Annotated in this window: 99 protein-coding genes and 1 riboswitch (2 of these 100 only partly in view); of the genes, 55 read left to right on the plus strand and 44 right to left on the minus strand. The window is 65.4% G+C overall.

Translation table 11 applies throughout. The features are described 5' to 3' along the window. The 4 genes from V474_RS10570 to V474_RS10585 all read left to right on the plus strand — a co-directional run. On the plus strand, positions 1-1,139 hold the 3' portion of the coding sequence (locus V474_RS10570; RefSeq protein WP_059152089.1) for an oligosaccharide flippase family protein. 346 nt of this gene lie to the left of the window's left edge; 1,139 of the gene's 1,485 nt are visible here — the last part of the coding sequence; its start codon lies beyond the left edge, outside the window; the stop codon is at positions 1,137-1,139. After that, positions 1,139-2,281, plus strand: a complete 1,143-nt coding sequence (locus tag V474_RS10575; RefSeq protein WP_059151515.1) for a glycosyltransferase family protein — start codon at positions 1,139-1,141, stop codon at positions 2,279-2,281. Before V474_RS10570 ends, V474_RS10575 begins: the two co-directional genes overlap by 1 nt. Before the next feature lie 116 nt (positions 2,282-2,397). Next, positions 2,398-3,309, plus strand: coding sequence for an aspartyl protease family protein (locus V474_RS10580; protein ID WP_059151516.1), 912 nt, complete (start codon positions 2,398-2,400; stop codon positions 3,307-3,309). A gap of 82 nt (positions 3,310-3,391) precedes the next feature. Beyond that, positions 3,392-5,212: an ABCB family ABC transporter ATP-binding protein/permease gene (locus tag V474_RS10585; RefSeq protein ID WP_059151517.1), complete on the plus strand. Its 1,821-nt coding sequence runs from the start codon at positions 3,392-3,394 to the stop codon at positions 5,210-5,212. 4 nt (positions 5,213-5,216) lie between these two features. On the opposite strand, the gene V474_RS10590 is transcribed toward V474_RS10585, so the two are convergent. The 7 genes from V474_RS10590 to V474_RS10620 all read right to left on the minus strand — a co-directional run bounded on the left by V474_RS10590 (position 5,217) and on the right by V474_RS10620 (position 9,791). Then, entirely contained in the window at positions 5,217-5,501 is a 285-nt protein-coding gene (locus V474_RS10590; RefSeq protein WP_236711177.1) for a hypothetical protein, read from the minus strand. 426 nt (positions 5,502-5,927) lie between these two features. Then, positions 5,928-6,128: a DUF1737 domain-containing protein gene (locus V474_RS10595; protein WP_007683556.1), complete on the minus strand. Its 201-nt coding sequence runs from the start codon at positions 6,126-6,128 to the stop codon at positions 5,928-5,930. Positions 6,129-6,152: 24 nt separating this feature from the next. Then, positions 6,153-6,839, minus strand: a complete 687-nt coding sequence (locus tag V474_RS10600) for a phytanoyl-CoA dioxygenase family protein (RefSeq protein ID WP_059151519.1) — start codon at positions 6,837-6,839, stop codon at positions 6,153-6,155. After that, positions 6,836-7,234, minus strand: coding sequence for a GFA family protein (locus tag V474_RS10605; protein ID WP_059151520.1), 399 nt, complete (start codon positions 7,232-7,234; stop codon positions 6,836-6,838). Before V474_RS10605 ends, V474_RS10600 begins: the two co-directional genes overlap by 4 nt. Before the next feature lie 109 nt (positions 7,235-7,343). Next, positions 7,344-8,642 carry an ATP-dependent protease ATPase subunit HslU gene (hslU, locus tag V474_RS10610; RefSeq protein ID WP_059151521.1) on the minus strand — a complete coding sequence of 433 codons (1,299 nt, stop codon included), beginning with the start codon at positions 8,640-8,642 and terminating at the stop codon, positions 7,344-7,346. A gap of 11 nt (positions 8,643-8,653) precedes the next feature. Then, positions 8,654-9,226 carry an ATP-dependent protease subunit HslV gene (gene hslV / locus V474_RS10615; protein WP_059151522.1) on the minus strand — a complete coding sequence of 191 codons (573 nt, stop codon included), beginning with the start codon at positions 9,224-9,226 and terminating at the stop codon, positions 8,654-8,656. A gap of 58 nt (positions 9,227-9,284) precedes the next feature. Beyond that, complete coding sequence (locus V474_RS10620) at positions 9,285-9,791, minus strand: outer membrane protein assembly factor BamE (protein ID WP_059151523.1); 507 nt, start codon at positions 9,789-9,791, stop codon at positions 9,285-9,287. Between the two features lie 174 nt (positions 9,792-9,965). Here V474_RS10620 and V474_RS10625 point away from each other — a divergent pair, with 174 nt between their 5' ends. The 3 genes from V474_RS10625 (at position 9,966) to V474_RS10635 (ending at position 12,159) form a co-directional block, all read left to right on the plus strand. Continuing rightward, positions 9,966-10,493, plus strand: coding sequence for a ubiquinol-cytochrome C chaperone family protein (locus V474_RS10625; protein WP_059151524.1), 528 nt, complete (start codon positions 9,966-9,968; stop codon positions 10,491-10,493). Continuing rightward, positions 10,490-11,032 (plus strand): YceD family protein, encoded by a 543-nt coding sequence (locus tag V474_RS10630; protein WP_059151525.1) that lies wholly within the window; start codon positions 10,490-10,492, stop codon positions 11,030-11,032. The genes V474_RS10625 and V474_RS10630 overlap by 4 nt, the downstream gene beginning before the upstream one ends. Before the next feature lie 122 nt (positions 11,033-11,154). Next, complete coding sequence (locus V474_RS10635; protein WP_059151526.1) at positions 11,155-12,159, plus strand: endonuclease/exonuclease/phosphatase family protein; 1,005 nt, start codon at positions 11,155-11,157, stop codon at positions 12,157-12,159. 22 nt (positions 12,160-12,181) lie between these two features. Here V474_RS10635 and ssb read toward each other — a convergent pair whose 3' ends face one another. The 5 genes from ssb to V474_RS10660 form a co-directional block, all read right to left on the minus strand. After that, positions 12,182-12,757: a single-stranded DNA-binding protein gene (ssb, locus tag V474_RS10640; protein WP_059151527.1), complete on the minus strand. Its 576-nt coding sequence runs from the start codon at positions 12,755-12,757 to the stop codon at positions 12,182-12,184. Between the two features lie 80 nt (positions 12,758-12,837). Continuing rightward, positions 12,838-14,682, minus strand: coding sequence for a ferrous iron transporter B (feoB, locus tag V474_RS10645; protein ID WP_059151528.1), 1,845 nt, complete (start codon positions 14,680-14,682; stop codon positions 12,838-12,840). Further along, positions 14,679-14,933, minus strand: coding sequence for a FeoA family protein (locus V474_RS10650; protein WP_059151529.1), 255 nt, complete (start codon positions 14,931-14,933; stop codon positions 14,679-14,681). The genes feoB and V474_RS10650 overlap by 4 nt, the downstream gene beginning before the upstream one ends. Positions 14,934-15,096: 163 nt before the next feature. After that, positions 15,097-15,753, minus strand: a complete 657-nt coding sequence (locus V474_RS10655; protein ID WP_059151530.1) for a COQ9 family protein — start codon at positions 15,751-15,753, stop codon at positions 15,097-15,099. 10 nt (positions 15,754-15,763) lie between these two features. Beyond that, the gene (locus V474_RS10660; RefSeq protein ID WP_082699741.1) at positions 15,764-16,405 is read right to left on the minus strand and encodes an ankyrin repeat domain-containing protein; all 642 of its coding nucleotides are present in this window, start codon (positions 16,403-16,405) and stop codon (positions 15,764-15,766) included. 92 nt (positions 16,406-16,497) lie between these two features. Between V474_RS10660 and V474_RS10665 the strand changes: the two genes are divergently transcribed. From V474_RS10665 to V474_RS10695, 7 genes are all read left to right on the plus strand, one after another. Then, entirely contained in the window at positions 16,498-17,100 is a 603-nt protein-coding gene (locus tag V474_RS10665) for an SCO family protein (protein WP_236711179.1), read from the plus strand. Further along, positions 17,097-17,636 carry a YcgN family cysteine cluster protein gene (locus V474_RS10670; protein ID WP_059151532.1) on the plus strand — a complete coding sequence of 180 codons (540 nt, stop codon included), beginning with the start codon at positions 17,097-17,099 and terminating at the stop codon, positions 17,634-17,636. The genes V474_RS10665 and V474_RS10670 overlap by 4 nt, the downstream gene beginning before the upstream one ends. A 5-nt stretch (positions 17,637-17,641) precedes the next feature. Then, a complete protein-coding gene (locus tag V474_RS10675) occupies positions 17,642-18,367 on the plus strand; it encodes a M48 family metallopeptidase (protein ID WP_059151533.1) in 726 nt (241 codons plus the stop codon). A gap of 32 nt (positions 18,368-18,399) precedes the next feature. Next, positions 18,400-18,891, plus strand: a complete 492-nt coding sequence (locus V474_RS10680) for a hypothetical protein (RefSeq protein ID WP_059151534.1) — start codon at positions 18,400-18,402, stop codon at positions 18,889-18,891. Beyond that, positions 18,888-19,874, plus strand: coding sequence for a bifunctional diaminohydroxyphosphoribosylaminopyrimidine deaminase/5-amino-6-(5-phosphoribosylamino)uracil reductase RibD (gene ribD / locus V474_RS10685; RefSeq protein ID WP_059151535.1), 987 nt, complete (start codon positions 18,888-18,890; stop codon positions 19,872-19,874). Before V474_RS10680 ends, ribD begins: the two co-directional genes overlap by 4 nt. 4 nt (positions 19,875-19,878) lie before the next feature. Further along, positions 19,879-20,496 (plus strand): riboflavin synthase, encoded by a 618-nt coding sequence (locus V474_RS10690; RefSeq protein ID WP_059151536.1) that lies wholly within the window; start codon positions 19,879-19,881, stop codon positions 20,494-20,496. Between the two features lie 155 nt (positions 20,497-20,651). Next, positions 20,652-21,752 carry an acyltransferase family protein gene (locus V474_RS10695; RefSeq protein ID WP_059151537.1) on the plus strand — a complete coding sequence of 367 codons (1,101 nt, stop codon included), beginning with the start codon at positions 20,652-20,654 and terminating at the stop codon, positions 21,750-21,752. 6 nt (positions 21,753-21,758) lie between these two features. Here the strand turns inward: V474_RS10695 and V474_RS10700 are convergent, their stop codons facing one another. Together V474_RS10700 and V474_RS10705 are read right to left on the minus strand one after the other, a co-directional pair. Next, the gene (locus tag V474_RS10700; RefSeq protein WP_059151538.1) at positions 21,759-22,547 is read right to left on the minus strand and encodes a sulfite exporter TauE/SafE family protein; all 789 of its coding nucleotides are present in this window, start codon (positions 22,545-22,547) and stop codon (positions 21,759-21,761) included. Next, positions 22,544-23,926, minus strand: a complete 1,383-nt coding sequence (locus V474_RS10705; RefSeq protein WP_059151539.1) for an ATP-grasp domain-containing protein — start codon at positions 23,924-23,926, stop codon at positions 22,544-22,546. Before V474_RS10705 ends, V474_RS10700 begins: the two co-directional genes overlap by 4 nt. 237 nt (positions 23,927-24,163) lie before the next feature. On the opposite strand from V474_RS10705, the gene V474_RS10710 reads away from it, so the two are divergent. The 4 genes from V474_RS10710 (at position 24,164) to V474_RS10725 (ending at position 30,634) form a co-directional block, all read left to right on the plus strand. Further along, positions 24,164-25,117, plus strand: a complete 954-nt coding sequence (locus V474_RS10710; protein WP_059152091.1) for a formylglycine-generating enzyme family protein — start codon at positions 24,164-24,166, stop codon at positions 25,115-25,117. A 94-nt stretch (positions 25,118-25,211) separates the two neighbouring features. Continuing rightward, on the plus strand, positions 25,212-26,372 hold the full coding sequence (locus V474_RS10715; protein ID WP_236711182.1) for a GGDEF domain-containing protein: 1,161 nt from the start codon (positions 25,212-25,214) through the stop codon (positions 26,370-26,372). A gap of 151 nt (positions 26,373-26,523) precedes the next feature. Further along, the gene (locus V474_RS10720; protein WP_059151541.1) at positions 26,524-30,168 is read left to right on the plus strand and encodes a PAS domain S-box protein; all 3,645 of its coding nucleotides are present in this window, start codon (positions 26,524-26,526) and stop codon (positions 30,166-30,168) included. Positions 30,169-30,250: 82 nt separating this feature from the next. Next, positions 30,251-30,634, plus strand: coding sequence for a response regulator (locus tag V474_RS10725; RefSeq protein ID WP_059151542.1), 384 nt, complete (start codon positions 30,251-30,253; stop codon positions 30,632-30,634). 120 nt (positions 30,635-30,754) lie between these two features. On the opposite strand, the gene V474_RS10730 is transcribed toward V474_RS10725, so the two are convergent. Then, positions 30,755-31,573, minus strand: a complete 819-nt coding sequence (locus V474_RS10730; protein WP_059151543.1) for an energy transducer TonB — start codon at positions 31,571-31,573, stop codon at positions 30,755-30,757. 233 nt (positions 31,574-31,806) lie between these two features. Between V474_RS10730 and V474_RS10735 the strand changes: the two genes are divergently transcribed. The 7 genes from V474_RS10735 (at position 31,807) to V474_RS10765 (ending at position 39,385) form a co-directional block, all read left to right on the plus strand. Next, positions 31,807-32,463: a PepSY-associated TM helix domain-containing protein gene (locus V474_RS10735; protein WP_059152092.1), complete on the plus strand. Its 657-nt coding sequence runs from the start codon at positions 31,807-31,809 to the stop codon at positions 32,461-32,463. Positions 32,464-32,477: 14 nt separating this feature from the next. Continuing rightward, positions 32,478-32,978, plus strand: a complete 501-nt coding sequence (locus tag V474_RS10740; protein WP_059151544.1) for a DUF2271 domain-containing protein — start codon at positions 32,478-32,480, stop codon at positions 32,976-32,978. Positions 32,979-33,051: 73 nt separating this feature from the next. Beyond that, positions 33,052-33,972: a DUF4198 domain-containing protein gene (locus V474_RS10745; RefSeq protein WP_059151545.1), complete on the plus strand. Its 921-nt coding sequence runs from the start codon at positions 33,052-33,054 to the stop codon at positions 33,970-33,972. A gap of 19 nt (positions 33,973-33,991) precedes the next feature. Beyond that, positions 33,992-34,978 (plus strand): FAD:protein FMN transferase, encoded by a 987-nt coding sequence (locus tag V474_RS10750; protein ID WP_148649364.1) that lies wholly within the window; start codon positions 33,992-33,994, stop codon positions 34,976-34,978. 167 nt (positions 34,979-35,145) lie between these two features. Then, complete coding sequence (locus V474_RS10755) at positions 35,146-37,482, plus strand: TonB-dependent receptor (protein ID WP_059151546.1); 2,337 nt, start codon at positions 35,146-35,148, stop codon at positions 37,480-37,482. Positions 37,483-37,586: 104 nt separating this feature from the next. Further along, on the plus strand, positions 37,587-38,267 hold the full coding sequence (locus V474_RS10760) for a Fe2+-dependent dioxygenase (RefSeq protein ID WP_059151547.1): 681 nt from the start codon (positions 37,587-37,589) through the stop codon (positions 38,265-38,267). Continuing rightward, the gene (locus tag V474_RS10765) at positions 38,264-39,385 is read left to right on the plus strand and encodes an alpha-hydroxy acid oxidase (protein ID WP_059152094.1); all 1,122 of its coding nucleotides are present in this window, start codon (positions 38,264-38,266) and stop codon (positions 39,383-39,385) included. The genes V474_RS10760 and V474_RS10765 overlap by 4 nt, the downstream gene beginning before the upstream one ends. On the opposite strand, the gene V474_RS10770 is transcribed toward V474_RS10765, so the two are convergent. Further along, the gene (locus V474_RS10770; RefSeq protein WP_236711185.1) at positions 39,382-41,733 is read right to left on the minus strand and encodes a hypothetical protein; all 2,352 of its coding nucleotides are present in this window, start codon (positions 41,731-41,733) and stop codon (positions 39,382-39,384) included. The genes V474_RS10765 and V474_RS10770 overlap by 4 nt on opposite strands. A 288-nt stretch (positions 41,734-42,021) precedes the next feature. Between V474_RS10770 and V474_RS10775 the strand changes: the two genes are divergently transcribed. Beyond that, entirely contained in the window at positions 42,022-42,552 is a 531-nt protein-coding gene (locus V474_RS10775; RefSeq protein ID WP_059151549.1) for a hypothetical protein, read from the plus strand. A gap of 16 nt (positions 42,553-42,568) precedes the next feature. On the opposite strand, the gene V474_RS10780 is transcribed toward V474_RS10775, so the two are convergent. The 7 genes from V474_RS10780 to V474_RS10810 all read right to left on the minus strand — a co-directional run bounded on the left by V474_RS10780 (position 42,569) and on the right by V474_RS10810 (position 51,784). Then, entirely contained in the window at positions 42,569-43,720 is a 1,152-nt protein-coding gene (locus tag V474_RS10780) for a glycosyltransferase family 4 protein (protein ID WP_059151550.1), read from the minus strand. Continuing rightward, entirely contained in the window at positions 43,713-44,945 is a 1,233-nt protein-coding gene (locus V474_RS10785) for a CDP-glycerol glycerophosphotransferase family protein (protein ID WP_236711187.1), read from the minus strand. Before V474_RS10785 ends, V474_RS10780 begins: the two co-directional genes overlap by 8 nt. Before the next feature lie 232 nt (positions 44,946-45,177). Further along, positions 45,178-46,359 (minus strand): hybrid sensor histidine kinase/response regulator, encoded by a 1,182-nt coding sequence (locus tag V474_RS10790; protein ID WP_059151551.1) that lies wholly within the window; start codon positions 46,357-46,359, stop codon positions 45,178-45,180. Then, on the minus strand, positions 46,359-46,952 hold the full coding sequence (locus tag V474_RS10795) for a chemotaxis protein CheB (RefSeq protein WP_059151552.1): 594 nt from the start codon (positions 46,950-46,952) through the stop codon (positions 46,359-46,361). The genes V474_RS10790 and V474_RS10795 overlap by 1 nt, the downstream gene beginning before the upstream one ends. Beyond that, complete coding sequence (locus V474_RS10800; RefSeq protein ID WP_059151553.1) at positions 46,949-47,776, minus strand: CheR family methyltransferase; 828 nt, start codon at positions 47,774-47,776, stop codon at positions 46,949-46,951. Before V474_RS10800 ends, V474_RS10795 begins: the two co-directional genes overlap by 4 nt. 13 nt (positions 47,777-47,789) lie before the next feature. Next, positions 47,790-51,209 (minus strand): response regulator, encoded by a 3,420-nt coding sequence (locus tag V474_RS10805; RefSeq protein WP_059151554.1) that lies wholly within the window; start codon positions 51,207-51,209, stop codon positions 47,790-47,792. A 107-nt stretch (positions 51,210-51,316) separates the two neighbouring features. Then, entirely contained in the window at positions 51,317-51,784 is a 468-nt protein-coding gene (locus V474_RS10810; protein WP_059151555.1) for an Lrp/AsnC family transcriptional regulator, read from the minus strand. Between the two features lie 86 nt (positions 51,785-51,870). Here V474_RS10810 and alr point away from each other — a divergent pair, with 86 nt between their 5' ends. The 4 genes from alr to V474_RS10830 all read left to right on the plus strand — a co-directional run bounded on the left by alr (position 51,871) and on the right by V474_RS10830 (position 55,622). Beyond that, a complete protein-coding gene (gene alr / locus V474_RS10815; RefSeq protein ID WP_201786027.1) occupies positions 51,871-53,043 on the plus strand; it encodes an alanine racemase in 1,173 nt (390 codons plus the stop codon). Then, entirely contained in the window at positions 53,040-54,317 is a 1,278-nt protein-coding gene (locus V474_RS10820; protein WP_059151556.1) for a D-amino acid dehydrogenase, read from the plus strand. Before alr ends, V474_RS10820 begins: the two co-directional genes overlap by 4 nt. A 42-nt stretch (positions 54,318-54,359) precedes the next feature. Next, positions 54,360-54,707 (plus strand): RidA family protein, encoded by a 348-nt coding sequence (locus V474_RS10825; protein WP_059151557.1) that lies wholly within the window; start codon positions 54,360-54,362, stop codon positions 54,705-54,707. A gap of 513 nt (positions 54,708-55,220) precedes the next feature. Continuing rightward, positions 55,221-55,622, plus strand: coding sequence for a MerC domain-containing protein (locus tag V474_RS10830; protein WP_059151558.1), 402 nt, complete (start codon positions 55,221-55,223; stop codon positions 55,620-55,622). Between the two features lie 10 nt (positions 55,623-55,632). On the opposite strand, the gene V474_RS10835 is transcribed toward V474_RS10830, so the two are convergent. Continuing rightward, positions 55,633-57,771: a TonB-dependent receptor gene (locus V474_RS10835; RefSeq protein WP_059151559.1), complete on the minus strand. Its 2,139-nt coding sequence runs from the start codon at positions 57,769-57,771 to the stop codon at positions 55,633-55,635. A 221-nt stretch (positions 57,772-57,992) separates the two neighbouring features. On the opposite strand from V474_RS10835, the gene V474_RS10840 reads away from it, so the two are divergent. Together V474_RS10840 and V474_RS10845 are read left to right on the plus strand one after the other, a co-directional pair. Next, complete coding sequence (locus tag V474_RS10840; RefSeq protein WP_059151560.1) at positions 57,993-59,303, plus strand: Hsp70 family protein; 1,311 nt, start codon at positions 57,993-57,995, stop codon at positions 59,301-59,303. A gap of 185 nt (positions 59,304-59,488) precedes the next feature. Further along, positions 59,489-61,762, plus strand: a complete 2,274-nt coding sequence (locus V474_RS10845; protein WP_059151561.1) for an NADP-dependent malic enzyme — start codon at positions 59,489-59,491, stop codon at positions 61,760-61,762. A gap of 101 nt (positions 61,763-61,863) precedes the next feature. On the opposite strand, the gene V474_RS10850 is transcribed toward V474_RS10845, so the two are convergent. The 8 genes from V474_RS10850 to V474_RS10885 all read right to left on the minus strand — a co-directional run bounded on the left by V474_RS10850 (position 61,864) and on the right by V474_RS10885 (position 71,968). Continuing rightward, a complete protein-coding gene (locus V474_RS10850) occupies positions 61,864-63,135 on the minus strand; it encodes a purple acid phosphatase family protein (protein WP_059151562.1) in 1,272 nt (423 codons plus the stop codon). 10 nt (positions 63,136-63,145) lie between these two features. After that, entirely contained in the window at positions 63,146-66,370 is a 3,225-nt protein-coding gene (locus V474_RS10855; RefSeq protein ID WP_082699743.1) for a TonB-dependent receptor, read from the minus strand. A gap of 218 nt (positions 66,371-66,588) precedes the next feature. Continuing rightward, positions 66,589-67,572: a FecR family protein gene (locus V474_RS10860; protein ID WP_059151563.1), complete on the minus strand. Its 984-nt coding sequence runs from the start codon at positions 67,570-67,572 to the stop codon at positions 66,589-66,591. Continuing rightward, positions 67,572-68,114: an RNA polymerase sigma factor gene (locus V474_RS10865; protein WP_169795060.1), complete on the minus strand. Its 543-nt coding sequence runs from the start codon at positions 68,112-68,114 to the stop codon at positions 67,572-67,574. Before V474_RS10865 ends, V474_RS10860 begins: the two co-directional genes overlap by 1 nt. A gap of 99 nt (positions 68,115-68,213) precedes the next feature. Continuing rightward, positions 68,214-68,906, minus strand: coding sequence for a YitT family protein (locus V474_RS10870; protein WP_059151565.1), 693 nt, complete (start codon positions 68,904-68,906; stop codon positions 68,214-68,216). A 155-nt stretch (positions 68,907-69,061) separates the two neighbouring features. Then, positions 69,062-69,556, minus strand: coding sequence for a hypothetical protein (locus V474_RS10875; protein WP_059151566.1), 495 nt, complete (start codon positions 69,554-69,556; stop codon positions 69,062-69,064). An 80-nt stretch (positions 69,557-69,636) separates the two neighbouring features. Beyond that, positions 69,637-70,815, minus strand: coding sequence for a Na+/H+ antiporter NhaA (gene nhaA, locus V474_RS10880; protein WP_148649365.1), 1,179 nt, complete (start codon positions 70,813-70,815; stop codon positions 69,637-69,639). An 88-nt stretch (positions 70,816-70,903) separates the two neighbouring features. Beyond that, the gene (locus V474_RS10885) at positions 70,904-71,968 is read right to left on the minus strand and encodes an aromatic ring-hydroxylating oxygenase subunit alpha (protein ID WP_059151567.1); all 1,065 of its coding nucleotides are present in this window, start codon (positions 71,966-71,968) and stop codon (positions 70,904-70,906) included. A 19-nt stretch (positions 71,969-71,987) separates the two neighbouring features. On the opposite strand from V474_RS10885, the gene V474_RS25570 reads away from it, so the two are divergent. The 7 genes from V474_RS25570 (at position 71,988) to V474_RS10915 (ending at position 80,212) form a co-directional block, all read left to right on the plus strand. After that, complete coding sequence (locus V474_RS25570; RefSeq protein ID WP_148649366.1) at positions 71,988-72,197, plus strand: hypothetical protein; 210 nt, start codon at positions 71,988-71,990, stop codon at positions 72,195-72,197. Between the two features lie 133 nt (positions 72,198-72,330). After that, positions 72,331-73,482: a cupin domain-containing protein gene (locus V474_RS10890; RefSeq protein ID WP_059151568.1), complete on the plus strand. Its 1,152-nt coding sequence runs from the start codon at positions 72,331-72,333 to the stop codon at positions 73,480-73,482. 346 nt (positions 73,483-73,828) lie between these two features. Beyond that, complete coding sequence (locus tag V474_RS10895; RefSeq protein WP_059151569.1) at positions 73,829-76,330, plus strand: DUF1592 domain-containing protein; 2,502 nt, start codon at positions 73,829-73,831, stop codon at positions 76,328-76,330. Further along, positions 76,327-77,667 (plus strand): DUF1552 domain-containing protein, encoded by a 1,341-nt coding sequence (locus V474_RS10900; RefSeq protein WP_059151570.1) that lies wholly within the window; start codon positions 76,327-76,329, stop codon positions 77,665-77,667. The genes V474_RS10895 and V474_RS10900 overlap by 4 nt, the downstream gene beginning before the upstream one ends. After that, entirely contained in the window at positions 77,660-79,030 is a 1,371-nt protein-coding gene (locus V474_RS10905) for an ankyrin repeat domain-containing protein (RefSeq protein ID WP_059151571.1), read from the plus strand. The genes V474_RS10900 and V474_RS10905 overlap by 8 nt, the downstream gene beginning before the upstream one ends. 31 nt (positions 79,031-79,061) lie before the next feature. Next, positions 79,062-79,538: a c-type cytochrome gene (locus V474_RS10910; RefSeq protein WP_059152098.1), complete on the plus strand. Its 477-nt coding sequence runs from the start codon at positions 79,062-79,064 to the stop codon at positions 79,536-79,538. 2 nt (positions 79,539-79,540) lie between these two features. Then, entirely contained in the window at positions 79,541-80,212 is a 672-nt protein-coding gene (locus tag V474_RS10915) for a cytochrome b/b6 domain-containing protein (RefSeq protein ID WP_059151572.1), read from the plus strand. 38 nt (positions 80,213-80,250) lie between these two features. Here V474_RS10915 and V474_RS10920 read toward each other — a convergent pair whose 3' ends face one another. From V474_RS10920 to V474_RS10945, 6 genes are all read right to left on the minus strand, one after another. Then, on the minus strand, positions 80,251-81,624 hold the full coding sequence (locus V474_RS10920; protein ID WP_059151573.1) for a nucleobase:cation symporter-2 family protein: 1,374 nt from the start codon (positions 81,622-81,624) through the stop codon (positions 80,251-80,253). An 11-nt stretch (positions 81,625-81,635) separates the two neighbouring features. Further along, on the minus strand, positions 81,636-82,997 hold the full coding sequence (locus V474_RS10925) for an 8-oxoguanine deaminase (RefSeq protein WP_059151574.1): 1,362 nt from the start codon (positions 82,995-82,997) through the stop codon (positions 81,636-81,638). Then, positions 82,997-84,115 (minus strand): purine nucleoside permease, encoded by a 1,119-nt coding sequence (locus V474_RS10930; RefSeq protein ID WP_059151575.1) that lies wholly within the window; start codon positions 84,113-84,115, stop codon positions 82,997-82,999. The genes V474_RS10925 and V474_RS10930 overlap by 1 nt, the downstream gene beginning before the upstream one ends. Before the next feature lie 88 nt (positions 84,116-84,203). Continuing rightward, positions 84,204-86,648 (minus strand): TonB-dependent siderophore receptor, encoded by a 2,445-nt coding sequence (locus V474_RS10935; RefSeq protein WP_082699745.1) that lies wholly within the window; start codon positions 86,646-86,648, stop codon positions 84,204-84,206. A gap of 142 nt (positions 86,649-86,790) precedes the next feature. Then, positions 86,791-88,338, minus strand: coding sequence for an adenosine deaminase family protein (locus V474_RS10940; protein WP_059151576.1), 1,548 nt, complete (start codon positions 88,336-88,338; stop codon positions 86,791-86,793). Next, entirely contained in the window at positions 88,335-89,483 is a 1,149-nt protein-coding gene (locus tag V474_RS10945; RefSeq protein WP_236711190.1) for a purine-nucleoside phosphorylase, read from the minus strand. The genes V474_RS10940 and V474_RS10945 overlap by 4 nt, the downstream gene beginning before the upstream one ends. A 257-nt stretch (positions 89,484-89,740) precedes the next feature. Between V474_RS10945 and V474_RS10950 the strand changes: the two genes are divergently transcribed. The 3 genes from V474_RS10950 to V474_RS10960 all read left to right on the plus strand — a co-directional run bounded on the left by V474_RS10950 (position 89,741) and on the right by V474_RS10960 (position 91,883). Continuing rightward, the gene (locus V474_RS10950) at positions 89,741-90,682 is read left to right on the plus strand and encodes a LysR family transcriptional regulator (RefSeq protein ID WP_059151577.1); all 942 of its coding nucleotides are present in this window, start codon (positions 89,741-89,743) and stop codon (positions 90,680-90,682) included. Positions 90,683-90,766: 84 nt separating this feature from the next. Then, positions 90,767-91,300: a phosphoribosyltransferase gene (locus V474_RS10955; protein WP_059151578.1), complete on the plus strand. Its 534-nt coding sequence runs from the start codon at positions 90,767-90,769 to the stop codon at positions 91,298-91,300. A gap of 4 nt (positions 91,301-91,304) precedes the next feature. After that, positions 91,305-91,883, plus strand: a complete 579-nt coding sequence (locus V474_RS10960) for an LOG family protein (protein ID WP_059151579.1) — start codon at positions 91,305-91,307, stop codon at positions 91,881-91,883. Positions 91,884-91,985: 102 nt separating this feature from the next. Here V474_RS10960 and uvrA read toward each other — a convergent pair whose 3' ends face one another. Beyond that, on the minus strand, positions 91,986-94,961 hold the full coding sequence (gene uvrA / locus V474_RS10965) for an excinuclease ABC subunit UvrA (protein WP_059151580.1): 2,976 nt from the start codon (positions 94,959-94,961) through the stop codon (positions 91,986-91,988). 166 nt (positions 94,962-95,127) lie between these two features. Here uvrA and V474_RS10970 point away from each other — a divergent pair, with 166 nt between their 5' ends. Continuing rightward, on the plus strand, positions 95,128-95,514 hold the full coding sequence (locus V474_RS10970) for a hypothetical protein (RefSeq protein WP_059151581.1): 387 nt from the start codon (positions 95,128-95,130) through the stop codon (positions 95,512-95,514). Positions 95,515-95,600: 86 nt separating this feature from the next. Then, positions 95,601-95,990, plus strand: coding sequence for a hypothetical protein (locus tag V474_RS10975; RefSeq protein WP_148649367.1), 390 nt, complete (start codon positions 95,601-95,603; stop codon positions 95,988-95,990). A gap of 40 nt (positions 95,991-96,030) precedes the next feature. Here V474_RS10975 and V474_RS10980 read toward each other — a convergent pair whose 3' ends face one another. Next, positions 96,031-97,554 carry an ABC1 kinase family protein gene (locus tag V474_RS10980; protein ID WP_236711193.1) on the minus strand — a complete coding sequence of 508 codons (1,524 nt, stop codon included), beginning with the start codon at positions 97,552-97,554 and terminating at the stop codon, positions 96,031-96,033. A gap of 117 nt (positions 97,555-97,671) precedes the next feature. Here V474_RS10980 and V474_RS10985 point away from each other — a divergent pair, with 117 nt between their 5' ends. Then, complete coding sequence (locus V474_RS10985) at positions 97,672-98,241, plus strand: septal ring lytic transglycosylase RlpA family protein (RefSeq protein ID WP_059151582.1); 570 nt, start codon at positions 97,672-97,674, stop codon at positions 98,239-98,241. A 91-nt stretch (positions 98,242-98,332) separates the two neighbouring features. Continuing rightward, on the plus strand, positions 98,333-98,491 hold the full coding sequence (locus V474_RS26190; protein ID WP_169795061.1) for a hypothetical protein: 159 nt from the start codon (positions 98,333-98,335) through the stop codon (positions 98,489-98,491). 22 nt (positions 98,492-98,513) lie between these two features. Here V474_RS26190 and V474_RS10990 read toward each other — a convergent pair whose 3' ends face one another. The 4 genes from V474_RS10990 to V474_RS11005 all read right to left on the minus strand — a co-directional run bounded on the left by V474_RS10990 (position 98,514) and on the right by V474_RS11005 (position 102,992). Then, entirely contained in the window at positions 98,514-99,260 is a 747-nt protein-coding gene (locus V474_RS10990; RefSeq protein ID WP_059151583.1) for an ABC transporter ATP-binding protein, read from the minus strand. Beyond that, complete coding sequence (locus V474_RS10995; protein WP_059151584.1) at positions 99,257-100,222, minus strand: FecCD family ABC transporter permease; 966 nt, start codon at positions 100,220-100,222, stop codon at positions 99,257-99,259. Before V474_RS10995 ends, V474_RS10990 begins: the two co-directional genes overlap by 4 nt. Beyond that, positions 100,219-101,109: an ABC transporter substrate-binding protein gene (locus tag V474_RS11000; RefSeq protein WP_082699746.1), complete on the minus strand. Its 891-nt coding sequence runs from the start codon at positions 101,107-101,109 to the stop codon at positions 100,219-100,221. The genes V474_RS10995 and V474_RS11000 overlap by 4 nt, the downstream gene beginning before the upstream one ends. Before the next feature lie 65 nt (positions 101,110-101,174). Then, the gene (locus V474_RS11005; protein WP_059151585.1) at positions 101,175-102,992 is read right to left on the minus strand and encodes a TonB-dependent receptor plug domain-containing protein; all 1,818 of its coding nucleotides are present in this window, start codon (positions 102,990-102,992) and stop codon (positions 101,175-101,177) included. Positions 102,993-103,098: 106 nt separating this feature from the next. Next, positions 103,099-103,303, minus strand: a riboswitch (cobalamin riboswitch). A 230-nt stretch (positions 103,304-103,533) separates the two neighbouring features. Between V474_RS11005 and V474_RS11010 the strand changes: the two genes are divergently transcribed. From V474_RS11010 to V474_RS11050, 9 genes are all read left to right on the plus strand, one after another. After that, on the plus strand, positions 103,534-104,697 hold the full coding sequence (locus V474_RS11010) for a cell wall hydrolase (protein ID WP_082699747.1): 1,164 nt from the start codon (positions 103,534-103,536) through the stop codon (positions 104,695-104,697). A gap of 173 nt (positions 104,698-104,870) precedes the next feature. Continuing rightward, positions 104,871-105,233 (plus strand): hypothetical protein, encoded by a 363-nt coding sequence (locus V474_RS11015; RefSeq protein ID WP_059152104.1) that lies wholly within the window; start codon positions 104,871-104,873, stop codon positions 105,231-105,233. Between the two features lie 418 nt (positions 105,234-105,651). Continuing rightward, complete coding sequence (mdh, locus tag V474_RS11020; RefSeq protein WP_043971045.1) at positions 105,652-106,614, plus strand: malate dehydrogenase; 963 nt, start codon at positions 105,652-105,654, stop codon at positions 106,612-106,614. 126 nt (positions 106,615-106,740) lie between these two features. Continuing rightward, positions 106,741-107,631, plus strand: coding sequence for a succinate--CoA ligase subunit alpha (gene sucD, locus V474_RS11025; RefSeq protein ID WP_043971047.1), 891 nt, complete (start codon positions 106,741-106,743; stop codon positions 107,629-107,631). 198 nt (positions 107,632-107,829) lie between these two features. Then, a complete protein-coding gene (locus V474_RS11030) occupies positions 107,830-110,679 on the plus strand; it encodes a 2-oxoglutarate dehydrogenase E1 component (protein WP_059151586.1) in 2,850 nt (949 codons plus the stop codon). Positions 110,680-110,687: 8 nt separating this feature from the next. Beyond that, a complete protein-coding gene (odhB, locus tag V474_RS11035; RefSeq protein WP_059151587.1) occupies positions 110,688-111,935 on the plus strand; it encodes a 2-oxoglutarate dehydrogenase complex dihydrolipoyllysine-residue succinyltransferase in 1,248 nt (415 codons plus the stop codon). A 116-nt stretch (positions 111,936-112,051) separates the two neighbouring features. Continuing rightward, entirely contained in the window at positions 112,052-113,449 is a 1,398-nt protein-coding gene (gene lpdA / locus V474_RS11040; protein ID WP_059151588.1) for a dihydrolipoyl dehydrogenase, read from the plus strand. A gap of 129 nt (positions 113,450-113,578) precedes the next feature. Next, a complete protein-coding gene (locus V474_RS11045) occupies positions 113,579-115,051 on the plus strand; it encodes a DUF4403 family protein (protein WP_236711195.1) in 1,473 nt (490 codons plus the stop codon). An 85-nt stretch (positions 115,052-115,136) separates the two neighbouring features. After that, on the plus strand, positions 115,137-115,343 hold the 5' portion of the coding sequence (locus V474_RS11050; protein WP_059151589.1) for a quinone oxidoreductase family protein. The gene runs 756 nt beyond the window's last position; the window shows 207 of its 963 coding nt (coding positions 1-207); it begins with the start codon at positions 115,137-115,139; the stop codon falls past the right edge of the window.

Below are 115,343 nucleotides of genomic sequence, written 5' to 3' on the forward strand. Positions count from 1 at the left end.
CCTCCAGCTATCTGTTCCTGCCGCTGGCTGTAGTGCCGATGGCGCTGCTCGCCCGCGAGATGCGTTTCGACCGGCATTTTGCGATCAACGTAGGCGGCGCCGCGGTGCAGGCCAGCGTGGCGGTGACGCTGGGCGCGCTCGGCTATTCGTCCTACGCCCTTGCCTGGGCGACGGTCGGGGCGGGGCTGGCGCGGGGGCTGATCGCGCAAGCACTGCGCCCCGCCCTGCCCTGGCCTCCGCGCCTCGACGGGCTGAGCAAGGTGATCGGCTTTGGCACACGTTCCAGCGTGCTATATCTTACCGGCGCGCTGGGCACGCGCACCCCCGACCTTATTCTCGGCAAGCTGGTGACGCTTACTTCCGTGGGCCTTTACAGCCGTGCGGCCAGCCTTTCGGACCAGTTCCGCACGCTGATCTCGGGCGCGATCGGCAGCGTCTTTTTTCCGGCCTTCGCCCGTATCCGCGACCGGGGTGAGGACCTCGGCCCGCCTTATCTGCGCGTCTGCGCAGGGTACTCGGCCGTAGTCTGGCCCGGCATGGCAGGCCTGGCGCTGGCCGCCGAGCCGATCGTGCGCTTGCTCTACGGCGAGAACTGGATGGGCGTCGCCCCGCTTCTGACGATGATCTCGCTGACCGAGATCCTGCTCGTCGCGCTTCCGCTGGTCAGCGACATGCCGATCCTGCTTGGCAAGATGAACCGCCTGCTCGCCTACAACGTCGCCGACACCGTGCTTTCGCTGATCCTGCTGGCGGGCGGTGCATGGCTGGGCGGCGTCGAGGGAGCGGCGGCATCGCGGCTCGTCTATGCGGTGGGTTGGCTGGCGATCTACGCCGGGTTCATGCATCACCTCGTCCGGTTCGACGTGCGCGGCCTGTTCGCCATCTATGTGCGCAGCGCGATGGCGACCGTGGCCGCCATCCTGCCGCTCGCACTGGTCTATGTCTTCTGGGCGGGACCGGCGAGCATCGGCTTCGCTGCGCTGCTTGTCGCGGTGGCGCTCGGCGGCGTGTGCTGGTTTGTCGCACTGGCAGTGCTGCGCCACCCCGCGCTCGACGAGATCCTTGGTATGGCCTGCGCCCTGCCGCCACTGCGCCCGCTGGCGGCGCGGCTTCGCCCGCACCTTGCCGGAAAGACCTGATGACCCCGCTTTCCACCTGCCGTATCGCTTCCGACAGCCCGGTCCGGCGCGTGCCCCCTCGCCCGCCGGAACTGCGCAACTCCGCCTACGCTGGGCAGTTCGACTGGGACACCCTGTTCTACGACGTGTACCGCGTTGGCCGTCACGTGGTGTTTCAGGGCCCTCCCCTGCTGAACCTGCGCGCACCGGCGGAGCAGAGCGGCTACCTGGCGCAGCGCCTGCGCGGCCTGTTTCCCCGCGCGCGCCTGATCGAGCGCAACCGCAGCAGCGAATACTGGGTGCGCGAGGATGCCGACCGGATCGCCCTCGACGGACCGCTCGGCCATTACGAGATCGCCGTCCAGCCCAACCTGAGCGCGCGCTTCGCCGGGCGACGGGTGCTGCACACGCTTTCGCGCAACAACGACATTGCCTGGATACTCGACTGGGTGCGCTTCTACGTCGCCGTGCACGGCGCCGACGCGGTGTTGCTCTATGACAACGGCTCGACCGACTATGCCTCCGACGACCTGCGCGCTTCCTTGCGCGAAACCTTCCCCGCCCTCGTCACCGAAGTGGTGGACTGGCCGTTTGCCTATGGCCCGCAAGGGGGCATGGCCGGGGCGGTGGACGGCGCGGAAACGCCGTGGGATTCCGATTACTGCCAGACCGGCTCGCTTCAGCACGCGCGGTTCCGCTTTCTGCGCGAGGCGCGCAGCGTGCTCAACGTCGATATCGACGAACTGGTGCTATCCCCACGGGGCACATCGATCTTCGCGGCGACCGAGCAGAGCCGGCGCGGCTTCATCAAGTTCGAGGGGCGATGGGTAAGCGCCACTACGCCCCATGCGGTGCCGCGCGGACAGGGCCTGCACGGCGATTTCTGGCTGCGCGACGCGGAGGAAACCGACGAATGCCCGCCCAAGTGGTGCGCGGTGCCGCGCAAGGCCAACCGCGTGAAGCACTGCTGGTCCGTCCACAACCTGTTCGGCGCGCGGGCCAACAGGCGGATATCTTGCGAATTCGCTTACGCCCACATGCGCGGCATCTCGCAAGGCTGGAAGGAGAACCGCTGGGACGCGGTCGATCATGACCCGGCCCGCTTCGCCCCTGACGAAACATTGCGCGCGGCCTTCGAGAAAGCTGGAATGCTGCGCGAATAGCTGAGGGCCGAGCGGCGCATGATCGTTACACAATTTATAGTGCGCTGCGTAATTTCATGATAGATTTCCTCCAGCGATAAAAAAAAGGCGAGGCCGCACCTTGCCGGGAGGATGCAATGTCGGGAATAAGCCTGGCGCTGGCGATGCTGATCGCCAACCCCGTCATCCTGGGTGCTACGCCCGGTCCGATCACAGGCTCCGAAACGCCCGCCGATACCCTGCAGGCGGAAATGGATCTGCACGCCCGCATGACCATCGATGTCGAGGTCCACGGCCTTGGTCCCTATCGCTTCCTGATCGATACCGGATCGCAGCGCACCGTCGTCTCGACCGCGCTGGCCGTTACGCTGGGGCTCTCGATGGGACCACAGGTGCGCGTCGTCGGCATTGCCGGAGTGCATGATGTCGCCACCGCGCAGATCGATTCGATCGATATCGGCCCCCGCTCGTTCTATGATCTCACCGTGCCGTTGCTGGAACGACGGCACATGGGCGCCGACGGCATTCTGGGCACGGACAGCCTGCAGCACCAGCGCGTGTTGCTGGACTTCGCCCGCAACACCATCCGCATCGGCGATCCCAAGGATCTGGGCGGGAAACGCGATTTTGAGATCGTCGTCCAGGCCAGGCAGCGCTCGGGCCGCCTGATCCTGACCGATGCGGTGATCGACGGCGTGCGAACCGCCGTGGTGATCGACACCGGCGCCAGCGGCACCGTAGGCAACCGCGCACTGCAACGCGCGCTTGCCAGGAAATCGCGCGCTCACGATAAGATGACCGGCACAGTGGCCAGTGTCACCGGGCAGGAACTGCCGGTCGACCTTGCCGTCGCCGGGAAGCTGGAACTGGGCCACATCGGTGTGGCCAATGTCCTGATCGCCTATGCCGATGCGCCCGCCTTTTACGAACTCAAGCTGGACAAGCGCCCGGCGATTTTCCTCGGAATGCGGGAATTGCGCGCCTTCAAACGCATCGCCATCGATTTTTCGACGCGCAAGGTGCTGTTCGATCTGGTCGAGCCGCAATGATCGGCGGTGGTGTTATGAGGCAGCTTGACGGTCCTCACCGTTTCCCGATTGTTTCAGCTCACGCCTTCCCTACATAGCCCAGATGCCTCCAGATACCGCCGTTCCCGATTCCGCCGCCCGCCATGACGGCTGGCGCACGCTCCTGCGCTTCATGCCCTACCTCTGGCCCGACAACGACCGGGGGCTGCGGTGGCGGATCGTTTGGGCCTGCGTATTTATCCTGCTGTCCACGGGCACGCAGCTTGTGCTGCCTTACCTGATGAAGTGGGCGGTCGACCTGATGGGCACGACCGGGCCGAAACTTCTGCAACTCGCGATGCTGGTGGTGTTGGGCTATGCTGCGGGGCGGCTGCTGCAGACCCTGTTCGACAACTTGCGCAACATCGTGTTCGAGCGGGTTGGCCAGGACGCCACCCGCGCGCTGGCGGAGAATGTCTTCGGCCAGTTGCACCGCCTGTCCCTGCGCTTCCACCTCGCGCGCCGCACCGGCGAGGTCACCAAGACCATCGAGCGCGGCACCAAGAGCATCGACACGATGCTCTACTTCATGCTCTTCAACATCGCCCCGACCATCCTGCAACTGCTGGTGGTGGGGGTGATCTTCTACATCAACTTCGGCCCCGGGCTGGTGATCGCCACCGCCGTCGCCATCGCCGTCTATATCTGGGTGACACGCACGATCACCGAGTGGCGCTCCAAGCTGCGCGAACAGATGAACCGCCTCGACGGACAGGCCCTGTCGCGCGCCGTCGATTCGCTGCTGAACTACGAGACGGTGAAATACTTCTCCGCCGAAGCGCGCGAGGCAGACCGCTATGCGCAGGCAACCCGCGCCTACGCCGTGGCTGCGGTAAAGAGCGAGAACTCACTGGGACTGCTCAACATCGTGCAGGGCGTGGTCATCAACCTGCTGATGGCCGGCGCGCTCGGCTGGACGGTGTGGGGCTGGTACAAGGGGCAATACACGGCAGGCCAGCTGGTCTTCGTGCAGACCTATCTGACACAGCTGTTCCGCCCGCTCGACATGCTGGGCATGGTCTATCGCACCATCCGCCAAGGCCTGATCGACATGGCAGAGATGTTCCGCCTGCTCGACACCGCTGTCGAGGTGCCCGACGCCCCCGGTGCCCCGGCACTGGTGATCCGCCAGCCCTCCATCGTCTTCGACAACGTCGTGTTCGGCTATGACCCCGACCGCACGATCCTGCATGGCCTGTCCTTCGAAGTGCCGGCCGGAGAGGCTTTCGCGGTCGTCGGCCCTTCGGGCGCGGGCAAGTCCACCCTCGCCCGGCTGCTGTTCCGATTCTACGACCCGCAATCGGGCCGCATCCTGATCGACGGGCAGGACATCGCGCAAGTAACGCAGGCTTCCCTGCGCGCCGCGATCGGCATCGTGCCGCAGGATTCGGTGCTGTTCAACGACACCATCGGCTACAACATCGGCTATGGCCGTGACGGTGCCGGCGCGGAGGAGATCGACGCCGCCGCGCGCGGCGCGGCGCTGACCGGCCTGATCGAACGGCTGCCCAAGGGCCTCGCCACCGAAGTGGGCGAGCGCGGCCTGAAGCTTTCGGGCGGTGAGAAGCAGCGCGTGGCCATCGCCCGCACCCTGGTCAAGAACCCGCCGATCCTGATCCTGGACGAAGCCACCAGCGCACTCGACACCCGCACCGAGCAGGACATCCTGGCGACGCTGCACCGCGTGGCCGAGCACCGCACCTCGCTTTCGATAGCGCACCGTCTTTCGACAATCGCCGATGCCAACCGCATTCTCGTGCTGAACGAAGGACGCCTCGCGGAAAGCGGCACTCACACACAGTTGCTGCGCCGTGAGGGTCTTTACGCCGAAATGTGGATGCGCCAGGCAGCAGAAGCCGAAGCGATGACCGAGGCGGCGGAGTAAGCCGTCAATACCCGGCCGCCGCGCACAGCGAATCCAGCTTCAGAATTCTGGCATCGTCCGACCCATATTTCTCGCGCAGCGCCGGGCGGTTATCGCAGAACCGCTTTTGGCGGGCGATATCCTGACGCGTCAGCGCGGCGGGTCTGGCAACCTGAGCGGCCTTTCCCTCACGCTGCCGCCGAGCCTGTTCCTCCATGCGCGAACGGTTAAAGATGCCCTCCGCCGCCTGTCCGGGGGAAATGATCGGAGCGATATCCTGCGCCGCAAGCGGCGCCGTGGGAGCAGTCATGACCAATACGGCCATCATCCTGCGGAACATGGTGTTCTCCCAAGCTTGATGTGCGTAGTATCGGCAGGCTGCCCAACCACCCCCAATCGAGCAAGCTGAAACCCCGCGGGCCGTGCGGCAATCGCGGCGAAGCCGCCACGCGTCGTTACCGGCGTCGGGGTGGGGAACCGGCGCCCCGCTCGACGGTTAGGCTTGATGACACCATCGTTGCCAAAGGTTCCAGACCGATGAAGCCGTTTCTGGTGGGGCTAGGCTCGCTGATACTCGCCGCTACCCCGCTCGCTGCCATTCCCCTTGCCGTGCCGCAGCATTTCACGTCTGTGAGGGACAGGCAAGCGCCACCGGCAATAATCGCCGAGGCCGCACGGGATGCCCGCGCTCCTCAGGATTTACACACAGAACCAACACGCCAGCCGGATCAGGCCATCACTTGACCACGTCGGCTTCATGCCAGACCACGGCCTGCGCAGCCTTCATGCAATTTTCCGCCGTGTCCCAGGCAAGTGTAGGCGAACCGTAAAGACGCCACCCCTGCGCCAGCGCCTCGGACACCCGCTCGCAAAAGGCGCGGTCGTCCGCACCGGTGAGAAGGCGGTATACAGGGCGATCTTCAGGCGTCTGGTACATGGCAGAGTGTTCCTCAATCCGATGTCAGATGCCTAGCCACTCCAGCCCCGCTGGCAAGTCCCCCCGCGCGTAATCCACCTGCAACACCCGCCGCCTCCTGCCGGGCCGTGCGGCGTTCGAGGCATGCAGCACCGGAGTGCGATAGACCCACACATCCCCCGTCTCCGCAAGGCAGGCATGAACCGCCAACCCGGCCGCCACACCGTCCACTTCTGCAGCAGGAACCCGGCCAAGTCGGTGTGATCCTGCCGCGATGAGCAAAGGCGCATTATTCGCGTCCACCGGATCGAGATGGATACGTACGGTCAGCATCGCTTCAATCAGGGCAAAAGGCGGCTCGACATGGGTGATCCCCTGCTTGACCGACCAAGGGCCAAAGCCGTCCGCTTCGGCAACGGCGCGTACCGCGATGGTGCGGTCCTGATGCCAGCCCAGCGCCCAATCCGCGCGGTCGTGCTTGTCGAAAAGGACTGCCCTGACAGGCCGGGCATCTGAACCGAGGACAAGACAAGCGGTGCCACCGATCGGCCCCGCCGGCCCCAGCAACCGCGCAAGGCCGGGATCGCCCGCGATACGCACCCCGGCACACCCGTCGGGCCATTTTGCAAGGACAGCCTCGAAATCGGAAAGCTGCGCACAAGCCAGGCCCGGATGCAGGCAGGCGCCGTCCCGGTCCAGTTCCAGCCGGGCGAGGACAGTGCTTTCACTCACCCCGGATAACGCTCGAACTCAGGCAGGGCCGCGAGGTCATTCATCCAGCCGAGCCGTTCGGCCACCTGGATCTGCGCCTGAGGCGGCAGGGCGTCAGGATCGTCGAGCGTCGCGACCTGGATGTCGACGAGGCCCGGCAGGTACTCCTCGTTGACGAAATAGAGCCCGGTTCCGCATGTCGCGCAAAAATGACGCATTGACGCCCCGCTCGAATTGTAGACCGCCGCCGCTCCCTTGGTCAGTGCGAATTCCGCAGTCTTGAACGCCCCCCACGCCACCGTCGGCGCCCCGGTCGACTTGCGGCAATCGCTGCAATGGCACAGCGCGACGTGCTCGGGCACGCCCTCAACGCTGTAGCGCACCGCGCCGCACTGGCATCCACCTTCTAGGTTCATCGCGATTCTCCTTCCCCTGAAGGCTAGTCTATTCATAAGAACATTCAATGAACAAAAAGGCGCGGGCATGATGCTCGCGCCTTCTTCGCCCGTGACCGGAAAATGCCGGTTACAGGATGTACTTCGACAGGTCCGCGTTGCTGGCCAGGCCTTCCAGCTTGGCGCGCACATAGGCTTCGTCGATCGTCACCGTCTCGCCCTTGCGGTCCTCGGCCTCGAAGCTGAGTTCCTCCAGCAGCTTTTCCATCACTGTCTGCAAGCGGCGGGCACCGATGTTCTCGACGCTTTCGTTGACCTGCGCGGCGATGCGGGCGACTTCGCGGATTGCGTCCGCAGTCACTTCTATGGTCAGTTCCTCGGTGGCGAGGAGCGCCTTGTACTGCGCGATGAGGTTGGCGCGGGTTTCCGACAGGATCCGCACGAAGTCCTCCTCGGTCAGCGCCTGCAGTTCGACACGGATCGGCAGGCGCCCCTGAAGTTCGGGCAGCATGTCGCTGGGCTTGGCGACATGGAACGCGCCGCTGGCGATGAACAGGACGTGGTCGGTCTTCATCGGGCCGTACTTGGTGGCGACCGTAGTGCCCTCGATCAGCGGCAGCAGGTCGCGCTGTACGCCTTCGCGGCTGACCGAGCCGCCGCGCACGTCGGACACGGCGATCTTGTCGATTTCGTCGAGAAAGACGATGCCGTTGGCCTCCGCGTTCGACAGCGCCACGCGGGCGACGTCATCCTGGTCCATGCGCTTTTCAGACTCTTCGTCGACCAGCTTGTCCCAGGCGTCGGGCACCTTCATCTTGCGGCGCTTCATGCGGCTGCCGCCCATCTTGCCCATGATGTCCGACAAGTTGATCATGCCGACCGAACCGCCCATGCCGGGGATCTCCATCGGCGAGGATGGACTGTCCTCAACCTCAAGTTCCACTTCGGTGTCGTTCATAGCGTTTTCGGTGATCCGCTGGTGGAAGGCGGCGCGAGTGGCCTCCGAAGCGCCATCGCCGACCAGCGCGTTGAGCAGGCGGTCCATTGCTGCCTTGCTGGCTGCCTCGCGCACCGATTCGCGGCGGCGTTCCTTTTCCAGCCGGATCGCTTCTTCGACAAGGTCGCGGGCGATCTGCTCGACGTCGCGGCCGACATAGCCGACTTCGGTGAACTTGGTCGCTTCCACCTTCACGAAAGGCGCGTCGGCCAGCTTCGCCAGGCGGCGGCTGATCTCGGTCTTGCCGCAGCCGGTCGGGCCGATCATCAGGATGTTCTTGGGGGTCACCTCGTCGCGCAGGTCCGCATCGAGATGCTGGCGGCGCCAGCGGTTGCGCAGCGCGACGGCGACGGCCTTCTTGGCGTCGGTCTGGCCGATGATATGCGCATCCAGCGCAGCAACGATCGCCTTGGGAGTGAGATTGTCGTTCATGGTGGTCCCCCTCAGACGGTCTCGACCGTCACGCGGTCGTTGGTGAAGACGCAGATGTCGGCGGCGACCTGCATGGCCTTGCGCGCGATCGTCTCGGCATCTTCCTCGTAAGCGTCGATTGCGCGGGCGGCGGCCAGCGCATAGTTGCCGCCCGATCCGATCGCGGTGATCTGGCTGTGAGTGCCGCCTTCCGGCTCAAGCACATCGCCGTTGCCCGTCAGCACCAGCAGCGTTTCGGCATCAGCGACGATCATCAACGCCTCGAGATTGCGCAGATACTTATCGGTGCGCCAGTCCTTGGCGAGTTCGACGGCCGAGCGCATCAGCTGGCCGCGATATTGCTCCAGCTTGCGTTCAAGGCGCTCGAAAAGGGTGAAGGCGTCAGCGGTGGCACCGGCGAAACCCGCAATCACTTTCCCGCCTTCACCGATGCGGCGCACCTTGCGCGCATTCGGCTTCATGACGGTGTTGCCCATGGAAACCTGACCGTCACCGGCGATGACGGTCTTGCCGCCCTTTCGCACACCGATGATGGTCGTACCGTGCCACTCGATCAGGCCGTGGCTAGCCCCGTTGCTGTTCATGCCGGGGATATATGACGGTGGCTGCAAGGTTCAAGTCGCAACCACCAGATCACCCGGATCAGCTGCCGTTAGGACCCGGACCCTGCGGCGCTGCGCCCGAACCACCACCCGCGCCAACCGCGCCGATGTTGCCGAACAGATCTTCCAGCAGGCTGCGGTGACGGCCCAGCGTCGGCGTGGTGTGGCCGTCGGGGCTGATGCTCGCGACCTGCTCGATGCCGCGCTTGTCGACACCGGCGACGTTGCCGGAGGGATCGAAGCGCACGCGCATCACCGTCTGCTCCGCCGTGCGAGCGCGGCGGAAGGGCGGGGTCTTCACGGTCTGCGAGACGTAGTACCAGTCCTTCTGCCCGAACTGGCTTTCAAAGGTCGGACGGCCGAGGGTCTTTTCCACCGACATGCGGTTATCGATGCCGGGCTGGACCGAATCGATCAGCGCCTGGTCGATCAGGTAGCCGCGATGGTCGCTAACCGACGTGCAGCCGCCCGTCAGCACGACAAGCGCCGCAGCCATGCCTGCCACGGCGAGCTTCGCCCCATTAGCCTTGAGGCTCACCTTGCGCATTTCAACACTCCAAAACGTAAGGCAGAACGGCGCCGGCCATTGCCAGCAGCCACCAGACCCATATATCGCCAGTTGGCCTTAAGGCTCCTGATGCGCCCGCGCAATGGGCGTTGGGGCCGACCGCTTGAATTGCCGCTGAACGAATATGCCCCGAACGAAAGGCCTACCCCGCCCGTGTCCCTGATATCCCGCCTGCTCGGCAAGCGTTCCGATACCCGCGGCGCGGTGCGCCCGCTGTGGCACCGCGTGGTAGAGATCGCCCGCGAAAAACCCTGGTATGCGGCAGGCGGCATAGCCGACACGGTGCCGGGCCGCTTCGATGCGGTGACGCTGGTGCTGGCCCTCCTCATGCTGCGCATGGAGCGCGACAAGGCAGCGGACGATGGGCTGATCGAACCTTCCGTGCGGCTGACCGAGCTGTTCGTCGAGGACATGGACGGCCAGCTGCGCCAGTCGGGCGTGGGCGATCTGGGCGTGGGCAAGCGCATGGGCAAGCTGATGAGCGTGCTGGGCGGGCGCATCGGCGCACTTCGCGAAGCCTTGCCGTTGGACGATACGGCGCTGATCGCCGTACTGGAGCGCAACGTCACCCTCACCGAGAACGCGGACAGGGCGCACCTTGCCGCGCAAGTACGAACCCTCCACGCCCAGCTGGATGCGCTTTCGGACGAAGATATCATGAACGCCAGGATCGAACGATGAGCGACGCACCCATTCCCGCCGCCGGGCCGCGGCCCGAATTCTCCCTCTCGCTCGACGTGCGCCAGGCCGAAGGCAAGGCCCCGCACCTCGAAGCGGGCGAGGCCGAGCGCGCGGCGATCGCCAAGCGCTTTTCACTGGTGCGGATCGACCGGCTGGTAGCCGACCTCGAACTTCACCGGCAGGACCGCGTGGTCGAGGCGCGCGGGCGCTTGCAGGCGGACTTCGTGCAGTCCTGCGCCGTCTCGGCCGAGGATATGGACGTCTCGGTCGACGAGCCGCTGTACTTTCGCTTCGTGCCGGAAACCACCATCTACGCGCCCGACGAGGAAGTGGAACTGAGCGCCGAGGACTACGACGAGATCGAATATTCCGGCACTCACTTCGATATCGGCGAGGCGGTGACGCAGAGCCTGGGGCTGGCGATCGACCCGTTCCTCACCGGCCCCGATGCCGATACCGCGCGCAATACCGTCATGGGCAAGGCGGAAGACCAGGGGCCGTTCGCCGCCCTCAAAGCCCTGAAGCTCGACAAGGACTGACGGCTCCGGCGGTTTTCGCAAACCGCCACAAGACCTTCATGCCGCCGCAATAGCACTTTCACACGAGCCCCCTAGACGCAGGCGTAGCGACCATGCTGCGAAGTCCGGGGGGATCGACTCGCGTGAAGCACCTGACGAAGATGTCCATTACGGGGGCCGCGGCCCTCATCGTCCTGAACATGTCGCGCCCGTCTCCGGCGGCAGCGCCCGAATGGCCTGTTGTCGCTGTGCGGGACGACGGGGTGCTTTCGGTGATGACCTTCAACGTCAAGGGCCTGCCCTTCCCGCTGGCGCACGGCCGCGCTGAGGCGCTTTCGCAGATCGCCGAGCGGCTGCGCAAGCTGCGCCGCTCGGGCCGGCAACCCGACGTGATCGTGCTGCAGGAAGCTTTCATCCCCGAAGCGAAGGAAATCGCCCGGCGTGCAGGCTATGCCCATGTCGCCATCGGCTCGGGCACTGACGATCCCGTGGCCGGAAACCGCGACAAGGCCGACGATTTCGCCCACGAAGCGTCCTGGCTGCGCGGCGAGGCGGTGGGCCGATGGATCGACAGCGGGCTGGTGATCCTGTCCGATCATCCCATCGTCAAAACGCGGCGCATGGCCTTTCCCGAGGGAATGTGCGCGGGCTTCGATTGTCTTGCGTCCAAGGGTGTGCTGCTGGCGTGGATCGCGGTGCCGGGGCGCGTCCGCCCCGTCGCCATCGCCGATACGCATCTTAATTCGCGCAAGGCTTCCGGCGCTGCGATCAAGCGGGCCAACACCGCTTTCGCGCGTCAGGCCAACGCCGCACGCGCCTTCATCCGCGCCAACGTCGACGCCGGGACAGATCTGATTTTTGGCGGTGATTTCAACATCGGCAAGGATGAAGCGCGGATCGCGGCAGTGCGCGGTCTCGTCGCCGGAGGGCGCGAGGCGACGGAAAGCGTCGACTGCGCCGCCTGCTCGCCCGACCTTCAGGCAGACCTGGCGGCGATCCGCGATCGCGGCAAGGACAAGCTATATTACCGCTCGGGCGCCGGGGGCGCGATGCGGCTGCGTGACCTGGAAGTGCCCTTCGGCTCGCGAAACGGTGCCGATACGCTGTCAGACCACATGGGCTACGTCGCCCGCTACACGTTCTCGTAGCGGGCGACCTGCAAGGGCTGGATCAGAACGGAATATCGTCGTCGAGATCGTCGCCGAAGCCGCCGCCCGAGGACGAACCGCCGGTCTTGCCCCACTCGCTTCCGCCGGAGGAACCGCCGCCCGACGAGCCGCCGCTACGGCCCCAGTCGTCGCCGCCTGACGAACGTCCGCCGCCCGAAGAACCACCCTCGTTCCAGCCGCCGCCGCCGCCGCCGCGCTGGCCGCCACCGCCGCCGCCGCCGCCCTGGGCGCCGTCGAGCATGGTCAGCACGCCGCCGATGCCGCCTACCGAGACTTCGGTGGTGTAGCGGTCGTTACCGTTCTGGTCCTGCCACTTGCGGGTACGCAGTTGGCCTTCGATGTAGACCTTGGAGCCCTTCTTGAGGAAGCGCTCGGCCACGCCGACGAGACCGTCGGACTGGAGCACGACCGAGTGCCACTCGGTACGCTCCTTGCGCTCTCCGGTGGCCTTGTCCTTCCAGGTTTCCGATGTGGCGATGCGCAGGTTGGCGATACGCCCGCCGTTCTGGAACGACTTCACCTCGGGGTCGGCCCCCAGGTTGCCCACGATGATGACCTTGTTGACGCTGCCTGCCATGGGGAATCGCTTTCGTAACTGAATTTGGCGAACGGGGTAGCGAAACGCGGCGGCGGGAGCGAGTCGGCCCGGCCGGTTGTCTACAGCCCTGCCGCCACCGCGATCCAATAGGTCACGCCTGCCGATATATAGGCCAGCACGAAGAGGTAGACGAGCATGAACGTCGGCCACTTCCAGCCATTGGTCTCGCGCCGGGTCACCGCGATCGTCGACATGCACTGCGGGGCGAAGACGAACCACGCCAGGAACGCCAGCGCCATCGGCAGGGTCCAGCGGGCCTTGAGCTGGTCTCCCAGCTCCGCCGCCTGCTCGTCCTCGTTGTCACCGGCGTCGACCGCATAAGTCGTCGCCAGCGAGGAAACCGCGACTTCGCGCGCGGCCATCGCCGGGATCAGCGCCAGGGCCATGTCGCGATTGAAGCCGATCGGCTCCACCACCACGGCCAGGCCGCTGGCGATCTTGCCCGCGATGGAGGCATCGACCTGGCTTTCGCCCGGCCCGGCCTTCGGGAAGTTGAGCATCAGCCACAGCACCACGGTGACCATGAAGATGATCGTGCCGGCGCGGCGCAGAAAAATCCAGGCACGCTGCCACAGGCCGATCGCCATGTCCTTGAGACGGGGCATCTGGTACTTGGGCATTTCCATGATGAAGCCGGAGGCCGCACCCTTGGTCATCGAACTGCGCATCAGCAGCGCCACCGCCATCGCCCCCAGCACACCCGCAAGGTACAGCACCAGAAGCACCAGGCCCTGCAAGCCCACCCCGGCGCCGACGTTGGTATTGGGAATGAACGCGGCGATGATCACCGCGTAGACCGGCAGGCGCGCGGAGCAGGTCATCATCGGCGCAATCAGGATCGTCGTCAGCCGGTCCTTGGGATCGGTGATCGAACGAGTTGCCATGATGCCGGGAATGGCGCAGGCGAAGCTGGACAGCAGCGGAATGAAACTGCGCCCCGAAAGCCCCACGCCCGCCATCATCCGGTCCATCAGGAAGGCTGCGCGGGCCATGTAGCCAGAGGCTTCCATCGCCAGGATGAAGGCGAAGAGGATGACGATCTGCGGTAGGAACACGATCACCGAACCGACGCCGGAGATCACGCCGTCGGTCAGGAGGTCGCGCAGCAGGCTTTCCGGCAAAGTTGCCTTCACGGTGTCGTGCAGCCAGCCGACACTGGCCTCCAGCGCATCGGCGAAAGGCGTCGCCCAGGCGAACACCGCCTGGAACACCACGAACAGGATGCCCAGCAGGATCAGCGGGCCCAGCCACGGGTTGAGCAGCAGGCGATCAAGGCTGGCATGCAGACGGTACTGCCGCGATTCGGACAGGATCGCCGCGCCCGCCATGGCGTGGGCGGCGACGCGGCGCTCTGTCGGGCCGATGTCGGTCAGGCCTGGGCCGGCGTGACGCTGCCCGGCATTGGCGATCGCCTCCCCCAGTTCAGCCAGACCGCGCCGGCGCACCGCCACGGTCGAGATCACGGGCACGCCCAGTTCCTCGGCCAGCACAGCGGCGTCGAGTACAAGCCCGTCCCGTTCGGCCAGGTCGACCATGTTGAGCGCGATGACGCTGGGTTTGCCCAGCGCCAGCACTTCCTGCGCAAAGACCAGGTGCTGTTCGAGATTCGAAGCGTCGAGCACAATCACCAGCACGTCAGGCACCGCCTCGCCCTCGAAAGCGCCGCGAATGACCTTGGAGGTCACTTCCTCGTCCGGGCTGGTGGGGTCGAGGCCGTAGGCGCCGGGAAGGTCGGTCATCTCCACCGGTTCGCCGGTGGGCAGCACGAAGCGGCCCGACTTGCGCTCTACGGTGACACCCGGATAATTGGCGATCTTCTGGCGGGCCCCGGTCAGGGCATTGAACAACGCGCTTTTGCCGGCATTGGGGTTGCCGACCAGTGCGACTTTGCGTTGACGACTCATTTACCAGTGCTTTCCAGGACTTCGACTTCCATGGCGGCGGCATGGGCGCGGCGCACGGCCACGGTCATGCGGCCCACGGTGATGGCGATGGGATCGCGGCCGCCCAGGATGCCCCGGTGCGCGATGGAAATACGGGCCCCCTCCTCAAGCCCGAGCGCGCGCAGACGCCGGGCTTCTTCCTGAACGAGAGCGGACCAGTCGACCGCGACAATGCGCGCGCCCTGGCCGATGGGAAGCAGGTCTAAGGTCATGGCGACGCGCTGCCAGATAACGCCATCATTTGCAACTGGATCGCAATAGCTGAAACGTGAGTTTGGCGCATCGCAAGTTGCGGGCAACATGGCTTGCGGGGGCGCGTTCGCCGCCGGGTTCACACTTCGCCCGGCACGGCGAAGGCCAAACGTGCGGCCCGCATCACCGCGCGGGGTAGCGCATCCGGCCAAGCAGGCGGGTCATGCTGAAACGCTCGTCCGGCTTACGCAGAAGCTGTGACTTGGCTTTTTCGAAGCGCATGATGCCCTGGATGCGGCGATCGAGGAAGGCGGCGGTCTCTGCCTTGTCTTCACTCTTGTCGCGGGCGAAGACGTGAAGCGTGGCGGCGTAGATGCTACCCAGTATCGCACGCTTGGTATAATGATTGTAATCGGTGGCCTTGTCGCCGGCCAGCCGCCACATCGAATCCGCACTGCGCCACCCCAGCCGAGTCGAGGCGGCAAGGTTCTGCGGCATCGCCATGATGGTGAGCGCGCGAATCAGCGCTTCCTCGCGTCCGGCAACGGCTTCGAGCCGAGTCCATACCAGCCGGCGGATGCGCTCGCGGATCGGCTGGTTGGACAGAGCGGCAGGCGTCACCGCGCCGACCATGGTCCAGTCCACATGATCGATCCATGCCGTGATCATCGCCATGGCACCATCCCTGAAGGCGAAAGCGGCCAGTTCGGGATCGGTCCCGGTCGCGGCGGCGGCCTGGGCCACCGCCTGCGCGGTCCAGCCATCAAATACAGCGGCATCGGCAATGGCGGGCGCCAGCCGGCGGCGCAGTTCGTCGAGGGTTGCGGCGTCTTGCGTCATTGTCACGGCCTCAGAACGTCGGGCCATAGACGGGCTTGGCCGACTTGACGTTCTTCTTCGCATACGTGTCGATCGTAGTGAGCAGGTTCTGCCCGCCCCCTTCGAGCTTGGCATAATCGCGCGCGCTGCGGCCGGAATTGTCGGAGCGATCGGGATTGGCACCGGCATCGAGCAACGCCTTCATCATGTTCGCATCCTTGCGGTGGACAGCGAAGATCAGCGGCGTCTCGCCCGCGTCGTTCGAGGGATCGGGCGATGCCTTCTGTTCGAGCAGCACCGTCGCCCCTTCGCGCCAGCCCAGGTTCACCGCGAGTTCCAGCGCGGTGCGGCCGCGATCATCGGCGCCGTTCACGTTGGCGCCCTTGGCGATGAGATAGTTGAGCCAGGTCAGGTCGCGGCGGGCGGTGACGATGTGCAGCGCGGTCTCGCCGGAGGTGATGTCCTTGGCATTGACGATCTGGGAGGACTTCATCAGCGCCTCCTCAACCTTGTCACCTTCCTTCTTCTTCACCGCTTCGAGGAATTTGTAGCCTTCCGAGAAATCGGCCCGCGCGGGGCTGGCGATCAGCAGGCTGGCCGCGAAAACCGGAATGGCAATCTTCAGGATCTCGCGTGAGAGGCCTAACACACCGCGGATCGAAATCTTCAACACCTTGAATTTCCTCCAAGCACAGGATTTTCAGACACGGCCCCGCCACCCGCGCCTTGCATGGCGGCGTTTAGCAGGTCATGAACCGGCGCGCCATGACCTACCTTTTGCGCCGCTTCGCTTTCCTTGCACTTGGGCTTGCCCTTGCCGTGCCGCTTGCCGCCTGCCAGCAGCAATCTTCGGCAGAGGCGCCGCCGCTGGAGGGCGCCGCCATCGGCGGGCCTTTCACGCTGATCGACAAGGACGGCAAGACGGTGACCTGGGACCAGTTCAAGGGCCGCTGGCGGATCGTCTACTTCGGCTATACCTTCTGCCCCGACGCCTGCCCGCTCGACGTGCAGGCAATGATGCGCGGCTTCTCGCTGTTCGAAAAAGCCCACGCCGCGCAGGCCGCCAAGGTCCAGCCGATCTTCATCACCATCGACCCCGCGCGCGATACGCCGAAGGTGGTCGGTGAATGGACCGCCGCCTTCGGTCCGCGCCTGCTGGGCCTGACCGGCAGCCCGGACCAGATCGACAAGGCGGCCAAGGCCTTCGCCTCCTATTACAAGAAGGGCGAGGAAACGCCCGGCGGCTACCTGATGGACCACAGCCGCATCGCCTTCCTGATGGACCCGGACGGCAAGCCCATCGCCATGCTGCCGATCGATAAAGGCCCCGAGGAAGTCTCGGCCGAACTCGCCAAGTGGGTTAAGTGAGCGCGCCTAAAACCTCCGGCAAGCCCTTCTGGGAGCGCCCTCTCGACCAGCTCAGCCGCGACGAGTGGGAAGCGCTGTGCGACGGCTGCGGCCAGTGCTGCCTGCACAAGGTCGAGGACGAGGACACCGGCGAGATCTACCACACCAACGTCGCCTGCAAGCTGCTTAACCTCAAGACCGCGCAGTGCAGTGACTATGCCAATCGCCGCAAGTTCGTGCCCGACTGCATGAAGCTGACGCCGGAGACGGCAGGCTCGCTCGCCTGGCTCCCGCCCAGCTGTGCTTACCGCCTGCGCGCCGATGGCGATCCGCTGCCGGAATGGCACTACCTTGTGAGCGGGGACCGCGATGCGGTGCACCGGGCGGGCATGTCGGTGGCCGGCAAGGTCATCTCCGAAACCGTGGCCGGTCCGCTGGAGAACCATATCGTCTGGCCCTACGGCGATGACGGCGACTTCGACGACGAAGAAGACGGCGACGACGGGAGCGAGGGCGACGCCCCCTGGGCGGTCCTGCATCCGGGGCGGAAGGACTAGCCGCGATGCTCGACTGGCTGCGGCGCGACCCCAAGGACGAGGCCATCGTCGAAGTCGCGGGGCGGTATCTGCCGGTGGTGATCCGCCGGCTGGAACGCGCGCGCCGCATGACCATGCGCCTCGCCCCCGACGGCAGCGAAGTACGCATCTCGATCCCGCGCTGGACCCGCACCGCAGAGGCCCTCACGTTCGCGCAGAGCCGCCGCGACTGGCTGGTCCGACAGCTCGAAGCCCTGCCCGGCGCAAATCCGGTCGCCAACGGTGCTACTCTCCCGTTCCGGGGAGAAACGCTGGCGATCGTCCACGATCCGCTGGCTCCGCGCCGCCCGCTCGTCGCCGGAGGTGAATTGCGCGCGGGGGGGCCGTGCGATTCGCTTAGCCAGCGCCTCGCCCGCTGGCTTCAGGCCGAGGCGCGTGAACTGCTCGCCGCCGACCTCGCCGAATATTGCGAGCGCGCCGCCCAGCCCTGCCCGGCGCTGGGCCTGTCCAGCGCGCAGCGCCGCTGGGGATCGTGCGCGCACGACGGTTCGATCCGCATCAATTGGCGGCTCATCATGGCACCGGACATGGTGCGCCGATCGGTGGTTGCGCACGAGGTCGCCCACCTCGTCCACTTCGATCATTCGCCCGCGTTCCACCACTGCCTCAAGACGATCTTCGAAGGATCGGTTCACGAGGCCAATCGCTGGCTGAAGGCAAACGGCCGCACCCTCTATGTGCCGTTCGGGTAGATTTAGGTGCGGTTAGGCACTAGATAGCGCGCATGTCCCCGTTCAAGCGCTCCGGAATCTGGAAAGACGTCTCCCCCACCGGCATGGTCGGGGATTTCGTGGAAGTGTGGAAGCAGGCCGGCGCCCACCGCTGGCGCATCGCCGCCGTTTCCGCCGCCTGCACGTTCGGCGTGTTCTACCTGATGACCACGCAGGAAGGCAAAGCCCCGCACCTGCCGCCCAAGGTCACTTACATCTCCGTGTTCAAGGCGCACCGTACCGATGCGCAGATCATGGAATCGAACCTCGCGAACCAGAAGAACAAGGAAGCCTGGGCCCGCGAGATGGCACGCCGCGACAAGGACGTGCGCGAGATGTACAAGACCATCGGGCGCATGTCCGGCATCGACGTCGACAAGATCGCCCGCGAAGCCGACGCCGAGGACGCAGCCAGGGACAAGGCAGAGCGCGAACGCATAGAGGCTACTCTCAAGCGTTCGGGCATCGCCAATCCGAAACTTTCGCCGGAACCTGCCGGCCAGTGAGGGATGATGCGCGCTGGCTCGCGGCGGCCGCCGCGCTGGCCGCACGCGCACGTCCTCTCAGCCGGCCTAATCCGGGCGTCGGCGCTATCGTGGTCCGCGATGGCCGCGTAGTGGCGCGTGGCTGGACGCAGGCAGGCGGACGCCCCCATGCCGAAGCCGTGGCGCTGACTGCCGCCGGCGACGCCGCCCGGGGCGCGACGCTCTACGTCACGCTGGAGCCCTGCGCCCACCGCTCGGCGCGCGGCCCCGCCTGTGCGGATCTGGTAAGCGAATCGGGCCTTGCCCGTGTCGTCGTCGGCTGTATGGACCCCGATCCGCGCACCTCGGGCGCCGGTATCGCACGCATCCGCGAGGCCGGGATAGCCGCTGATTTCCTGCCCTCGCCCGCCTGCGCACGCAGCCTGTCCGGCTACCTTGTCTCAAAGCGGCTAGGGAGGCCCGAGGTCACCCTGAAGCTTGCCCTCTCGCTCGACGGCTGCATCGCCCTGACCAGCGGCGAAAGCCAGTGGATCACCGGGGCTCAGGCCCGCGCCCATACCCATGCGATGCGCGCCCGTTCGGACGCGATTCTGGTCGGCCGCGGCACTCTGCGCGCTGACAATCCGCGCCTCGACGTGCGCCTGCCCGGACTGGAGGATCGCAGCCCGCAGCGCTGGGTGCTCACCCACGGGCCCGTGCCCGAGGGCTGGCGCGCTCTGTCCTCGCCCACGGATATCTTCCGCATGGAGGGCGTGCTGCACCTTTTCGTCGAGGGCGGGGCGAAGACGGCCACGGCCTTCCTCGCCGCCGGGCTGGTCGATCGGCTGCTGATCTACCGCGCCCCGGTCCTGCTGGGCGGCCGCCCTGCGCTGGGCGACTTTGGCTTGTCCGCACTGGCCCAGGCCCACGGCCAATGGCGCCTGACCGAGCGCCGCCAGCTTGGCAGCGACACGCTCGAAGTCTACGACGCTCGAAATCCAACCGACAGCTCCTCGGAAAGCTAGACCCATGTTCACCGGAATCGTCACCGCCGTCGGCACCATCCGCGAAGCCCGCCAGGCGGGCGACCTGCGCGCCGTCATCGCCTGCCCTTTCGATCCCTCGGGTATTGCCATAGGCGCCTCGATCGCCTGCTCGGGCGTGTGCCTGACCGTGGTGGACAAGGGCGGCACCGCCGGCGATGCCTGGTTCGCGGTCGACATCTCCGCCGAATCGGTGGCCCGCACCGTTCCGGAGCGCTGGCGGCAGGGCGGCCACCTCAACCTCGAACCCGCACTCAAGCTGGGTGACGAACTGGGCGGCCACATCGTCACCGGCCATGTTGACGGTGTCGGCTCCGTGGTCAGCATCGAACCGGTGGGCGATTCGCACCGCGTTGTGATCGCTGCGCCCAAGGAACTGGCTCCTTACCTTGCCCCCAAGGGCTCGATCACCGTGGACGGCATTTCGCTGACCGTGAACGAGGTAAGCGACGAAGCTGACGGCTCGTGCCGCTTTACGCTCAACATCATCCCCCACACCGCAGAAGTAACCACCATCGGCGCAATGCGCGAAGGAGACGGGGTGAATCTGGAGATCGACGTACTGGCCCGCTATCTCCAGCGAATGCAGTCGCTGCGCGGTTGAGTTAAAGATCTGAATTTCAGGCCCTTTCATGCGCACCCTCCAACCGTTCCTCTCGCCTGTCGCCCGTTTCACGGCAGGGCTGTGGCAACCCCGACAAACTTCGGGTGTTGCGAAGGGGATAATTGGAAGAGGGACAATAATGCGCGGGACACTGCTTGCCTGAACCGATCAGCGCCGAAGCGCGCCGCCGATCCGATGCGATCCGCGTTGCCCGTGTCATCTGCATAACCGGCGTCGTCTACGTCCATGCCTGGACGGGGCTCGACGGATACAGTCTCGAACTGGCCCGGGGCACCCCGCAGGAAGTATTCCGCTGGGTGCTGATGGAAGTGTTCGGCCGCAGCGCTGTGCCCTTGCTTGGCCTCATTTCCGGCTGGCTGGTCGCAGGATCGAGCCGCACGCAGGACTGGCGCTCGCACATCGCCCGAAAAGCCCGCACGATATTGCTGCCGATGGCGCTGTGGAACGTACTGGCGATCATCCTCGTATCGGGTGCGGCATGGCTTCTGGGCCTCGCCGCACCGATGCCGCAGTCACTACGCTGGGTGATGGAGGAAACGCTGATCCTCACTCACCCGCCCGACATCAACGTGCAGATGCCGTTCCTGCGCGATCTGTTCCTGTGCATGGTGCTGGCCCCGCTGCTGGTACGTCTGCCGACGTGGACCCTGGGCCTGCTCGCGCTTGCCGCAGGGGCCTGCCATATCGCCGGTATCGGCCCGCCGGTGATCCTGCGCGCCTCGATCCTGATGTTCTTCACCATCGGCATCATCGCCCGCCGCAACGGCCTTGCCGAGCGCGTGGCCTTCGCGCCGCTGGTGCTTACCGCCCTGCCCTTCGCGGTGCTGATGCCACTGCACCTGTATGTTTCGCTCGGCGATGCGAGGCCGTTCGACGACGCCTCGACCGCCGCGCTGGACCTTGCCGCGCGCGTCGCCGCCTCTATCGCCGTCTGGCGCCTTGCCTGGGAACTGGCGGCGAGCCGCGCGGCGCGGCCTCTCCAGCGGATAGAGCCCTACATGTTCTTCTATTTCTGCGCCCACCTCATCCTGCTGTGGCTGTTCGGGCCGCTGGTGGGCAAGCTGACCGGAAAGCTCGGCTCGCCGCTTTACCCGGTTTACCTCCTGGCCCAGCCGTTCCTGATCCTGGCCGCCGTGATCGCGGTAGCACAGGGCCTGATCCGGGTAGCTCCAGGCGCGGCGAAAGTGCTTAGCGGAGGCAGGTTGACGCGCATCACCCCCGCCGCCGCGGCCTGACGCCGGTCACATTCGGAAAAACAGGGGGCCCGGCGCAAGCGTCAGCGAGATGAGGCCCCAGAGCGCGACGGCGATCAGCACCCCGCCGATCCACTGCGTCATGTTCCTGCCCGAGGCGCGCCGGGTCACCAGCGCCCCCAGCGGCGCGGCGACGACGCCGCCGATCAGCAGGCCCGAGGCGGCAAGCGCGAAGGACTGCAGCCCCAGCGAACCGATGAACGCCGAAAGCACGGTAACCGACACGAAGAACTCGGCGGCATTGACCGTACCCACCGCCATGCGCGGGGTCATGCCCTGCGCGATCAGGCTGCCGGTCGTCACCGGCCCCCAGGCGCCCCCGAACGAATCCAGGAAACCCGCGACCAGCCCCAGCGGGCCGACCATGCGCATCCGCCGATAGGCCTGCGCCCGCCGCGCCCCGCGCCAGATGAGGTAGATCCCCACTGCCGCCAGATAGACCAGCACCACCGGCCGCACGAAATCGAGATGCAGGTGCGTCACCGCCCATACGCCGGTCAGGCCACCGGCAATCCCGGGGATGACGAGGCGCGAGAACAGAGGCCAGTCGACATTGCGCTGCAAGGCGTGGGAAATGCCCGAGACGCCGCTGGTGAAACTTTCCACGGTATGGGTAACCGAGGATGCCATCGCCGGTGGCAGACCGAGCACCACCAGCAGCGAATTGGCGATGACCCCGAAGGCCATGCCCAATGCGCTGTCGACCAGTTGGGCCAGAAACCCCGCGATGATGAAGGGGGCAAGGTCCGCCCAGGGAATCGCAGAAAGATCGATCATGCCCCGCCTCCCTTGCGCGCGCCGGTCCTTCGCCGCGACTTGCCGAAGCGGCCCGCCGGAGCGGTCAGCAGGAACAGGACCGGGAAGCTCAGAGCCAGCACCGAAAGAACGCCGCTGACGATCGCGTCGGCACCGACCAGCCATGGCAGCACCGCCGCCCAGATCGCTACCGCCAGCACGACCATGAGCGTGCGTTCCTGCGCACGGTCGTCGAGGTGGTTGAGTTCGGACGCCACACGCCCTTCGAACAGCGAGCGAAGGCCGACCCCTACCGGGCTGCGGCGATCGACCAGCATCCGGGGGAAGCTGGCCTGCACCAGCGCGCCGATCCCGGTCGCGACCATGCGCAGGCCCACGGCGCTGGCAAAACGGCGGAACTCGGTATTGCGGTCGGTCAGCGCGCGCAGGCCCGCGCGGCCTCCGAAGACCATGTCGGAAAGCGCCGTGCTTTCAGCCGGCAGCGGCTCGCGTTCCCGTGCGGCGTCCTGCGTAGAGGCGACCCATTCGAGAATGGCGGTTGGCACGTCCATGCCGGTCGCCCTTTCCAACCCCTGAAATCCGGGTGCGGAATTGGCCTCGCAGATACGATAGCCGTCCTCGTCGAACAGGATGTCGATGCCGGTGATGTCCAGTTCCAGCACATCGGCCGCCTGCACCGCCAGTTCGGCCATCTCCTGCGGCGGGTTATAGGCAACCCCGACCCCGCCCAGCGAGACGTTGGACTTGAAGCCGCCCGTCAGCGAACGCCGCTCCATCGCGGCGACGACCCGGCCGCCCACCACCAGTACACGCACGTCGCGGCCATGGCTGGCGCGCACGTAATGCTGGAGGATGAAGTCCGCCTTGGCATCGGCGCTTTCGAGCAGACCGGCGAGATCCTCGAACTGGCTGCGATCCTCGCACTTGAGAACGCCCGCCCCGCGCGTGCCCTTCAGCGTCTTGACGATCACCGGGAAGCCCAGTTCGCGCTCGACCAGGTCGATGTCGATCGGGAACGTGCCCAGGATCGTGCGCGGGATCGGCAGCCCGGCGCGGTTGAGGGTCTGGAGGGTGTGCAGTTTGTCCGCCACCGTCTCGATCGTCGCGGGGCCATTGACCAGCCGCACTCCGCGCCGCTCGATATGGCGCAAAAGGGCCAGCGTGAAATAGTCGGTCTCGGCGCCGGTACGGCAGATCACGAAGTCGGGCCGCGCCACCGGCTGGCCCTGGTACTTCATCGCCCAGTCTCCTCCGGTGCCCACCACCAGTTCGAAGCGGTGCGGCTGGAAGACGTGCATCTCGATGCCCATCGCCCCCGCCGCTTCCTGGAAACGGAACACCTCGGGCACTTCCGGGATCGCCGGGTCGAGTTCATGCTGAAAGAGAATCCAGCCGCGCAAAGCGATACGTCTCCCTATAGGCAGTTGTCATGGTGCGAAAAACGGGATGGTCTCCGCGCATACGGTAGACCGGCCTTTCAGGTGTAAATCTTGCGGCTGCTGGGAATTTCAGGCTGATGGCGCCTGTTGTCCTGCCTTGCCGTGCGCCCTAGGTAAGGCGCAATCTCCGGGCAGGAAAGGCCTTATCGCTTGCAGACCACCGACAACGCGCCCGACACCCCAGATATGCCCGCCGACATGATCGCGGTCCCCGGCGGCACTTTCACGATGGGATCGGAGCGCTTCTATCCTGAGGAAGCGCCCCTGCGCCGGGTCTCGGTGGACGCGTTCCTGATCGACCGGACGCCGGTGACCAACCGCCAGTTCGCCGCTTTCGTCGAGGCCACCGGCCATGTCACCGTCGCCGAGATCGCGCCCGACCCCAAGGACTACCCCGACATGCTGCCCGGCATGGACCGCCCCGGATCGCTGGTCTTCCACAAAAGCGCCGCTCCGGTCGACACGTCGAACCCGGCCAACTGGTGGCGCTTCGAATTCGGTGCCTGCTGGCGTCAGCCGCTTGGCCCGGATAGCGATATCGACAGCCTGGATCTGTGGGACCACCCGGTCGTCCAGATCGCCTACGGCGATGCCGAGGCCTATGCGAAGTGGGCGGGCAAGGACCTTCCTACCGAAGCCGAATTCGAATTCGCCGCGCGCGGCGGACTGGAAGGCAAGGACTATGCCTGGGGCGACGAACTTTCTCCCGGCGGCACCATGATGGCCAATACCTGGCAGGGCCTGTTCCCCTTCGCCAACCAGATGCTGGACGGCTGGGAGCGCACTTCGCCGGTCGGCACGTATGCCCCGAACGGCTACGGCCTCGTCGACATGATCGGCAATACCTGGGAATGGACCAGCGACTGGTGGAGCGAGAAGCCCGAAACCCCGAAGAAGGCGGCCGGTAAATCGTGCTGCACCCTCAGCAATCCGCGCGGCGGCAGGCTGAAGGACAGCCTCGACCCCGCGCAGCCGGGCGTGCGTATCGGGCGCAAGGTACTCAAGGGCGGATCGCACCTTTGCGCCCCCAACTACTGCCAGCGCTACCGCCCCGCCGCTCGCCATCCCGAGATGATCGACACGTCCACCTCGCACATCGGTTTTCGCTGTGTGTTGCGCAAACCCCGATCGCTGCCCGCCCGAATCAAATGAACGGTTTGTTTAGGACAACCTGCTAAGCGAGCTTCACGCGAGACGGGGCTCGTGAGACGGGGTTCGGGGTTACATGGCGGTTGATGCGCAAACGATGATGTTGCTGACGGATGGCATTGCCTTCGTCGCCGCGACATTCCTCCTGATCGAGTGGCGTTCGCTGCGCGAGCGCTTCCTCCTGAGCTTTGCGCTGGGCTTCCTGTGCATCGTCGTCGGCTGCTCACTGGCGCCGCTGCGAGAGGTTGGATCGTTCTATATCGGCATCTGGCTTTCCAACTCCATGGTTCCGCTTGCGCACTTATGCTTCCTGCATGGGGCTGCCGCTCTCGCCGGTCGCCGGCTGGGGCGCGCATGGTTCTTCGCCCCGGCCGCGTGTTCGGCGCTGATGGCGGTGCCGGGCATGGACGCCCAGGCTCTCTCGCTGTTCAACGCCGGCTGTGTGGCCGTGCTCTCGCTTCGCGCCGCGGGCATACTGCTCGCCGACAGGCGAACGAACGGCTCGGAGACGCAGATGCTGCTATGCACTTTCCTGTTTCATGGCGGCTTTTACGCCGTGAAGGCCTTTTGCGCCTTCGCTCCCGGCGCTTTCATCAGCCTTTACAACTACACGGGCACCATGATCGTGATTTCGCTGTTCGAGGGCGTCCTGGTGGCGGTCGCCCTGGCGATGTCGGTCGCAGGGGCACTTCGTCGCCGCCGCGAGCACCGGGTTACCCAGTTGGCTGAAAGCGATCCGCTTACCGGTCTGCTCAACCGCCGCGGTTTCGAGGCGCAAGCCAAATCCCTGCTTGCCCGCGCCGGGAAAAACGGCGGCGCCCTGCTGCTGATCGACGTCGACCATTTCAAGACTGTCAACGACAGCTTCGGCCACCACGAAGGCGACCGCCTGCTGGTCGCCCTTGCCGACTACCTGAAGCTCAAGACCCCGATCGATGCCGTGATCGGCAGACTTGGCGGAGACGAATTCGTCGTCATCCTGCCCCGGCTCGACGAAGCCGCCGCCCTGCAGTTCGCGCAAGGCCTGTGCTCTGGGTTCGGCCGCGGCGTGGGGCCGCAACACTGCGGCACACTCAGCATCGGCTGCGCCGCATTCGGTGCAGGCACCAGTGACCTGACCGAAGTCCATCTGCAGGCCGACCGGGGTCTCTACGACGCCAAGAGCAAGGGCCGCAACCGCCCCGGACTCGGCCCGCGAGACCTCGGCAGCTACGAAGACGACGGACCCTTCTTCTTCCCCTTCGCAGCGGCCGGGTGACTCGACCGCCAAGGCCTCCTGCCGTTCGCCTTTCAGGGCTTCACGCAATTCACCGATTGACCGGGAACCCCCTGAAGGAAGAAGTGTTTTTCGCCTGCGAATGGCGTACGGCGAATGCGCCGGACGGGGCGCGAAGGGACACTCAAGGCGAATGATGCGCAGCGAAGAGAGTGACGCCGGGTTCATGGGACTCGCTGGCGATCTCGCGCGCCGTATCGCCATGCATGATTGGGCCTCGACTGCGGTCGGCCCGATCGAGGACTGGCCGGTCAGCCTTCGCCATACCGTGAGCATGATGCTGCCGTCCCCGGTCCCGCTGGTGTTGCTGTGGGGCCCGGAAGGCGTGATGCTCTACAACGACGCCTATTCCAGGTTTGCGGGCGGCCGCGACAGCCGCCTGCTCGGCTCCAATGTCCTCGACGGCTGGAACGAAGTCGCCGACTTCAACGAAAACGTGATGCGCGTCGGCCTGGCCGGGGGAACGCTGAGCTACCGCGATCATGCGCTCACCCTTTACCGGAACGGCCAGGCCGAGGAATTGCGGCTGAACCTCGACTACTCGCCGGTCCCTGGTGACGATGGCAGGCCTGCCGGGGTGATCGCTGTCGTGATCGAAACCACGCAGGCCTGCAACGCCCGCAAGGTGCTGGAGGAAAGCGAGACGCGCCTGCGCTTCCTCGACACGCTTTCCCGCGCCGTGACGGATTGCCAGGGCGCGAACCAGATCCTTGAGATCACCGCCAGGCTCACCGCGCAGCACCTTGGCCTCTCGAACTGCGCTTATGCCGATATGGACGAGACGGGCGACGGTTTCACCATTCGCGGCAACTGGCATGCTCCCGGATCGCCCTCGATCGTCGGGCACTACCGCCTGTCCGACTTCGGCACGCTGGCGGTGCGCAAACTGAATGCCGGACAGGCGCTGGTCATCAACGACAACACCGCCGAACTGTCGCCTGAGGAGGCCAGGACCTTCCAGTCCATGGGCGTCGCCGCCACGATCTGCATGCCGCTGGTCAAGGAAGGCCGCCTGACCGCGCTCATGGCCATTCACGACAGCAGCCCGCACCATTGGAGCGATTACGAACTGAGCGTAATTCGCGAGGTAACCGAACGGTCCTGGGCGCACGTCCAGCGCGTGGGCGCGGAAGTGCTGCTACGCGAGCGTGAGGAGTACAACCGCCAGATACTCGACGGGGCGACGGACTACGGCATCGTCGCAACCGACCTGCGCGGCAACATCACCCTATGGAACGCCGGGGCGAAAGAAATGCTCGGCTGGACGGAAGCGGAAGTGCTGGGCAAGCCGATCGACCTGGTGTTCAGCGCAGAGGACCGCGACGCCGGACGCCCCGCCATAAAGCGGCACGAGGCGCTCCAAACCGGCCGTGCCCACGATGCACGCTGGCTTGTGCGCAAATCGGGCGAGCGGTTCTGGGGCTTGGGTGAGATGACCCCGCTCCGCGACGACGGCGGCGCCGTCATCGGCTTCGTCAAGCTGCTGCGCGACCGCACGCACGAGCATGAAGCGCAGGAAGCCCTGCGTCTGAGCGAGGACCAGTTGCGCCGCGCCCAGGTGGCAGGCGGCATCGGCCTGTTCTCGGTGGACATCGCCGCGAACACGATGACCTGCACCGACGAACTTTGCCGGATCTTCGGCGTCGAGCAGCAGGGCGTCTTCGCACCGGAGATATTCGAGAACATGGTCGTTCCCGAAGACCGCGAGAGAGCCTCAAATTTATCGAGGCGGCACGGCGGCGCCGCCGCGCTCGATGTCGAATACCGCATTCACCGCGCCGATACCGGCGAGGAACGTACGGTCGCCCGCAAGGCCGATTTCGAATTGGACGATGCCGGCGATCCCGTACGTATGGTCGGCGTGGTGCAGGACGTTACCGACCGGCATCGCACCCAGCTCGCCCTCGAAAAAAGCGAGGCGCAGTTCAGCACCCTTGCGCAAAACATGCCGACGCAAGTGTGGACTGCGCGCGCCGATGGCCGGATGGATTGGTTCAACGACCGGGCCTACGCTTATGCGGGCGAACAGCGCGGCAGCTTCGAGGCGGATGGCTGGTCCCGAATCGTCCATCCCGACGAGCGCGGTGCCGTGCTCGAACGGTGGGCCGAGTCAGTCGCCACTGGCGAGGTCTACGACACCGAAATGCGCCTGCGCGATGCGAACGGGCACTACCGCTGGCACCTTGTCCGCGCCCTGCCGCTCACCGATGCGCGCGGGGCCATCTCCGCATGGGTCGGCACCAACACCGAGATCGAGGCGCAGAAAAAGGCCGAAGCCGCGTTTGCCCAGGACCGCGACCGGCTGTGGACGATCACCCGCGACCTGATGCTGGTCTGCGATTTCAACGGCACCATCACGGCGGTCAACCCATCCGCGGAACGTCTGCTCGGCTGGCACGAGGGCGAGATGCTGGGCCGCCGCATCGCGACCTTCATCCACCCCGAAGACCTTGAGTCGACGGCCGCTGAAGTCGTCAAGCTGTCCACCGGCAAGCGGACCGTCGCTTTCGAGAACCGCTACCGCGCGCGCGACGGCGATTACCGCCTGCTGGCCTGGACCGCCGTGCCTGACGAACAGCGCATCCATGCCATCGGCCGCGACATCACCGATCAGCGCACCGTCGAGGAGGCTTTGCGCCAGAGCCAGAAGATGGAAGCGGTCGGCCAGCTTACCGGCGGCATCGCGCATGATTTCAACAACCTGCTACAGGGCATCACCGGCAGCCTCGACGTCATGCACAACCGCCTCGCGCAGGGCCGCACCGGCGACCTCGAACGCTGGCTGACCGGCGCGCGCGCCTCGGCGGAGCGGGCGGCGGGCCTGACGCACCGCCTGCTGGCCTTCTCGCGTCGTCAGCCGCTCGATCCCCGCCCGGTTCGCACCAATCCGCTGGTCGCCTCGATGGAGGACATGCTGCGCCGCACGCTGGGCGAGCATATCGAGCTGGAATTCGTGCTGGCCGGCGGCCTGTGGCTGACGCAGTGCGACCCAAACCAGCTGGAAAGCGCGATCCTCAACCTGGTCATCAACGCGCGCGATGCCATGCCGGGCGGCGGCAGGTTGACGATCGAAACCTGCAACGCCCACCTCGACGGCCACTATGCCGCCCGCCAACGCGACGTGAAGCCGGGCCAATACGTGTGCATCGCCATCACGGATACCGGCGTGGGCATGAGCCGGGCAACCGCCGCGCGCGCTTTCGAGCCGTTCTTCACCACCAAGCCGATGGGTCAGGGCACCGGGCTGGGTCTGTCGATGATCTACGGCTTCGCACGGCAGTCCGAAGGCTATGCCCGGATCTATTCCGAGGAAGGTATCGGCAGCACGATCAAGCTCTACCTGCCCCGCCACCACGGCGCAGAGAACACGCCGGATGAGCCTGGCTCGCAGGACAGCCTGCCGATTGCCCGCCAAGGCGAAGTGGTGCTGGTGGTGGAGGACGAACCGGTCGTGCGCGGGCTCATCCTCGAAGTGCTGGACGAATTGGGCTATCAGGCGATCGAGGCTTCGGACGGCCCGTCGGGACTGGCGATCCTGCAATCCCGGCGCCGCATCGACCTGCTCATCACCGACATCGGCCTACCCGGTCTCAACGGCCGCCAGGTCGCCGATGGTGGCCGCGCCTCGCGTCCCGGGCTCAAAGTGCTGTTCATGACCGGCTATGCCGAGAATGCGGCAATGGCTTCAGGCTTCCTCGAACCGGGGATGGCGATGATAACCAAGCCTTTCGCAATCGACATGCTCGCGGGACGAATAAGAGAGATCATAGAAGGGTAAAACGCGGCTTGCCGAAATCCGAGCACGCTGCCAAGAGTTCGACACAATTCAGTGCGCTTCGTGCATTTTCAAGGGTCGGACGATGTCTGAGGAACCATCCAGCTTAAATGGAATGCGCGTGCTGGTGGCGGAAGACGAGTTTCTCGTCTCAATGCTGCTGGAGGAAATGCTGGCCGATCTGGGCTGCGAAGTCGTCGGACCATACGCCACGCTTTCGGCCGCGCTGGACGGCGCCCGCAAAGAAGCATTCGATGTCGCCGTGATCGACCTCAATCTCGCCGGCGAGAAGGCCGACCCGATCATCGCCGAAGTCGCCGCGCGGGAAATTCCCCTGGCCATCGCCAGTGGCGGCTATGACGCCGCAAGCGGCCACCGGCCGACCGTGCTGCTGGACAAACCCTACAGCTCCGCCCAGCTGGAGCGGGCGATGCAGGTGCTTCGCGAGGCGCTGGACGCCGGCGAATAGCCGGCGCGGTATCCCCGCAAAGTCAGGGCTTCTGGAGACCGTTTGAAAATGCGCACAGGAGCGCATTTTGAATGCGGCAACAGCCCATTCTCTAACGGTCTGTGAACGCTCAGTTCCAAATCAGGCCGTGACCAACACGAACGGTATCGTCACGTAACCGCGCACCGACATTGCCGTGCCGCCAGCGATCGTCGGCGACCAGCGCCAGCGCTTTACCGCCTGCAGAGCTGCCCGGTCGAGCCGCTGACTACCACTGCTGCCCGCGACCTGGATGTCCCTGACCGTCCCATCGGCACCCACCAGCACCAGCAGCTTCACAGTGCCCTGCTCGTGCGAGCGACGTGCCTCGGTCGGATAGGTCGGCGGCTTGGCGAAGATAACCTTGCTCGACAGATCGCCGCCCTCCATCGTCGTTGAAGGTGCCGGAGCCACGGCCGGGGCCGCGATGGCCTTTACACCTTCGCTGGTGACCGTAGGCGGCGCGGGCGGCGGCGGCGCTTCGACCATGACCTGTACCGGACCGGGCGCGGGAAGCTCGATCATAGGCCTAGGCGCGACGGTCTGGGTGATTGCCGCTTCGGGGGTTTCAAGCTTGGTCGGCTCTGGCGGGGGAGGCGGGGTCACGTCGAGATCGCGCACATCCACGGTCGTCAGGCGCGCGTGTTCCTTATGCGTGGCAGCCATGTTGAGCGTGGCCATCGCCGCCGCGATAGCCAGGATCGCCCCTGCCGATGCGAGGAACGCCACGGGCCGCGCCCGGCTGGAGGCCTGATAGACCGATCGTTCATAGGCGACGTGCGCGGTCGCATCCGTCATCGCCGCCGATTCGCCCGCAGGGTGCCAAAGCCTGCCCGCGAACTCGACGGCAGGCTCGCGGATCACATCCGAAACCGGAATACGGGCGAACTCATCAAGTCGGGGAACCGCGAGTGTCGCCAATTGTAATCTCCTGCCAACCACTATTGCGAGTGATTTGCATATACACTAAGCATTGGGTCGTCCAGAGGGAACACAGCTTTTCCGGCATGCCCGGCGCCGTAGTATTGCTGATTTTTCACCCCTCCCCAGGAATACAAGGATGCGACACGTTGGAAGCTGCCGATGCCCTTGAACAACGCGCCGACAATCCGCGCGTGACGGGTGTTCCGACCGGCGGCGGACCCGCGCAGGCCATGCCTGCTCCGCGCGGCTCGAAGAGCCCGAAACCCGGCAAGAAGAACAAGAAGGCCCGCGCCTTCTGGCTCAAGCAGTTGCACACATGGCACTGGGTGAGTGCGGCGATCTCTCTGGCAGCCATGTTCCTGTTTTCGGTTACCGGCATAACCTTGAACCATGCCGCCTCGATCGGTGCGGAGCCGGTGGTGACCAAAAGCGAGGGAACGTTGCCCGCCGTCCTGCTGGCCAGGCTCCACCCCCCCGGCGACGCGACCGACCCGCTACCCGCCGAGGTAGCGAAAGCCGTGGCCGGCGCAGTGGCGCTGAACCCCGCGGGCCGCGCCGCCGACTGGTCCGCCGAAGACGAAGTCTACATCGCCATGCCCGGCCCCGGGCGCGACGCCTGGGTCAGTATCGACCGCAACACCGGCCAGGTCGCGGCCGAAGTGACTGATCGTGGCTGGATTTCCTATCTCAACGACCTCCACAAGGGCCGCAATACCGGCGATGCGTGGTTCTGGTTCATCGACCTGTTCGCGGCCGCCTGCGTACTGTTCACGTTGACCGGCCTGCTTCTGCTGCAACTTCACGCCAGGCATCGGCCCATGACCTGGCCGCTGGTGATCCTCAGCCTCATTGCGCCGCTACTGCTGGCGCTCCTGTTCATCCATTGACGAGAAAGCCCGTGATGACACGAACCCAGACTCTGCCAAAAATCCTGCCCGCGCTTCCCCTGCTGGTCGCCGGCACCATTGCCACCCCCGCTTTGGCCGCATCGGTGACGATCACGATAACCCAGATCAAGGTGGCCGAATACCACCGCCCCTACGTGGCCGGCTGGGTAGAGCCTGTGGCAGGCGGCAACGCGCGGACGATCTTCGTATGGTACGACGTCAAGAAGGCTGGCCGCGAGCCCGGCACAAAGTGGCTGGCAGACCTGCGCACCTGGTGGCGCAAGGGCGGCAGTTCGATGAAGATGCCTGCGGACGGCCTAACCGGCGCCACCCGCGCACCCGGCAGCTATACCGTGGCGATCCCCGCCAATCTTCCCGCCGGGCAATACGTCCTGAAGGTAGAGGCGGCGCGTGAAACCGGCGGACGCGAACTGGTTTCGGTGCCGTTCTCGGTCCCCGCCAAGGGCGGCTCCGCATCGGGCAAGACCGAATTGGGCACCATCACCATCCGCTGAGCCGGCACCATCCGCTGAGCCGTGAGCACTCACTGACTTTCATGACCGTTTTCTTCCAAACAGGGGAATTGAAATGCGTTTCCGCACCTTTCTGATCGCCGCCGCCGTATCCTCGGCGCTGGCAACGCCGGCCCTTGCGCACCGCATGTGGCTGCTGCCTTCGACCACCACGCTGGCCGGGACGAGCGAATATGTCACCGTCGATGCCGCCGTATCGAATGACCTGTTCTACCCCGACCATATGGCGCTGGATCCCGCGCAAGTCTCGGTCTGGGCACCCGATGGCAGCGAAGGGAAAGTCGAGAACCCGTCCAAGGGCCGGTATCGTGGCACTTTCGACGTTGCGATCGACAAGCCGGGCACCTGGAAGATCGGCATGAACCGCTCCTCCATCGGCGGCACGTTCAAGGTCGGTGCGGAGCAATGGCGCGTAGGCGGACGCGGCCGTCCCGCGGGCCCTCCGGGCGCGCCCGGAGCCGGCGGTTCAGGTGCAGGTGGCCCCGGCGCAGGTCGTCCAGGTGGTCCGGGCGGCCCCGGTGGACAGCCGCCGCGTATGGTCGCCACAGTCGCCGATATCCCGGCCAATGCGACCGACATCAAGCTGAGCGAATCGCTGACCTCCTACGCCATCTACGTGTCGTCCGATGCGCCGACCAAAGGCGTGCTGACGCCGACCGGCAAGGGCCTGGAGTTCGATCCGATCACCCATCCCGACGCGCTCGTCTCGGACGAGGAAGCCAGCTTCCGCTTCCTCATCGACGGCAAACCGGCTGCTGGCGTGAAGGTCACCCTGATCCCGGGCGGCAAGAAATACCGCGAGGCCGAAGACGGTCAGGAACTGACCACTGGCGCCGACGGCGTGCTGCGCATCAAGTGGCCGGTCGCCGGCATGTACTGGATGAGCGCCAGCGCCGAGGACAACAAGCCCAGCGACAAGCGCGCGCAGACCCGCCGCATGTCCTTCTCCAGCACGCTGGAAGTCGTGGCGCCCTGATCGCCTGACATCCCAAGCCATGCGTTTCGCCGTCCCGCTAGAGATCGACCCGACCTGCTTCGCCACCTGGCGGCAGGACAATCAGGTCGCCTCGATGGACGGCGAGACCATGGGGACTGCCTGGCACGTCAAGCTCTCCGCTCCGGCGGACTTCGACCGCAGGCCCCTGAAGGCCGCGATCGAAGCGAGGCTGGAAGCCATTCTTGCGCAGATGAGCCATTGGCGCGAGGACTCGGTGCTCGGCCGCTTCAACCGCGCACCCGGCGGAACGTGGTACGCCCTGCCCGCCGACTTCGCGCTGGTGATGGACGCTGCGCTGGATATCGCGGAACGCTCCGCCGGGGCCTTCGACCCGGCAATCGGCGCGCTCGTGGATATCTGGGGCCATGGTCCCGTCCAGACCACACGCCCGCCTGACCGGACCGAGATCGAACAGGCGATGGCCGTCTCAGGCTTCACCCGCCTCGCACACGACCGCGATGCACGGCGCCTGCGCCAACCGGGCGGGCTGCACCTCGACCTTTCCGGCATCGCCAAGGGTTTCGCGGTGGATGCGCTGTCCCGGCTGCTGCGGGAAAGCTGCTTTCACCACGCCCTTGTCGAGATTGGCGGCGAACTGTTCGGGTCAGGCCTCCGGCCTGATGGCGACCCTTGGTGGGTAGACCTCGAAACGCCCGCAGATAGCGTCATTCCCATGCGTGTTGCCCTGCATCAGCTCGCGGCGGCGACCTCAGGCGACTATGTGCGCGGGCGCCACACGATCGATCCACGCAGCGGCCTCCCAGTGGAACACGCCATGGCCGTCACGGTGATCCATCCCTCCGCCATGCTGGCCGACGCATGGGCGACCGCCCTGAGCGTCCACACACAAGGCGTCATGCAGGCCCTCGCCACGCGCGAAAAGCTGGCCGTGCGCGCGCTGATCCGCCGCGGCGAATCGATCGCCGAATGGATCAGTCCCGCCCTGCAATCCATGCTGGAGCCTGAAGATCAACCGCGCGGCTAGATATCGCCAGCGCCGCGCGCGCCGCCACCTGCGGATCGCCGGTCGCAAACAGCGAACAGCCTGACATTCGCTACTCGAAAAGACGATGAAATAATTCGCAACATTCGCCTTGATAATGATAGTGACTCTCAATATCAGGCCCTTCGTCAACATACGAAGGGGGAAACATGTCCATCAAGCCATCCAAGGCGGCTGCTCGCCGCACATTCCTTGCGCTGTCCTGCATCGCACCGGTTTTCGCGCCGGCAGCGCACGCGCAAACCGCAGACTCCGCCGAACGCAGCCTGGGCGGCGTCACCGTTTCGGACACCGCGATCGCCGAACCCGGCCGCCAGCTTGAATCGCCCAAGCGCACCCGTACCGTGCGCGACACGCCCCAGACGATCACCGTCCTCACCAGGGAAGTGATCGAGCAGCAGAACCTGCTGACCCTGCGCGACGTGCTTTCCACCGTACCGGGCATTACCTTCGGCGCGGGCGAAGGCGGCACCGGGCCCGGCGACAACATCACCTTCCGCGGCTACAGCGCCGCCAACGACATCACCATCGACGGCGTGCGCGACAGCGCCCAGATCACCCGCACCGATCCGTTCAACCTCGATCAGGTCGAAGTCACCAATGGCGCCAACTCGGTGATCTCGGGTGCCGGTTCGGTCGGCGGCAACATCAACATCGTCACCAAGCGCCCCAAGGCCGACGACGCCTATGTCGCGACCGCGGGCGTGGGCACCGACGACTACTACCGCGCCACCGTCGATCTGAACAAGCGCGTGAACGATCTCGTCGCCTTCCGCCTCAACGCGATGTGGCACCGCAACGACCTGCCGGGCCGCGACGTCGAGAACTACAAGCGCTGGGGCGTCGCCCCGTCGCTGACGATCGGTATCGACAGCCCGACCCGCCTGACGCTGCAGTATTCGCACCAGGAGGACGACAACGTGCCGCAGTACGGCGTGCCATACTACAGCGGCACCGTTCCGGGCGTCCACCGCAGCGACTATTTCGGCTATCGCAACGTCGACAAGCAGCGCATCAACGTTGACCAGATGACGGCGATCTTCGAGCACGAGTTCAGCGATACCGCATCGATCCGCAATCTCGCCCGCTGGCAGGATTCGCGCCAGCTCACGGTGGTCTCGCCGCCGCAGGGCACGTATTGCCTCGCCAGCGGCGTCACGCCGACCGGCGGCAGCTGCGGCACCGTGCCCGCCGGCTACTACCAGCCGTCTGGCCCGCGCGGGACCACGCGTGACATCCGCAACCAGCTGATGTTCGACCAGCTCGACATCAAGGCGGTGTTCAACACCGGTGCGATCGAACACACGATCGACTTGGGCGGCGCCGCGACCTGGGAAAAGTACGACCTGTACAACGGCAACTCGCTGCGCAACGCCAACGGCACCGCCGGCTTCACCACCTTGCCGCTGATCAACATCGACAATCCCAACGATGTCATCGCCGGCCCCGGCGCCTTCACCTACGGCAGCAACCTCTACACCGGTGCAATCAACTTCATCCGTACCGGCCACACCGTCGGCGAGCAGACCAACGTCGCCGGTTATCTGTTCGACACCATGAAGCTGGGCAAGTTCGAGCTGAACGCAGGCGCCCGCGTCGAGCGCAACACCGGCACCTCGCGCACCGATGCGATCGCAGCCACCACCACCGCCCTCGTGACGCAGGGCCAGGTCACGCCCGGCACTACCGCCCGTAATGCCGATACGCTGTTCTCCTACCGCGTCGGCCTCGTCTACAAGCCGGTCGAGGCGGTCAGCCTCTACGCCGCCTACGGCAACTCGCAGACGCCCTCGAAGAACTCGGTCAACGGTGCCTGCACCATCTCGGCTCCGGGCGTCGTCGGTGCGACCTGCAACATCGACCCCGAAGAAGCGCGCAACTACGAGATCGGCGCCAAGGCGGAACTGTTCGACGGCGGCCTGCTGCTGACGGCGTCGGCCTTCCGCAACGAGCGCAACAAGTACGCTGTCGCTTCGGCAAACCCGCTCGTCGAGCCCGAGCAGCAGCTTGACGGCAAATCGCGCGTGGACGGCATCGCCCTTGGCGCAAGTGGCACGATCACCCCGAACTGGACGATCACCGCCAACTACACCTACCTCAAGGGCAAGCTGATCCGCTCGCTCGACAAGGATTCGACTGCGATCGACTACGCTGCCGGGTCGCAGCTGACCCAGACGCCCAAGCACTCGGGCAGCCTGTTCACTACCTATCGCCTGCCGTTCGGCCTGACGATCGGCTACGGCGCGACTTACCAAGGCAAGTTCGCGTTCAACACGCCTTCGGCGACGGTGCCAGGCGTGCTCTACTCGCACGACTACATCGTCCACAACGGCCTGCTGTCCTACGAGTTTTCGCCCAATCTTTCGGCGCAGCTCAACGTCAAGAACATCGGCAACAAGCTGTACTACCAGCGTATCCGCAACAACGGCTGGGCCACGCCGGGCGATGCCCGCTCGGCCACGCTGACGCTCATCGCGAAGATGTAACCGCCATTGGAAGCCCGGCGGGCGCTTGCCGACTGCGCACGCCGGGCTTCCGTCCCTTGATCACGGTCATTGTCACACCCCGAATATTAGGCAAGAGAGACCGCATGGTCATCGAAATTCCCGAGCTTTTCGACGCATCCGAAGCGCGCGAAATCCGCAATGCCCTCGAAAACGCGGACTGGTCCGACGGACGCGCCACCGCCGGTCACCGCGCCGCCCGCGTCAAGGAGAACGAGCAGCTCGCGCTCGACCATCCGCTGGCCCGGCAACTGGCGGACCGTGTCCTTGCCCGGCTTGCCCAGACCCCGCTGTTCATCGCCGCCGCCCTGCCCGCGCGCGTGCTGCAGCCGCGCTTCTCGCGCTATGACGGGCGCGGCCATTACGGCAACCATGTCGACAACGCGATCTTCCCCATTCCCGGCACCGGCGACCACTTGCGTTCCGACGTGTCGAGCACCCTGTTTCTCAGCGACCCCGAGGATTACGAAGGCGGCGAACTTGTCATCGAGGACATGTTCGGCACCCACACCGCCAAGCTGCCCGCCGGGCACCTGATCGTCTATCCCGGCTCCAGCCTGCACAGGGTCATGCCGGTAACGCGGGGCACGCGCCTCGTCTCGTTCTTCTGGACGCAGAGCTTCGTCGCCTCGCCCGAGAAGCGGCGGCTGATGTTCGAACTGGACGGCGCGATCCAGTCTGTCGCTACCGACCATCCCGAACATGCCTCGGTCGACACTCTCACCCAGGTCTATCACAACCTGCTGCGCCAGTGGTCCGCCACGTGAGCGAAGGCCCGCTGCCGCCGCTGACCGCGATCCCCGCCAGCCTGCGCAGCCTGGCCGACTACGAAGCCCGCGCCCCGCAGCACATGACAACCCAAGCCTGGCACCACATCCGGGAAGGCGCCGGCCGCGAGGTCACCTTGCGCGAAAACCGCGCCGCCTTCGACCGCATCGGCCTGCTGCCCCGCGCCATGGCCGAGCTGGACGGCGACACCCGCATCGACCTTTTCGGCCGCTCCCACGCCTCGCCGATCCTGCTCGCGCCGCTGGCCTACATGTGCCTTGCCCACCCGGAGGGCGAACTGGCCGCCGTGCGCGCCGCAGCCGCGCTGGATACCGGGATGGTGGTCAGCACCCTCGCCAGCGTATCGCTGGAGGACATCGCCGCCGCCAGCCGATCGCTTTCGCAGGAACTTGGCAGGCCGCCCGCTCCGCTGTGGTTCCAGCTCTACCTCCAGCCGGAGCGCGAACACAGCCTGCAGCTGCTGCGCCGTGCCGAAGACGCCGGTTACGAAGCGATCGTGCTGACGATCGATGCCGGGCTGAAACCTGCCGGCATCGCCCTGCCGCCGGGGGTAGACGCCGTGAACCTTGCCGGAATGCCGCGCCCGCGTCAGACCTCGGTCCCCGGTGGCCGTATCCTTCTGGGCACCCCGCTGACCGACGCCGCGCCCAAGTGGGCCGATCTTGCCTGGCTGCGCTCAGCCACGACCTTGCCGATCCTCGTCAAAGGTCTGGTGCTGGGTGACGACGCCCGCCGAACCGTGGACGAAGGCGCGGACGGCCTGATCGTTTCAAACCACGGCGGCCGCGTGCTGGACGGCCTGCCCAGCGCGCTGGACCTGCTTCCGGCAGTGGCCGAAACGGTGCGGGACCAGGTGCCGCTGCTGCTCGACGGCGGCGTTCGGCAGGGCACCGACGTGGTCAAGGCGCTGGCGCTGGGCGCCCGCGCCGTACTGGTGGGCCGCCCGCAGATGCACGCGCTGGCGGTGGCGGGAATGCCCGGCCTAGCCCATGTGATCCACCTGCTTCGAACCGAGCTGGAGGCGGCGATGGCGCAATTGGGCTGTCCCCGCGTTGACCTGCTCGGCCCCGAGCGCCTGGTGGCCCTGGGCGCCTAGCCGACCGGCAGCTTCACCGCCGTGCCCGGCGCATCCCTGAGTCGCACATAGAGCGCCCCATCCGCGGGCCTGGGCACCTTCAGCGCGGAGCCGGTATAGCCCGGCGGCACGGTCGCGGCTTTGGCGAACCCGGCATCCGCGCCCACAGCATCTACAAGGAACAGGGAACGCGCGGTGATCGTGCATTCCTCACCTTCGCATACTACATCCTCGATGCCCGGCAGGCGCACCAGCGTCGCCAATGGCTGCCAGTCGCCCGCCGTATCGCCGCCGCGCAGCAGCCGGAAGCGCAAGGGGCCGAAGGTTCCTGCGGGAATATCCGCGCCCTTGAGGCGCGCCACCAGCACTTCGGGGCTTTCCAGCGTGAGGCCCTTGCCCGCACTCAGCCGCACGACGCTTTCGCCCTCGGCCGCCGCGATCTCCACCGTGTCTAGCGGCCCCAGCTTCATGCCGGCCCCGGCCTTTACCGAGAACACCAGTTCTCCGGTATCCGGCAGCAGATCTCCGGCCGCGCCGAGATCCAGCGTGCGCGCGCCCTTGGCGACGGCTGCCGGATTGACGGTGCGGTTCAGCAGCGAGACTTGCGGGCGCGGCGGGCCGACGCGGACCTGCATGGGCAGGCTGCGCCCATCCTCCAGCTTGACGATGGCCTTGGCCGCGTCGCCCTGTTCGGGTGCATGGCCGGTGCCCTGTGCGGTCAGCCTCAGCCGGTCGACCGCGCCTTCGCGGGTCAGCCCATCGGGACGAAACTCGACATCGCCCACCATCAGCGTGCGCACCTGATCGAGCCGCTGCCCGCTCAGGCTGGCATGGGTGTCCCCCGCATGAAGTTCCAGCGCATCCAGCCGGCTTGCCTCGGCGCGGGCCCTGAGAGTGACGGCCACCGGGTCCTTCGCGCCCTGATACCGCACCTCGATACGCATATCGCCCGGACGCGCACCTTCCAGCGGCACCGTCACGGCAATGCGATTGTCCTGCACGGTCCGCCACTTGAGCGGGGTGGCCGCACCGTTCCCCTGCCGCAGCGTAACTTCCTCGACGCAGGACGGAGCGCTGCCTTCAAGCTGCACGTCGTTGTCACGGCCGACGATCATGCCGTCGGCGGCGTCCTGCCCCTGCCCCGCCACTTTCCAGGCGCTGCCATCGGGCCGCTGGAGCACGAAGTCCGGCCCCTCGAACCCCGCGAAACCCCATAGGCCGTGGAGGTGCGCCCGCACGGTGCCGGTAAAGGCCGCGGGCAGGCTTTCGGCGGCAAGCCTATAACCGCCCTTTTCCGCGCGCGGCATCGCCGCAACTTCCAGCACCTGCCCCGCTGCCGAAGTAAGGCGAACCTGCATGGCGTGGGCGAACTGAGTGGAAAACACCAGCGGCGCGCCTTCCACCGGCAGCACGGCGCCGGCCTGCGCGGCGCAGACCGGACCCTTGGCGGTGCTGCGCAGCTGCGGAGGAATGTCCGCCTCGATCGCGGGCAGCGCGGTGACCATGACCGACTTGGGCTTCTGAAACGATGGCGCGGCATTGAGCAGCAGCGACATCGTATCGTCGTTACGCACGCTCAGCGTCGGCAGATAGTTGAAGGATGGGTTGCTGAACGCGCCGAAGATGCGCGCGATATCGCGCGCGACCCCGATGTACGCGCTGTAATACCCCGCCCCCCCTTCGCGCGTAGCGCTTAGCTGCAGGGCAAGGTCGGTCGGCGTGCCGGTAAGCGTATCGGCGATCGAACTGGAATGAACGTCACTCAGCACCAGCGATTCGCGGTTCTGCACCAGACATGAAGCCTGCTGTTCGATCACCTTGGACAGACAATCGGCCTGCAGCTTGACCGACAAGCTGCTGGCCAGCGTCGGCGCGACGGTGCGCAGGTATTCCGGCCCGTTATCGTCCTGGGCACGGATCGCGGCCATGAAGGCGATCAGACGCGAATGGTCCAGGCTGGCCTGGTTGAGGTCCTGACTGGCGCGCACGAATTCACCGGGCTTGCCGCGCACCGCATCGACCAGCGCGCCTTCCGCGCCGCCGGTTTCCGGCACCAGCAGGAGTACCAGCTGGCGCGCGCCCTTGGGCACGGTCAGGGTGAGCGCCTTGTCCTTTTCCTTGGACTTCCAGGTACGGGCAATGTCGATCCAGTCCTTGGGCGGCGGATTGGTGGCGCCGCGCAGGAAGGCGGAAACCAGCACGAAATTGGCGCCCTGATCTTCGGAGAATGCGCCCTCGACGACCACTTTGTCTCCCGCGGCAAGGCTGGGGACCTTGGCGATCGGCAGGGTCTTTTCCCCGCGCGTGACCTCGATCCGCAAGTCCGGCCCGGTCAGTTCGAACGGCGCCGGATCGGCGGCGGCAGTCACAGGGATCGCGCACGTTGCAGCGGCCAACAACGATGGCAGCAGGGGCCGAAAGGCCGGGTGGTTCGTCAAATCGTTCGGCAAGGAGCGAAAATTCCCGTCGTTGGTCCTGACACTGCGCCCCCGCAGCCCCCTTAGCCGCATCCACCAGCTGCGTACATGCCCATGGTAATCCGGCGGCAGGCCCGGATGTTCCCTGAAATGCCGGCGCGCGCCGCCCCTGATGCCCGCCCCTGAAACGAACTGGCAGGAATTGTTACAATTCTCCATATTGAGAATCATTCGCAAATATTGTCTAAGAAGATCAAGGAACAGGGGACGTGGACAAAGGAGATCAGGCGCCATGGCGCAGCGACAGTCCCGATCATCGATTGCCGCCCCTGGCGCGGCGCCAGGCAGGACATCATGATGATGCACTCCGCCATCACCCCTGCCGCCACCGCAACCCGCAGGCAGGTTTCACCTTCCGCTCTCGTGACGTCCGTCGCCCGCCGCTGGCGCGCTGCGCGCGATCATGGACTGCCGGCACAGGCGCGGCTTTATGCCCTGCTTTCGCCGCGTCACTGGGAGATGATGACCCCTGCCTTCGACAGCCTCATGGCCCTGTGCGAAAGTGCGCTAAGCCGCCCTTTCGCCACCGGGACCGGCCGGAACCTGACTCGGGACGAGGCGATGCTGATCGGACTGCTCGACGGCTCGGTGCCGCAGGACGATTGCATCGATTGCCCGGCGGGAACGGCCCGCGCACTCGACAGCGCGATACGCTCGACCAGGATCATGATGGTGCTGATGATGAGCGGGCCGGTCGGGACCCGGCTCTGATCGCCCCGCCCAAGGCTCAGGCCGTGACCGCTTCCTGAACAGGAGGAGCATTGCCCTGCGCCTCGGGAATAACGCCTTCAAGCGCCAGACGGCAGTGCCGGTCCCAGCAGAAGTTCTGAACGGCAAAGGCCCGGGCATTCTCGCCGAGTTTGCGGCGATAGACCGGATCGCGGGCAAGAAGCGCCACTGCCGCGCGGATTTCCGACGGAACACGGCCATCGACGACCAGTCCGTCCACACCGTCGCGGACCAGTTCAGCCGGCCCGCCATCACGCCCGACGATACAGGGAATGCCCTGCACCATTGCATCCGCCACGCTCAGGCCAAAACCTTCCATCTCGGCGCCGCCTTCCAGTGCGATCTGCGGGTGGAGGAAGATGTCGGCGGTGCGGTAGCGCTGCGCCAGTTCCTCGTCGCCGACATAGCCGGTCATGGCGATGCCCCCGGGTTCGGCTAGGACCGCGCCGTCGGCAACGGCTTCGCGCACGGCCGGCTCGTCCTCTCCCCGGCCGATCACGGCATAGTCTATGGCGATGCCCCCGGCGCGGCAGTTCGACACCGCACGCACGGCGGCGGCGACGTTCTTGCGCGCCACCAGCCGGCATACGGTGATGATGCGCGGCACGGCATTGCCGGTTTCGGCGCGCTGAGGGGGAACCACCACGCCGTTCCATGCCGCCACGCAGCGATCGGCCAGCGCCGGCAGGCGTGACAGCGTCAGGACCCGCGTCGCATCGCTGACCGCGACAATCCGCGCCGTGTGTGAAAGCACGGCGCTCATCAGGCGAAAGGCAACGCCTGCGGGCCGTCCAACCTCGCGTCCATGCACGGTCACGATCAACGGCCGGGGAAACGGCAGCGCCGGGATAGCCGCCCGCCAGGTGCAGGCATGGACAGCATCCGGCCGCTCTCCCCCCGCCCACGCCCGCGCCATCGCAATAACCAGCCGTGCATAGACGCCCAGCTGCGAAGCAGGGCCGACGTCGATGAGAGTGATAGATCCGTCGACCACGCGGCGCGGCCCTGCCGAGGATTTGGCGAAGACGGTGACCTCCCGGCCCGCGCGCGCGTAGCCCTGTGCCACTTGCGCCACGTAAGTCTGCACGCCGCCCTCATCCGGCCCGTGAACCCGCGCGACAACCCAGATGCGGGACCGGCCCTCACTCATGGACGAGAACAGTGCTTCCCGAGCGCCCCGCTTGCGGCAGGCGTCCGCTGCCGCGCGTCGCCTGACGGCGGGCCAGGAAATCTCCCACCGCGGTGGCCGCACGCGCCGACGAACGCCCCGCCTCACGGTCGAACGTATCGGCCACGCCCTGCCGCTGGGTGGGGGCGTAGACGTCGTGATCGACCATGGCGGTCGCCACCTTGCCAACGATCCCCTCGCTGCTGCGGTGGACCGGGCCATATTGCCAGTGGCGATAGTTGGGGTTGCCCTCCCACTGCGCGTCGTGGGCATCGAGGAACAGGCAGGGGCGCGGGCGCACCACGAATTCGTAGACCTGGCTGCTGACGTCACCAAGGTAGACCGAAGCCGCGCGGGTATAGCGCATGTCCACGCTTGCCGGGCTACCCAGATCGATATGGATGTTCGGCAGATTGCTGAATTCGGCAAGTTGCCGCTCCATCCGGGCACGGCGGCGGCGATTGTCGTAAAGGCGGATGTGCGGCGCGACGATCAGGTTGAAGCGGTCATCCCCAGCGAACTGACGGATCAGGTCGAGCCCCATCTCCGGCCACGACGAGAGCCGCTTCGAGAAATGCGGGTTGTAGAGCACGATCGGCCGGTCTTCGGGAAACAGCCGGCCCGGCAGGCCGCGTTCGGTCAGATCGAACTTGCCGTAGCCGACGACGGCGTAATGGCCCTCGCGGATCAGGCGCTTTTCCAGCATGCGGCGCCGCTGCTTTTCGCCGGCCAGCAGCACGAAATCGAACTGCCGAATGCGGCGGTCATAGCCGACCGCCCGGTCTCCGGCGCCGTGGCAGGTATGAATAAACGCCGTGCGGTGCAGGCCCGCAAAGCGCAGCAGCAGTGAGGTGCGCTCGGGCACGACGATCGCGTCGTAACCCGACAGCAGCGACCGCGCTGCCGCCAATGCGGGCAACTTGGGCGGCGTCGCGCCGCCGGTGAGACTGCTGATCGCCGACAGCAACGGGCTGCCCACGCGCAGGATGTCGAGGTTTCCGGCGCCGTGGCGGGCGGCGATATCCTTTGCCAGCGCAACATGATCCTCGGTCATCGCGACGATATCGACCGCGAACCGCGGATCGTGCGACATCTCGACCGCCAGCGGCATGGCATGGAAAACGTGGTGCAACTGCGCGTTGAAAAAGAAGCAGACTTTCTGCGGCGCTGCCGGACCGGCGCGAAGCTCGATCGGTCGGTGGAGCATGGCCTTCTCCGTTCCTAGCCTTGGTGCATTGCGGCTATTCCCGTCCCGTTGCCTGCGAATTTCAGCGTATCTCAACCTCCCCGGGCCGATGCAACAATCGCGCGGCAGCCTGCCCTGCATGCCGGGCAAGCGGGATCGGCGCGGCGAAGTTGCAGATGCTGCGCCAACAAAGGGCAACCGCGTCCATCAGTGCCCGATCAGATGAAGCACGACCTTCGCATCGCCCGTGATGCTATCCCTTGGGCACCAGGGGCGCCGCCCCGATTTCGTCGACCTGCCCCTGCATGACCGGCAGGCGCACCGTGAACGTGCTGCCCTTGCCCTGCCCCCCGCTGGTAACCGAGATGCTGCCCCCGTGCAGCGAGACCAGCCGCCGCACCAGCGCGAGGCCGATACCAAGGCCGCCCTGGGCATGGGCACGGTGGTTTTCCACCTGGGTGAATATTTCGAAAATACGCGCCTGCATGTCTGCCGGGATGCCCACGCCGTTGTCCGAGACGCGGATTTCCACCCCGGCCTCGTCCGCCGACGCGGACAGGCCGATCTCCCCGCCTGCGGGCGTATATTTGGCCGCATTGTTCAGCAGGTTGGCGACGATCTGCGCCAGCCGGGTATAGTCGGCCTCCAGCCATACCGGCGTCTCGGGCATTTCCACCGTCAGGCTATGGCCGGCAGCGTCGATGTTGTGCCGGCTGCCCTCGACGGCCGAGAGCAGGACATCCTCCAGCGAGATCCGCCCGGTCTTGAGCGAAACCTTGCCTTCGCTGATCCGCGACACGTCGAGCAGATCCTCGACCAGACGGGCGAGGTGGAACAGCATCCGCTCCATCTGGCCGCGGATCATCTCCGCCTGGTCGGGCGCGCGCTGACGGTTCAGCAGGTCCAGCCCGCTCATCAGCGCGGCAACGGGATTGCGCAGTTCGTGGGCCAAAACCGCAAGGAACTGGTCCTTGGCGCGGTCCGCCTCGCGCAGCGCCGCCGCCGAAACCGCCAGTTCGTCACGCTGGGCCGCGATCTGACGGCGCTGGCAATAAAGGTCGATGAATACGTTCGCCTTGCTGCGCAGCACATGCGGTTCGATCGGCTTGGCGATGAAATCCACCGCCCCTGCCTCGTACCCGCGAAACTGGCGCTGGCTGTCGGAACTGCCTGCCGTCACGAAGATGATCGGGACGTGCCGCGTGCGTTCGGAGCCGCGCATGATTTCGGCCAGTTCGAAGCCGTCCATGCCCGGCATCTGCACGTCCAGCAGGGCCAGTGCGACGTCGTTCTGCAGCAGCAGTTCCAGCGCTTCCTCGCCGGACTGCGCCTTAAGCAGGACAAGGTCGTCGCGCTGCAGCAGGCCTTCGAGCGCAAGCAGGTTGGCGGAGAGGTCGTCCACCAGCAGCACGGGAACGGGTGCGTTGGTCGCCATCACCGCCTGCCCGCCGCCAGCAGCGCCGCAACGATCCCGTCGAGCGACATCCTGCGCGCCGCACGGCACGCTTTCAGCGCCGCCTCGGGCATCGCGCGCGCATAAGCACTCGCCGGATCCTGCACGAGCGTCACCCCTCCCGCCTGCGCCACGGCGGCGAGACCCTGCGCCCCGTCCTCGTTGGCTCCCGTCAGCACCACGCCGACAAGAGCCGGACCATAGGCGTCCGCGGCGCTTTCGAACAGCACGTCGATGGAGGGACGCGAGAAGAACACCTGCTCATCGCGTGAGAGCGAGATCGTCCCGCCCGGCTCCACCAGCATATGGTAATCGGGCGGCGCGAATGTCACGGTGCCGGGCAGGATGGGCTCCTTGTCCTCACCCTCGGCCACCGGCAGACGGCACTTGGCCGCGAACAGCGCCGTCAGTTCACTGCGCCGGCCCGCAGGGACGTGGACGACGATCAGCACTGGCAGCGTATAGTCTTCCGGCAGCGCGGGCAGGATGTGAAGCAGGGCCTGGATCGCCCCGGCCGAGGCGCCGATCACGACTGCATTGGGCGCCCCGCCCGCGCTTTGGCTCTGTTCGCTCAAGCCTGGCGCCTCTGGTAGATCTTTTCCTCACGCACGAATTCCGAGAAGGCGCCGACATGTTCGGAAAAGCGCAAGGTTTCCTTCGAGCCCAGGCCGAGGAAACCGCCCCGCCCCAGCGAATCGCGAAACAGGCCGACCGCCCGGTCCTGAAGATCGCGATCGAAATAGATCATCACGTTGCGGCACGAGATCAGCTGCATCTCGGAAAACACCGCATCGGTGACCAGGCTGTGGTCGGAAAAGACCACTCGGTCGCGCAGGGACTTGTCGAACACCGCGCCGCCGTAGCCCGTGCTGTAATAGTCCGAAAGCGATGCCTTGCCGCCCGCAAGCCGGTAGTTTTCGGTGAAGGCCTTCATCCGGTCCAACGGGTAGATGCCGCGCGATGCAGCCTCCAGCGCGTCCTGGTTGATGTCGGTTGCATAAAACAGCGTGCGGTCCTCCAGCCCTTCCTCACGGAACAGGATCGCGAAGGAATGGAGTTCCTCGCCCGCGCTGCACCCCGCGATCCAGACTTTCAGCGAGGGGTAGGTCTTGAGGTGCGGCACCACCGTCTCGCGGATCGCCTTGAAGTACGACGGGTCGCGGAAGAAATCGCTGACCTGCACGGTCAGGAAACGCAGCACCCCTGCGGCGGCGGCGGGATCGTGCAGCAGCTTGTCCTGAAGCGCGGAGTACGTCGCCACCCCCTGCCGATCGCGCGCCTGCCGCAGCCGGCGCTTGATCGAAGCCTGCGCGTAATTGCGGAAGTCGTAGTGATAACGCCGGTAGAGCGCCTCCAGCAGGAGGCGGATCTCGATGTCCTCGATCTTTTCGTCTTCCATGGTGCCCGCACCCTTAACGCGGCATCCAGACGCGGACCAGCGAGAGCAGCTTGTCCACGTCCAGAGGCTTTGCCATGTAGTCGTTCGCACCGGATTCGATGCAGCGTTCCTGGTCGTCCGGCATGGCCTTGGCGGTCAGTGCGATGACCGGTAGCTTGGTCCAGCGCGGGTCCTGCCGGATCGCACGGGTAGCGGTCAGCCCGTCCATGACCGGCATCATCACGTCCATCAGCACAAGATCTATACGCCGCGCCTCATCGCCTGATGCAGCTTCGAGCGCGTCGAGCGCTTCCTGCCCGTTGCGCGCGATTTCCACCACCGCGCCCTGCGGTTCGAGGATGTTGGTAAGCGAGAAGACGTTGCGCACGTCGTCCTCCACCACAAGGATGCGGCGACCTTCCAGGATGGCATCGCGGTTGCGCGCGGCACGGATCATGGTCTGCTGCTCGGGCGGCAGTTCGGTGACGACCTGGTGCAGGAACAGCGAGACCTCGTCGAGCAGGCGCTCGGGGGAACGCGCGCCCTTGATGATGATCGAATCCGAATAACGGCGCAGGCGCTGCTCGTCCTCGGCGGTAAGGTCGTGGCCGGTGTAGACGATCACCGGCGGGAACGAGTAGGCGTTCTCCTTCGAAAGCGTCTCCAGCAGCGAGAAGCCACTGGCATCCGGCAGGTTGAGGTCCAGCACCATACAATCGAACGTCTGCGTCCTGAGCGCTTCGAGACACTCGGCGGCCGTGGCCACGCCAACCGTCTCCACCTCGCCCGTGGCGAGCAGCCTGCCCACCGCATCGCGCTGGACGTCATCGTCCTCAACGATCAGCACGCGCCGCGCGTCGGACGCCAGCTTGGCGGTCAGCGCATCCAGCACACTGGCCAATTCCTCGCGCTTCACCGGCTTGATGAGGTAGCCGATCGCGCCGAGCGACAGCGCGGTCTGGGTGTGATCGCTGCCCGAGACGACGTGGACCGGGATGTGCCGCGTCTCGACGTCGCGCTTGAGGCGGTCAAGCAAAGCAAGACCCGACTGGTCGGGCAGGCCCACGTCCAGCACCACGGCATGCGGCTTGAAGGTGCGGGCAAGGTGCAACGCTTCCTCGGCGGTGCCGGTGACGAGGCACTGGAAGCCCATCTCCCGCGATATGTCGCGCACGATGCCCGCGAAGGAGGCGTCATCCTCCACTACCAGCAGCACGCGCTGGGTGGAGGTGAGCGCATCGCGGTCGTCTTCCACCTGCCGCTGCAAGGGCGCGGGGCGCGCCTTGGCGACCGGCGGGGCGGTGGCCGCCATCGGTGCGCGCAGACTTGCGGCTACAGGCTCCACGCGCGCCGCCACCTCGCCGGGGTCATAGGCGACCGGCAGCGAAAGGGTGAAGCGACTGCCTTTTCCGGCCACGCTGGCAAGCGATATCGAGCCGCCAAGCAGACGCGCCAGTTCGCGCGAGATTGAAAGGCCAAGGCCGGTGCCGCCGTATTTGCGACTGACGGTGCCATCGGCCTGGCGGAACGCTTCGAAGATCGCCTTCTGCTGTTCCTCGGGAATGCCGATGCCGGTATCCACGACGGAAATCAGGAGGCGCTCATCGCCGTCCGGCTCCACTTCCAGACGGACGCTGCCTGCCTCGGTGAACTTGAATGCGTTGGAAAGCAGGTTCTTGAGAATCTGCTCGATACGCTGGCGATCGGTCTCGATCATGCTCGCCGAGCCGGGCGCGACGGCGATCTCGAAGGCCAGCTTGCGGTTCATGGCGATGGGCTGGAACACTTGCCGCAGATCGCCTGCCAGACGCTCGACCAGCACCGATTCCGGCCTGATCTGGAGGTGGCCCGCCTCGATCTTCGACAAGTCGAGAATGTCGTTGATGAGCGCCAGCAGATCGTTGCCGGCGGACTCGATCGTGCGGGCATACTGGACCTGCTCGCCGGTCAGGTTTTCGCCCCGATTGTCGCCCAGCAGCTTGGAAAGGATCAAAAGCGAATTGAGCGGCGTGCGCAGCTCATGGCTCATGTTCGCAAGGAAGTCGGACTTGTAGCGGCTCGCCTGTTCCAGCTCGCGCGCCTTGAGTTCGACGGCGGAGTTGGACCGGGCCAGATCGTCGCGCTGGGATTCCAGAAGCTGCGCCTGTTCCTCAAGCTGCGAGTTGGTCTGCTCGAGCTCGACCTGCTGCTGTTCGAGGTTCGCGGCCGATTCCTTGAGCGCACGGCCCTGCTCTTCCAGCTCCTCGTTGGATACGCGCAGTTCCTCGCTCTGGACCTGCAATTCCTCGGTATGGTGCTGCAATTGCGCGCGGTAGCGGGCCGAACGCAGGCCCACGCCCACCGCGCCAGAAATCTCGGACAAGAACGCCAGAATCTGGTTATCGACCGGTTGCAGGAAGCCCAGCTCGATCACACCCTGCACCGTCTTGTCCGCAAAGACCGGCGCGATCAGCAGATGGCGCGGCTTGTCGCTGCCGAAGGTGGAGCCGATGGTCAGGTAGCCATCGGGAATGTCGGCCAGCAGGACCGGCTCGCCGTCCGCCGCGACTTGGCCCAGCAGGCCCTGACGCAAGGAAAAACGCTCCACCAGCTGCGCATCGGCCGGTACGCCGTAGGAGGCGACGCGCCGGTAATGCCCGCCCTCAGCGGCGAACATCGCCCCGGCCTGCGCGCCTGTGAAACGGACCAGAAAGGCCAGCACGCTCTCGCCCAGCTGCTCGCTGTTCTGGTCTCCCAGCATGACGGCGCCGAGATCGACCTGCCCGGCCTGAAGCCACTGCTGGCGATCGGCCGCGACTGCCGCGCGGCGAATCAGCAGGCCGATCGCCAGCGTCAGGACGATTCCCAATGCGCAGGACAGCACGCCGCTGACCCATGCCGAGCGATAGGCCTGCGCCATCTCTGCCTGCCGGTCGAGTCGCAGCCGCGCTTCTTCCTGATGCATGGTGTCGAGCTGCGCGCGTACTTCGTCCATCTCGATCTTGCCGCGATCGGTCTCGACGATGGCAAGCGCGGCGCCGATGCCGACATTCTTGCGCACCTCGACGGTTTCCTTCAGCTCCGCCAGCTTGCCGTCGATATGGCGGCGCAGGGGCTCAAGCCGGGCCTGCTGCTGCGAATTGTCGCGCGTCAGGGTCGCGATGGTCTCGAAGCGCTGGTCGACGTCGGCCACCGCACGATTGTAGGGCGCAAGATAGCTGTCCTTGCCGGTTAACAGATAGCCGCGCTGGCCGGTCTCGGCGTCCTGCAAGGAGGACACCAGCGCATTCACAGCCACGATCACCTCGTGCGAATGGGCGATCTTCTGCGCATCGTCGCGCAGCACGCGGACGTTGAAATAGGCGACCGTCCCGCTGACGAGGAAGAACAGCACCGCCACAATAAGGCCGAATGCGGAGCGGGGATCGAGGCCGCGTTTCGAAGGAGAGCCAACGCGATGAGACGTAACTTGCATTTACCTGCCAGAATGGGATCGCCGGAAGGGTCTCGCTTGCGGTGATTCCGAGGCAAGATCAAGGTATTCCGACCATGCCCGCGCCGGATCGGCACCCTGACCCCGCCTCACCGTCGCTGACGGCGGGGCCGCAGCGCATCTCGCATCGCGAAGCTGGAACTGATCCGCGTCACCCCCGGCAGGCGTGAGAGGACTTCGCCGTGGATTGCCTCGTAGGCGGCCACGCTTTCCGTACGCAGGCGCAGCCAGTAATCCACATCGCCGGTCATCAGGAAGCATTCACGAACTTCCGGGCATTGGCGCACCGCATGTTCGAAGCGCGAAAGATAATCGTCGGTCTGCCGGTCGAGCGTGACCTGGACCAGGATGTCGACGCCGCGGTCATCGTCTTCATGCGGGCCCGTGATCACCGTGTAGCCGCGAATCACGCCGCGATCCTCAAGGATCTTGATCCGGCGCAGACAGGCCGAAGGCGACAGGCCCACGTCCTGCGCGATCTCGGAATTCGGACGCCGCCCGTCGACGCGCAGCAGGCGCAGGATGGCGCGATCGATGTTGTCGGGAGTCCATGACATGGTATTGCACACACTTCGCATGAAGTTGCAGGATACCGCACAATGTAGCGGATCATGCTGCTGTCTGGCAGAAAATTCGGTGGAGCATGCGATATGATCATCCATCCGGCCAGCGCCGGGAAAACAACGCGGGGGCTTTCGTGACGGCCGGTGCAGTCCTGACCATCGATTTTGAGGCTCTGGCCGCGAATTATCGCCTGCTCTGCCGGCAGGTCGCACCGGCGCGGGTGGCCGGCGTGGTCAAGGCGGACGGCTATGGCCTGGGCGCCGCCAACGTCGCCCGCACCCTGATCGACGCAGGCTGCCGCCACCTTTTCGTGGCGCTGCTGGGCGAAGCCGAGGCGCTGATGCCAGACCTGCCCGGCGACATTCCGCTTTATGTCCTCAACGGCCTGATGCCGGGCGCCGAGGCCCAGTGCCTGGCGATCGGCGCGATCCCGGTGCTCAATTCTCTCGACCAGGTGGAACGCTGGGCCGCGCTGGCCGCAGCGCGGGGGCGCGTGCTGCCCGGTGTGCTGCAGGTCGACACCGGCATGTCGCGCATGGGTATGCCGGCGGATGAGATCGACGCGCTGCTGGCCGCCCCCGGCCTCCTCGAACACATCGACCTGCGCCTCATCATGAGCCACCTGGCCTGCGCGGACGAGCCTGCCGACGCCGCCAACGCCGCGCAGGCAAGCCGCTTCGAGGCGATCACCGCGCGGTTCCCGCATGTGCCGCGCGCGCTGGACAACAGCGGCGGCGCGTTCCTGGCCCGCGGCCATTTCGACATCGTGCGCGCCGGAATCGCCCTGTACGGCGGTGCGCCCTCGGACGGGGCGAACCCGATGCAGGCCGTCATCGCCCTCGACGCGCGCATTGCCCAGTTGCGCACGGTCCCCGCCGGCACCGGCGTGGGTTACGGCCTGACCCATCACGTCACCCGCGAAAGCCGCATCGCCACGATCCCGGTGGGCTATGCCGATGGCTGGCCCCGCTGCCTGGGCAACCGGGGCAGCGCCTTCATCGCCGGCATCCGCGTGCCGGTGGTCGGCCGGGTGTCGATGGACAGTATCACCCTGGACGTGACCGAGGTTCCGCTTGAGCACCTTTATCCCGGTGCGCCGGTGGAACTGATTGGGCCGCACCAGACCCTTGACGCTGTGGCAGCGGATGCGGGCACGATCTCCTACGAAATCCTCACCCAGCTCAGCCGCCGGTACGAACGGGTCCATCTGCCCGCCCAAGCCCGCGTGCCCGACCGGAGCAGCGCAGCATGAAGATCGCGATTCTCGGCAGCGGCGTCATCGGGGTGACCTCGGCGTGGTATCTGGCGCAGGCGGGGCACGAGGTCGTCGTCGTCGACCGCCAGAGCGGCCCGGCGCTGGAAACCAGCTTTGCCAATGCGGGCGAGATTTCGCCCGGATATGCCTCCCCCTGGGCGGCGCCGGGCATTCCCATGAAGGCCGTGCGCTGGCTGATGATGCGCCACGCACCGCTGATCCTGCGCCCCCACGCGGACATGGCGATGCTGCGCTGGCTGACGGCGATGCTGGGCAACTGCAATGCCCGCGACTATGCGATCAACAAGAGCCGCATGGTCCGCCTCGCCGAATTCAGCCGCGACCGTCTGATCGAGCTGCGCACGGGCACCGGCATCAGCTACGACGAGCGCAGCCAGGGCACGCTCCAGTTATTCCGCGAGCAGAAGCAGCTTGACGGAGTGGGCAAGGATATCGCCGTGCTGAAGGCAGACGGCGTGCCGTTCGAGGTTCTCGACCCCGCCGGATGCGTGGCCGCCGAACCCGGCCTTGCCCATAGCGAGGTGCCGCTGGCGGGCGGTCTGCGCCTGCCGCACGACGAAACCGGAGACTGCTTCAAGTTCACCAATGCCCTTGCGCGAATGGCGGCGGCGCAGGGCGTGCGGTTCCTGAACGACACTGCGGTCACCCGGCTTGCCGTCGACGGCGGGCGGATTGCCCACGTAGAGATCGCCCATCCCGAAACTGGCGCCGGAAACCTTGTCGCCGACGCCTATCTGGTGGCGATGGGCAGCTATTCTCCGCAACTGGTGGCGCCGCTGGGCATTCGCCTGCCGGTCTACCCGGTGAAGGGCTATTCGATCACCGTGCCCATCGTGGACGAGGCGCGCGCGCCTGTCTCCACCCTGCTGGACGAAAGCTACAAGGTGGCGATCACCCGGTTGGGGGACCGTATCCGTGTTGGCGGCATGGCCGAGATTTCCGGCTTTACCAAGGACTTGCCGCCAGCCCGCCGGGCAACTCTGGAGCATTCGGCCGGCTCGCTGTTCCCCGGCGCCGGCGACATGTCGGCCGCATCGTTCTGGTGCGGACTGCGCCCGATGACGCCGGACAGCACACCGGTGATCGGGGCGACCAGGGTGCCCAACCTGTTTCTCAATACCGGCCACGGCACGCTGGGCTGGACGATGGCCTGCGGATCGGCCCACGTCATCGCCGATATCATCGCCGGGCGCACCCCCGCGATCGAGACGGCGGACCTTGCGATCAGCCGCTACCGTAATGCCGCTTAAACGCACCCAGCCGGACACGGCGACCACGCAAAAGGACCGACAATGACCATCACCCGTATCGACCAGGGCGCCCGCATGAGCGAGGCCGTGATCCACGGCGACACCATCTACCTCGCCGGTCAGGTGGGCGAAGAAGGCGCCAGCGTTACCGAGCAGACGAAGACCACCCTCGCCGAAATCGAGGCCCTGCTGGAGAAGACCGGCAGCAGCAAGGACCACCTGCTGATGGCCACGATCTGGCTGGCCGATATTGCCGACTTCGAGGAAATGAACGCCGTGTGGGATGCCTGGATCGCCGGCCACCCCGCCCCGGCCCGCGCCACCAGCGAAGGCAGGCTGGCCGCGCCCGGCTACAAGGTCGAGATCATCGTCACCGCCGCCAGGGCCTGACGCGGAACTTGCGCGGCGCCTCCTCGGGCCCGCGCGCCGTGCCGTCGGCACCGATCTTGACATTAATAACCATATAGGTTATATGCTGCGGCGTGACGGGTCGGGGGTGTGTAGCTGACACTCCATGCTCCCGGCGCGGCCGGCGTCCGGTGCGGACCGGACAAGCCGCAAATCAGGGATGCGTGGATGAACTTGAGGGTGTGCCCTCAGGGAAGAGGGCAAGAGTGCGAACCCGCCCCCTCACCCCCATGCACCGCAGGGTCGAGCTGGAAGTCCCACGAGGTCACGCCCCTTACCAGCCGTTCGCAGACAAAAGGCAGGGCCCAGCACTAGTCGCCTGATGCTGGCGACCAAACCCAGCGCCGGCCGCAGCCCGTCCGCTGAATTTCCCTGGCGTTACCCCGCGCTCGCCGGCGGGCAATGGCGCGCGGCGAAATTCCTCGTCTCAACCATCTTGAAATTATGATACGTTATCACATATCAATCTTTCAAGTTCCCAATCGAAAGACCGATATGACCGTTCAGACACCCGGCGCCCGCGTGGAAGGCATTCTGGACGGGTTCGCGGTCTGCGCCTCGTTCGCGTGCATGGTGCACTGCCTTGCACTGCCGCTGGTGCTGGCGGCGCTGCCCGCCGTGGCGGACCGGATCGACGCGGGCGAAGGCTTCCACGCGGTCGTCCTGCTGATCGCCTTGCCGACAAGCGCGCTGGCGCTGGTCGGGGGCTGGCGCCGTCACCGGGCTTTCGGTCCGCTGGTGGTCGGGATTGTAGGATTGCTGCTGATGGGCTTCGGACTGGTCTTCGCCGAGACGCATGCCCTGGAGACGGGGCTGACAGTCGCCGGCAGCCTGCTGCTTGCCGCAGCCCATATCGCCAACTGGCAGCGCCGCAGCGCGGTGCGCTGCGGCGGTTGAACCGGCTCCTCTAGAAGTCCAGCTTGGCGGTCAGGCGGATATCGCGGCCGGACAGCGGGGCGTAGTCCTTGAGGAACGAGGCCGCGCGGCGGGCCACCACGTCGAAGATGTTATTCGCCGAAAGCGCGAAGCTGATCGGCCGCTCAGTGCCCCAGGGACGCACGTTCACCTCGGCGTTGACCATGGTGTAACCGTCGGTCGGGGTCTCGAAATCGGATATCCGCTTCTGGTTGGTCACATGCTCCACTTCGCCGCGCAGGTCGAACTTGGGCGCCTGGAAGCTGAGGCCGCCCAGCACGCGCAGCGGCGGGATGCGCGGCGCCGGGCCGACGCTGACGATGTTGGCGTGGACGTAGTCGCCCAGCGCATCGGCGACGATCTTCGAATCCCCGAAGCGGGCCAGGGTCAGCGTGCCCTGCGCCTCGAACCCGTAATAGCGCGCATCGGCCTGGTACGACTGGTAGACCGGCAGGCCATCCTCCAGCGCGCCCGTCTGGCCTTCGTAGATGAAGTTCGAGAACCAGGTGTGATAGGCCGATGCCTCGAAGGTATAGTTCGTGCCCTTGCCGCGCAGGATCGCCTCGACGCCCCAGGACTTTTCGAGCTTGAAGTCGGGATTGCCGATTTCGAACGCCTCGGTTCCGGCATGGGGCCCATTGGCGAAAAGCTCCTCGGCGGAAGGCGCGCGTTCGGTGCGCGACAGGTTGAGGCCGACGCGCCAGTCATCCGACAGTGCATAGGATGCGCCCAGCGAGCCCGAGACCGCATCGAAAGTGCGGCTGCCGTCGAAGAACTGCGACTGGTCGGCAAGCGGGTTGGCGCTGAGGTTGGTATGCTCGTACCGCGCGCCGGCTTCTAACTTGAGCGCGCCGTAATCAAGCTGCTGAAGGGTGAAAAGGCCGACCTGGCTGGTCGAATTCTTCGGCAGGAAAGCCTCGTCGCCCACCACGTTGAAGTCGCGCGTGAACAGCTGGCCGCCGGTCACGCCGCGCCAGGCGCCCTGCTTGGCCTGGGTGAATTCCAGGCGGCCTTCCATGCCCTTGTTGTAGAACGCGGTGCCGACCGAGCCGTCTTCCTCCAGTTCGAAGTGCGAATAATCGGCATAGCCGAGCCGCATCGAGACCTTGTCGAGGAAGCCCGAGTTCACGTCGATCTCGGCGCGCGCATCGACGCGGTCCTGCTTGAGCTTGAGGCGCGGTGCTTCCTGCTCCTCGCCCGCCTGCGTCGCATAGCGCACCGGCACGCCGTAGAGGCTATCGTAATGGCCGTAGGAGACGCCGAAGTTGCCGCTGTCGCCGATGTAGGCGATGCCGGCCCCCGCGGTCCAGGTCTTGGCGGCGGTGTTGGGCAGCTTGCCCTTGATGCCTGCATTGGCGGCGAAGTCGATCGGCTCCGCGTCGGCGGGGTCGGCGGGCTGAAGGCTGGACGCCAGCGCCTCGCCCCGCAGCGCCGGTGTCAGCGCATGGCCGCCGATGCGCACGTCATCGCTCTTGAGGTAGCTGCCGTCCACATGGGCGACCCACTGCGAGGACAGGGGCACATCCACCGCACCCGAGAAGGAGCGTTCGTCCGCGGCCGAACCATAGCTTGCCAGCGCGCCGACGTGGACCGCCTCGGTGGGCACCTTGGTGGGGATGCGCTTGTCGATCACGTTGACGACACCGCCGATGGCGGACGAACCGTAGAGCAGCGACTGCGGCCCGCGCAGCACCTCGATCCGCTCTGCCAGCAGCGGGTTGACGACGACGGCGTGGTCCACCGACGTGTTCGACACATCGATCGAACCGATGCCGTCGGTCAGGATGCGTACGCGCTCACCCTGCAGGCCGCGCAGCACCGGGCGCGAGGCGCTGGGGCCGAACGAGGTGGCCGAAACGCCGGGCTGGTGCTGCAGGGTCTCCCCGATGGAGGGGCGAAGCGACTGCGTCAGTTCGCTGCCCTGCACAACCGCCACGCTGGAAAGCATGTCCTGCCGATTGGTGGGCAGGACCCCGGTGACGACGATCTCGCTGCCCTGCCCGGCGTGGTAGGGATCGTCCTTCTTGGAAGTTGCCGCCGCATCCGCACCTGTGTCACTCGTTTCAGCGTAAGCAGCGGCAGGGAGCAGGACAGCGGCAAGCGCGCAGCCGGAAAGCAATCGAAACCTCATGGGGAACCTCGAACGTAATGGAATAACATATCTGAGTAGGCGCGAACGGGGGAGGACTCGCGCTTTCGTCGCGCTTACACCCTGCAATGATACGTTACAACATCATTTCCGTATTGTTGCCAAATTCATGCTGCACCTGCGAGGACAGCCGTTACGGTTGCGCGATTTGCCATCCGCTGTCATAGGCTCCGGCCGCTTGCGCTCAGAAGGAAATTCACGCCATGTCCGCCGTGCAGGCCATTGGTATCGATTTCGGCACCACCAATTCGGTAGCCGCGCTGGCGACAGCGGATGGTGAGGCCAGCCTCGTCGAATTTCGCGCCCCCGGCGGCTCCGCCTCGGTGTTCCGCACGGCGCTCTGTTTCTGGCAGGATCCGGACGTTCGCGGCGGCCTGATGTCGGGCATCGCCCATGAGGCCGGGCCTTGGGCGATCTCGGAATTCCTCGACTTCCCGCAGGGCAGCCGCTTTCTCCAGTCGTTCAAGTCGGTGGCGGCGAACCCGCTGTTCGATCAGGCGACCATTTTCGAAAAGCGTCTGCGCTTCGAGGAACTGGGCCGCGTGTTTCTGGAGCACCTGATCGCGCACGGCGGCGCCGCGCTGAAGACCCTGCCGGAGCGCGTGGTTGTCGGCCGTCCGGTCCGCTACGTCGGTTCGCGCCCGGACGAGGCTCTGGCGCGCACGCGTTACGATGCGATGTTCGGGATGCTGGGGCGCGAGGTTCATTACGTCTACGAACCGCTCGGCGCCGCCTATGGTCACGCCTCGAAGCTGGAAGAAGCGGCGACATTGCTGGTGGCCGATTTCGGCGGCGGCACCAGCGATTTCTCGATCGTGCGGGTCGATGCCCCCGGCGCGGCGCGGCGCTGCGTGCCGCTAGGGTCGGCGGGTATCGGCATCGCCGGCGACCGCTTCGACTTTCGCATCATGGACCGCCTCGTCCTGCCTATGCTCGGCAAGGGCAGCACCTACCGCTCGTTCGACAAGGTGCTGGAAATCCCCGACGGCCACTTCACCGATTTCGGCGACTGGTCGCGCCTTGCTCTGATGCGCAACCGGCGCACGCTGGCGGAACTGGCGCGGCTACAGCACAGCGCCACCGATCCCGCCACCATCGGGCGCATGATCGCGGTGGTGGAGAACGAACTGGGCTATCCGCTCTACGAAGCGGTCGGCCGCCTCAAGCGCACCTTGTCGAGCCAGAGCCACGCGGCGTTCCGGTTTGAGAGCGACGACCTGACCATCGAGGCCGAAGTCAGCCGCGCCGAATTCGAAAGCTGGATCGCGCCGGACCTTGCGCAGATCGCCGAAACGCTCGACACCGCCCTAGCCAGCGCGGGCCTGCGCGCGGATCAGATCGACCGGGTGTTCCTGACCGGCGGCTCCTCGCTGATCCCCGCCGTGCGCGCCTTGTTCGAGCAGCGATTCGGCTCCGGCCGCATCGACAGCGGCAACGAGCTGACCTCGATCGCGCATGGCCTCGCCCTGATCGGACAGGCGGACGAACTGGCCGAGTGGACCGTCGCGGTTTAGCCATCACGGCGCCTCGGATCAGGGCCGGATCAGTATCACGGCCCCGAATTGCTTCCCCTGTGTGTCTGACAGGCGTTTTTGCGCGCTCCCGGCTCGACAACGGCGGCGTAACCGTGTTTGGGGGCACAGCGCTGGCCAATCGCTACGGCGATGCGCCCCCGGACGACTGAGGACAGGACTGGATAATGGACGAGAACCTTCGCCGCGCGGCACTTGATTACCACCTCCACCCGCGCCCGGGTAAGCTGGCGATCGAGCCCACCAAGCGCATGGTAAACCAACGCGACCTCGCGCTGGCCTACTCGCCCGGCGTCGCCGCGCCTTGCATGGAGATCGCCGCGGACCCGTCCAAGGCGCTGGACTATACCGCGCGCGGCAATCTCGTCGCGGTCATCACCAACGGCACCGCCGTGCTGGGCCTTGGCGCGATCGGCGCGCTGGCATCCAAGCCGGTGATGGAAGGCAAGGCCGTCCTGTTCAAGAAGTTCGCGGACATCGACGTCTTCGACATCGAGGTCGACACCACCGACCCCGAAAAGTTCATCGAGGCGGTGGCCCTGCTCGAACCGACGTTCGGCGGCATCAACCTCGAAGACATCAAGGCCCCGGAATGCTTCGCCATCGAGGCCGCGCTGAAAGAGCGCATGAACATCCCGGTGTTCCATGACGACCAGCACGGCACCGCCATCACCGTGGCCGCCGCCGTGCGCAACGCGCTGGTGCTGCAGGGCAAGACGCTGGCCGACGCGCGCCTCGTCACCTCGGGCGCGGGCGCTGCGGCGCTGGCCTGCGTCGACCTGCTGGTGACGATGGGCCTGCCGATCGAGAACATCACGCTGACCGACAAGGACGGCGTCATCCATTCCGGCCGCGAAGGCATGCTGCCCAACATGGCCCGCTATGCCCGCGCCACCGACGCGCGCTCGCTGCCCGAGGTTCTGCCCGGCGCCAGCGTGTTCCTGGGCCTGTCCGCGCCCGGCGTGCTGAAGCCGGAATGGCTGCCGCTGCTGGCCCCCAATCCGCTGATCTTCGCGCTGGCCAACCCGGAGCCGGAAATCCGCCCGGAAATCGCCCGCGAAATCCGCCCCGACGCGATCATCGCCACCGGCCGGTCGGACTATCCCAACCAGGTCAACAACGTCCTGTGCTTCCCCTACATCTTCCGCGGCGCGCTGGACGTGGGCGCGACGCAGATCAACGAGGCGATGAAGGCCGCCGCCGCCGAGGCGATCGCCGCCCTCGCCCGCATTCCCGCCGATGACAGCGTGGCCCAGGCTTACGGCGGCCGCCGTCTGGTGTTCGGTCCCGAATACATCATCCCCACCCCGTTCGACCCGCGCCTGATCGCCGAGATCGCCCCCGCCGTCGCCAAGGCGGCGATGGACAGCGGTGTCGCGACGCGCACGGTCGATCTGGCCGAATACAAGCGCTCGCTGGCCAGCCTCAACACGCGCTCGGCGCAGGTCATGCTGCCGGTTTTCCAGGCCGCGCGCGGCGCCGGCAAGCGCGTTGCCTACGGCGAGGGCGAGGACGACCGCGTGCTGCGCGCGGTGCAGGATGCCCTGCACGAAGGCATGGTGCGCCCTACCCTGGTCGCCCGGCGCCGTATCCTCGAACAGAAGCTGCCGGAACTGGGGCTCCAGTTCAAACTCGACGAGGACGTCGACGTGGTCGACCCCGAAACCGATCATGAACTGATGAACGAGCTGGTCGAGGGATACCGCGCCGTCGCCGCGCGCAAGGGGGTGCCCGCCGCCGAAGTGCTGCGCCACGCCTATCGCCGCCCGACCATAACCGCCGCCATGCTGCTGCGCCTGGGTCACGTCGATGCGGCGCTGGTGGGCGGCAATTCGGAGTACTGGGGCCAGGTCGAACACGTCCTGCGCATCATCGACCGCACCCAGCCCCACGGCCGCGTCTATGCGCTGTCGGGCCTGATCCTCGATGCCGGCGCGCTGTTCATCACCGACACCCACATGGTTCCCGATCCCACCGCCGAACAGGTGGCGGAGATGAGCGTGCTGGCCGCTGCCGCCGTGCGCCGCTTCGGGCTGGAGCCGCGCGTGGCGCTGCTGTCGCACTCAAACTTCGGCTCCTCACACAGCCCCAGCGCACGCAAGATGCGGGCCGCGGCGGCCATGGTCCGCGCCTCGGCGCCGGACCTGCTGGTGGACGGCGAAATGCATGCCGATGCCGCGCTTAGCCAGGCGCTGCGCGACAAGCTGGTGCCCGACAGCCGCTTCGAAGGTGCGGCCAACCTGCTGGTCATGCCCAATCTGGACGCTGCCAACATCACCCTGACGGCGCTTTCCGCATCGTCCAGCTCGCCCACCATCGGGCCGATGCTGCTGGGCCTCGCGCAGCCGATCCATGTCCTGTCGCCAGGCGTCACCGCGCGCGGCATCCTCAACCTGACCAGCATCGCGGTCAGCGGCGTGGACGACGACGCCGAGGACTGAAACTGAAACGACGAACGGGCCAATCCGGGGTGGTCGCACCACCCCGGATTGGCCCGCGACTGCACTGCTCGCGAAAGGAGAGTGCAGCCTTAACCCGGCGATCAGTGCTTGGTCACTGTCACTTCATCAAGCGCCTCGCCCGTCGCGGTGAAAGCGCGGTAGATCAGCTTCTGCTGGTCCACGTCGATCACCTGATACGCCTGCGTGCGCGAGGCCGATTTTTTCGCCCAGGGCAGCGAGCCAACATCGTACATCTTCGGCCCCGCCACCGAGACGGCGTATGTCGAACCGGCATCGTCCGTGGTGGGACCGTCCGGGCCGATCGCGCCGCGTGCATAGCCATGGTCGTGGCCCTGCAGGACGAGGTCGACCTTGTACTTGTCGATCAGCGGTTTCAGCGCCGCGCGGACCTTGGGGTTGTCGCGGCCCGGCTCGCTTGAGAACAGCGGGAAGTGCAGGAACAATACCGTCCAGCGGCTGGGGTTCTTTGCCAGCAGGCCGTCCAGCCACTTCACGATCGCCTTCTGTGCGACGGGATCGCGGTCGACCTGCATCGAATCGATCGAGATCAGGCGCAGGCCCTGGTAGTCGGTATACCAGTTCGTCTCGCGGCTGGCGGGCACGTCCACCGGGCCGTTTTCCGGCAGGGTGAACTGGCGGCGCCACTGGCCGTTGATGGACGAACCGGCGCGGGCCTTCTCGTCCTTGACGTATTCGTGGTTGCCCGGCGTCGGCATCTGCGGCGTCTGGCCATACAGGAACCCGCCCGAGGCGAACCATTCGCCCCATTCGGCATCGCTGTCGTGCTTGTTGATGAGATCGCCCGCGTGGATCACGAAGGCCGCGTCCCCTGCGTGCCGGAAAGCCATGCGCAAGGTGCGCGAGGCTTCGGACAGGATCTGGTTTTGCATGTCGCCCATGTAGATGAAGCGGAACGACGCGTTCGTCTTTGCTGCGGTGTGGAACTGCAGCCACTCGGACCAGTGCGTGCCGTCGCCCACGCGGTAAGCGTAGACGGTGTCCGGCTCCAGCCCCTTGAGCACGGCGGAGTGGTAGGCGGCGCGAAACGCCGGGTCCTCGCGTACGGCCAGCATGGCATCGTCGGTCACGGCGGCCAGCGTCATGGGCGACTTCACGAAGTCCGGGCTGCTGGTGGCCTTGGCATATTCCACCTGTCCGGCCAGCCCCGGCGCCGAACGCCAGGTCACGGCCATCTCGGTCGCCGGGTCGGCGGTGAGGTTGAGGATGACTCGCTCCGGCGTCACGCTTGCCGGGGCGAGCGGGGCCGGGGCGGCGGGGGCATCAGCCGCCCCCACCGCTGCGAAGGGAAAAGCAGCGCCCAGAAGCAGGGCGCCGGCAAGGATCGTCTTCATATCAATTCCCTTAGAAGATCGCGTTGAAGCCGACCGAAATGGTCCGCCCGTTCTTCACGTAGCCCCGGCTGGCGCCTTGCCCCGATGACACGGTTTCCCAGTACGTATGCGCATCGAAGAGGTTCTGGACCTGAAGCTGCACCGACGACTTCTTGAGGAAGGTCTTGCGAAACGTCAGGTCGACGAAGCTATAGGCCTGCTCATACGGGTTATTGCCGAAGTCGTTGATGCCGCCCATGAACTTGGACTGGTAGTTCCAGGCGCCGTAGATTTCGAAGCCCTTGTGCTCCCAGAACAGCTGGAGGTTGACGATGTTGTCCGGCGTTTCCATCAGCGGCAGGGTGTAGCCTTCCGGGTGCCACGATAGGCCGGTCACCGCCTTGGATCGTTGCATGGTCACGTTTCCGCCCACACCCAGTCCGCCAAGCAGGCCGGGCAGCCAGTGGAGCTGCTGCTGGACGCTCACTTCCACGCCGTAGACTTCCGCCCACTTGCCGTTGTTGGGCATGGAAATCGCCACGCCGGAAGGGTCTACGTTCTCACCCAGCGTTCCGTCGCGGATGTTGCTGGACGAGGAGCGGAACAGGAAGTTGGTGATGTGCTTGTAGAACAGCGCGACCGAATAGGCCCCGCTGTTGCCGGCATAATGCTCCAGCGACATGTCCAGGTTGACCGAACGCATCGGCTTGAGGTTCGGGTTACCCTGCTGGATCGCCAGTAGCACCCAGTCGGAGGTGGGGTTCTGCGTGCCGTCGCCATCGGGATCGACATCGTAGGCATATTCGCGCGCGGAACTCATGCGGGCGATATCGGGACGGGCGAAGCTGGTCCACACCGCGCCGCGCAGCTTGGTACGGTTGTCGAAGTCGTAGTTGACGTGGACCGAGGGCAGCACATTGGTGAAGCTGGAACGGTCGGTGGTGTAGCGCATGCCCAGCACCTGATCGAGGTTGTATGCCTCGATCTTGTTGCGCGTGGTTTCGACGCGGACGCCGGCGATGACCTGCGCCTTGCCGAAGCGCGCTGTGGCCATCGCATAGCCGGAGACCACCCGCTCGTTGAAGCGGAAGCTGTCCTCGTCGGACAGCGTGGCTTTCGAGGGATCGACCGCGAAACCGTCAAAGATCGTGCTGTTGCCGTCCTTGGCGCCTTGCAGCTCGGCCAGCATCTTCTCGTTATCGATGGTAGTGCCCAGCTGGTATTCGCCGGAATAGGCGCCGCCGAACAGGCTGGTCACGTCCTTGCCGTAGAAGTCGGAGAAATCGGCAAGGGTGCCGTCCGCATCGAGGTTGAGGAACGACCCCTGATAAGTGCGGCGCTGCGAATCGTAGAACTTGCCGCCGGTCTTGATCGAATCCAGCCACGCAATGTCCGGCTTCCACGTTACGTTGAACTGGGCCTGCCACAGCTTCTCGCTGCTGCCGCCCACTTCGCCTTCAAGACTGCTGAAGGCATATTGCGACGGGTCCTGCACACCCGCCATGCCGGCATCGGTGAGCAGCCATTTGGGGAAACGCGCGTCCGCTGAACTGTCGAAGTACACGCCCTCGTTGCCCAGCCAACCGTACTTGTCGCTGCGGAACTCCATGGTGTAGCCGTCGTCGAGGTTGTCCTTCGACTGCGAGTAGGAGACGTCATAGTCGATCGTCACCGTGCCTAGCCGCGACACGCCGCCCACATTGGCGGAAGCCAGGTTGCCGGTTTCATTGGTCGCTTCCCAGAACCGACGCAGGCGGAAGCCCTGCGGGTCCCAGGTGCCCGATCCGCCGTTGAGCGTGTAGAACGACTTGGCCGAACGGTCTGCGTCGGTAATCCGGCCATCGCCGTCCCGGTCGACGATCTGGCCCACGGTATAGCCGTAGATATTGCCCAGCTTGGCGTCCTGACCGATGATGTTGTCATCGGGCTGACCCAGGCTGGTATCGTCGGCATTGACTTGCGACAGGCGCGCCGAATTTTGGCTGGTGTCGTTGCGGAAGTTCAGCCGGTTGAGGAATTCCTTCTTTTGATACTGGTTGTACTGCCCGCGAACGTGGAAATCGTGGTTGTCCGAGCGATAGTCCAGGCTGGTGTTGCCGCCCCAGCGCTTCACGTCGGTCTCGCCGAAGCCCAGGTCCATGCCGCGCATCACGAAGTGGTCGGGGTCCCAGCCCAGCGTCTGGCTGTCCGAATACCATGTGTCGGGCTGGTTATCGCCGTCCACGCCGTTCTTCTCGAATTGCGACTTGCGGCGGCTGTAGCTGCCCGACACGAAGATGCCGAAGTTGTCGCTGAACTGGCGCGAGAAGGCACCAGAAAGCTGACCGTATTTACGGTGGTCGAACTTGTCGAGCATGCCGCCTTCGCCGGACAGACGAAAGTAGGTAGGGTCCTGATCGAAGGCCGTCGGCGTGGAAATGTCGATCGAGCCGCCCAGTGCGTCGCCGTCGCGGTCGGGCGTCAGGGTCTTGTAGACGGTGATCTGCTTGATCCCGTCAGGCGGCAGGACGGAAAGGCGCACACCGCGATAGAAGTTGTTGTCGCGCGACCCCGCGCCGCCCAGACGCACGCCGTTGATCGAGTAGTTGTTCAGTTCGGTGGAAAGGCCGCGCACCGTGATGCGGTCGCCCTCGCCGGTGCTGGCGCTGCGCACCGCGTTGACGCCAGGGAGGCGCGCAAGCGCTTCCGACACGTTGTTGGCGGGCAGCTTGCCCATGTCGTCGGCGGTGATGCTGTCCGAGACCATGTCGCTCTTGCGCTTGGTCTCCAGCGAACGCTGCACCGCCGCAACGTAGCCGGTAACGACGATCTCGCCCTCGGCGATCTCCTCGGCAACTTCGGCATTACGGGCCGCGCGGGCCTTGGGGCGCTTGTCGGATCGCGGCGCTTCGGCGCTCATCGCGGCGGGCCGGGCTTTGGCGGCCAGAGGCTTGACGATGATCGTGCTGCCCCGGCGCTGCGTATCGACATTGGCGCCGCCCACAAGCTGGATAAGCGCCCGCTCGGCCGACATCGTGCCCGATACCGCCTGGCTACGCCGACCGCGCAGCGCCTCGGGCGAAGCCGCGACGGCTACGCCGGTAACACGCGAATATTGCTGCAGAGCGCGCGCCAGGTCCTGCGCGGGAATGGAAAAAGCGAAGCTGCGCTCGGCAGCGGCATGAGCCTGCGGCGACGCGGCCATACCCCCGGCAAGCGTCGCAAAAGCAATCGCCAGTGCCGAGGCACGGGCGACAGGCTTGGTCAGACGAAACATATAAGAATTACCCCTAATTCATAAACCGATCATGGGGCAGACGGAGTTCAGTTCCCAAACCCGACAAATATTTTTTCTTACATTTCCGTGTATTATTGATGAATTTCTTGTGACACTCGCGATCCGCTCCGGTTCGGCAAAGCCGCCTCATAGACCGTTCGAGAGTGGGCTGGTGCCGCATTCAAAATGCGCTCTTCTGCGCATTTTCAAACGGTCTCTTAACGCGACAGCACGTAGCGGCCGCCCTTTTCCCGCCAGCGTAGATCGTGGATCGCCGCGATCGCGTCGAGCACGTCCGCCGGACGGTCGGTCTGGAAGCGGCCGGTCACCAGCAGTTCGCCCAGCGCCGGATCGGACAGTACCACAGGCCGGGCGGACGTGCGGTTCAGCCGCTGGACAAGTTGCAGCACCGGCGTGTCGTTCGCCTCGTACCATCCCTTGGTCCAACCGGGGCGCTGCCCGGTTACGCCGCGCAAGCTGCGCACCCGCTCACCCGATACTTCAAGGCCGCTGCCCGCCGGCAGGCGCCATTGACGACCGGCCCCTGCATCCACGCTGACCAGCCCGCGATAGACCTGCACGACATGGGTGTCATCGTCGAGCCGGTCGACGTCGAAAGCCGTGCCAAGCACCGAAACGCTGGCGCCGCCGGTATCGACCGAGAAGCCGCGCAGCCGTTCATGCGCAACGTCGAAGAACGCCTCGCCAGCTTCCAGCGCGACATGGCGCGACCATGGCGTGATCCGCACCGCAATGCGCGTGGCGCCGTTCATGCGGATCGTCGAACCGTCCGACAGGGCTACAATCCGCGTCGCTCCGCGCGGCGTTGCGAAGGCGGCTTCCTCCACCATCAGGCGCGGCGCAAGGACCATAGCCAGCACGAGTGCCATCACGGCAACACCCAGCCCTGCCCGGCGGCTTGCGAAAACCTGCCGCCATGCATGGCCCGGTCGGCAGTCGTCATCGTTCGAGGCGACAGGCTCGTTCGCAGCCACAAGCGTCTCGCCGCTGCCCTTGAGGGCGCAATGCAGCCCTTCCGACTGCCAGATAGCACTTAGCCGGGCATAGGCTTCGACATGGCGCGGGTCCTTCAGGATCCAGCGGTCGAACTCGGCCGCCATCTCGGCGTCCTGCACAGGCCGGCTCATGCGGTCGATCCAGCGGGCGGCCTGCCAGTCGATATCGTGGAATTCGCTGCCCATCAGTCGTGCCCCACCAGATCGACGCCGGCCAGTTCAAGCGCCTTGCGCAAGTCAATCATTCCGCGCGTGATATGCTTTTCGACGGCCTTGGCGCTGATCGCAAGGTCTTCGCCGATGGAACGGCAGCTTTCCTGGTTGAGGCGCCGCCGGATCAGGACCTCGCGCCGTAAAGGCGGCATCCGCCGCAGGCAGCGGTTGAACACGTCGACCGCGCGGCGGGAATCGAGCACCCGGTCCATCGACGGTTCCTCGCTCTGCCACTCATCGTCCACCTCGTCGGAGAGACGCCGTTCGCGGCGGTGCATGTCGGTGAGCAAGTTGTCGGCAATGCGGAAAGCCAGCGCGAAAATGCTGCCGATCTGCTGCATTCGTCCCAGTTCGACCAGCCGGGCGACGGTCTCTTGCGCGATGTCGTCCGCGATGTCGTGGCGCCCGCTACGACTCCGAACATAGCGCTGAACAGCGGTCTGCACCGCGTCCCACCCGTCCTCGCGCGGCACAGTTCCGGGCGTCGCCTCCAAATCTCTGATCGACGACAGCACGCGAACCCCCAAACCCCGGAAAGCCGCGCTGGTTAATGACAGCTCATGACAGTTTCACGATAGCGGCCCCGCAGGATGCATTTGAACAGCGCGGGGGGCTTACGATGCGTCTTCCGGGCCACGCCGCGATCTTTTCAAGGCCTCTTTCAACCGGCCGCGATCCACCGTGTACGGCGAAAACCCTGCGTAACGGCCCGGACGCAGCCACAGTCCCGTGACCAGCCCCATCGAACCAGCGCTTAGGGTCGACCAAGCCACGCTGACCAGCGGCATCATCGCGGCGGCGGCGGCGAGGATCACGATGTCGATCGACAACTGGGTGCGGCCGATGTTCCACCCCCGCTTGCGGCTGAGCCACACTGTGACGACGCCGATGCCGCCCACGCCGGTCCCGTGGCGTACGAAGGCAAGTGTCCCCATCCCCAGCAGACAACCCGCGCCGATGGCGGCCAAGGCCGGATCGCGGACTTGCAATTCCAAAGTATGGCCAACCGCAATCGACAATGACGCTATCGCCGCACTGCCTGCAACGGTGCGCAGCGTGAAAAGCGATCCCATGGCGCGGAAAGCCAGCACCAGGAACGGCAGGTTCAGCAGCGCGAAGAGCAGGCCCGGAGGGAATTGCAGATCGCGCGGCAGATAATGCCCCACCAGCAGCGCGACGCCCGCCATGCCGCCCGTCACCAATCCCGCCGCGTTCAGGATCGCAAGACCCAGCGCGATCAGCAAGCCGCCGACCAGCAGCGCCAGAGCATCCTCGAAGGTGCCGTGCGGACGCTCGCTCGTTGCCATCACGCGCCCCTGCGGTTTGAGCGCGGCACGGGAATGCGCTGCAGCCCAGGCCGCGAACCATTAATGGTAATAGAAGTCATGCTTTTGCGCATAGCATGTGTAGCGGCGCCTGGCTGATCGAAAAATGCGCCGATACGCATTTTCGTTACCGCGCTTTAGAAATAGATATCAATATAGTCCGTCAGCCCGTCGCACCATTCAAACTCGCGCAGGCGGTAATAATCGCGGTTCTGGGTGACGGCGAAGTGCCAGCTCTTGGTCTTCTTGCAGGAGCGGCCCTTGTCGGGCGTGTCCGTGATCTCGATAGTGCCGTCGAAGGTGAAATAGCCGGCGCCGACCTCGCTGATCGTGCCGTCAAGGAACAGGCGACCCGGCCCGCCCGCCTGGGCCTGCGCTCCGCGCAGCCGCAGGGTGTCGCCGTCGCGCCGGACATAAGCGGTGCCGCGCGTGTTCCAGTCCAGCCATTGCAGGGTCAGGCCCTTGTTGGCCAGCAGGCGCTGCTCTCCGGCGCGGTCAAGCACCCGGGTGGGCTCTGCGATCGGCGCCGGCGGAGTAACCGCCTCGTCGGCGCGGACCGGCAGTGCGATGGTGGAAAGCAGCAGGCCGGTCAGCGCAGGCAGCAGGGTCGAATTCAGGATTCGGGCAGACATGTCAGCGAGGCTAACCAAACAGATCCCGCTTGGCCAGCCCATCCCCGATGTGCAAAGGCGGCGCCCTCGGCCCGGGCCCCTCAGTCCTGGACTTTCTTGCGCTCGGCCGCGACGCGCAGGACCAGGTAGCCCGCCAGCGCCGAAACCAGCGATCCGCCCAGCACCCCGATCTTCACTTCGTCGATCAGCAGCGGATCGCTGAACGCCAGTCCGCCCACGAACAGGCTCATGGTGAAGCCGATGCCGCACAGCAGGCACATGCCGTAAGTCTGCAGCCAGGTCGCCCCGCCGGGGCGCTGGGCGATGCCGAAACGCGCGCAGAGCCACACGGCCAGGAACACACCCAGTTGCTTGCCCAGGAACAAGCCGCCCGCCACGCCCAGCGGCAGCGGGGCGACGAGATGCTCCATGCCCAGCCCCTTCAGCGAGACACCGGCATTGGCGAACCCGAACAGCGGCACGATGCCGAAGGCGACCCACTTGTGCAGGCCGTGCTCCAGCCGGTGCAGCGGCGATTCCGCGCTGTCGGGCGCGCCAGGGGTCACGCGGATCGGGATCAGGCTGGCCGCCAGCACGCCCGCGATCGTCGCGTGGACGCCCGAAAGCAGCACCGCCAACCATAGCAGTACGGCAAGGCCGAGGTAGGGCCACAGCTTCTGCACGCCCACACGGTTGAGCACGAACATCACGCCCATGATGATTGCAGCAGCCAGCAACGCCGGGCCGTGGATGCCGCTGGTATAGGCCAGCGCGATCACGGCGACAGCGCCCATGTCGTCAACGATGGCGACGGTAGTAAGGAACAGCTTGAGCGAGGCCGGCACACGGCTGCCAAGTATCGCCATAACTCCGATGGCAAAGGCGATGTCGGTAGCCGCCGGGATCGCCCAGCCGCGCGCCAGCCCGGGCACCGGCCCTGCGATCGCGAGGTAGATCAGCGCGGGAACGATCATGCCGGCCGTCGCGGCGATGGCCGGGAGGCCGCGGTCCGCCCAACTGGAGAGATGTCCGTCGACGAACTCACGCTTGATCTCCAGCCCGACCAGCAGGAAGAACAGCGCCATCAGCCCGTCGTTGATCCAATGCGCCAGCGACATCGGCCCGGCCATCAGATGCAGGGTATGAAAATACGTGTCGGCCAGCGGACTGTTGGCGACGACAAGCGCCAGAGCCGCAGCCCCCATGAGCAGGATACCGCCCGAAGCCTCGCTACGCAGAAATGCGCGCAGTGCGGATGGCGGGCGCTTGGAAATCATCATGGTGGCTGGTGCGTCCCTTTGTCGTGCGGCCACAGCTTCATGGCGCATCCAGCGCGGAGCGCAAGGCGGTGGACCCGCGGCCGTTCGTTCAGGATATGAAGAAGCGGCTGAGGCCCATGGCTTTCAGGCCACGTCGATAGGTCATCGAACTCATGTCCGCCGGAATATGCGCCTCCATCATCGGATCAAGCGGCAGGCACTCGGGCATCTGCACCTCGACGATCGCCTTGTCCTCCTCGAACACGCGCAAGTTGAAATCGTAGACGTCCTGAACCGGCAGATCGGTGTCGAAATTGCGTGCCATCGGTGCGAACAATCGAGTCACCCGGGCCGAAACCGGCGAAGCGGCATTCATGATGACCAGCCGGTCCTTGCCGGGGAAATGGATTTCCAGCGTGGCGGTGAATGGCAGGTGGCAGCGGAAATGCCGCAGCCAGTCGAAGTCCGGCACGCCCTTGCCTTCGACCCCGATCGGATAGTTGCCGACCGTGCTCCAATATTCGGCATCGAAGCCGTAGCCTGTCACTTTCGTCTTGTAGGCCGGGACTTCGGTATTGTTCACATCGCCGAACGTGTCGGTGTGCACGAACGCGAAATGCGCGACATCGAGGAAACCCTCCATCTGGCGCCCGGCGAAACCGTTGATATCGATCCAGGGGCAGACGATCTGCTGGAAAGCCGGCTCGTCCCAGTGCGGCATGTCGACGATGGCGCCCTGTGCCGGCTCGTCCGCATCGGGCAGCAGGCAGGTCCAGATCAGGCCATAGCGCTCCACGCTGGGGAAGGTTTTCAGGTGCAGGCGCGCGGGGATGTCTTTGGCGGGATGTGCGGGCACATGGGTGCAGCGCCCCCCGGCCCCGAAGCGCAGGCCGTGATAGGCGCAGACCACGCCACCTTCGGCCTGCGTTCCAAGGCTCAACGGCACGCCGCGATGCGGGCAGATGTCGGGCGCGACGACCACTTCGCCGTCCGCCTTGTAAATGACGAGGACCTGGTCGAGCAGCCTGGTGCCGATAGGCGCATCGCCCACCTCCCGCGCCAGTGCCACGGGATACCAGTGACGGGCCAGGATCGCCCAGTCCTCAGGTTCAAAAGTGCAGCCGCGCGGCAGGATGATCTCGTCGTGAGGGTTCACGAGTAGTGCAGTAGCCATAATTATTCTCTCGCAATCGATGGAACGACCGCTGACTGATTTGACCCGCTCCATCAAACGCAATGATTTGCATATCGCGTTGCAAAAATTAGAGCGCTACGGAAAAATCCCTCGAATTGAGCCAATCGCGCAGGCCCGGAGCGCGATCGCTTTTGCCGGAAACGTCGACATGCGCCGGCGCTCGTCCGGCAGCCATCCCGAATTATTCTGGCAATTCGCACCCCCATGATCCAACGGGAGCGGCATCAATTTCCGCCGCGCCCCACAATCAGGTGACCAGTTTCACGAGCCGCCGCCTGCTAAGGCGATGTTACCTTCGCAAGCCCGTTGAATGCTTACGAATTCCTTGAGGCAATGATCCAGTGCAAGTCAGTAAATTCCAGCCCGACCTTTTTCTGCGCGACTATTGGCAGAAGAAGCCGCTGCTGATCAAAAACCCGTGGGCCTCGTGGACCAATCCGCTGGAGCCGGACGAACTGGCGGGCCTGGCCTGCGAAGAGGGCATCGAATCCCGCCTCATCACGCAAGATCATGGCGCCCTGGCCCTTGAGCACGGCCCCTTTGCCGAGACGCGCTTTGGCGAGCTGGGCGGGGCTCCGTGGACCCTTCTCGTCCAGGCGGTCGATCATCACGTGCCTGAAGTCAGCGCTTTGCTCGACTCGTTTCGCTTCATTCCCAATTGGCGCATCGACGACGTCATGGTGAGCTACGCCGTTGACCAGGGCGGCGTGGGCGCGCACTTCGATCAGTATGACGTATTCCTGATCCAGGGCCTTGGAAAAAGACGCTGGCAGGTTGGCGCACCGTGCGACGATCGGACCGAACTGCTGCCGCACGACGACTTGCGCCTGCTCGCCAGCTTTGAGGCTACGCAGGAGTGGGTCCTCGAACCCGGCGATATCCTTTACGTGCCGCCCGGCATCCCGCACAACGGCATTGCCATCGGCGACGATTGCATGACCTACTCCATAGGCTTTCGCGCGCCGTCGCGCGATGAACTGGTCGTCCAATGGACGGAGCATCTGCTGGACCAGTCGGATAGCGACCTCCACTATGCCGACCCTGACTTGGCCTTGCAGAAAAACCCCGGTGAGATCGCGCCTGAAGCGCTCGCCGGTCTGCACGCGATGATCACCGAGAAACTTCAGGACCGCGAGGCGTTCGCACGGTGGTTCGGCCAGTACAACTCGATGCCCAAGAACCTCGATATCGACTGGGCGCCGGAAGTTCCCATCGATGCCGCCGATCTTCACGCGCTGGTTTCCGCTCCGGTTTTCCTGACCCGCAACCCCGCCAGCCGATTTTCCTTCGTCCGCGAGAGCGCCGGGTCGGTGGTGTTGTTCGTCGATGGCCATTCGTACCCTTGCGCGGGCGAGTGTGCCCTGTTCGCCGAACGCCTGTGCGCAATTGATGAGATCACGGTCGGTCCCGATGACCTCAAATCCCCGTCGACGGTCGCCGTCATCGTGGCGCTGCTCAACCTCGGCAGTATTGAGATCGTTGACGAGGACTGAAATCCAGCACTTTTCGATCTCCCCGGCAGTCAATGCCCATGCACGCAAGCATGGGCGCAGCTATCCGGTGATCTCGTCGCGTGTCGATCCTTCACATCCCGTAGAGTAAGCCCAAAGCTCCCGTTTCATTTCGATGTCGATCGGTTTGGGAAACAAGGAGGACGCCTTCACTCAGCGCGCGATGCCGGCCCCGCTCTAATAAACGCAGCACCTCGTCCATTTAATGGCAATGGACGGCAACACCCCCGCTCGATAGTCCAAAATCCCGACAGCAGCCCCGCCACAACGGGACAGGGCAAGCCGGAATTGCGCACGCGCAGGCCGGAAACGGGGTCGGGCATACATCATGAGCCTTTCAAGGCATTTCAGTCTGGCTCAAGGCGCCCTTGCGCTGAGCGCGCTGGTCACCGCAGCCACTCTCTATGCCGCCACGCAGGACGGGCCGACTGAAAGCGCCTCGCGAACCAACGCACAGGCCGGCATGACCCCCATGCAGCAGGCCGCCTTCGTGGAACCGATGCTGGGCGAATACTGCTCGCGCTGCCACAACGACATTGACAACGTCGCTGGCCTTTCGGTGGAAGACCTCAAGGCCGACGACTTGCGCACCGGCCGCCATGGTGCAGAGTGGGAGAAGATCCTGCGCCGCGTCGCTGCCGGCGAAATGCCCCCTCACGGCAAGGCCCAGCCCGCCCCCGACATGCGCGCCGCCTTCGTCAACTGGCTGGACACCTCGCGCGCCGGCTACCTTGCCGCCAATCCCGATCCCGGCCAAGCAGCGATCCGCCGCCTCAACCGCGTCGAATACGCCAACGCGGTGCGCGATCTGCTTTCCCTCGATGTCGATTTCAGCCGCGAGCTTCCCGCCGACAACTCGGGCTTCGGGTTCGATAACATCTCCGACGTGCTGAGCGTCTCGCCCACGCTGATGGAGCGCTATGTCGCGGTCGCCGGCAAGGTCGGCCGCCTCGCCACCGGCCTCACCAGCCGGCGCGAGATTGTCACCACCTGGCAGGTTCCCAAGGATGGCTCGGTGCAGAATTCGGGCGTGCCCGCGTGGAACGAACGCGCCGGTGCCGACCTCCCGCTTGCCTCGCGCGGGGGATACGCACACCGATATTACGCCCGCCACGACGGTGAATACGAAATCGCCGCCTGGCTCAATTCCAACAGCAACAACGAGACCGACCGCATGGTCGAAGACAGGGTCTCGCTGCGAGTGCCGATGAAGGCGGGCTCACACCTCGTCGCGCTCTCGTTCCGCCGCACAGTGGCACCATCCGAGGCGGTTCAGGTGTTGCACAACGATACCGACAAGGTGCCCATGCCCCTTGAGGCGCCCCGGATGCTCCCGCTTGACGTGTGGGTGGACGGCAAGCTGGCGAAGACGCTGAACGTACCCAGCTACCGGATGCATCAGCGCTACTCGCAGCAAAACTTTCCGCGCGACGTGCTGCAGGTCGACGTTGCCGGCCCGTTCAACGCCGCCGGCATTCCCGACACCCCCAGCCGCCGCGCTGTGTACTTGTGCAAGCCGCGCAAGGCGAGCGAGGAGGAAGCCTGCGCCGCCCGCATCGTCTCCGCCCTTGCCCGCCGCGCGTGGCGCCGCCCTGTCGGCGGGTTCGACATCGCGCCGCTGATGCGGATCTACGCCGCCGAGCGCAAAGCCTCGGACTTCGAACAGGGCATTGAGGCGGCACTGGAAGCGATGCTGGTCTCGCCCGAGTTCCTCTTCGTGGTGGAGCGCGATCCGCAAGGCGCGATGCCCGGCAGCGTCGCGCGCGTCTCGGACCTCGAACTGGCCACGCGCCTGTCGCTGTTCCTGTGGAGTTCGATCCCCGACGAACGCCTGCTGACCCTTGCCGAGCAAGGCAAGCTGTCCCAGCCCGCCGTGCGCAACGCCGAAATTGCCCGAATGCTGGCCGATCCGCGCGCTAAAGCCCTGACGACGAACTTCGCCGGCCAGTGGCTGTACCTACGCAACCTCGACCAGCAGCGCCCCGACATCGACGTCTTCCCCCAGTTCGACACCCGCCTCAAAGCGGCGATGGCGACCGAGACCGAGATGTTCTTCACCGATGTCCTGCGCGCAAACCGTCCCCTGCTGGACTTCATCTCGGCCGACTATACCTTCCTTAACCAGCGCCTGGCCCAGCACTATGGCATCCCCGGCGTGTCCGGCCCGGCGTTCCGCCGCGTCAGCCTTGACCCCGCATGGCATCGGGGCGGCCTTCTGGGTCAGGCCAGCATCCTCACCGTGACGTCCTATGGCAACCACACCTCGGTGGTGAAGCGCGGCAAGTGGATCCTCGACAACATGCTTGCCGCAGCGCCCCCGCCCCCGCCGCCAGACATTCCCGCGCTAAAGACCGAGCATGACGGCCGCATGCTGACCGCCCGCCAGCAGCTCGAAATGCACCGGATCAACCCCACTTGCGCGGCCTGCCACGTCAAGATGGACCCGCTCGGCTTCTCTCTGGAGAACTTCGATGCGGTCGGTGCCTGGCGCATGGTGGATGCCGGCCAGCCAATCGATGCCGCCGCGACCATGCCGGACGGCGCGAAATTCGAAGGCATCGGCGGCCTCCAGTCCATCCTCATGGACCGCAAGGACGAATTCACCCGCGCCTTCACCGAGCGGCTGATGACGTATGCCCTGGCCCGCGGCCTCACAGCCAACGACATGCCCTCGGTCCGCGCCATCTCGGCGGACGCCGCAGCCGATCAGTACCGCATCCAGAGCGTGATCCAGGGCATCGCCGCCAGCCCCGCCTTCACCCTTCGCCGCGTGCCGGATCGCTTCAAGACAGCCTATTTCGGCGCAAATCAAAGGAGGATCCTGAAGTGAGAGTGATCCGCACTGCCCTTTCCCGCCGCACCCTGCTGCGCGGAGCCGGTGCCGCGATGGCGCTGCCCTTCCTCGAAGCGATGATGCCCAGCGCGCGCGCCGCCGACGTGGCCTCGCGGCCTAAGCGCCTTCAGGTGTTCTATTCACCCAACGGCATGACCATGCCCGGCTTCCAGCCTACCGGCACCGGCGCCGATTTCGCCCTCCCGCCAACGCTGGAGCCGCTTGCACCGCACCGCGCCGACATCACCGTTATCAGCGGCCTCGGTCATCCGCAGGCCGCTGCCATGGGCGACCGCCCCGCCGGCCACGGCCGCTCGTGCCCTGCGTTCCTGACCGGCACCCACGTCAAGCAGACCGAAGGCCCGGACATCCGCGCCGGTGTATCAATGGACCAGGTGTTTGCGGGGCACCTCGGCGATGCCACCCAGCTCACCTCGCTGGAACTGGGTATCGATCAGGCCAGCCTGCTCGGTTCGTGCGACATCAACTATTCCTGCGCCTATACCAACGGCATCTCATGGCTGACGCCGTCCGTGCCGCTGCCGGTAGAGGCCAACCCCCGCGCCGTCTTCGAACGCCTGTTTGGCGACGGCGATGTCAGCGACGAGGCCGGGCGCCTCGCCCAGCTGCGCCGCCAGTCCTCCATCCTGGACTTCGTAATGGAGGACACCCGCCGCCTCTCCACCCAGCTCGGCATGGAGGATCGGCGCAAGCTCGACGAATATCTCGATGCGACCCGCGCGATCGAGAAACGCATTCAGCGCAGCGCCTCCTCGCCGGCCACGGGCCAGGCCGCGTCGATGCAGCAGCCCGCCGGCATTCCGGCCGACTTCGCCGAGCATGTGAAGCTGATGATCGACCTGCAGGTCCTTGCCATGCAGGCCGACATCACCCGTGTGGGCACCTTCATGATCGGGCGGGAACTGAGCAACCGCACCTATCCCGAAATCGGCGTGCCGGATTCGCACCACATGCTCAGCCACCACGGCAACAACCCCGAGAAGATGGCCCAGCTGGCGAAGATCAACCGCTATCACATGGAATTTTTCGCCTATTATCTCCAGCGCATGAAGGAGGTCCGCGACGGCGAAGGCTCGCTGCTCGACAGGACTCTGGTGATCCGGGGGTCTGCCTTCGGCGATTCCAACGAGCATGATTACATGGACCTGCCCATTATGGTTGCGGGCGGCCTTGTGAAGGGCGGACGGCACGTCCGGGTCGAAAAGGGGACGACGATGTCGAACCTGATGCTCGCCGGACTGAACGCGCTGGACGTGCGGGTGGCCTCGTTCGGAGACAGCACCGCGCCGCTGCGGGAACTGACCGATGCGTGAGGGCGGCGTCCATCCGTTGTCCCGGATGTTGCTGGCTGCATTGCTCGCACTTCCCGGCACGGCTTATGCGCACGCCGATACCGATACCGATGCGCTGGCGCGGGCCATCACCGCTGGCGACATTCCCGGCGCCCGCTTTGCGCTTGATTCCGGGACCAGCCCCAGCCAGCCGCTGGCCTACGGCGAAAGCCCGCTCGCCCGCGCCATCGAAACGCAGGAGCCGGCCATGGTGGCGCTGCTGCTGAAGCGTGGCGCAAAGCCTAACACCGCCGATGCCGAAGGCCTCACCCCCCTCGCCCTCGCCTGTGAGCGCGGCAGCGGGGCGATCGTCGGTCAGCTGCTGGATGCCCGGGCCGATGTGCGCGAGGCAGGGCCGGACGGCAGCACCCCGCTTGCCGTGTGTGCCCGCTTCTCCAGTGCGGAGACGACCGCGCGCATGTTGTCCATGGGCGCAAAGGCAGATGCCCCCGACACGCGCGGGCAGACACCGCTGATGTGGGCGGCCTCATCCGGCAATGTCGACGCTATAGCACATCTGCTCAAGGCGGGCGCGAAGGTGAACCGTATCACTGCGGAGGGCTTCACCCCGCTTTTCTTCGCGATCACCAGCGGTTCGGGGGATGCCACGCGCGCACTGCTCGAAACCGGGGCCGACGCCGCCCATCGCGGGCCGGAGAACACCAGCGCCGTGCAGTTGGCGCTATACCAGAAGAACTGGCGCGCCGCCGAATTCCTGGCGGAGCGCGGCCTCGTCGCCCCGGCGGCTTTCGCCGAGCACGACCGCAACGGCGAACAGCCCCTCCACGCCGCCGCAGCCGGAGGGGACGACGCGCTCGTTTCGCTGCTGCTGGCCAAGGGTGCGAACGCCAATGGCCTGACCGGCCCCTCGCGCATCAAGTGGGTGACGGAGGCCAATTTCGGCATGCCGCCTGCGCCAGTACCGCCAACGCCGCCCCTCCTGATCGCCGCCCAGCACGGGCATGTCGCGGTGATGAAGCGCCTTGTCGCGGGCGGGGCGAATCCGGCCTTTGTCGCAGATAACGGCGTCAACGTGGTCCTCGCCGCCGCTTCCGGCCGCAGCGCCGCTGCGTTGGAGGAAGCACTGGCGCTGGCCCCCAATGCCAACGTCGCCAACGGCAAGGGAGTAACCGCGCTGCATCTGGTGCTGGACGGCGGAATGCATGGTGAGCTTGCCCCGATGCTCCGCGTTCTGGCGGCCCACGGCGCCCGCCAGGACATCGCCAACCAGCGCGGCACCACCCCCGCGCAGATGGCCGAGGGCGGACTTGCGACGGTAAAAGCAGTCTACGATCAAGTCTTTGGTCAAAAAGGCACACCCGTGGTAGCGAGTGCCCATCCTTGATTCACAAAACTCGAACAGGATCGACAAAACCATGACGCTTTCGAAAAGCCTTTCCCTTGCCGCTCTTGGCATGTCCGCCGCGTTTCTCGCGGTGACAAGCACACTGGCTGTCGCCGCTTCGCCGGCCGCCACCACGATCGCCACGCGCCACGCCAACTTCAAGAAGATGGGCGGCGCCATGAAGGTCCTCAAGGACCAGCTTGCCAGCGGCACGATCGACAAGCCCGCTGCCGTCACCGCCGCCAAGACCCTTGCCGCAACGGGCCGCGCCCAGGCTGGCCTGTTTCCCAACGGCAGCGGTCCCTCCTCGGGCGTGAAGACCGACGCCCTGCCCGCTATCTGGACCAACCGCGCGGTCTTCGACGGCCAGATGAAGGCCTTCATCGCCCAAGCCGACAAGATGGTCGTGGCCGCCAATACCGGCAACGCCGCTGCGGTTGGCGCCCAGTTCAAGGCCGTCGGCGGCACCTGCGCTGCCTGCCACAAGCAGTTCCGCGCGGACAACTGAGTATGCCCGCCGCTTCCACCACCCGTATCTGGGACCCGGCCGTCCGTCTGTTCCACTGGCTGCTGGTCGCCCTTATCGCCTTCTCGTGGTGGAGCGGCGAGCAGCACGACATGGAGCGTCACCGGCTTTCTGGCTACGCGATCCTCGCGCTGCTGGTGTTTCGCGTGTTCTGGGGCTTTGCCGGCCCCCGTACCGCGCGTTTTTCCAGCTTCGTGCGCGGACCGGGCGCGGTCATTGCCTATATGAAGGGCCTTGGCCGCCGTGCCGGACATGCTGCCGATGGCCACAACCCGCTCGGCGGGTGGAGCGTCATCGCCATGCTCGCCGTAATCGGACTGATGGTGACGGCGGGCCTGTTTGCTGTAGACGTAGACGGGTTCCAATCCGGCCCGCTGGCGGACTATGTCTCGTTCGATCAAGGCCGTACCGCTGCCGAACTGCACGAGACCTTGTTCAACGCGATCCTCGCGCTGGTGGCGCTGCATGTGGCAGCGGTGGCGTTCTACCTGGTATGGAAGCGCCAGAACCTTGTCCGACCGATGATTACCGGCAGCCGCAAGACGCCTGATGGCGAAAGACCCGCCGAATTGCGCTGGTCACCGGCGCTGGCCGTTCTCGGTATCGCGATTGCCGTGGCTGTGGCCTGGACTGTGTCCACAGGCTTCCGGTTCTAGAAAATCATCGTCCCGCCTCAAGTCCGGGACGGTGTGAACTATGTCCGCCCCGGCACCAACAGGTTCAGCACCACAGCCGTCACCGCCGCCGGCAGAACCCCCGATCCCAGCAGGACACGCGCCGTCTCCGGCACATGCTGCAGCGCGAGAGGTTCAAGCTGAAGCCCCAACGCAAGCGACAGCGAAACACCGAAGATCAGCATGTTACGCTGCGTCCACTCGACACCCGAGAGCATCGAGGTCGCCGCAGACGCTACCATGCCGAACATCACGATCACGCCCCCGCCCACCACTTCGATGGGGATCGTGGTGATGACTGCGCCGACCTTGGGCAGCAGTCCGCATAGGACGAGGAACAGCGCGCCCACCGTCACGACGTGGCGGCTCATGACGCCGGTGATCGCGATCAATCCCACGTTCTGGCTGAAAGTGGTATTGGGCATGGCGCCGAACACGGCGGCCAGCGCGGTGCCCACGCCGTCAGCGGCGACGGCGCCAGAAAGCTCCTTGTCGGTTGCCGGCCGACCCGCATTGCCCTCGCAGATTGCATCGACATCGCCGATCGTCTCGATCGAGGAGACGAAGCCCGTCAGGCAGAAACCCAAGATCGCCGATACCGAAATCGCGAAGCCGAAATGGAACGGCATGGGCACCATGACGAGGCCGGCCGAGGCAACCGGCGCGAAGTCAATCCGCCCCATCGCCAGCGCCACCGCGTAACCCGCCATCAGTCCGAGCAGAACCGCGGCGGTCGACCAGATACCCCGCCCAAAGAAGTTGAGCGCCAGTGTCACCACCACGACCACGCCTGCCAGCAGCCAGCTCTGCCATGCACCGAACGCGGGCGTGCCGACGGCGGGAACGCCTCCGGCCGCGTACTGGATGCCGATGCGCATCAGCGAAAGCCCAATCATGAGCACGACGAGGCCGGTGATGAGCGGCGGCAGCGCGAAGCGGATGCGGCCTACGAACATGCTGAGGAATGCGTGGAGCAGTCCGCCGAACAGCGCAGCGGTGGTCAACGCCGCCATCGCCTCAACGCCCTTGCCCGCAACGATCGGGATCATGATCGGGATGTAGGCGAAGCTGGTCCCCTGCACCAAGGGCAGCCGCGCGCCGACGGGGCCGAAGCCGATCGTCTGCATCAGCGTGGCCAGCCCGGCGAACAGCATCGCCATCTGGATCATGTAAATCATCTGCGAAGGGTCCGCCGACCCGAAACCGAAGCCCCCTGCCCCCGCGACGATGATCGCGGGGGTCATGTTGCTGACGAACATCGCAAGCACATGCTGGATGCCCAGCGGAACGGCGACGTGCAGGCCGGGGAACCAGTCCGGGTCGCGCGCCTGTGCCGGCGCCATGCCGGTCGGAGCAGGAGCGGGGGCGAGTTCGGGAGCTATCAGGGCGGTCATCGCAAGGTTCCTCAGGCGAAAGTCTTGAGCCGGGCGAGCGAGCGGTTTGCGGCGCGCAGCACATCTTCGCGGCGTACTTGCGCAAGGTCGCCGCTGCGCACGGCGGCGCGCCCTTCCACAAATACGTCGCGCGCACCCGTGGGCGGGCTGAGCACGAGGCCAGCAACCTTGTCCCAGGCACCAGTGGAGGAAATGTCCGCCATGTCCCAAATCACGAAGTCTGCGCGCTTGCCCACCTCGAGCGAACCCACATCGCCGCGCCCAAGCACCCGCGCCCCGCCCCGCGTGGCGATGTAGAGCGCCTCGCGCGGGTCGAAGCGGTCGGCGCCGTGCGTCACACGCTGGAGCAGCATGGCCTGGCGCGCCTCGTTCAGAAGGTAGCCGGAATCGTTGGAGGCCGAACCGTCGACGCCAAGGCCCACCGGCACGCTTGCGTCCATCATGGCCCGCAGCGGCGCAATGCCGGAACCGAGGCGGCAGTTCGAGCAGGGGCAATGGGCCACGCCAGTGCCGGTGCGCGCGAAAAGGTCGATTTCGGCCGGATCGAGTTGAACGCAGTGGGCGTGCCACACATCGGGGCCGGTCCAGCCCAATCCTTCGGCATATTCGCCCGGCCGGCAGCCGAAGCGTTCGAGCGAGAAGGCGACGTCGTCGGCGTCCTCGGCCAGGTGGGTGTGCAGCATCACGCCCTTGTCGCGCGCCAGCAAAGCGGCATCGCGCATCAGGTCCGTGCTCACGGAAAAGGGCGAACAAGGCGCCACGGCAACGCGCAGCATCGCGCCGTCCTTGGGATCATGAAAGCGGTCGATCACGCGAATGGTGTCGGCCAGGATCGCCGGCTCCTCCTCGACTACGCTGTCGGGGGGCAGGCCACCCTTGCTTTCCCCCACGCTCATCGCGCCGCGCGTGGCGTGGAAGCGAAGGCCCACTTCCGCAGCCGCATGGATGGAATCGTCCAGCGTGACGCCATCGGGGAACAGGTAGTGGTGGTCCGAACTCATTGTGCAGCCGGACAGCGCCAGTTCGGCAAGGCCAAGCTGGGTGGCGGCAAAGACGTCTTCAGGCCGGTACTGCGCCCATATCGGGTAGAGGCGCCGCAGCCAGCCGAACAACGAGACGTTGATCGCGCCAGGAAGTGCCCGCGTCAGCGTCTGATACAAATGGTGGTGCGTGTTGACGAGGCCGGGGGTGACGACGCAGCCCCTGGCATCGATCACCTCGTCTGCGTCGTCCGCCAGTGGAGCCAGTTCGGCGCTCGTCCCCACTGCAACGATAACGCCGTCCCGCCACGCCATTGCGCCATCGGCGATCTCTCGCCGCGCGTCGTCCATGCAGACCAACGCATCGGCGTGGCGGACCAGCGTCAAACCCATCAGGGCGTCGCGTCCTTGTAGCGGTCCCAGTTGCCGAGCAGTTCGTCGACCACCTTCGAGCCCACTGTGTAGAGGTTCTCCACCGCCGCCTCGAGGCCCGCGTAGCCCTCGTTCTCGCGCAGAAGGTACGTCGCTGCATCCACGCCCGGAGGCGGCATCGTGAAGTTGGAACCAGCGCGCACCACCAGTACGCGGTCGCGGTCGGCACGGCCGATATTGTCGAGGTAGGTCATCGACTGCATCACGCCGGTGTCCTCCATCGCCGAGGTTACAAAATCACCCCGGCCGCCGCTCCAGTAGCGAACCCAGTCGTTTGCCCAGTCGGTCAGCTTCTCGCCGTGCCAGAAAGTCATGGCAGAAAGCGTGTCGCCCTCCAGCACGAAGGGTGCTTCCTGCGCATGGGGGTAATCGGTGAACTTCGCGCGCTCGGCCGCTATGGCCGGAGAGTCGGGAAGTTCGATATCCTTGGTAAGGTCGAAGGCCCACTTTTCGAGGGTGGGATTGACCGTGTATATTTCGCCGCCCGAGGGGTCAGGCTTGGTTGTCATGTCATTCGGACCCTTGGTATTGCGCGGGAAATAGCCGCTTTTCCAGTCCGACGGGATTTCGCGCGCGTCGATCTCATGGGCAAGGTCGCCGTCGACGACATAGCGCGCCCAGGCAACCGAGCCGATCGATGCGTCTTCCGGGTCAATGCCGGCAATGCCCGCCACCAGCCAGTAGGCCTGCGTCAGGTCGAAACGCTGGTCGAGGCCGAGCGCCAGGGTCGCCGCGGTGGAACGGGCGGTGCCGATGCCGGTGACCATGCCCAACACCTGCGTCTCGGGATTGTAGTACAGGTCGTGGAAAGACTGCGGGAAGGGAATGCGCTGGGTCAGCCCGCGGCGCGCTTTCCATAGCTGGAACTCGCCGGCGACGTCGCCCTCGTCCTTGCCGATCTCGAACAGCGAGACGATCACCACCTTGACCGGCAGCGGATGAGCGCAGGGACCGCCGGGTTCGCACTCCGCGATCGACGGCGCGGCAGGAGCATCGGCCGCAAGAGCCGGCGCGGCGATGGCCAAAACAGAGGACAGCATGGCGCCCGCGAACAGGAAGGCGAGCGTCTGGAAGCGCATGGGATACCTTTCGAAAACTTGATCAACCGTCGTCGTGACAGAGTAGAGGTGGGAGCGCCAGCCAAGGCCGGCGCTCCCTTCATTCACGTCAGAACTTGTACGAAACCGTGCCCTGGAAGCTGCGCGGCAGCTCCGGCAGAACGATGGTCGAACCGAACAGTTCGGTGAAGTTGGCACGGAAGTACTTCTTGTCGGTGACGTTCTTGACGACGGCGCGGAACACGAACGGCCCGGTCTCGTAAGAGGCCGAAAGGTCGAACTTGGTATAGGCCGGCAGCTTCACGACCTGCGAAGCACCGGAGTACACCGAGTCCACTTTCACCATGCTTCCCGCCAATGCGATGCCATTGTCGAAGGCATAAGTCGCGGTCAGGGAGTAGAGGTTGGTCGGAATACCCGCGCGGCGGGCGTCGCCCTTCGTCAGGATCGGAATGTTGCCGATCGGCTGACCGCCGAGGTAGAGCGCCGGGTTCGTCACGTTCACCAGATCCTCGATGCCGAAGAAGCTGAACGTCTCTCCGGCTTCGAGCGCGGTCAGGTTCCACACCTTGGTGCGCGTGTAGCCACCGGTCAGGAGCAGGTGTTCATCCACGGCCCAGCGGAACTCGGCTTCGAGGCCCTTGGTCTCGACCGCCTGGTTCACGGTCATCGACTGCGAGCTGTAGTCGGTGCGCTTCTGCTTGTAGACCGATACAGCCGCATAGAGCCGGTCGTCCAGCCAGCTGCCCTTGATGCCGGCTTCGTAAAGCTTGGAGGCCGTGATCCAGGTGCCGGCTGCGAGGTTGAACGGATCGATCTCGGCGCCCTGACCCGCGATGACCACCGATTGGCGCGCTGCGGTGACGTAGGGGATCAGGCCGAAGGGCAGCTTGTAGTTGGCGCTGGCAGACCACGACCAGGCGCCGTCCCGGTCCTTCGCGCCGGAAATGGCCTTGGGAGCCTCCATGAACGCTTCCTGGAAATTGGAGACGCCCTTGATGGTGTCGTAGCGTGCGCCCAGCGTCACATCGAGACCGAACTTGAAGTCGAGGTCGACGAGGCCGGCAAAGCCCAGGTCGGTGTAGTGGCCCTTAACGTAAGTGTCGTAATTGCAGTTGCATTCGGTCGACAGCAAGCGATCGCTGGCCGGTGTGTAACCCACGGTCAGGTCGACGCGGTGAAAGTACTCGTAGTTGAAGTCCTCACCGTGCTTGAAATTAGTATAGCGGATCGACGGCGACAACTGGACAGAGAATTTGCCGGCATCGGTATCGAATACCTTCGATACGACGATCTTGTCCTCGATCACGTAGGAATCGTGGAACTGCGAGAAGCCGTAGGCATTCTCGTTGATGTTCTTGTAGCCGTCATAGAACAGCTGGTTCTTGATCTCGATGTCGCCGGGGCCGGTCCAGATCAGATCGGCGTAAAGCGTGGTCGCCTTGTTATCGAGGCGGTCGTTCTTGCCCGTCAGCGTCGCGCGGCGGCTCAGCTTGGCGGTGCCCACGTTGGTAAGTGCCAGCTCAGGATAGCTCGACGTGAAACAGGCATCGGTAAAACCGCTGGGGCCGGTGCTGAAGCCGCCGCAGCCGAAAGTGCCGAAAACCGACAGGCCGCCGGGCATCGCCGCATTGATTTCCTCGACCGACATCTGCCCGTCACCATTGGAATCGAGGGATTGTGCGGTGCCGGTGATGTAGGTGCCATTGTTGACCAGGTCCTGCGTCAGGCGGTTCCAGCCGCCGTTCTGCTGGCCCTTGTAGTTCTGGTACATGCCGCCGAATTCAAGGCGCAGGTTCGGGGTCAGGTCGGTGTCGAACGAGCCTTGCAGGATGGTCTGCTTGGTCGACATGTTGTTGTAGTAGCTGCCCGAATTCTCAACTTCGGCGTAAAGGCTATAGCCGAATTCCTGGGTCCCCAACTTACCGGGACCGCGCAGTTCGGCTGCAATGTCCGCCTTGGCCCAGCTGCCGCCGGTGAAGCTGATCTTGCCTTCGGGGCTGGCGAGGTAGGAGCCACCCTGCACGCGCGCAGACTTGGGCACGAAGTTCATGTAGCCGCCGGTCTTTGACGGGCCGTAGATCGGCGAGGCCGGGCCGCGCACGATGTCGATACGCTCGGAAGCGGCGATCGGGGTCGGATAGTTGCCCGGGTTGTCGAGGCGGCGTACGCCGCGGAAGTACACTTCGCCGGGCGTGCCACGAATGTCGAGCGCGCCGCCGACACCGAAGAACGAGTTGGTGAACGTCCCCGGCGACTGCGCGACGAGGTCATAAATGTCGGTGATGCCGAAGCGTTCCATCTGCTCCGAACTGATGGTGGACACCGAGCGCGGCGTCTCCGTCACCGTCTTGTCGAAACCGAACACGGTGCCCACGCCTTCGATCGGCAGCGCACCCAGAGAGCCGGTGACGACGATCTCGTTGCCGTTGGCGTCCGTATCAGCGGCGGCTTGGGCGAAGGCCGGAGTGGTCATCGCAGTGCAGCACAGCAACATGCCGGAGAGAGTTGCGCTTCGGAACTCGCGCGTATTGAACTTGATCATACCCATCATGTTATGCCCCCTGAACCGGTAGAAGCGTCGTAGTCGCGCTTCTCCGTTCGTTAGTGTTATACCCCTCCTCTCCCGATATCGTTCGTCTATGCTGCGGCGCATCATTGCATTGTTTCAGTCATCCGCGAAGACGTATTGAACGCTATTCTTCCTTTGCCCCCTGTTGGCTGCCAAAACGGCCAAGCGTATGCTCGAATTTCTCGAAGTTGGCCTCAAGCCTCGCTTGCAACCGAGCCTTCTCGCTACCCGCCAGAAAGGTCTTGCACCGTGCCTCGGCAAAGCCGCGGACGCAGGGCTGGACGACATCGCCGTAGCGGCGCGCGCGCCACAGGCTGGCGCCGGGCGCAAAGGAATATTCCAGACTGGCGCGCGCCATTTCCTTGAGATCGCCGTAGTGCAGGCCCTGCTGGGTGACGGCGCGCACGTACTCGTTGCTCATATCGGAGCGCAGCACACCTTCGTCGTCGGTCGAGAGCATGACCGGTACGCCCATCGAACGGTAGAGTTGCAGTGGATGGTTTCCGCCCTCCACGCCCAGGATCACAGCATTGCTGGTCAGGTTGATCTCAACCGCAATGCCCTCGCGCGCCATGCGCACCAGAGTTTCGGGGGCCTGAGCCTCGTAGGCGATGTCGACGCCGTGGCCGATGCGCTTCGCTCCGGCATCGATGGCCTTGGCGATATGGTCCTGCAGGTCGAGCGGGGGAACCAGCCCGAGCGCAAGTTCACCCGCATGCATGGTCACCTTCACGTCAGGATATTTCGCCTCAAGGAAACGGAACATCGCCATGTGCAGGTCGTAGTCCCGCAGCGCGACCGGATCGTCCTCGGGCATCACGATGTTGACGCCCACGAAGCGCGGGTCCTTGTGGGCCAGCGCGAAGCCCGCGATGAGCGAACGCCATGCCTGCGCCGGCGCCACGCCGCGCATCGCCGAGTAAAGGTAACGCACCGCAACGTCGCATTCGGGCTTTGCGGCAGCGGCGGCGCAGTCCAGCCGCTTGCGGGCTTCGGCGTCATTGCGCGTGACGTCGGCCATGGTCCCGGCCAGCAGACCCTCTACGGTCGCGATCTCGTGCTCGTAGGAGGCGCCCAGCATGGATGCGTCGATGGCCTCGTCGCCTCCAGCAGCCATGTAGGCAGACAGCGCGCCGGGATTGTACATCAGTTCGAGATACACGAGGTTGTTGCGCCCCGCGCTTGCGTAAGCATCCGCCAGCCAGCGCGGCACTTCGCCGCCGAATGCCGGGCTGAACTTGCCGAAGCTGGAGAAGAACTGGCTATGTCCGGAAACCAGAGCCGGGCCGATGCCCTTCTGAAACCCGCGCGTCGAAATCGCATCGACCAGCTTGGCATAGGTGAACGGATCGCGCACCGCCATCGACGCGATATCACGATCGGGCGCGCAGGGCGGCGGCACAATCCGCGTAAGCCCGCCATCCGCGCACATGCCCTTGTTCGCCGCGACCTTCAGGAAGTCCTCGGCATATACCGATCCGCCGAGGTGGTTATGCAGATCGCCACCCTTGGGCATCGCCTGAAGCACCATGCGCAGCCGCCCGGCATTGCCCGAAACGGAATCCACCAGCTCCGAGGCGGCCGCTTCGCTCGCAGCGTCGGCATGGGCCGCCGGCGCCGACAGTGCCAGCGCGCAGCAAGTCGTCATCAGGGCAAGAAACACGCGCTTCATGGTGCCGGAGCCTCGGGAACGGTGTCCGTATAGGTGTCCCAATGTGCCAGCAGTTCGTGGACGACCGGCACGCCGACGCGGTAGTTGGCCTCGAACGCCACCTTCTGCCCCGCCCCCTCATTGGCGACGCTCTCGACCGCCGACACCCCCGGCGGCGGCATCGAAGGGTTGCTGCCAGTGCGCAGGACCAGCACGCGCGCCGGATCGACCAGGCCCTGCTTGGCCGCGATCTGCATGGCGCCAGCCATCGACTGGCTCTCCATGTTGGTCATCGCGAAGCGGCCCTTGCCGCCGGTCCACAGGTTCACCCAATCGCGCGCCCACTGGGTGCGGCCTGGCCCGTGCCAGTACCGCACAGAACCCAGCGTCTCGCCCATGAGCACAAAGGGCGGCTTCTGCGCCGCGGGATAACCCTTCCAGCGCGCACGGTCCTTCTGCAGTTCGGCGTTATCCGGGATCAGCACGCTTTTGGTTAGGCCATAGGCCCAGGATGCCAATCCCTGGTTGAGCTTGACCGACATCGTCAACTTGCCGGTATCGGTGAAGCCCGCGAAGTCCTCGGTCGCCGCCGGCAGCATGTTGGGCTTGGCTGCACCGATCGCGAAAAGGCCATAAGGCCAGTCCTTGGGGACCTCCCGGTCGTCGAATTCACGCAGCGTATCGCCCTGCACCACCCAGCGCGACCACGCCGCGCTGCCCACCGAGGCAACCTTGGGATCAACCCCGGAAATGCCGGTGAACAGCCAGTAGGTCCTGGTAAAGTCAAAGCGCGGGTCGACCAGCAGCGCCATCAGTTGTTCGGCAACGCCGCCCACCATCGTATCCGGACTACCCCAGACCATGCCGTAAAGCCCCTGCGCATTACGCCGCAGCGGATGAAGCGCACCCTTGAGCGGGATCACCTCGTCGAGATGCTCACGCTCGGCCCAGAGCTGGAATTCACCCGGCGCATCGCCCGTGTCGGCGCCCGGCTCGAAATTGGCGATGACGATGACCTTGACAGGGATCGGCGTGATCTTGGGAATTGCAGGGACCGCCGGCTCTGCGGCGCCCAGCGAAGCCGGCGCGATGGCACCCGCCGCACAAGCCAGCGCAAGCGCACGCAAACAGGCCCACAAGGGACGTCCAGATCGAATCACAGTCATTGTTTCCCCAAGCCCCGCAATCGGGGGCATCTCATCCTTCGGATCTGGTGGTGAAACCCGATGGAAAAGAGCGCCCCCGACCGAAAGTGCGGTTCTGAAAAGTTCGGTCCTTCAGGGAGAGCGAAGGATCGGAGGGTCTTTCCGGATCGCACCTTTCGGTGTTGCCATGAGTGGTAAGGCACTTGACTCGCGCCAAGCAAACGCAATGAATCCCTCGTAGCGTTGCAAAAATTAGAGCAGGTCTCAAAAAATCCATCATGCCCGCCTTTTCCCGTTTCCTTAGATACTTCATGGCGGTCGGTCGCCACGGCTCGATCCGCAAGGCGGCGGACGAACTCAACGTTTCCGCATCAGCAATCGCTCGCCAGATCCTCAACGTCGAGGCGGACATCGGGACACCCCTGTTCGAACGCCTGCCCACCGGACTCAGGCTGACGGCAGCGGGTGAGATCATGATGGCCGCGGGCAACCGTTGGCAAAAGAACATGGTCGATATCCGCGCCCAGATCGAAGACCTGCGCGGCCTTAAACGCGGCCACGTCGAGATGGCGATCATCGACGCGTTGGCGAAAGGCCATATCCCCGCCGCCGTGCGCGCCATTCAGGACCGCTACCCCGGCATTACCGTGGGCGTGCGCGTCCTGGGCAACGATGACGTGCGCAAGGCCGTGACCAGCGGCGAGGTCGACTTCGGCATCCTGTTCGAGCCGCAGTCCTACCGCGACCTGACCGTGCGCGCCTTCGTCGAAGTGGTGCTGGGCTTCGTCACCCCCACAGACCATCCGCTGGCCGACCGACGCGAAGCCCGCTTCTCCGCCTGCAATGGTTCCCCTCTGATCCTCCCGGCCGACACGCTGGCGGTAGGCCAGCAGATTGAGGTGCTGGTGGGCGCGACCGGGATGGAGGTGGAGCGTAAGGCGACCTCCGACAACATCCAGATGATCACCTCGCTGGTGCAGGAAGGCGTGGGCATCGGCATCCTCTCCTCACTCGACGTCATCGCCGAGGTTCAGGCCGGCCGGCTTTCCTTCACCCGTATTTCCGACGCCCTGCTACGGCCGATGACGTTGGCGCTGTGCACCAATGCCGCGCGCACCCCATCCTATGCCGCCGGCATCGTCCTTTCCGAGATCGAACTTGGCTTCGCACAGCTCAGTTATCCCGATTCGATGCGCCTCAAGATGCAAAACGGGGAGTGAAGCGCCGCACACGATTGCTCTTGGCGCGCGGTGACGATATCGGCACTCCTTTCCCCACACATCGCCGCACAGGATTCGCGACTGATGAGCGAAAACGCTGAACCTCAACTGCACTACCTCGAATATTACGAGGAATTCCTCGCCAAAGTGCGCGTGCTGTCGCGCAAGATCGGCGAGGGAGAATGGCAACCCGACTTTGTGATCGGCGTTGGCCGCGGTGGCCTCGTGCCTGCCGTCTACATCTCGCACCAGCTCGAACTGCCGATGCTGTCGATCGACCACTCCGCCAAGGTTCCCGGTTTCGCCGATGAACTGCTCGGCAAGGTCGCCGGCATGAGCGCCGAAGGCAAGCGCCTGCTGTTCGTCGACGATATCAATGACAGCGGCGGCACCATCGAATACATCCGCACCCTGCTGGGCACCAATGGCTGCAAGGCCGAAAACCTGCGCTTCGCGGTCCTGATCAACAACACCCGGTCCAAGGCCGTAGCGGAACTGTTCGTGGATGCGATCGACCGTGACGAGGACAAGCGCTGGTTCGTGTTCCCGTGGGAATCGGTCGGCACCAAGGACGCCATCGTCGAGGAAGCCCGTTCGGTCCCGGAAAGGCTCGGCTAAGCCCATGCGTATCTGCGTCTATCTCGGCTCCTCCGCCGGCAACAGTCCCGTGTACCGCGAAGCCGCCGAACAGTTCGGCACCCTTCTGGCCAAGCGCGGCATCGGCCTGGTATACGGCGGCGGCATGGTCGGCCTCATGGGCGTGATCGCCGATGCGGTCTGCGCGGCGGGCGGCGAAGTCATCGGCGTCATCCCCGAGGCCCTGCGCGCCCGCGAACACGACCATCAGGGCATTACCGAGCTTCACGTCGTCAAGACCATGCACGAGCGCAAGGCGATGATGGCCAATCTGGCGGACGGCTTCGTAACCCTGCCCGGCGGTATCGGCACCTTCGAGGAAATGTTCGAGGCCTGGTGCTGGTCGCAGCTTGGCTACCACAACAAGCCGGTCGGCCTGCTCGACGTGGGCGGTTTCTATTCGGGCCTGCGCCAGTTCATCGACAACGTCGTGGAGGAAGGATTCCTCCAGCCGCGCCACCGCTCGATGCTGATCGTCGAGAAGGACCCCGAGACGATGATCGACCGTATCGTCAATTACACCCCGCCCGAGAACGAACACTGGCTGGGCGCCCGCGACGTCTGAGGCGGTGGGGGGCGTTGTCCCCTGATCTCATTACAGACCGGGGGAGCCCCTTCACCATCCTTTGAAAGGTTCCCCTCCCCGAGCAAGCTCGGGGAGGAATGGTTACTTTGCCAGTAGCGGCTTGAGGTAGTGGCCGGTGAACGAGCGTGGCTCCTTCACCACCTGCTCGGGCGTTCCGGTCGCCACGATCTCACCGCCGCGTACGCCGCCTTCGGGGCCCATGTCGATGATCCAGTCGGCCGTCTTGATGACGTCGAGATTGTGTTCGATCACGATCACCGAATTGCCCTGGTCTACCAAGCGGTGGAGCACCTCCAGCAGTTTGCGCACGTCCTCGAAGTGGAGGCCAGTGGTCGGTTCATCGAGGATGTACAGCGTCTGCCCGGTGGAGCGACGCGCCAGTTCCTTGCCCAATTTCACGCGCTGCGCCTCGCCGCCCGATAGCGTCGTCGCCTGCTGGCCAACCTTGACGTAGCCCAGCCCCACTTCGTTCAGCATGTGCATCTTGTCTCGGATGGGGGGCACCGCCTTGAAGAACTCTTCCGCGTCCTCGATCGTCATGTCGAGCACGTCGGCGATCGACATGCCCTTGAACTTCACTTCCAGCGTCTCGCGGTTATACCGCTTGCCGTGGCATTCCTCGCACGTCACGTAGACGTCGGGGAGGAAGTGCATCTCGATCTTGATGAGGCCGTCGCCCTGGCACGCCTCGCAGCGGCCGCCCTTCACATTGAAGCTGAACCGCCCCGGCTTATAGCCCCGCGCCTGACTTTCAGGCAGGCCGGCGAACCAGTCACGGATCTGGGTGAAGGCGCCGGTGTAGGTCGCCGGGTTGGAGCGCGGGGTGCGGCCGATGGGCGACTGGTCGATCTCGATGACCTTGTCGCACTTTTCCAGACCCTTGATCCGGTCATGCGCACCCGCGATGACCCGCGCGCCGTTGAGCTGGCGCGAGGCGCCCGCCTGCAGCGTGTCGATGGTGAGCGATGACTTGCCTGAACCGGACACGCCGGTGACGCAGCAAAACGTGCCGAGCGGGAACTTGGCGGTCACGCCGGTCAGGTTATTGGCGCGCGCGTTCTCCACCGTGATGAACGAACCGTTGCCCTTGCGGCGCTTGGCCGGCACCTCGATCCTGCGGCTTCCGTTGAGGTAGGCGGCAGTGAGGCTGTTCTTGGCCTTCAACACCTGCTTCAGCGTACCCTCCGCAACGATCTCGCCGCCGTGTACGCCCGCGCCTGGGCCCAGGTCGACGATGTAGTCGGCGGTGCGGATGGCATCTTCGTCATGCTCCACCACGATCACGGTATTGCCCAGGTCCCGCAGTCGTTTGAGGGTGACGAGCAGCATGTCGTTGTCGCGCTGGTGCAGGCCGATGCTAGGTTCGTCGAGCACGTAGAGCACGCCGGAGAGGCCTGAGCCGATCTGGCTGGCCAGGCGGATGCGCTGGCTTTCGCCGCCCGACAGGGTGCCGCTGGTGCGGTCCAGGTTGAGGTAATCCAGACCGACGTTGTTGAGGAAACCCAACCGCTCGTTGATCTCCTTGAGGATGGCCTTGGCGATCTGCTTCTGCTGATCGGTCAGCTTGGCTTCCAGTTCGCCGAACCACGCGAAGCCGTCCGAAACGGAGAAGCGCGCGGCGTCGGCGATGTCGGCCCCGGCGATCTTGACCGAGAGCGCTTCGGGCTTGAGGCGCTTGCCTTCACAGGTCTCGCATGGCTGCGCGGTCTGGAACTTGGCCAGTTCCTCACGCATCCAGGCGCTGTCGGTCTGGATCATCCGCCGGTTGAGGTTGCCGATCACGCCCTCGAAGGGCTTGTTGACGGTATATTCCTTGCGCCCGTCCTTGAAGGTAAGCGGCACCGCCTTGCCCGCCGTGCCGTAAAGGATCACGATTTTCACCTCGGGCGAGAGCGCGTCCCACGCCGTCGTCAGGTCGAAACCAAAGTGCGCGGCGAGGCTGGAAAGCACCTGCATGTAGTAGGGCGAAGGCGGGTTCGACTTGGCCCAAGGCACGATCGCGCCCTGCTTCAGCGTCAGGTGCTCATTGGGGACGACCAGCTGGGGGTCGAACAGCAGCTTCTCACCCAGGCCGTCGCAGGCAGGGCACGCACCCTGAGGCGCGTTGAACGAGAACAGGCGCGGCTCGATTTCCTCGATCGTGAAGCCGCTGACCGGGCAGGCGAACTTTTCCGAGAAGACGATGCGGTTGGCCGGCAGGCCGGCGTTCTTCATGCCCTTCGTCAGGGTGGGGACATCGCCCGCATCGGCCTCATCGGCCTTTGCAGCCTTGGCCTTGGCACCCTTCTTCGCCGATGCCGAACTTGCCGGCTCTCCGGCAAGCTCCGCCACCGTCGTGTCCGCCAAATCGACATAGGCCAGCCCCTCGGCCAGCTTGAGCGCCTGCTCGAAGCTGTCGGCAAGGCGCGTCTGGATGCCGTCCTTCACCGCGATACGGTCGACCACCACTTCGATGTCGTGCTTGAACTTCTTGTCGAGCGCCGGAGCGTCCTCGATCGCATAGAACTCGCCGTCGATGCGCACGCGGGTGTAGCCCGCCTTCTGCCATTCAGCCAGTTCCTTGCGGTATTCGCCCTTACGGCCGCGCACCGCGGGGGCGAGCAGATAAAGCCGCGTACCTTCAGGCAGCGCCATCACCCGGTCGACCATGTTGGACACCGTCTGCGCCTCGATCGGAAGGCCCGTGGCGGGCGAGTAGGGAATGCCCACGCGCGCCCAAAGCAACCGCATATAGTCCCAGATCTCGGTCACGGTGGCCACGGTCGAGCGCGGGTTGCGGCTCGTCGTCTTCTGCTCGATCGAGATCGCCGGCGAAAGCCCGTCGATATGCTCGACATCGGGCTTCTGCATCATTTCAAGGAACTGGCGCGCATAAGCCGAGAGGCTCTCGACATAGCGGCGCTGCCCTTCGGCATAGATCGTATCGAAAGCCAGGCTCGACTTGCCCGAACCCGACAGCCCGGTGATCACGATCAACTTCTCACGCGGGAGCGCGATGTCGAAGCCCTTGAGGTTATGCTCGCGCGCGCCGCGCACAGTGATGTGGGTGAGACTCATGGAGGCGGTATGTTCCAGATTTGTTCGCACCCTTCAAGAGGGGCTTCGCGGGTTTCGCAAAAGATGGGGTGCCATGGCCGGGAGGCAAGCCCCCACGCCTTCCGGGAACGACGAGACGAGCAGCCGAGTTACTCACTCGAAACGCATCAACGACTGGAGAAAGCTCATGCGCCCCATCCCGCGTCTTGCAACCGCATTCGCAGCGCTCATGCTGGTAGCCCCGGCAACTGTATTCGCACAGGCCAAGCAGCCCGCTGCCGACACCGCTGAACAAAACAGTCCCGAAGCCCGCCGCCAGATGCTCAACGCAGAGCAGGCTGCGGCCGCCCGTGCGCAGGTGGAGTCCAACGCCGCCAGCCAGGCTCACCATGACACCGCCGTCGCCATCAACGACATGGCAGCCCAGCGCGACGGTGCCCGCTATTCTGATATCCTGGCCCGCCACGACGCGGCAGAGCAGGACTACCATCAGGACCGCAAACAATGGGAGCGCAGCAACCCCTACTGCTGGAAGGGCGACGCCGTGAAATGCCCCGCCGCGCCCGGCAGCTGATCGGCCAACCGCTCATCGCAACCGCTTTGCATTTGCGCCCCATAAACGTCACAATCGGATATCGGGGTTGACGGGGTTCAAGTGCAATGGCTGTTTCGCGCAGGCTTCATCTGTCGGGAGCGTTGATCGCATTGGCCTGCGCGGCGCCCGCACTCGCCGACGATCCGCGCGATCCGGCGATGACCCCTGAAGCGATCGCCCGCGACCGCGAGACAATCCGTCGCCTCAATCGCGCGCAACTCGACCACGTTCAACAGCGCGACGCCGGCTATGCCAAAGGTTGGCGCGACCACGCCGCCGGACGGGCTACGCGCGATCACGAGGACGCGGGCTATACAGCGGATCGACAGGACTATGCGTCGGCCCGGGCGGATTATGCCCGCGAGCTCCGCGAATACGACCGTGCGATGGCCGAATGGCGGCGCGACGTCGACGCTTGCCGGGCCGGGTATTATGAACGGTGTGACGGGCGGTAGAGTATCGGCAAGCGGGCGATCCCCCTTCGTCATGCTGTCCTCATAAAAACCCTGCGATCACGCCAATCAGCGCGTGAAGCACGAGCGCTCCTGCCACAAGCGCTCCGGCATGGCGAACCGCCTGCCCCTGTCCGGTCTCCGGTCCGGCTTCCTCCGCCTTTTCCAGCCGCGCGGTGGCTGCGCGCATCAGGCGGGGTGCATCGGCGGAGAGGCGGGAAATTTCCAACAGCACCGCCTCCAGCCGGTCCGGCGATGCGAGGCGGGTCAGGCGCGAGGCGACGAGTCGGCCCCGCAGCGCCGTCAGGGCCTGCGACAGATCAAAGTCCGGGGCGATACCGGAGAGCACGCCGTCCATCGTCACCATCGCCTTGAAGATCAGCACAAGGTCGGGCGGCAGCACCAAGCCTTCCTTGCGCAGCAGCGGAAAGAAGTCCGCGACCATGGAATTGAGCACCAGCGCCCCGGTGCCGTGGCGGGCCACTAGGCGTTCTGCGGCCGCAAGAAGCCGTTCGCGCGGAACTTCGCCGGCTTGTGACCACAGGCCCAGCATGTCGGCGACCCCGCCGGGGTCGTTGCCGCGCAGGGACAGGATAAAGGTCAGGAATTCGTGCTGGCGGCGGGGCGATACGAAGCCGACCGAACCGAGGTCAAGCAGGGCCAGGCGGTCACCCGTGCCCGGCGCCGAGGGCGGCAGGCACAGCAGGTTGCCGGGGTGCGGATCGGCGTGGAAACGGCCATTGACCAGCACCATTTCAAGCACCAGCTGCGCGCCCAGATCCGCGATCGAGGCGGGGTCTATGCCTTCCCCCCGCAGCAGCGCAGGATCGCGCGGGGGCACGCCCGCCACAAAGTCCATCACCAGCACGCCTTCGCTGGTATGCGCCCAGTCGATCCGCGGCACGACGACGCGCTCCAGCTGGGCGAGGTCGGCGCGCAGGAGGTCGGCGTTGCGGCCTTCGTTGGTGAAATCGAGTTCGTCGAGGATTTCCCGGCCCAACTGCTCGATCATCGCGCTCGGCATCATGCGTCGCACGCCGGCGCTGCGCGCCTCGGCCAGCGCCGCAAGATGGCGCAGCAAGCGCAGGTCCGCTTCCATGCGCGGGCGTATCCCGGGGCGGCGGATCTTCACCGCCACTTCGGTCCCGTCGTGCATCTCGGCGCGGTGAACCTGCGCGATCGAAGCAGCGGCAAGGGGCTGCGTATCGAAACGCGCGAAGGCGGTTTCGGGCGGTTCGCCCAGCGCGGCCTCGACGGCGGGACGAAGCGCCTCGAACGGGAGGCGCGGGGCATCGCTTTGCAGTTGCTCGAAGGCGGCGATCCACTCGTCCGGCAGCAGGTCACGCCGGGTGGCGAGGATCTGGCCAAGCTTCACGTAAGTCGGCCCCAGCGCCTCCAGCGCACGCCGGGTGCGGGTGGGAAGGTCGGCCTCCTCTCGCGCCTCGCCGCCCAGGCCCAGCCGGGCGAGCAGCGAGTCAAGCCCGAAGCGGGCGATCACTGCGCTCACTTCGGCCATGCGCGCGCGGTCGCGCGCGGCTACGGTCATCGTCTGCAGGATCGTCGGCATGGCAGCTCCTTGAGTAGGAAGGGGAAACCGGCCGGACGGGCGCCCGGTTCCGCCGCGCTTGTGGAAAGGCCGTGCGCGCGCGTTGGCCGGCAATCGCGCCGCGCCTAGGCTGGACAGATGGTTTTCCTGCGAAACGCGCTCGCCCTTGCCCTTGCCGCCATGCTGGCGGCCTGCGGCGGCGGCGTCAAATACCGTCCGGTCAGCGACGTGCCGGTGCGCATCGGGCCTTCCTACAAGATCCGCGGAACCACTTATACGCCTGCCGCGCAGCCGGGCTACGACATGCTGGGTTATGCGACCTGGTACGGGAGCGAAAGCGGCAACCAGGTCGCCAATGGCGAGCGTTTCCGGCCGGGCTGGTTTACAGCTGCCCACAAGACGCTGCCCCTGCCCTCCTATGTTGAAGTCACCGCGCTCGACACCGGCAGGCGCATCCTGGTGCGGGTGAACGATCGCGGGCCTTACGGGGATCAGACGCGCATCCTCGACTTGTCAAAAGGCGCGGCGGAGCTGCTAGGCGTTCGCGCTCGTGGCAAAGCGGCGGTGCGCGTGCGCGTCGTCGAGCCATCCGAGAAAGACCGCGCCGCCCTGCGCAAAGGCAAGCGCGCCCGCGAACTGCCGCCCGTCTCGGCCCGCGCACTGACCAGCCTGCAGGATCAATTCTCGCGCGGTGTGGGGCAGCGCTGAATGTATTGCGCATCGCGCTTGTCCGCATTTCCGGCCTGATGCGGGAACTGCATGTCGTCTTCGCGCGTTGTCGCATTGAGAGGAAAAACACATGAACATCGGAGCTGAAATTCCCTTCCGTCGCAGCCGCTTCGCGCGGGCAACGGGATCGCTGATTTTCGACCGCCAGCGCGAAGAGCATCTGCGCGAGAGCGAAAAGAACGAGGAAACCATGCGCGTTTGGACCAGGGGCCGCTTTCTACCAGGCTGACGTTAATGGATGAGGCTTGGCACTACCCCAGCGACAGCGCCCGCATCCCCCGTTCGCCGAGCCATCCTGCCTTGCACCGCCAGACTTGCTCGATCACTTCCGACCGTAGCGCGTGGGCCGGTTCCCCGTCTGCTGCCAGCCGCCCTTGGTCGAGGACGATCACGCGGTCGGCGAAGTTCATAGCCGTGGCCAGATCGTGCAGGACCAGCACCACGCCCCGGCCCTTGCTGCCCTGCTCGCGAAAACGGCGCATCAGCGCGATCGCGTGACGCAGGTCCAGATTGGCCAGCGGTTCGTCGGCGAACAGCCACGCCGGGCCGGTCGCCAATACCCTTGCCATTAACGCCCGCGCCCGTTCGCCGCCTGAAAGGCGCGAAATGCGGCGGTTGCGCAAGGCGCCCAAGTCCATCGCCGCAATGGCCTCTTCAATAGCGTCCCTTCCCGCTTGCGCCCCAGCATCGCCCCAAGGCAGCCGGCCAAGCGAGACGAGCACCTCGACACTCACGTCCCAGGCGATTTCGGGTGACTGGGGCAAGTATCCAATACACCGCGCGCGCTCCTGAGCGGGGACGTTGCGCAACAGCCGGCCACCCAGCGTCACCAGTCCGCCATCCGCCGCGACCAGGCCGCCAAGGCAAGAAAGCAGCGTGGATTTCCCCGCACCGTTCGGCCCGCAGATCGCCGTCACCTCACCCTCGTGAAGCGACAAAGTCAGATCGGTAAGCCGGTCGGCAAGGCTGAGATTCACGCAGCCCAGTGTTGTGGTCATGCCAGCCCCCGGCGCATGTCGAGCAGCAATTTGAGGAAAAATGGCGCGCCAAGCAGGCTCAGGGCGATGCCCAGCCGCAATTCGCCGCCGCTAAGCGGCAGCATCCGGCACAGGCAATCGGCGACCAGCAGCAGCAGCGCGCCGGCAAGCGCGCTGGGCACCATCAGCGAGGACGGGCGCCGGTCGGTCAGCGGCCGCACCAGATGCGGCACCATCAGCCCGACGAAGCCGATCACGCCCGCGACCGCCACCGCCGCGCCAACCGCAAGCCCCACGCCCACGATCATCCGCGCTTGCAGCCGTCCCGGCTCCAGCCCCAGCGATCGTGCAGCCGCATCTCCCAGCGTCAGGGCATCCAGCCCGCGCCCGGCCGACATAAGTACGCCCACCCCGGCCAGGGTCAGCGGGGCAGCGATCCCCACTTCGCGCCATGACCGATCAGCCAGCGCGCCCATCAGCCAGGTCACAATCTCGCTCATCGCGAAAGGCGTGGGCGAAAGGCTGATCGCAAGGCTGGTCAACGCGCCCGCAAGGCTGGCGATCATAAGGCCCGCCATGGTGAACAGCGCGACCCCGCCCTCCCGCCCGGCGATCAGTGCAAGTAGAGCCATCGCCCCGCCCGCGCCCACAAGGGCAAAGACCGGCAACAGCCAGACCGAAGCCGCATAGCCCGTCCAGAAACTCAGCACCGCGCCCAGCGCAGCGCCGGGCGCGATGCCGAACAGGCCCGGATCGGCAAGCGGATTGCGTAGATACCCCTGCATCGCTGCCCCGGAAACACCCAGCCCCGCTCCGATTACCAGAGCCAGCGCGGCTCGCGGCAGGCGCAATTCGAACAGGATCAACGCGGCATTGCGCGTAGTCGGTGCGATGGGATCAATCCACACCTGCCCCGCCAGCAGCGAAAGCGGCACGGCGACGACAAGCGCGGCGACGAGGATCAGGATCAGTCGGCGGTTCATGAGCGGGGCCTGGACGCGGTCGATGGGATATTCAATTCCCGGCGCACCTGAACCAGCCGGGCCAGCGCGCGCGGGATGGTCGGGCCGCCGCACCACAGCAGCGAACGGTCGAGCGGCGCGCGAGTCATTCCCTTGACCTGCGCGAGAGCGGGATGGCGCAGCATTCGGTCCTCTTCGGCGGCAGGCGAGCCTACGGTGAAGATCACGCGCGGCGGATCCGCGAGCACGCGCTCGAGCGGCAGAAAGTCCGCCTGCCCAAGCCCCCGCGCGGCGGCGGCATTGGCGAAGCCCGAGCGGCGCATGAGGTCGACGATCAGCGTATCGTCCCCCGCAACGATGCCGCCCGATTCCCAAAGCAGCGCCGGGACCGGCCGTGTGCCGGCAGCCGGCGCTGCTTTGGCCATTGCAGCTTCGATGCGGTCGATCAGCGCTTCGCCAACCGACCGGTTGCCGGCCAGCGCCGCCAGGCTGCGTACTTGCGCCAGCGATCCGGCGACGTCGGAAGGGATCGGTTCCAGCACCACACGCATACCCATATCGCGCAGGGCCTGCACGGTCGTGGGCGCCATGAAGCTGCTGGCCACCACCACGTCGGGGGCCAAGGCGGCGATTTCCTCGACGGTGCCCGACGTGTCACCGAACCGGGCCGCTTCGGCAATGTCCATCGATGTCGCGGAAGGGTCGTGGCTATAATGCGAAATCGCCAGCAGCTGCCCCGGCGCTGCGACTTGCGCCAGTACCGCATCGGTGCAGGGGTTCAGCGAAACGATCCGGGGGTGCCCCGCATCGGCGATCGGAGCGTCATTTCCGCAACCCGAAAGCGCAAGGGCCGACATCAGGACCAGTACGCAGGATGAACGGCTGCCCCGCTTTTGAGCATTGTGCATAAACACCAACCCCTTCCTTGCGGAAGGGGTTGGTCCGGCCAGCCATGTCGCGACCGGGCGCCAGGTCACATCTTCACGCGAACGCCGGCATAGGCGGAGCGGCCCGGCGTGCCGTAAGTGCGCACCACTTCATAATGTTCGTCGAACAGGTTCTCGATCCGGCCATAGATCTCGACGTTCTGCGTCACCGCGAAAGCGCCGCGCAGGCCGACGACGACGTTACCGCCGACGTACTGGCTGTTGGCGGCGTCATCATAGCGGCCGCCGCCCACGCGCAGGTCTGCGCCCAGCTTCAGGCCCACTTCCCAAGCCTTGTCGAGGCTGGCGTAGAGGTTGGTCTTCGGGCGGCGCGCAAGCTGCGCGCCGGTCAGCTCGTTGGTGGCATCGAGATATGTGGCAGCAAGATTGACGTCGAAACCCTGCCAGTTCGCCACCTGCATTCCCAGTTCCAGGCCCTGCGCCCGCGCGCGGCCGACGTTGTAGTAATTGAACTGAGTGAGGTCGTAATCGATCAGGTTCTTCGTCTTGCGATCGAAATAGGTCAGCGTGAAGCGGCCCGTGCCGCCCGCGAAGGGCTGTTCGACCCCCGCGTCCCAGCTCTTGGACGTCTCTGCATCAAGCGCACGGAAACCGGCATTGGTGTAAAGCTGGTAGAGCGAGGGCGCCTTGAACCCTTCGCCGTAGCTGGCGCGCAGGATGGGCGCTTCGTCGCCCGAACCGATCACCCAGGCACCGTTGGCCGCGAAGGTGGTCTTGTGGCCAAAATCCTCATGATCGTCATAGCGCAAGCCGCCGTTCAGCGTCAGGCCCGCCAGTGGGCGCAGCGTCAGATTGCCATAATAGCTGTCGATCGAGGTATCGTCGTTTGAACCGTAATTGTCCGAAAACTTCTGCTTTTCCGTCTCCGCGCCCAGTTGCACGCTGGCCATTTCGACCGGCGCGAACAGTACCTGACCCTCGAAGCGCTCGGTGCGGCCTTTGGTCTGGTAGGGGCCGAACACGGCGTCATCGGAAATCCGCTTGGTGTCGTTGATGCCGTAGCCCACGCGGGCCGAAAGGCGGTCGTCGAGGCCGGAGTAGCGCAGATTGGCATAGCCCAGCGTATCGCGCTTGAGGCCCACGTTCAGCGCATCGGCACCGGTGTTGTCGTAGTCGTAATTGGCCTTGGTGTAGAAGCCCCCCGCATCCACCGAAAGGCCCTGCGCCAGCTCGACGTCGGCGCGTGCATTGGCGCTCTTGCTTTCGAAGCCGTCCTTTTCGGTAGCGCCCCGGTCCTCGTCGAAGGCCGAGAAGCCATCACCCTTCAGCCAGTTGCCGCCCAGCGTCAGGCCTACCGGGCCGACAAGGCCGGCGGCCGATGCGCTCACCTGCTTGCGGTCGCGCCAGCCGTATTCGGCCTGGGCGCGCGCGGTCCACTGTTCGGTCGGACGGGCGGTGATGAAGTTGATGACACCGCCTATGGCGCGGCTGCCCCACAACACGCCCGACGATCCGCGCACGACCTCGACGCGGTCGAACTGGCCGATGGTGAGCGCGCCGAAATCGAAGCCTCCGCCTACGTCGCCCGGATCGTTGATGCGCACGCCGTCGATCAGGACAAGGCTCTGCGCGTTTTCGGCGCCGCGGATGAACACGCTGGAAGGCTGGCCGAAGCCGCCGGACTGAACGGTCGACACACCGGGGATGCGAGCCAGAACATCGGTCGCGGTGGTCGCCTGGGTGCGCTCGATCTCGGCGCGGGTGACGACGGTGACCGACTGGCCGATCTGCGTGATGGGCGTGGGCTGGCGAGTGGCGGTGACGACGATCCCATCCGACGCGTCCTGCGCCATGGCAGGCGCGCTGACGGCAAGCGCCGAACCGATCAGAAACATATACTTCATTGTTTTCCTCCGAACCTTGAACGTTTTCGCCGTTCTTGGCGGAGGCTCCGCGCACCCTTCCTCATGGCACGCGATGCTCGCTGCACCCGGAACACCCCGTCCGGATACGGAACGACCGTCCTGGGCAGGTCTCCTGGCTCCCGGATCATCGCCTGCCCCCGCCTTCCCAGCGCATCCCCATTCAGGAACGGCGGCCAGTGGCGCGTGTGGAGACAGGCTCTCCGGTCACAGTTGCGGGGGCAGCGCCGGCAGTTTCGGCCGGCTTCCCTCTTAGGCCCGTATGTGCGGGCACCCATGACGTAGCCGCGCCGATAAGGCCGCGCCGCGCCCTTGGCAAGCACGCGTATCCGCGATGAATTCTTAAGCTCTTAAGCGTAAAGACACAGCCTGTACCGCAACGGGACGGCGACGAATGTCAGGGTGCGCCAACCGGAATTGTCGGTAAGGCCCGGTGCTGCAGAATTGCGCCTCCTTTTTTGAATATAGGACTCGAGTGCTTCCACCCCTTGCCCCTTTCGCATCTGACGCTGCTTCGGCGGCCATGAGCGGATTCCCGGCAGAGGAAGCGTTCGAACGCCCGCGTGATTTCACTGGCCGCTATTCAAGGCGTGCGCGCGGCGTCGGTCGACACCCGATCAAGCTGAGGCGGCGCTGGACGCTGGGCGTCGCCGTATTCGCCGCCGTGGCGCTGCCTGCCTTCGCCGAACCCAACGGGCTTGGCGGCGGATGGGACCGCTTCTCGATCGCCGATGCCGGGACGCAGGAACCCTCGGTCCTGCCCATGCCCTTCGAGCAATCGGGCGCAAGTTTTCCCGGCTCGGCCTTCTACTACCTCGACACCGACGCGGCCCCCCTGCGCATAGGCGAAGGCATCCGCTCGGACGCCGACGACACCGTTTCCGGCCCGACCCTCGGAGCCGGGCCGACCGCGCGGGCGCTCGATGTACTGGGGCGCATCGACAATTCCGGTGTGGACAGGAGCCGCGCGCTTCAATGCCTGACAGCCGCGATCTATTATGAAGCCGCCAGCGAACCCGACGCCGGGCAGCGCGCCGTGGCGCAGGTCGTCCTGAACCGCGTTGCTCACCCGGCCTATCCCAAGAGCGTCTGCGGCGTCGTCTATGAAGGCTCGGAACGGCCGACCGGCTGCCAGTTCTCATTCACCTGCGACGGCGCCCTCGCCCGCCGCCCGCAGGCCATGTTCTGGGACCGCGCCGAAAACGTCGCGCGCCAGGCCCTGTCGGGCTATGTCTACGCCCCGGTCGGCCTCGCTACGCATTATCATACGGTTCAGGTCAGCCCTTACTGGGCGCCCAGCCTCAATTATCTCGGCACCATCGGCGCTCACCGGTTCTACAGCATGCGCGGCGCCGCCGGAGCCCCAGCCACTTTCCGCTATGCCTATTTCGGCGGCGAACCGATGGCCGCTCCCCATCGCCGCGACGACAGTTCCGGCGCAGCAGCGGCCGCGGCCGCGCTCGACCCGCTGGCAGTGCAGCGCGCCTTCGGCCTGACCGCGGAACCCGCCGTCGCAAAGGAAGCGCCTGCCGCGCAGGCTGCGCCCACCATGGTCCCCGTCTATTCCTCGCAAGTCGAGGATCGCGGCGGCGACTCTCTCTATCGCGCAAAGAACCTGCCAGGCTCGCAAGGCATCAAGGCGGAGTACGCCAACTCAGGCCGTTGGATCGCAAATCCCGGCAACTGAGGTGTCAATTTGCAGTTCGATTGGTTATCAATTGATTGCAAAGGATTAGCCAAGGAAATGCCCCTAGGGGCGACGGTCAAGGTTTCGGAAACCAAGTCCTCTCATGATGGATTAGCGCCTGATCGGATAGAATGGGCGCAAGCAACGACCACAAGACAAAAGGCCTACAGCACATGACCATCCGTTTTGCCGCCGCCTTTGGCGGGACTACTCCGGCCATTGCGCGATCCCTGTGCCTGGGCGCCCCTCTCGGCGCGGTCAACGACAACATCCCCAGCAGCGGGCCGGTGCTGCGCACCGTATCGAGCGACACGGCGAGCGCTGCCGAAGCGGCCTGGTCCGAAATCGACGCCGCACTGGCCGCCGCGCTGATGCATTTCGCCCGTCACGGCCTTTCCGCCGCCAGCCGCGCTCGCACCGAAGCCGAGACCGCCCATGCCTCGGGCGATGTCAGCGCCAGCGCGCACTGGCTTGAGATCTGCCGACAGCTCGATCGCCGCATGGCCGCCGCCGCAACGCGCCGCCTTCAGGCATGAAGAATGAGGGAGGGAGCAGGGACCCGCTCCTTCTGGCAGCCTTACGCCAAACACCATCCGCGACCGCCCGGATCGGGCCTTCGGCGAATCGCGCCTGGGGAGGCTTGCCTCGCGCTGCGCGATGGCCGACACCGTGCCTCCAAGACATCGCAATCACCAGAACTTCCCTTTTTACATGATTGCCGAAACGTGTCTGAAGTGCCCGTTTCCGGCCATTTCCGCACTTTATTGCAATTGCGAACTATTATCAGATAAAAGTGCACTGATCCCTGTGGGAGGAGCCTTTGGCGGTTGCAATGTGCCACACAGGGGCGTAGTGCGCCCCTTGCAAACCCGGCGCCTGCCTTCTGCGGGATTGAATGCAGGCCGCTTTTGAAGTCCGTCAAAATCCCGCCATTGGGAAGGACACGCACGGATCATGGCTCGTAAGAAGATTGCCCTTATCGGCGCAGGCAACATTGGCGGCACGCTCGCCCACCTCGCCGCGCAGAAGGAGCTGGGCGATATCGTCCTGTTCGACATTGCCGAGGGCATTCCCCAGGGCAAGGCGCTCGACCTGTCGCAGTGCGGCCCGGTCGAAGGCTTCGACGCCTCCATCACCGGCACCAACGACTACGCCGACATTGCCGGCGCGGACGTCGTCATCGTCACCGCAGGCGTGCCCCGCAAGGCCGGCATGAGCCGCGACGATCTGCTGCAGATCAACCTCAAGGTCATGAAGGCCGTGGGCGAAGGCCTGAAGCAGTACGCACCCGACGCGTTCGTGATCTGCATCACCAACCCGCTCGACGCGATGGTCTGGGCGCTGCGCGAATTCTCGGGCCTCCCCGCGAACAAGGTCGTCGGCATGGCCGGCGTTCTCGACTCGGCACGTTTCTCGACGTTCCTCGCCTGGGAATTCGGCGTTTCGATCCGTGACGTGAACACGTTCGTGCTCGGCGGCCACGGCGACACCATGGTGCCGGTCGTGCAGTACTCGACCGTCAACGGCATTCCCGTGCCCGATCTCATCAAGATGGGCCTCACCACCCAGGAGAAGATCGACGCGATCGTGCAGCGGACCCGTTCGGGCGGCGGCGAGATCGTAGGTCTGCTCAAGACCGGTTCCGCCTTCTACGCTCCGGCAGCTTCGGCAATCTCGATGGCTGAAGCCTACCTGAACGATCAGAAGCGCATCCTGCCCGTCGCCGCCTATGTCGACGGCCAGTACGGCGTTGACGGCCTTTACGTCGGCGTGCCGGCGATGATCGGTGCCGATGGCATCGAGAAGGTAATCGAAATCGAGCTGGACGAAGAAGCCAAGGGCAACTTCCAGGTCTCGGTCGACGCGGTCAAGGAACTGCTGGTGGCCTGCAAGGCCATCGACGGCAGCCTCGCCTAAAAATCTCACCGGCCCGCGCGGTCTGGCCCTGTCAAGGTGGCCAGTATCGCGCGGGCTGAATAGTTTCTTGAAAACGCGGCAGGCCACGGCCGTCAGCCTTTTCACGATCAGGAACAGGAAAAACCGATGTCCATTCTCATCGACAAGAATACCAAGGTCATCACCCAGGGCATGACCGGCGCGACCGGCACTTTCCACACCGAGCAGGCTCTCGCCTACGGCACGCAGATGGTCGGCGGCGTCACCCCCGGCAAGGGCGGCACGACGCATATCGGTCTGCCCAACTTCAACACCGTCGCCGAAGCCAAGGCTTCGACCGGTGCGACCGCATCGTGCATTTACGTTCCGCCGCCGTTCGCCGCCGACTCGATCCTTGAGGCGATCGACGCCGAGATGGAACTGATCGTGTGCATCACCGAGGGCATTCCCGTCCTCGACATGGTTCGCGTCAAGCGCGCCCTTTCGGGCTCGAAGTCGCGCCTTATCGGCCCGAACTGCCCCGGCGTCCTGACCCCCGGCGAATGCAAGATCGGCATCATGCCCGGTTCGATCTTCTCCAAGGGTTCGGTCGGCGTTGTGTCGCGTTCAGGCACGCTCACCTATGAGGCGGTCTTCCAGACGACCAACGCAGGTCTGGGTCAGACCACCGCAGTCGGCATCGGCGGCGACCCGGTCAACGGCACCAACTTCATCGACGTGCTGGAACTGTTCCTGGCCGACGAAGCCACCCAGTCGATCATCATGATCGGCGAAATCGGCGGTTCGGCTGAAGAAGAAGCGGCTCAGTTCCTCAAGGACGAAGCCAAGCGCGGCCGCAAGAAGCCCATGGCAGGCTTCATCGCCGGCCGCACGGCGCCTCCGGGCCGCCGCATGGGCCACGCCGGCGCCATCGTTTCGGGCGGCCAGGGCGGCGCCGAAGACAAGATCGCAGCCATGGAAGAAGCCGGCATCAAGGTGTCGTCCTCGCCGTCGCTGCTGGGTGAGACCCTTGTGGAACGCCTGAAGGAACTCGCCTGATCTGATACTGCCCGTGCAGCGGCATGGTTCTTCGGAACTTCGCCGCTGCCGGGTGCTTACCATGACGCGCCGGGGCATTTCGGTCCCTCGCGCCACTACCGAGCGGCATTTCGGCCCTCCTCCCCGGGAACCGTCAGCGCCGCGAACACACAGACAACGCCGGGACACCTGTGTCCGGCGTGGTGATAGGTGATTCCTATGGGCGACGAGAGTTTCGAATTCACCCCCGACATGGCGCTGGAAGAGCCCCAGGCCGGCCCCAGCTGGCAGCGTGGCAACTGGCCCCTCGTCGGCGGTGACGCTGAGGACGACTGGACACAGGGCCTCGACCCCACGGTTCTCAAGGCCGAAGTGGCGAAGGCTGCTGCCAAGGGCGGCGCCGCAGTCGACCAGGCCAGCATAGACCAGGCAGCGGACGATGCGTTCCGCGTCATGACGCTGATCCGTACCTACCGGGTGCGCGGCCACCTTGCAGCGGACCTCGATCCGCTCGGCCTGAACCAGCGCAAGCTGCCTGCCGACCTGACCCCTGAATACCACGGCTTCACAGGCGCCGCGCAGGACCGCAAGGTCTATGTCGGCGGCACCCTAGGCCTGCAGTGGGCGACCGTGCGCGAGATCGTGCAGATCCTGCGCGCCAACTACTGCGGCAAGGTCGGCCTCGAATACATGCACATCTCCGATGTCGAGGAGCGCCGCTTCCTCCAGGAGCGCATGGAAGGCGCCAACAAGGAAATCGAATTCACGCCCGAAGGCAAGAAGGCGATCCTGGCGGCCGTCGTGCGCGGCGAGCAGTACGAGAAGTTCCTCGGCAAGAAGTACGTCGGCACCAAGCGCTTCGGCCTGGACGGCGGCGAATCGATGATCCCCGCGCTTGAAGCCGTCATCAAGTACGGCGGTCAGCTCGGCGTGAAGGAAATCGTCTACGGCATGGCCCACCGCGGCCGCCTGAACGTCCTCGCGAACGTCCTTGCCAAGCCTTACAAGGTCATCTTCCACGAATTCTCGGGCGGCACCGCCAACCCCGAGGACGTGGGCGGCTCGGGCGACGTGAAGTACCACCTCGGCACTTCCGCGGACCGTGAGTTTGACGGCGTCAAGGTTCACATGAGCCTGATGCCCAACCCCTCGCACCTCGAAACGGTTGACCCGGTCGTGCTCGGCAAGGTCCGCGCCTATCAGGTGATCGCGGACGATATCGGCGACGATGTCGGCCCTAACGCGAAGCACAATCAGGTCCTGCCCGTGCTTATTCACGGCGATGCGGCCTTCGCCGGCCAGGGCATCATCTGGGAATGCTTCGGCCTTTCCGGCGTCAAGGGCTACAACACCGGCGGCTGCCTCCACTTCATCATCAACAACCAGATCGGCTTCACGACGAGCCCGCAGTTCGCGCGCAACTCGCCCTATCCCTCGGACGTCGCCAAGGGCGTCCAGGCGCCGATCCTGCACGTCAACGGCGATGACCCGGCGGCGGTGACGTTCGCCTGCAAGCTGGCGATCGACTACCGCCAGACCTTCAAGCGCGACATCGTGATCGACATGTGGTGCTACCGCCGCTTCGGCCACAACGAAGGCGACGAGCCCGGCTTCACGCAGCCGCTGATGTACGCCAAGATCCGCCAGCACCCGCCGGTCAGCAAGATCTACAGCGACAAGCTGAAGGCCGAAGGCGTGATCGACGATGCGTTCCTCGGCCAGACCGAAGATGCGTTCACCGCGCATCTGGAAGAACAGTTCGAGGCCGCCAAGACCTACAAGGCGAACCGGGCCGACTGGTTCGCCGGCCAGTGGAGCGGCTTCCACAAGCCTGCCGATCCCGAAACCGCGCGCCGCAACGTCGACACCAAGGTCGAACCCAAGCTGTTCGAAAGCCTGGGCCGCGTGCTGACGACGATCCCCGAAGGCCTCACCGTCCACAAGACGCTGGCCCGCGTGCTCGCCGCCAAGGAAGAGATGTTCAAGTCGGGCGAAGGCTTCGACTGGGCAACGGCGGAGGCGCTCGCCTTCGGCAGCCTCGTCTCCGAGGGTTACGGCGTGCGCCTGTCCGGCCAGGACTGCGGACGCGGCACTTTCAGCCAGCGCCACGCCGTCTGGACCGACCAGACCGATGAGCACAAGTACACGCCCCTCACCACGCTGCCGCACGGCCGCTTCGAGGTGCTGGACTCCACCCTGTCGGAATACGGCGTGCTCGGCTTCGAGTACGGCTACGCCAGCGCCGATCCCAAGACCATGGTCCTGTGGGAAGGCCAGTTCGGCGATTTCGCCAACGGTGCGCAGATCATCATCGACCAGTACATCGCCTCGGCCGAATCCAAGTGGCTGCGCGCGAACGGGCTGGTCCTGCTGCTGCCGCATGGCTACGAAGGCCAGGGTCCGGAGCACTCCTCGGCCCGTCTGGAGCGTTACCTGCAACTCTGCGCGCAGGACAACATCCAGGTCTGCAACATCACCAGCCCGGCGAACTACTTCCACGTCCTGCGCCGTCAGATGCGCCGTTCGTTCCGCAAGCCGCTCGTCATCATGACTCCCAAGTCGCTGCTGCGCCACCCGCTGGCAAAGTCGGCCGCTTCGGAATTCCTCGACGGCGAATTCAAGCGCATCCTGTCCGATCCCAACCCCTCGGCGGACGCGGAAACGAAGAAGGTCATCCTGTGCTCGGGCAAGGTCTTCTACGACCTGCTCGAAGCGCGCAACGCCGCCGAGATCACCGACACCCAGATCATCCGCATCGAGCAGCTTTACCCCTTCCCGGGCGAACCGCTGGCCCAGCGTCTTTCCAAGATGCCGAACCTCGAGGAAGTCGTCTGGTGCCAGGAAGAGCCCAAGAACAACGGTTCCTGGTTCTTTGTGGAGTCGCTGGTCGAGGAAGCCGCCATCGAAGCGGGCGTTTCCGCCCCGCGTCCTCGCTATGCCGGTCGCTCCGCTTCGGCGTCGCCCGCCACGGGTCTCGCCAAGCGCCACACCGCCGAACAGGCGGCGCTGGTTGCTGATGCCCTGCATCTTTCCGTTCGTTCCGAACTCCGTCGCAAGCAGAAGGCTTGAGATAAACCATGTCCACTGAAGTCAAGGTCCCCACGCTCGGCGAGTCCGTCGCCGAAGCCACCATCGGCCAGTGGCTCAAGCAGCCCGGCGAAGCCGTTGTTGCCGATGAGCCCATTGCCAGCCTCGAGACCGACAAGGTCGCCATCGACGTCATGGCACCGCACGCCGGTGTCATGGGCCAGCACATCGCTGCCGAAGGCGACAATGTCGTCGTCGGCGCGCTGATCACCACCATCGAAGCAGGTTCGGGGGCGCCTGCCGCTGCCAAGCCTGCTGCGGCCCCCGCTGTTGCCGCTCCGGCTACTTCGACTCCGGCGCCGGCTGCGGCACCTGCCGCCGCTGCTCCGGCAACCGAGGAAGCCTCTACCGGCGCTTCGGTCCTGTCGCCGGCCGTGCGCCGTGCGATCCTGGAGCACGGTATCGACCCCGCGTCGATCAAGGGCACCGGCAAGGATGGCCGCATCACCAAGGACGACGTCCTGGAAGCCGCCAAGAACAAGCCCGCCTCTGCTGCTCCGGCCGCTGCCGGTGCGCCTGCCTCGGTCCCCGCATCGGCACGCGGCGAAGAGCGCATCAAGATGACGCGCCTGCGCCAGACGATCGCCAAGCGCCTCAAGTCCGCGCAGGACACCGCCGCCCTGCTCACCACCTTCAACGACGTCGACATGTCGGCCGTCATCGAAGCGCGGGACAAGTACAAGGACGTGTTCCTCAAGAAGCACGGCATCAAGCTGGGCTTCATGTCGTTCTTCGCCAAGGCGTCGGTTCTGGCGTTGAAGGACATCCCGGCCGTCAACGCACAGATCGACGGCGACGAGATCGTCTACCACGACTACGTCGATATCTCGATCGCAGTCTCGGCCCCGAGCGGCCTGATGGTCCCCGTGGTCAAGGACTGCGACAAGCTGGGCTTCGCGGGCATCGAAAAGGCTATCGCGAACTTCGGCAAGAAGGCCAAGGACGGCAAGCTGACCATGGAAGACATGAAGGGCGGCACCTTCACGATCTCCAACGGCGGCGTGTTCGGCGGCCTGATGTCGACCCCGATCATCAACCCGCCGCAGTCGGCAGTGCTGGGTCTTCACCGCATAGAAGACCGCGCCGTGGTGCGTAATGGCGAAATCGTGATCCGCCCGATGATGTACATCGCGCTGTCCTACGACCACCGCCTGATCGACGGCCGCGAGGCGGTCACCGCGCTCAAGACCATCAAGGAAGCGATCGAGGATCCCACCAGGCTCCTGATCGACCTCTGACACGAAAAACCCCGCCCGCCCCGAAACTGGTCGGGCGGGGTTTTCACTTGCGCTGAAACTACTATTTTCCGCTCATGCCTGAACACTGCGAGGCATGAGCGTACGGAGGCCTGAACATGGCTGATTACGACTACGACGTCCTTGTCATCGGTGCTGGCCCCGGCGGCTATGTCGCGGCGATCCGCGCAGCGCAGCTGGGCCTCAAGACCGCCTGCGCCGAAGGGCGCGAGACACTGGGTGGAACCTGCCTCAACGTGGGCTGCATTCCCTCCAAGGCCCTGCTTCACGCTTCGGAATACTTCGATGCGGCAAAGAACGGTGCCATGGCGGCGATGGGCATTAAGGTGACCCCCGAACTGGATCTCGACACCATGCAGGGTCAGCGCAAGGACGCCGTCAAGGGCCTGACCGGCGGCATCGAGTTCCTGTTCAAGAAGAACAAGGTCGACTGGCTGAAGGGCTATGCCAGCTTCAAGGACGCCCACAGCGTCGAAGTTGCCGGCAAGACCGTCACTGCCAAGAACATCGTCATCGCCACCGGCTCCTCGGTCACACCGCTCCCCGGAGTCGAGATCGACAATGCCGGCGGCGTTGTGGTGGACAGCACCGGCGCACTCGAACTGACTTCCGTCCCCAAGAAAATGGTGGTCATCGGCGGCGGCGTGATCGGCTTGGAACTGGGTTCGGTCTGGCGCCGTCTTGGCGCGGAAGTGATTGTGGTCGAATTCCTCGACCAGCTCCTCCCGGGCATGGACGGCGACGTCCGCAAGGAAGCTGCCAAGATCTTCAAAAAGCAGGGCATGACGCTCAAGCTTGGTACCAAGGTCACTGGCGTGACCGTGGAAGGCAAGACCGCCAAGGTCACTGTCGAGCCCGCCAAGGGCGGTGACGCCGAAGTCATCGAAGCCGATGTCGTGCTGGTCTCGATCGGCCGCCGTCCCAACACCGAAGGCCTCGGCCTCGACAAGATCGGCATCGAACTGAATCAGCGCGCACAGATCGAAACCGACCACGACTTCGGCACCAAGGTCGACGGCGTCTGGGCGATCGGTGACGTGATCCCCGGCCCAATGCTCGCGCACAAGGCCGAGGACGAGGGCATCGCCGTGGCGGAGAATATCGCCGGCCTCACCGGCATCGTGAACCACGACGTCATTCCCGGCGTCGTCTACACCCAGCCCGAGTTCGCGGGCGTAGGCCTGACGGAAGAGGCCGCCAAGGAGCGCGGCGCGGTCAAGGTCGGCAAGTTCCCGATGATGGCCAACTCCCGCGCGAAGACCAACCACGAGCCGGACGGCTTCGTCAAGGTCATCGCCGACGCCGAGACCGACCGCGTTCTGGGCGTATGGTGCATTGCCTCGGTGGCCGGCACGATGATCGCGCAGGCCGCACAGGCGATGGAATTCGGCGCTACCAGCGAAGACATCGCCTACACCTGCCATGCTCACCCGACGCATTCCGAGGCGATCAAGGAAGCGGCAATGGCGGTGACCGGCAAACCGATCCACATGTGATCTGCTCAAGATAGATCGACAAGAAGGCCGGCGTGAAAACGTCGGCCTTTTTTCGTTGGTCCCGCTTGTGGAACCTCCTGCCCCGTTCGTGAATTTACTCGCGACCATGTTTCACGGGGCGTTTCACGAATGATGTTCCACCGCGCGGCATTGCTGCTTCTGGCGCCTACCCTCGCCCTTTCCGCGTGCAATCGCACCCACGACGATAGCCCCCCTCCCCGTGCGCATGATGCGATCAAGGTCGATCCGCAGGCCTCGCTCATCACCGTCCCGGTGCTTGCCGACCTTGGCAAGCTGGCCGCCGCGCTGGAAGACGATATACCGCGCACGCTCTGGACCATCGATAAGCCCGACCAGACCTGTGTTTCATCGAAAAACGTGGACCTGGGGATTGCCACCATCAAGACCCCCAGACTCCAATGCCGCATCGTCGGCGAAGTCCGGCGCGGCCCCTTGCGCTTTGCCGGCAAGGGGCGCGAGATCGTGCTCGACATGCCTCTCCATGCAGTCCTGCGCGCCGAGGACATCGGCGGCGTACTCAAGCGCGAGACTGCCACTGCCGACGCGATGGCCCATGCCGTCATCCGCTTGACGTTGGCGCAGGATTGGGCCCCGCGCGGGACCGTAGACATCCGCTACGACTGGACCAACGCTCCGCACATGGAGTTCATGGGCCAGCGCATCGACTTCACCGATCAGGCCGACCGCAAACTTGCCCCCGTGATCGCCCGGCTCGAACGCGAACTGCCCGGCCAACTTGGCAAGCTGGAGGTCCGCCGCCAGGTCGAACGCGCCTGGAACTCGGCCTTCACCACGCTGGCTCTCAACCGCGACAACCCGCCGGTCTGGATGCGCGTCAGCCCCACCGAATTGCAATACGGCGGCTACGAACTCGACGGCAACAGGTTGATGCTGCGGCTCGGCGTCAAGGCTGTGACCGAAACCTTCGTCGGCAAGCGCCCTGCCGATCCCATGCCCTCGCCCCTGCCCCCGGTGCGCCCACTGAAAACCGAAGCTGGCCGGCTGGCTTTTTTCATCCCCGTAGTCGCTGATTACCGCGAACTCGAACCGGTGCTGATGAAGGCGCTTCGCAAGCGCTCGGCCAGGGCCTTCGAAGTGCCAGGCGTCGGGCCGGTCAAGGCCGATTTCCGTAAGGCGACGATCTACGGCACCACCGGGGGGCGCATTGCCGTGGGCATCGAATTCACCGCGCGCGACGTCGCAGATCGGGTCGGCGCGACCAAGGGCACCGTGTGGATGACCGGCTTACCGACCAACACCGAAAATTCACGCAAGATCAGCTTCGAACAGTTCGCCGTCAGCGGCACCACCGACATGCGCGGCGGCGACCTTATCCTGCGCCTTGCCAACGCCCCGGGCATGGCGTCTACGATAGCCGCTGCGCTCGCCCAGAATTTCGAGAAAGACTACGGCAAACTCCTGGCCAAGATCGGCAACGCGATCGAGGATAAACGGGAAGGCGACCTGCTGATCCATGCCAAAGTCACTCGCACCCGAACGGGCCGCATCAAGGCAGCGGGCCAAGGCCTTTACCTGCCCGTCTGGGCCGATGGCACGGCTGCCATCACCATACACAGATAGCCCAGGACGCAGGGCTGACTCATTGGCGAGTTTGCGCTGCCGCCGCCGCCCTGCAAAGGTTCCGACCGAAAACCGGGAGAGAGCAATGAAGGCAGTCTGGTACAACGAAAACGGCGGCCCCGAGGTGCTTCATCACGGCGACCTGCCCGATCCCGAGGTCGGGCCGAAGACGGTGCTGATCCAGGTCAAGGTGATCTCGCTCGAAGGCGGCGATCTGCTCAACAGGGTTCACACGCCGCCGGCGCGCGTGCCCCATGTGCCCGGCTATCAGGCAGCCGGGATGGTGGTCGCG

The organism is Novosphingobium barchaimii LL02 (genome assembly GCF_001046635.1).
GTDB classification, from domain to species: Bacteria; Pseudomonadota; Alphaproteobacteria; order Sphingomonadales; family Sphingomonadaceae; genus Novosphingobium; species Novosphingobium barchaimii.

What these genes read in the sequence shown, in the direction of transcription:
- V474_RS10575 (WP_059151515.1), top strand. Translation starts at nt 1,139, where the DNA reads ATGACCCCGCTTTCCACCTGCCGTATCGCTTCCGACAGCCCGGTCCGG.
- V474_RS10580 (WP_059151516.1), top strand. Translation starts at nt 2,398, where the DNA reads ATGTCGGGAATAAGCCTGGCGCTGGCGATGCTGATCGCCAACCCCGTC.
- V474_RS10585 (WP_059151517.1), top strand. Translation starts at nt 3,392, where the DNA reads ATGCCTCCAGATACCGCCGTTCCCGATTCCGCCGCCCGCCATGACGGC.
- V474_RS10590 (WP_236711177.1), bottom strand. Translation starts at nt 5,501, where the DNA reads ATGACTGCTCCCACGGCGCCGCTTGCGGCGCAGGATATCGCTCCGATC.
- V474_RS10595 (WP_007683556.1), bottom strand. Translation starts at nt 6,128, where the DNA reads ATGTACCAGACGCCTGAAGATCGCCCTGTATACCGCCTTCTCACCGGT.
- V474_RS10605 (WP_059151520.1), bottom strand. Translation starts at nt 7,234, where the DNA reads ATGAACCTAGAAGGTGGATGCCAGTGCGGCGCGGTGCGCTACAGCGTT.
- hslU (WP_059151521.1), bottom strand. Translation starts at nt 8,642, where the DNA reads ATGAACGACAATCTCACTCCCAAGGCGATCGTTGCTGCGCTGGATGCG.
- hslV (WP_059151522.1), bottom strand. Translation starts at nt 9,226, where the DNA reads ATGAACAGCAACGGGGCTAGCCACGGCCTGATCGAGTGGCACGGTACG.
- V474_RS10620 (WP_059151523.1), bottom strand. Translation starts at nt 9,791, where the DNA reads ATGCGCAAGGTGAGCCTCAAGGCTAATGGGGCGAAGCTCGCCGTGGCA.
- V474_RS10630 (WP_059151525.1), top strand. Translation starts at nt 10,490, where the DNA reads ATGAGCGACGCACCCATTCCCGCCGCCGGGCCGCGGCCCGAATTCTCC.
- ssb (WP_059151527.1), bottom strand. Translation starts at nt 12,757, where the DNA reads ATGGCAGGCAGCGTCAACAAGGTCATCATCGTGGGCAACCTGGGGGCC.
- feoB (WP_059151528.1), bottom strand. Translation starts at nt 14,682, where the DNA reads ATGAGTCGTCAACGCAAAGTCGCACTGGTCGGCAACCCCAATGCCGGC.
- V474_RS10650 (WP_059151529.1), bottom strand. Translation starts at nt 14,933, where the DNA reads ATGACCTTAGACCTGCTTCCCATCGGCCAGGGCGCGCGCATTGTCGCG.
- V474_RS10655 (WP_059151530.1), bottom strand. Translation starts at nt 15,753, where the DNA reads ATGACGCAAGACGCCGCAACCCTCGACGAACTGCGCCGCCGGCTGGCG.
- V474_RS10665 (WP_236711179.1), top strand. Translation starts at nt 16,498, where the DNA reads ATGACCTACCTTTTGCGCCGCTTCGCTTTCCTTGCACTTGGGCTTGCC.
- V474_RS10675 (WP_059151533.1), top strand. Translation starts at nt 17,642, where the DNA reads ATGCTCGACTGGCTGCGGCGCGACCCCAAGGACGAGGCCATCGTCGAA.
- V474_RS10680 (WP_059151534.1), top strand. Translation starts at nt 18,400, where the DNA reads ATGTCCCCGTTCAAGCGCTCCGGAATCTGGAAAGACGTCTCCCCCACC.
- V474_RS10690 (WP_059151536.1), top strand. Translation starts at nt 19,879, where the DNA reads ATGTTCACCGGAATCGTCACCGCCGTCGGCACCATCCGCGAAGCCCGC.
- V474_RS10700 (WP_059151538.1), bottom strand. Translation starts at nt 22,547, where the DNA reads ATGATCGATCTTTCTGCGATTCCCTGGGCGGACCTTGCCCCCTTCATC.
- V474_RS10710 (WP_059152091.1), top strand. Translation starts at nt 24,164, where the DNA reads ATGATCGCGGTCCCCGGCGGCACTTTCACGATGGGATCGGAGCGCTTC.
- V474_RS10715 (WP_236711182.1), top strand. Translation starts at nt 25,212, where the DNA reads ATGATGTTGCTGACGGATGGCATTGCCTTCGTCGCCGCGACATTCCTC.
- V474_RS10720 (WP_059151541.1), top strand. Translation starts at nt 26,524, where the DNA reads ATGATGCGCAGCGAAGAGAGTGACGCCGGGTTCATGGGACTCGCTGGC.
- V474_RS10725 (WP_059151542.1), top strand. Translation starts at nt 30,251, where the DNA reads ATGTCTGAGGAACCATCCAGCTTAAATGGAATGCGCGTGCTGGTGGCG.
- V474_RS10735 (WP_059152092.1), top strand. Translation starts at nt 31,807, where the DNA reads ATGCCTGCTCCGCGCGGCTCGAAGAGCCCGAAACCCGGCAAGAAGAAC.
- V474_RS10740 (WP_059151544.1), top strand. Translation starts at nt 32,478, where the DNA reads ATGACACGAACCCAGACTCTGCCAAAAATCCTGCCCGCGCTTCCCCTG.
- V474_RS10745 (WP_059151545.1), top strand. Translation starts at nt 33,052, where the DNA reads ATGCGTTTCCGCACCTTTCTGATCGCCGCCGCCGTATCCTCGGCGCTG.
- V474_RS10750 (WP_148649364.1), top strand. Translation starts at nt 33,992, where the DNA reads ATGCGTTTCGCCGTCCCGCTAGAGATCGACCCGACCTGCTTCGCCACC.
- V474_RS10755 (WP_059151546.1), top strand. Translation starts at nt 35,146, where the DNA reads ATGTCCATCAAGCCATCCAAGGCGGCTGCTCGCCGCACATTCCTTGCG.
- V474_RS10760 (WP_059151547.1), top strand. Translation starts at nt 37,587, where the DNA reads ATGGTCATCGAAATTCCCGAGCTTTTCGACGCATCCGAAGCGCGCGAA.
- V474_RS10780 (WP_059151550.1), bottom strand. Translation starts at nt 43,720, where the DNA reads ATGAGTGAGGGCCGGTCCCGCATCTGGGTTGTCGCGCGGGTTCACGGG.
- V474_RS10785 (WP_236711187.1), bottom strand. Translation starts at nt 44,945, where the DNA reads ATGCTCCACCGACCGATCGAGCTTCGCGCCGGTCCGGCAGCGCCGCAG.
- V474_RS10790 (WP_059151551.1), bottom strand. Translation starts at nt 46,359, where the DNA reads ATGGCGACCAACGCACCCGTTCCCGTGCTGCTGGTGGACGACCTCTCC.
- V474_RS10800 (WP_059151553.1), bottom strand. Translation starts at nt 47,776, where the DNA reads ATGGAAGACGAAAAGATCGAGGACATCGAGATCCGCCTCCTGCTGGAG.
- V474_RS10805 (WP_059151554.1), bottom strand. Translation starts at nt 51,209, where the DNA reads ATGCAAGTTACGTCTCATCGCGTTGGCTCTCCTTCGAAACGCGGCCTC.
- V474_RS10810 (WP_059151555.1), bottom strand. Translation starts at nt 51,784, where the DNA reads ATGTCATGGACTCCCGACAACATCGATCGCGCCATCCTGCGCCTGCTG.
- alr (WP_201786027.1), top strand. Translation starts at nt 51,871, where the DNA reads ATGCGATATGATCATCCATCCGGCCAGCGCCGGGAAAACAACGCGGGG.
- V474_RS10820 (WP_059151556.1), top strand. Translation starts at nt 53,040, where the DNA reads ATGAAGATCGCGATTCTCGGCAGCGGCGTCATCGGGGTGACCTCGGCG.
- V474_RS10825 (WP_059151557.1), top strand. Translation starts at nt 54,360, where the DNA reads ATGACCATCACCCGTATCGACCAGGGCGCCCGCATGAGCGAGGCCGTG.
- V474_RS10830 (WP_059151558.1), top strand. Translation starts at nt 55,221, where the DNA reads ATGACCGTTCAGACACCCGGCGCCCGCGTGGAAGGCATTCTGGACGGG.
- V474_RS10835 (WP_059151559.1), bottom strand. Translation starts at nt 57,771, where the DNA reads ATGAGGTTTCGATTGCTTTCCGGCTGCGCGCTTGCCGCTGTCCTGCTC.
- V474_RS10840 (WP_059151560.1), top strand. Translation starts at nt 57,993, where the DNA reads ATGTCCGCCGTGCAGGCCATTGGTATCGATTTCGGCACCACCAATTCG.
- V474_RS10845 (WP_059151561.1), top strand. Translation starts at nt 59,489, where the DNA reads ATGGACGAGAACCTTCGCCGCGCGGCACTTGATTACCACCTCCACCCG.
- V474_RS10850 (WP_059151562.1), bottom strand. Translation starts at nt 63,135, where the DNA reads ATGAAGACGATCCTTGCCGGCGCCCTGCTTCTGGGCGCTGCTTTTCCC.
- V474_RS10855 (WP_082699743.1), bottom strand. Translation starts at nt 66,370, where the DNA reads ATGTTTCGTCTGACCAAGCCTGTCGCCCGTGCCTCGGCACTGGCGATT.
- V474_RS10860 (WP_059151563.1), bottom strand. Translation starts at nt 67,572, where the DNA reads ATGGGCAGCGAATTCCACGATATCGACTGGCAGGCCGCCCGCTGGATC.
- V474_RS10870 (WP_059151565.1), bottom strand. Translation starts at nt 68,906, where the DNA reads ATGGCAACGAGCGAGCGTCCGCACGGCACCTTCGAGGATGCTCTGGCG.
- V474_RS10875 (WP_059151566.1), bottom strand. Translation starts at nt 69,556, where the DNA reads ATGTCTGCCCGAATCCTGAATTCGACCCTGCTGCCTGCGCTGACCGGC.
- nhaA (WP_148649365.1), bottom strand. Translation starts at nt 70,815, where the DNA reads ATGATGATTTCCAAGCGCCCGCCATCCGCACTGCGCGCATTTCTGCGT.
- V474_RS10885 (WP_059151567.1), bottom strand. Translation starts at nt 71,968, where the DNA reads ATGGCTACTGCACTACTCGTGAACCCTCACGACGAGATCATCCTGCCG.
- V474_RS25570 (WP_148649366.1), top strand. Translation starts at nt 71,988, where the DNA reads ATGGAACGACCGCTGACTGATTTGACCCGCTCCATCAAACGCAATGAT.
- V474_RS10895 (WP_059151569.1), top strand. Translation starts at nt 73,829, where the DNA reads ATGAGCCTTTCAAGGCATTTCAGTCTGGCTCAAGGCGCCCTTGCGCTG.
- V474_RS10905 (WP_059151571.1), top strand. Translation starts at nt 77,660, where the DNA reads ATGCGTGAGGGCGGCGTCCATCCGTTGTCCCGGATGTTGCTGGCTGCA.
- V474_RS10910 (WP_059152098.1), top strand. Translation starts at nt 79,062, where the DNA reads ATGACGCTTTCGAAAAGCCTTTCCCTTGCCGCTCTTGGCATGTCCGCC.
- V474_RS10915 (WP_059151572.1), top strand. Translation starts at nt 79,541, where the DNA reads ATGCCCGCCGCTTCCACCACCCGTATCTGGGACCCGGCCGTCCGTCTG.
- V474_RS10920 (WP_059151573.1), bottom strand. Translation starts at nt 81,624, where the DNA reads ATGACCGCCCTGATAGCTCCCGAACTCGCCCCCGCTCCTGCTCCGACC.
- V474_RS10925 (WP_059151574.1), bottom strand. Translation starts at nt 82,997, where the DNA reads ATGGGTTTGACGCTGGTCCGCCACGCCGATGCGTTGGTCTGCATGGAC.
- V474_RS10930 (WP_059151575.1), bottom strand. Translation starts at nt 84,115, where the DNA reads ATGCGCTTCCAGACGCTCGCCTTCCTGTTCGCGGGCGCCATGCTGTCC.
- V474_RS10935 (WP_082699745.1), bottom strand. Translation starts at nt 86,648, where the DNA reads ATGATGGGTATGATCAAGTTCAATACGCGCGAGTTCCGAAGCGCAACT.
- V474_RS10940 (WP_059151576.1), bottom strand. Translation starts at nt 88,338, where the DNA reads ATGAAGCGCGTGTTTCTTGCCCTGATGACGACTTGCTGCGCGCTGGCA.
- V474_RS10945 (WP_236711190.1), bottom strand. Translation starts at nt 89,483, where the DNA reads ATGACTGTGATTCGATCTGGACGTCCCTTGTGGGCCTGTTTGCGTGCG.
- V474_RS10950 (WP_059151577.1), top strand. Translation starts at nt 89,741, where the DNA reads ATGCCCGCCTTTTCCCGTTTCCTTAGATACTTCATGGCGGTCGGTCGC.
- V474_RS10955 (WP_059151578.1), top strand. Translation starts at nt 90,767, where the DNA reads ATGAGCGAAAACGCTGAACCTCAACTGCACTACCTCGAATATTACGAG.
- V474_RS10960 (WP_059151579.1), top strand. Translation starts at nt 91,305, where the DNA reads ATGCGTATCTGCGTCTATCTCGGCTCCTCCGCCGGCAACAGTCCCGTG.
- uvrA (WP_059151580.1), bottom strand. Translation starts at nt 94,961, where the DNA reads ATGAGTCTCACCCACATCACTGTGCGCGGCGCGCGCGAGCATAACCTC.
- V474_RS10970 (WP_059151581.1), top strand. Translation starts at nt 95,128, where the DNA reads ATGCGCCCCATCCCGCGTCTTGCAACCGCATTCGCAGCGCTCATGCTG.
- V474_RS10975 (WP_148649367.1), top strand. Translation starts at nt 95,601, where the DNA reads ATGGCTGTTTCGCGCAGGCTTCATCTGTCGGGAGCGTTGATCGCATTG.
- V474_RS10980 (WP_236711193.1), bottom strand. Translation starts at nt 97,554, where the DNA reads ATGCCGACGATCCTGCAGACGATGACCGTAGCCGCGCGCGACCGCGCG.
- V474_RS10985 (WP_059151582.1), top strand. Translation starts at nt 97,672, where the DNA reads ATGGTTTTCCTGCGAAACGCGCTCGCCCTTGCCCTTGCCGCCATGCTG.
- V474_RS26190 (WP_169795061.1), top strand. Translation starts at nt 98,333, where the DNA reads ATGAACATCGGAGCTGAAATTCCCTTCCGTCGCAGCCGCTTCGCGCGG.
- V474_RS10990 (WP_059151583.1), bottom strand. Translation starts at nt 99,260, where the DNA reads ATGACCACAACACTGGGCTGCGTGAATCTCAGCCTTGCCGACCGGCTT.
- V474_RS10995 (WP_059151584.1), bottom strand. Translation starts at nt 100,222, where the DNA reads ATGAACCGCCGACTGATCCTGATCCTCGTCGCCGCGCTTGTCGTCGCC.
- V474_RS11000 (WP_082699746.1), bottom strand. Translation starts at nt 101,109, where the DNA reads ATGCACAATGCTCAAAAGCGGGGCAGCCGTTCATCCTGCGTACTGGTC.
- V474_RS11005 (WP_059151585.1), bottom strand. Translation starts at nt 102,992, where the DNA reads ATGAAGTATATGTTTCTGATCGGTTCGGCGCTTGCCGTCAGCGCGCCT.
- V474_RS11010 (WP_082699747.1), top strand. Translation starts at nt 103,534, where the DNA reads ATGAGCGGATTCCCGGCAGAGGAAGCGTTCGAACGCCCGCGTGATTTC.
- V474_RS11015 (WP_059152104.1), top strand. Translation starts at nt 104,871, where the DNA reads ATGACCATCCGTTTTGCCGCCGCCTTTGGCGGGACTACTCCGGCCATT.
- mdh (WP_043971045.1), top strand. Translation starts at nt 105,652, where the DNA reads ATGGCTCGTAAGAAGATTGCCCTTATCGGCGCAGGCAACATTGGCGGC.
- sucD (WP_043971047.1), top strand. Translation starts at nt 106,741, where the DNA reads ATGTCCATTCTCATCGACAAGAATACCAAGGTCATCACCCAGGGCATG.
- V474_RS11030 (WP_059151586.1), top strand. Translation starts at nt 107,830, where the DNA reads ATGGGCGACGAGAGTTTCGAATTCACCCCCGACATGGCGCTGGAAGAG.
- odhB (WP_059151587.1), top strand. Translation starts at nt 110,688, where the DNA reads ATGTCCACTGAAGTCAAGGTCCCCACGCTCGGCGAGTCCGTCGCCGAA.
- lpdA (WP_059151588.1), top strand. Translation starts at nt 112,052, where the DNA reads ATGGCTGATTACGACTACGACGTCCTTGTCATCGGTGCTGGCCCCGGC.
- V474_RS11045 (WP_236711195.1), top strand. Translation starts at nt 113,579, where the DNA reads ATGATGTTCCACCGCGCGGCATTGCTGCTTCTGGCGCCTACCCTCGCC.